The organism is Pontibacter virosus (assembly GCF_003096355.1).
GTDB classification, from domain to species: domain Bacteria; phylum Bacteroidota; class Bacteroidia; order Cytophagales; family Hymenobacteraceae; genus Pontibacter; species Pontibacter virosus.
On record NZ_QEKI01000003.1, the window covers coordinates 114,758 to 230,100 of the forward strand.

Genomic DNA, 115,343 nt, shown 5'->3' on the forward strand with positions numbered 1-115,343 from the left:
ACCTGCAATAGCCACTACGCCAGTTGCAAATTGGCCCTATGTGTCACCACAAGTTGCGCTAACGCTAATCTTGCGGTATAATAAGCCCTATACCTATACCTGGGCCAGAGGCCCCACCATAGCAGACATGAGCGAGGACGCTCGCGCCATGCAAAAGATTCAATCTAACAGTGTACAAACCTAATTCAACTGACTCACTTCTTCAGCAGGTATAGACTCCCGCTCTTCCTGCGAAACTACCTGTGGATTAGGTATAGAAATGCGTTCCCGAAATGGATATACTTGTTGCTCCAGAAATGACTTCGGATAAGCTTCTACTTCCTCGAAACCGAGTTCGATATCACGTCCGTCTTCCGGCATGTAAGCGGTGCCGAATAAGTAGTCCCACACACTTAGGCTAATGCCATAGTTCGCACCGTAGCGGTGCGGCATGTGCCTGGCGTGGTGCCAGATATGCATTTGCGGATTGTTGAACAGATAGCGCAGCGGGCCCAGCGGAATGTGCAGGTTGGAGTGGTTGAAATGGCCGATGGCGGTGGCGAAGATGTGGACCAGGAAGAAGTCCTGAATGCCGAAGCCTATCATGGCCAGCGGGATGTACTCGATGGTTCGGTAGACCACTGTTTCACCCCAGTGGAAACGCAGGTGTGCCGCAAAACCCATCTGCTGTACTGAGTGGTGTACCTTGTGGAAGCGCCACAGGTAATCGGAGCGGTGCAGGAGGCGGTGCACGTTCCACTGAATAAAATCGCGCAGCACAAAAAGCGTGAGCAGTTGCGCCCATACTGGCCAGGATTGTATCTCAAAAGCGACTAAATTCTGGATGCCGAACAAGTCCAGAAAATCATTGAAAGCCTCTACACCGATATTGGAAATGGCATTGAAACCAACCAACGAGAACAGGAAAAAATTGAAGAACATGTAGAAGCCGTCGAGCCAGAAATCCTGCCGGATGACAGGCTGGCCCTTTCGCCACGGCAGCACGACTTCCAGCAGCCAGAAAAGTAGTGACAGTCCCAGTAGCCAGTAGAAATAGTTGCCCCAGCTTGGGTGCAGCAATTCACGCCACAGGTAGTTGCCGTAGTCTGTAAAAGAGCTCGTAAAGATGTTCCAGTATTTTTCCATGCAGCTGTGCTGGTCCTAACAACTTAAAACTTGATGTAGCCCCAACCTTCGTCTTGTTTTGTAATGATCTCGCCTATACCCATCGGCACAGTTGGCACACCAGGCAACAGCTGATCTTTCTCCACTTTCTGCATTCGCATGGTGTTTTCGCAGGCCACAAAATTAACCCCTTTTTCCTGCAATGCCTTAATGGCAGGAGCCTGTGTTGTTTTATCGGTCACCAATAAGCTCAGCGCCTTGCCATGCACCACCACTTCAATCTGCGCGTCAGGCCAGCCACGTTTGATGTTGTTAAGTTGTCGCATCAAACCTGTGTGTTTTGCCGTTTCGCCTTCGGCCATATCGTACACGATGCGACGCGACTTAGTTTGCTCCGCTTTTGTAGCAGCTGCCTTTTTGTTCGGTTGCTTTTGAGCGGAGGCAAAAGGAACAGCCAGTATGGTTAATAGGATAAAAAGGACCAGTCTAAGTTTCATAACAAGCAGCTAAAGGGAATGTTAAAATATAGTATCAAAGAACAGGATGGTGTACTTTAACACAAGTCCGGTAGTGTTTTCAATTGATACCGGTAGAACTAAAATCAAGCTGGAAGACAATGTGTCAACCAGCTTGATAAGGTATTTTATTTTGCGAGTCCCTCCAGGAACTCACGCACTTCTTTGGTATCGTATTCGGCCATACCTTCCTGCTTGGCTACGATCTTGCCTTCAGGCGAGATGATGAACGTGGTAGGTATAGCAGTGCTGTAAAACTCCTGCGGAAACTGGCTGGCCGGCATGTAGACCGGGAAGGTATAGCCCTTCTTGTCAATAAACTTTTTCACCTTGGCCATGCCGCCCTCGTCCACCGACAGCATCACGAATGCTACCTTGTTCGGGTCCATTTTCTTATACAGGCTGTGGATGTTCGGCATCTCAGCGATACAAGGCGGACACCAGGTAGCCCAGATGTTGAGGAAGACCACTTTGCCTTTCAGACTTTCGAATGATACGGTTTTGCCGCTCATGTCCACCATTTTGAAACCGGCGCCGGCCATGGGTGCTCCGGCAGTTTCATAGGCTGTTGTTTCTGTTGCGGCGACAACTTCATCAATGGCCGGAACGTCTGCATTTTTTATACCTGTTGCCAGCAAAATACGCTGTACCTGCCCGATGGCCTCGGTATGCAGACCCGTCAGGTATAGGATGCCGAAAATGCCAAGCGTGATAACCCAGCCAGGTATGTTTTTGATTGAAAATTTATTCTTATCCATGATAGTATGTTTAATTGGATCCGGTTTTAGCGAATCAGTTAGATCAATTTTATTCAGTCACTTCTGATATTACGCTTTGTTGTCTCAAGCTTATAACTCCACAGTAGTATAGCCTTGTTCCTGCAGGTCGAACATATAGGTTAGGCCGTTGGGAATCACTTCTACACAATCTACCAGCGTACTGGCGTCGATGTTAAACTGCTTGAGCGACATGCCACATACCCGGTAGGTGATGCCGGCCGCTTTGCCTTTATCGAACTCCTGGGCCATGTTACTGCCCTTCACAAAAGCTTCCACGGACTTGCCGCAGGCCATCACCACAAAGCTTTCCCGCTGGTAGCGACTTTCCTTCGTAATCGTTTCAGCTGTGTTCACAGCGGCCTTCAGGTGGTTGGGCTGACTAATCAGCACAGCGTATTTTTTGCCGCCAACCTCTGCAGCAGTTGTAGTTGCTGGAGTACTTTGAGCAGCTGTCGTGCCGGTGGCGCAGGAGCCAAGGAACATTAGCAGACCAACTGCCAGCACGGCAACATAGTTACCGGATATTTTATTCTTAAGAGTTGATTTCATCTGTTTGTTTTGAAAAAAAGTTTGGTCCAGACCATAGTGAACGGCACCATTCACAATGAAAAACAGGAGCATCCCGATCAGGGCGATGTTCTTGAACAAAGGGCCGGAGCCTTCGGCGCCAACCTGCACGGTGAGGGTGATCGGAATCAAGATAGCCAGCAGTAAAGCAGCGGCCAGTCTCGTTTTAAACCCGGCCAGCAGCATAGAGCCGCCAATCAGCAAGCCGACGCCTGATAAGATGATCAGGGTTTCGGCAGGCGCTATCCAACTAGCCAGATGGGCAAAAGGAGCTTTTTCGAGGCGGGCAGCAGCGCCGGCAGTCTGAAGTAAATGATTGAAACCTGCCATGATAAAGATCAGGCTACCCATGATGCGGAGCACCAGGAATGATAGTTTTTGCAAAAGATTATTTTCCATAAAATCGCTTATTTTCTTTAAATGATCGACGCAACAGGATAGGGGATGCCTATTGCCTTGACATGTCGCATAAGGCACAGCCCGGCAGGTATAGCAATAGGTGCATGCCTGGTATCTGGTTGGCTGTGTCAGCATAGTGCATTCGGTATGTTAAGAAAATTGCGGTGGGTCAGGGTCGGCGCCTAAGTTAGGCGACAGGTAATTAAGCTTGACAACAGACCTAAACTGCTGTCCGGCAGAAGAAGTGGAAAATAAATCAGACTGAGCATCGGCCACCACAGCATATAGCTGCTGACCGCAGTCGATCGTGACATTGGCAGCGTTCTTTCGCTCAGAATGGGTCTGATGCTTCAGGCATTTTTTGGCGCAGGGGCGCTTCAGTTTTTTGTGAGCATCCGCCGCTTTCAACTCACTTTTAAGCGCACAAGCAAATCCATTCACTGACTTATTGGGTTGAGCCAATGTGAAGAGAAGTAGCATAGTGCTTAAAAGAAGGAGCAGCGTGTGCTTCATAGTTTATGTTTTACCAGCGGGTATAGACAACCAATGTTCTCGTAAATTTACTAGTTTAAGTTTGGGTAGCCAATCCAATCCCACATTCCTGACTGTGCCACAAAAGCTTTTTGGTGCAGCACATGCGTATTTCAGAAAGTATACCGGCGCCAACGGTTAGGATGGCCGTGCCCAACAGTACAAATTCCACGCCAAAGAGATCGCTGAAAACACCCGCTGCCACGGCACCTGCCACATAGCCGAAGTCGCGCCAGAAGCGGAAAATACCCAGGCTCTGCGGGCGCTGCTCCGGGTGCGTGTTTTCGGCTACAACCGACAGGAAGTTCGGGTATACCAGCGCTGTACCGGCTCCCAATAGCACCAGAGCTGCGATTACGACCGCATAGGCCTGGCTGAAGAAGAGCACACCAATGGCTATACCCTGTAGCATCATTCCCAGGCTCAGCAACTGTTTTTTGCAAAGCACGTCGCCCAGCTTGCCCGTTACCAATTGTCCAAGGCCCCACACCGCCGGGTAGATGCCTGCCAGCAAACCGACTTGCTGCAAGGTATAACCCTTGCTCATCAGCAGCACTGGCAGCAAGCCCCACAGGATGCCGTCGTTCATGTTATTTACAAAACCACTCAGTGTCACCGAGCCCAGATTGGCATGCCGCCAGGTAGTGTCTTTCCAGACGTTGCGCAGGAGCGGTATCGTAGTCTGTGCCGTTTCTGTTTTGACATGCGCATGCGTGTCGCGCACAAACAGCCAGGTTAAAAACAGACCGATGATGGAGAAAGCTATACCTGGAATAAAGGCATAGGTCACTTCACCGGTTGAGGAGGCGATGTAACCGGCCAGGAACGCAACCAAACCAACGGCCAGGTAGCCGGCAAATTCGTTGATGCCCATGGCCAGCCCGCGGTTTTTCTCGCCAACCAGGTCAATCTTCATGACCACCGTGGCAGACCAGGCCAGTCCCTGGTTTATACCTAATAGCAGGTTCGCAAAGATCACCCACCACCAGTTGTTGGCGTAAAGCAGGAGCCAGGGCACCGGCAAGGCGAAGAGCCAGCCAATCAGTAGCAATTGCTTGCGGGTGAAGCGGAGCGTGAGCCGTCCCATCATCATGTTGGCAAATGATTTGGCCAGACCAAAAGCCACAATAAACGACAGAAGCGCCGTGTGTCCGCTGATGCCGAAAACCGTTTCGGCAAACTCAGGGATTACAGAGCGCTCCAGCCCGACCATGGCACCCACAAAACCGTTGATCAGCACCAGTAGCCAGAACTGCTGTGCATTCTCTCTTAAGCCTAGTTTTGTATCGGTTGTAGACATGGTTCTGTTTTTTTTCGGGGTATGCATGAAAGCCACTGCTTGTGGCAAATGGCTTTCAGCACGTACTCAACAATTAGCCAATTTCTTTCTTAATGCGGCAATCTGTCTTTGATGGCACCGTACAGGTAAGTACCTGACAGCGCACCGGCTATGGCGATAAAGATTGCCCAGTAGCTATACCCAATGTTTACGAACATCGGACCCGGACAGGCGCCTGTGAGTGCCCAACCCAAACCGAAAATGGTACCGCCAATGATGTAGCGCGGAATCGACTTTTCCTTCGGCGTGAACACAATGGGGTTGCCCTGGTAATCACGTAGCTTGAACTTCTTTATCAGGAAGGTGGCAATGGTGCCCAGCACCACAGCCGTACCGATGATACCATACATGTGGAAGTCCTGGAAGCGGAACATCTCCTGGATTCGGAACCATGATATGGCCTCCGACTTACTCATCACGATGCCGAACAAAATGCCGGCAATTATAAATTTTATACCTTTCACGAGTCTGTAATTTAAGCTTTAGAAAATGAGCGGCAGCAGCACAAAAGTGGTGATCAGACCACCGATAAAGAAGCCGATCACGGCGATCAGCGAAGGCAACTGCAGGTTGGAAATACCACTGATGGCGTGTCCTGAGGTACAACCCCCGGCGTAGCGTGCACCAAAACCGATGGCAAAGCCGCCCAGCAGCAGGATCAGAAATCCTTTAAGGGTGAAGGCTGCGCTCAGACTGAATATTTCCTGTGGTTGCATGCCGTCCGGCGATGAGATGCCCAACTGCTGCAGGTCTTGAATCGTGGCCTGAGAAATCTGTACCGGTTCACCGGAAGAGAGAAACTCTGCCGAGATGAAACCACCGATCACAGCGCCTACCAGGAACAACAGGTTCCATGTTTGCGAGCGCCAGTCGAAATCAAAAAACTTAACGTTTTTGCCGGCGCCACAGGCCGAGCAGATGGTGCGCAGGTTAGAAGAGAAACCAAACGACTTGCCGAAAAACAACAGCAACACCATGATGAAAGCGATCACGATACCCGAGGTATACCATGGCCAGGGTTGTCTTATAAGCTCTAACATATTTTTAATTTATTTACTATTTGGTGTTTAAGAGAGATAAGCAGGGAAGGAGCAAGGTCGCAGACTCCTTCCTTAGCTGCTCAGGTTATGTATTGCTATTAATTGTTTGGCCAGGCGCCTACACCTCCTGCGAGGTTATAACACTTGAAGCCCTGTGCGCTCATCAGTTCGCAGGCAGAACCGCTGCGGTTGCCACTGCGGCAGAACACAAAGTATTCTTTACCCTTGTCAAGTGAGCCCAGTGCGTTCTGGAACTGACCAGTGGTTACGTCCAGGTTCCTGGCGCCTTTGATGGTGCCCGAGGCGAATTCACCGGCTGTTCTTACATCCAGCAGCTCCGCTTTGGGAGCGCCCTGAAATTTTGTTTTAAATGCTTTTCCGTCCAGATTTTCGTAATTCTTGGGAGCGGATTTGAAGATATTAAACATGGCTTTTATGTCTTGTTGTTAGTGATTTAAAATTTACAATACAAAGGTACAGGTAGATCAAATCAGGTTCAGTGACTTTGGTCACGCAGTACAGTGTTAAAAGAAAACGGGGCCAGTTTATACCGTCCCCGCTTTCCTTATCAAACTACTAAACCACTTTACTTTAGTGTTGACGGACAAACGTAGGCTGTTTTGGGTACGTCTGTCTCGGCAATGGACTTAAAGCCACCTTCCACGTTGATCACATTATCAAAACCTCTTGCCTTCAGGATAGACGCTGCGATCATGGAGCGGTAGCCACCGGCGCAGTGAATGTACATGTCTTCCACTTTCGGAAGCTCGGCCAGGTAGTCGTTCAGGTAGTCGAGTGGCGCGTGTTGGGCAGTTTCTACGTGCTCGGCCTGGTATTCGCCCGGCTTGCGCACATCCACTACTTTTATGCTGTTGTTCTGGGCAAAGTCAGTCGCAAACTCGGTAGCAGAGATCGATTTGATCGTGTCTACTTCTTTGTTAGCCGCCTGCCAGGCCGCAAAACCTCCCTGCAGATAACCCAACGTATTATCGTAACCTACACGGGCCAGTCGGGTCACTACTTCTTCTTCGCGGCCTTCGTCGGCGATGAAGAGAATAGCCTGCTGTACATCCGGGATCAGGGCACCTACCCAGGGAGCAAAGTTGCCGTCGATGCCAATGTTGATCGAGTTCGGAATAAAGCCAGTTGCAAAAGTCTCCGGCTTGCGGGTATCCAGTACCAGAGCGCCCGTTTCGTTTACCGCTGCTTCAAAAGCCTCCGGTGACAGCGCCTGCTGGCCCTGGGTTAGCACGTCGGTAATGTTGGCGTAGCCTTCCTTGTTCATCTTCACGTTCATCGGGAAGTAGCCTGGAGGAGGAAGCAGACCGTCGGTTACTTCTTTCACAAACTCTTCTTTCGTCATGTCGGCACGCAGGGCATAATTCGTTTTTTTCTGATTACCGAGCAGGTCGGTGGTCTCTTTGCTCATATTTTTGCCACAGGCAGAGCCCGCACCGTGTGCCGGGTATACGATCACGTCATTCGGCAAGGTCATGATCTTGTTGCGAAGCGAGTCGTACAAATGTGCGGCCAGTTGCGCCTCGGTCAGGTCTGATTTTACAGCCAGGTCCGGACGACCCACGTCGCCGATGAAGAGCGTATCACCCGAGAAGATCGCGTACTCTTTGCCGTTTTCGTCGAGCAGCAGGTAAGTGGTGGACTCCATGGTATGACCCGGAGTGTGCAGCACCTTGATGATTACGTCGCCCAGTTTCAGTTCTTCACCATTCGTCGCAATGTGAGCCTCAAAAGTTGGCTGTGCATTCGGTCCGAAAACAATCTGCGCACCCGTAGCCTTCGCCAGGTCCACGTGGCCCGAAACGAAATCGGCATGGAAGTGCGTCTCCAGTACATATTTGATCTTCGCATTGGCTTTTTCAGCTTTCTCCAGGTATGGCTTGATCTCGCGCAGCGGATCAATAATGGCTACTTCACCGTTGCTTTCGATGTAGTAAGCGCCCTGTGCCAGGCAACCGGTATAGATCTGTTCTACTTTCATGGGTATAGGAATTTGGGTCTTTTAATTTTTTGGTGATGCTGTCACCTTTTATCCGATGACATGACAAATATCTGAATATAATCAGCGCGATACAGTGACATAGGTCACGCAAGCGATTTTTTTAGAAGAAAAGCTCTTTTCCGATGATATACAGACCCATCACCAAGACGAACCAACCAAAAGCGGTCTTGAGTTTATCGGCATGGATCTTAGCGGAAAGTGCGGTACCGATGAAGATGCCGGCAATCGAAATGGCCGAGAAAATACCCAGGAACATCCAGTCGATTTCGTAGTTGAAAATGTCGCCGATGAAGCCGAAAAGCGACTTGGCTGCGATGATCAGCAGGGATGTGCCGACCGCCATTTTCATGTCGAGTTTACTGAAGAGTACGAGCGCAGGAATAATCAAAAAGCCACCGCCTGCACCGACCAATCCGGTGAGCGTACCTACTACCAGACCTTCGGCGAGAATGCCACCGTAGTTAAATTTTGGTTGCGGGTGTGGCGAGCCATTCCCTTCCACGTCAATTTCCGTGTCGATGTTCTCGTCTACTGTATCCACCGGGTCGGTAGGTGTTGTGGCAGGCACTTTTTTCTTCTTGATCATGCTAACCGAAGCAAACACCATGAGCCCAGCAAAAAGTAGCATGAGCATGATGCCTTTGGTGACCATAAAGTCGCCTACTGAGAAGATCTCTTCCGGTATGGCCGGAACCAGGTAGCGTCGTGTCAGGTATACCGCCACAATAGAAGGCAGACCGAAAACAATGGCAGTCTTCATGCTGACCAATCCGTTTTTATAGAATTTGTAAGAGCCCACCAGGCTGGTAAGGCCCACAATAAAAAGCGAGTAGGCGGTAGAGATAACGGGACTTAGCCCGATCAGGTATACCAACACCGGCACCGTCAGAATAGAGCCCCCGCCCCCAATTAGTCCAAGTGAAAGCCCGATCAGAAGGGCCGCTATATAACCTAGTATTTCCATTGATTATTTCGTTTGTTTTGTAATCTGGTACAAAGGTATAGAGGTTATAAACGGACTTCAGTGACTAGTATCACAGAACCAATTTTCCGATTTGTAGGGACAGGTCGCGACCTGTCCGCGCGAAATGCTGGGCTATGCAACAGAATAGGAAAGCATTAGTTCTGTATCACTTAAAAGCTCGAATTTTTGCATGTGATTGTCGGCGCATGAATAGCCCGCCCTAGTTCCTCTCAATTGCAAGACCGTATCAACCAGTTTCTTTTGTCATCCTGAAAGGATCTTGGTAGCATTTAGTTTAAGCTTAACCTCCCGGGGGTAGGGGCCCTCTGTTTGACCAAGTTTCTTTACAGAATGACAGTAATGTCTGAGCTCGTTTTCCTAAGATGAAACAGTCCTACTTCCCAAGATGGAATTTCGGTGCACGATTCGGACAGGTCGCGACCTGTCCCTACAAAATTCAAACTAACTCCAGATCATGTACTTCAATGTAATTCCGGTGAAGCGTAATAGCTCCAGTTTGCTCGAGTTTTTTGAGAAGGCGGGAGATGACTTCGCGGGAACTGTTGAGCTCAAGGGCGATTTGTTGGTGGGAAAGGCGGATCTCTTTGCCGCTTACTTTCACGTGGCGCTTAAGGTAGAACAGGAGGCGTTCATCGAGACCTTTGAAAGCGATGCTATCGAGGGTTTGCAGCAGCTCTTCGAAGCGCTGGCGGTAGGAGGCGATCACAAAGTTGTGCCAGCTCTTGTACTTGGCCAGCCACTGCTCAGAAAGGTGTGAAGGGATTAGGATCACCTCTGCTTCTGTAACGGCTTTCGCCATGATCTGGCTCTGCTCGTCGCGGGCGGTGCACATCATGGACATAGCGCAGGCATTCCCGGGTTCGAGGTAGTACATGAGGAACTCATTGCCTTCGTCGTCCTCGCGGTATACCTTGAGCAATCCGCTCAAAAGCAGAACAGTGGAGCGGATGTACTGTCCGGTGCGCATGACCTCTTCGCCTTCCTCCACTTCACGGATGGTGCTGTGCGCGAGTATATCATCGAGTAACGACTGTTCGAACTGCGGGAATCTTTTGAGGATATCTTCTTTCTGCGGTATTTCCATGCGATGTATAGGTTGATTGGGTTTGGTTAGCTTTTTTAACGCACCACTGCACCTCTCAAGAGAAAGGCATTTCTCCTATGTAATTTCCTCTTGAGAGAAGGGTCGTTTAATCCTACTTTTTTGTCATCCTGTAAGGATCTTGGTAGCAAGTAGCATGGGCTTAACCTCCCGGTGGTAGGGGCCCTCTATTTCAACCAAGTTTCTTTACAGAATGACAGTAAGTTTTGAGTATGTTTTATCAGAATAAAACGGCCCTGCTCTTGAGAGGGGCAGGGGTGTATAAATGTATACGCAAATATGCAAAAAACCAGTGCAGGCACTAAAAGCACCTGCACTGGCAATGAAAAAACTTATAGATAGCTTATTTAAAGTCGTTTACAGCTTCGCTGAGGTCAAGCACTTTGGTATCTGGTAAAGCGGCCTCCACGATGCTGCTACCGGCAGCAGAACGGTAACCACCCGCACAGTGTACCACAACTGGCTTGTCTGCAGGAATCTCTTTCGCACGCTCCCGCAGTTCTGGAAGCGGAATGTTGATGGCCTTGTCAAAGAACTTGCCACCTTTCACTTCCGACGCGTTGCGGATATCCACGATCGTATACTCTTCCTGATTCTCTTTGAACGCTGCCACATCGATCACAGGAGATTTCTCCTCGGCTGCCTCGGTCTGTATAAAAGCGCCTTCAATCAGCAGTTCGTATCCGATTTTAGAAGCTTTTTGAATCAGGTCATTCAGTTCTTCTTCTGTTTCGGCGATCAGGTAGTAGCGTTCATCCGGACCTACGATACTGCCCAGCCAGGTTTCAAACTTACCACCATTCTGGATGTTAATGGCCCCTTCGAGGTGTCCTTTCTTGAAAACCTTTTCGCTGCGACCGTCTACGATGACAGTGCCTTTGCCAGGCTTATGGTTTTTATCCAGCCTCTTTACCTTGTCCAGACTTGGCTGATAAGCAGGTGCGCCTTGTTTGTTCAGTCCCACGTCATAACCAAAGTATTTAGGTATAAACGGCTGGTCTTCCGTGAGCACTTTCACAAAAGCGTCTTCGCTCATTTCCTGCAGGGCGTAATTGCTCATCTTCTCTACACCGATGGTGCTGCTATTAGCTTCGCTCAGACCTTTACCGCAAAGCGTACCGGCTCCGTGCGCAGGGTATACCAGCACATCATCGTCCAGTTTCATCAGTTTCTCGCGGGTGCTGTGGTACATCTGGCGAGCCAGCTCTTCGCGCTTGGCTGTGATGTTGCCGGCACTCTCGCGCAAATCCGGACGGCCCACATCACCGATGAACAGCGTATCGCCTGTAAACACGGCTTTGTCCTTGCCTTCGTGCTCCAGCACGATGCTGATGCCGTCAGGGGAGTGGCCCGGCGTATGGATAGACTTCAGCTTCACGTCGCCAATCTCCAGTACTGCGCCCTCATCAAAGGTTTTGTGCGGATAGTCAGCGCCTACCATACTGTGTGCATAAATGGTGGCGCCTGTTTTCTCATGTATTTCCAGGTGAGAACTCACAAAGTCAGCATGCGGGTGCGTCTCGATGACCCCTACTATTTTCGCATTGTTTTTCTCAGCGAAATCGTAGTAAGGTTGCGGGTTGCGAGCCGGGTCTACCAGTACAACTTCGCCGGTTTTTTCACTCAGTATGGCGTAAGCGTAATGTGCTAAGCCTTTGTCTTCAAACTGTTCTATTTTCATGGGTTTTGGGTTTTAAGCTTTAACAAGTCAGTAAGTATTACAGAACTTCCTGATTTCATCACAAAGGTATACTATACATAAACCGTACACAGTGACGTAAGTCACATAGCGTTAATCACGGGTAAATTGTTGTTATTTTTAGTTAGCTATACCTAAAATGTCAGCTGGGTAATGAAGTTGATATTATTAAAGTTTGTGTTGTAATACATGTCTTTCAGTGGTATGTCCATGTCCGGGGATGTTCTGCCGATGTAAAGCAAGCGGAAGCTAAGCCCATCCAGTACTGGTTTAGCAGGAGTGTAGTTCAGATCAGCGACCCAGCCCCAGTAAGACATCGCGTCATACTTGTTATACCGGTAGTCATCAGGTGCAGGCAGCCAGGACTTGGCGAGTGCCAGTTCTGATGAGAAGTTGCCCGCCCATTTTTTACGGGCCTTGGCTACCAACAAATCGGATTGGCCCAGCCCTTCCATGCGGCCTCTCGAAATTGTTGCAAAGAACTGTTCACGTCCCCACTCACGCGGGAACAAAAAACGGCCGTTACCAGAGATGTGCAGGTAGTTAAGCGACAGGTGCAGGTTCTGAGGTTCATAGGCGAGCATACCGCCAACCAGCCATTGCTGCTGATTTGGAAAGTAGACCAGTGCATTCTCCGAATTACCCCCGTTCCCGATTTGAAACTGGTACAAACCTTCCATACCTGCCTTTACTTGAGGCGCAACTTCTACCACGGCTTTGCCATAGCTGTTATTAGATACATTCTCAATCCAGTAGTTCCAGGCTTCAGCCTGGAGGCCTTTGTTTGGGTTTAGCTGCAGGCCTGTCACGGCTACCCCTTTGGTTTGCGTGTGGTGCGGATAGGCCGATGGATTACCCCATTCATCCAATCCCGGAGAGAAGATGCCGATGGTTTCTCCTGCCTTAAACCACTCTACAGTACTTCTGGGGGAGAAATGGTCAAACCAGGCGGTGGTAAAAAGTCCTATGTCCTGCAGGGGCACTTGCACCTTTATCCCCTGAAAGGAGTAGGGCTTCATGCGCGTGTCCTGCGGGTTCATCAGGGGAGAAGTAAAGCTGAAACGACCCACCTTCGCCCGGAGCCGGGCAGAGTTATACGCCAGGTATAGCTCGTCGAGGCGGTCCAGATCTGCTTTGTTGTGCGGGTCCTCTATATCAAAAAGCTCCAGTTCCAGTTTCGGGTGTTTTTCAGCGATGAAATCACGCTCGCCCAGGTTAGAGGAGAACAGGTTGTAGGTAAAGAGACCGGCAAACCCAAAGCGAAAACCATGCAGGGAGGCTGTTTGATACCCGATCTCGGCACCGATAGCATTGGCGTAATTGTCGGAGAGGGAGCCGTGGTTGAAGGTGGCCATAAAATAGTTGCGCACGTGGCCTTCCACTTCACCTTTGCTGAAAAGGTCTTTTGCACTTCTGATTTGTACGGTGTCGCTTTCAGTAGAAGAGGGATGGGCTGCATGCCCGCTCGTGTGCTCCTGTGCAGCAGCTGTGCCCCATCCGGTTGTCACCAGAAGTGCGGTGAACAGCGCAATTGTTTTAAACATGGGTAGGTATAAAAATAACCGGAACAGGTATAGCTGCTCCGGTTTAGGTAAGCGAAATAATATTAGTTGAGGTGATACGTCAGCAGTGGGCGGATGCAGTGGTTCACAAGCGTCTCGGCTATGCTGCCGTAGAAGATGTGACTGAAACCTTTGCGGCCATGCGTCCCGATCAGCACCAGGTCCATTTCAGTTTCGCGGTTAAAGTTGCGTACACCGGCCGGCACTTTGTCATCGCTCTTGAAGTGCAGTTCGTAGTTCTGCAAATGCAGTTTTTCAGCAAAGCGCTGCATCCCGGCTTCGAGCGAGTCCAGCTTCGGTTCGTCTCCTTTGTCGATGATCTGGAGCAGGTGCAACTGGGCTCCAAACAACTGCTGCAGTGTCTTGATGGTGTTAACTGATTGCACAGGCTGTTTTTCAGCTGCGAAATCTGCCACCCACAACAGGTTCTTTATTGGCGTGATTGAGGCGTCCTGCTGGATGGTTATAACAGGTATATGGGTATAACGCACCACATGCTGCGCCTCAGAACCTGACATGCGTTCGTACCAGCCATCGGCTCCCTCTGTGCCCATGATGATCAGGTCTGCCTGTTGCTGCTCGGCATACTTGGTCAGGCTGGTAGTAAGGCCACCGTACAGTACAGCGCTCGTAAAGTCGATGCCTGCCTGTTTCCTGAGCTCGTCGAATTGCTGATTCGCTTGCTGTTCCTGCGCATACAACCTGGCTCTATCGATACTTTCAGAAGAGTCTGTGTTGCCGGCCCATTCGGCGGCATTCACCTGAATAACGTGCACCAGGTGAAGATTCACGGGCGCTTTCTCCAGAACTAAATTTAGAAATTGCAGTGACTTATAAGATACCGGCGTGAAGTCCACGGGCACCATGATGTTGAGTTTCTTTTCCATTGTCTGTTGCTTGGTTATCGCTTGTATAGCTGTTTTGATGTGATACCTATTTTGTTTTAGTCGCCACGAACCGAGTCACGAAGCCAGGGCCGCTATGGTAAGCTCCTTCGCTGAGCTCAATTGCTTTTTCCTCCAGCAGGATGATTGCCATACCTGCAAAGTCTCGCTTTACCATGTCGGCGGTATAGAGCATGGCTTCGTCCTTAGGACCTCCAGAAGTATAGACCAGTTGCTTCGGATGAAAAGCCTCCAGTATGACTATGCCACCGGGTTTGAGCCACTGCTGTACCTTGCGGTGCAGGGACTGGCGCAGTTCGGAAGAGAGGTGTGCGTAAATCAACGCCACGGCATCTACACTTTCTGGTTCAGTTGCAAAACTGCCGGCATCGGCCAGGCGGTAGTCTATGCTGACTCCCTGCTTAGCTGCCAGTGCCAACGCTTTCGCCTGTCCGGCCTCACTATAGTCGAAGGCCAGTACACTCCAGCCTTGCCGGGCGGCATACACGGCATTTCTGCCTTCCCCTTCGGCAGGAAACAGAATTTTGCCCGGTGTTAAGGCTTGTAGTTGTTCTTTCAGAAAGACATTCGGTTCATTGCCGTAGACCATCTTCTGCTGGCTATAGCGCTCGTTCCAGAATTGCTGCATCGTGGTTCTGTTTAGTTGACCATACAAAGGTCTTCATATAGATGGCGGTGTTCAGTGACTATGGTTACACAAGCCCGCATTTTTGAAAACATGCTGCATGATTGCCTGATGCGTTAACGGGAAATGGCCTTTGTGCAGTAACTAAAGCGCTGTAAGGCAGGTATATGGATGCAATAATTTGATGTGACGTTAAACAGGGATAGCGCTTTATGAAAAACGCTTGTTCAATACCACGCCTGACCATGCTAGTGCTGCTGGTTTTAGTGACCAGTCTGCCAGTCCTGGCCTGCACCACCTGCAACCGCCCCCTGCAGGCCGCTATCTTCGACGAAAGCTTTCTCAAACTTTTCTTTTACATGCTGCTGCCCTTTCTGTTTATCGGGGCGGCGGTCTACAGACTAAATAAACTTAAGTAGGCTATGAAAAGACAAATACCCATTGAAGAAGTAAAGCCCGCCCGCACTGGTCCTTTAATCGCAGCAGCCACCCTGATCGGTATCGGTATGGGTGGATTTGTGGATGGGATCGTGCTGCACCAGATCCTGCAGTGGCACCAGATGATCTCAGCCAAACTGCCACCCGACACGCTGCTCAACAAAGAGACTAACATGTTCTGGGATGGCATCTTCCACGCCTTTACCTGGCTGACTACGGCACTGGGCATCTACTTGCTCTGGCGTGTGGCCTACGAGCGCAAAGCTGTTTTGTCCAACCGTATCTTCGGAGGAAGTTTGCTGTTCGGTTTCGGCTTGTTCAATATCGTGGAGGGCATCATCGATGATCACATCCTGGTACTGCACAACGTGCGGGAGATAAGTACTAACCCATCAGCCTGGAATTTTGGCTTTCTAGGTATATCGCTGGTAATGCTGGCTGTCGGCTGGATGCTGGTGCAACGGGGCAGGAGAGAAGTTCAGGTCCACCATTAATCACCAAAGTTGCCGGGCCGTTCAGGTTGACCGCCATGATCAGTTCATTTTTCTTTTTACGCACCAGGTTGAGGGGAAGTGGATTGACCACTCCGCCATCCACCAGAAATTGTCCGTTTTCAAGCACGGGCGTAAAGACACCAGGTATAGCAATGGAGGCGCGCAGAGCCTTATACAGGTCGCCGGAGGTATAGTTGACTTCCACGTTTCGCAGCATGTCGGTAGCCACAGCCGTGAAGGGCACTAATCCGCGTGCACCGCTACTTCCCAGCACCGGATGTACCTTGCTGTGCCAAGTTATGTTTTTTCATCCAACATCTGATAACCAACGCCAACCAGTACAAAAATCAGAGTTGCGGAACTGCACTATACAAAGTTTAACAGGTAACTGACCCTGCTAAAGGGTGGTATTACTATATATTCTGATCCAATTACTCAACCCGGCGCAGCAATTTTCGTTAAGCCCTCTGAACCTCCATAACATCAGCTTAGAAAGGTAATTTAATTCGATTCTCTTAGTATATATGGATAAAATTTACTCGTTCGTCTACAGAAGACAAACCAGATTGACAGTTTTTATAGTACTCTTTATAGTAATTGCTTTTTCAGGAATCAGAAGCACAGCCGCTTCGACTACTTTCGCCTTTTTTGCCACAGCCCCCGCAGCCGTCAAAGCACAGCCTTCCCTTGTTGGTGCCATCACCATCCAGTGGAATGCGGTAACAGGCGCCACCCAGTATGTGATCGAACGTTCGCTGTTTGCAGACAATGGCTTTCAGGCGCATGCCACTGTTGCTGTAACCAGCGGCAAAACAATCTATACCTACCGCGATACCGGACTGGGGTATGGCGAGAAATATTATTACCGCGTGAAAGCTGTGGCAAGTTCCGGTGATTCGCCCTGGAGCAGTACAGTGAGCGCCACCACGCATGCGCAGAGCAAAACTTTTAACATCATGCCGCTCGGCGATTCCAACACCCACGGCACTAAGTTCAGCGATACCCGACCGGACGCAGATCGCATCGCTTACCGCAAGCAGTTGTACGATTTGTTGATGGGTGCCAACGCTAAGTTCACTTACGTGGGTAGCGAACGCTCGGGCAGTGCAACGCTGGCTAACGATCAGAACGCTGGCTTTTCAGCGGCACGCACCGGCGACATTGCGAGCCTGCTGCGTACCAGCAGTTACCGTAACCAGGATAATGTATTAGTTTCTCGTGGCTCAGGTACATACCTGGACAAGTTTAACCCGGATATCGTGCTGCTGCACCTGGGCACCAATGGCGGACAGTGGGGCGTCACCGACGACGATCAGGCAATTGCTGAAATGGCCGCTATACTTGACGAAGTGGATGCCTATGAAGCCAGGGCCAATAAAGAGGTAACAGTCGTACTGGGACTGATCATCAACCGTGTTCGTCAGGAGAATGACCCGGCCGCGGTGGAGTATACCTCACGTTTTAATGTGAAACTGGCTGCCATGGCAGAGAACCGCATCCGTACAAAGAGCGATAGGCTGATTGTAGTAGACATGGAAAAAGCCGCAGGTCTCATCTACAGATTATCTGGCGATGGTGGCGACATGGACGATGCACTGCATCCCGCTCCATCAGGCTATCAGAAAATGGCCAATCAGTGGTTTAAGGCATTGGAGCCCTTGCTCAAGCCTTCTGCAGTCAGTTCCAATAACCCCGAAACCACGATCACCAAGAAACCAAGCGAAATATCGAATAGCAAGACGGCAACATTTGAGTTTGCCAGCAACAAAACACCCGTTTTCTTTGAGGTGAGTTTGAATGGGGGCGATTATGAAGCTGTGAGCAATCCGTATACCCTGAACAACCTGGCCGATGGGCGCTATACCTTGTCCGTACGGGCTGTGGATGCTGCCGGGCGAAAAGACACCACGCCGGCCACCCATACCTGGACCATCATCACAGAACCTCCGACACCTCCTACTTTTACAGCTGTCACCGAAGACCGTGGCCCAGTTAACAACGACCGGGTGACCTCCGATAACACCATTCGCTTGTCAGGCAAGGCGCAGGCCGGGGTAGAGGTAACGGTAAGCGAAGCCGAGCGGGGTGTGCTGGGTAAAGTACAAACCAATGACAGCGGCGACTGGACTTACAATTATGAAAGCACGACGCTGCCATCAGGCGTGTACCGTTTCACTGCCACGGCAACAGACATAGCAGGCAATGTGAGCAAAGTCAGCAGTACCTTTACCGTCACCATCGACCTGACCCGTCCGGATGTTGTCCTGAGTACCGAGACGAAAGCGCCGGTGACCAAAGCCTTCGCGGTGCAGTTCAAGTTCACGGAAGAGGTGTACGGCCTTGCTGCTGGAGATGTCACGGTTACGGGTGGCACGTTGAGCGATCTGAAAGAAGTAGACAAGTCCACTTATACGGCTACTATTACACCACCTGCCAACGGGCAGGGCACGATAGCCATCAGTCTGGCTGCGGCCAAGGCGACAGACCTGGCCGGAAACGGCAACACGGCCTCCAATAAACTGGAGATCGCCTATGACCTGAAGCGGCCGAAGGTAACACTGAGTTCGGAGGCTTCTCAGATCGTGAAAGCGCCATTTACAGTGAAGTTCACCTTCGATGAGGCAGTAACAGGCTTTGCGGCAGCTGATATCAGTGTGCAGAATGGGGCGGCAGGAAACCTGAAAGCCGAAAGCGCCACAGTGTATACGGCTACCATCAGTCCTGCTGCCGATGGAGAAGTCATTGTCAGTCTGGCAGCCAACAAGGCAACTGACGAAGCCGGCAATGGCAACGAAGCCTCTGCTGAGTTGAAACGACTCTATGACGTGGCGCCGCCTACGGTTGCGCTGGCTACCACAGCAGGCGACCTGACCAATGCTCCTATACCTGTCACTTTGACTTTCAGCGAGCCTGTTACCGGACTTGCCTTAAGCTCCTTCACTACAACGAACGGCAAACTGAGCAATCTGCAGAAAACTGACAACACGACCTATACGGTTGTGCTGACGCCTGAGAAAGACGGCGAAGTGAGCCTGCAACTAACTGCTGATAAAGTAGAAGACCAGGCCGGAAATGGCAATACCGCATCGAATGTACTCAAGCGTCAGTATGATGCCACATCACCGACTGTGGTGCTGAGCACTGATGCGCCTGAATTGACCAACAAGCCATTTACAGTGAACTTCCGGTTCAGCGAAGCGGTAGAGGGTTTCGCTGTAGCCAATATCACCGTAGCCAATGGCACAGCCGGCGAGATTAAGAAAACAGACGATCAAGTGTATAGCGCCGTGATCAAGCCGACCGCCGATGGCGAAGTGACCGTGCGTGTAACAGCCGGCAAGGTGGAGGATGCAGCGGGTAACCCCAACACGGCTTCAAACACTTTGAGTGTCCGATTTGATGGCAATGCTCCAGCCGGCTATACCGTGGCTTTCGGCACCGACAAGGTGGATCACAGCAACCAAAAGCAAATCTCATTCAGCGTGAAAGGAGCTGAGCAGGGCGCCACTTACTTCTACACCATCAGCAGCGACAAAGGCGGTACGGATGTGACCGGCACCGCCAACACAACATCTACTTCCTTCCAAGTTGAGAATCTCGATCTGAGCGGTGTGCACGACGGCACGCTCACCCTTTCGTTCTACCTGGTAGATGCCGCCGGTAACCGGGGGGCTGATGCCACAGCACAGGTCGTGAAGGTAACCAAAAACATCGTGACCGTAAGCAGCTTTGATGCGATTAGCGTTCCGTTCCGAACCAGCTTTGAGGACCTGCCGCTGCCGTCACAGGCCAAGGCGCGCTATACCAATGGCGAAGAAGATGACCTGGAAGTGAAATGGCAGCAAGGTAACTACGATGGGTTAAAGCCCGGCACTTATACCTTGAGCGGGGAGCTGGTGCTGAAACCGAACACCACCAACCAGGACAACCGCCAGGCCAGCATCACGGTAACCGTAGAGCCGAACCAGCCACCGACCGCCATCGCGGTTAGCCAGAACGCTTTCAAACCGAACGCGACGCCCGATGAGGTGCTGCTGACCTTCAGCACCACCGACCCGGACGATGACACGCACACCTATGCCCTGGTGAACGGACAAGGTGCAGAGCATAACAGCTATTTTGAACTCAGGGATGGCCAGCTATACCTGAAATCCAACACCGGGCTATCGGGCATCCGCAACTTCCAGATCCGGGTACGCACCACGGATCCTTTCCAGAACAGCTTTGAACAAACCTTCACCCTGAGCAAGGAGGTATACCAGCCGGCTAATCCGCTCAAATTCGTGAATGCCTTTTCGCCAGACGGTGACGGGATAAACGATACCTGGTCTGTGCCGGAACTCAAGTTTTATGACGAGGTCAGCATCCAGGTATTTGACCGGGCAGGCAGAAGACTGTTCCATACCTCTAATCCGGAGCAGGGCTGGGACGGCCGTAGTCAGGACGGGCAGATAAAGGAAGGTTCTTATTTCTACATCATCGAGGTGAAGGATATCAACCTGGTGCAGAAGGGTGTTTTAACAGTACTTAAGTAAGCTTACATGAACAGATTATTAGTAACAGCACTATTTCTATTGACTATCACGGGACTGCAGGCGCAGAACCGCAAGTATATCAGCAATTTTTCGGCATACCAGCATTTCTATAATCCTGCCCTCACCGGCAGCGAGGGCTCCATGCTCCGGACCTATTACCGCAACCAGTGGACGGGCTTTGAGGATGCGCCCAAAACACTTTTGTTTTCTGGGGAGTTGGATATGGCTGATATGAATAAGGCGACAGACCGCACCCGCCACTACCAATACCGCGACTCACGCAGCAATTACATGGGCGCCCGTCATGCGTTTGGTATTGTAGCGCTGCAGGAGCGCTTTGGTCCGACGAGGGAAACGCAGCTGGGCCTGAACTACGGCACCGGCGTGCGTCTTTCGCAGTCGCTGAGCCTGCGGTTTGGTACCGCCTTTACCTTCAACAACTTCCGGCTCGACGGCAATAGCCTGGTGGTCGACAATACGGGTGACCCACGCTTCCAGCATGTGCAGGGTAACCAGAACAGCATGAGCAAGTTTGACCTGAATCTCGGTTTTGCCCTGGCCTCTGCCAATTACTACCTCGGCTATGCCATGCAGGACATTACCAAAGGTCATTTTATGAAGAGTGAGCACAATTTCATGAAAGACGTGTATACCCGTAAGCACATTGGGCAAGCCGGTTTCCGTACCGCCATGACCGACCAGTTCGGGTTGATCGTCAACGGCCTTTACCAGTACGACGAACAGTTGAAAGGCACCATTGAAGGACAGGTAAAGCTGGTATACGACGACCTGCTGTGGGCAGGCGGAGGCTATCGCAACGACCGGGCCTTTCACGTGGCAGCCGGTCTGCACTACCGTCAATTCCGCATCACCTACGCCTACGAGAGCCCCATCAAAGAGGCCCGCTCCATCAGCCGCTCTACAAACGAAATAGGTTTAGCCTATACCTTGCGTCCACTTGCCAAAGCTCCAACAGGAAGAGGCGAGCCCTTGTTCTGGTAGCGTTTAGCGAACTTATAGCGATAGACCTAAGCGTGTTTACGGTAAGGAGAGGCAACATAGCCTGCTTTCACCGGCTCAGACTGGCGTAGTTGGTGTACGGTCAGCACAGACAGGGAAAACAGGAATACGGCTACCAGCTGGTGCAGCACACCCAGGCTGATCGGCACAACCAGTACGAGGGTAAAGATGCCCAACAGTACCTGGGCTATACCTGTCAGCAGCAGCAAGTTGGCAATTTGTTGCGTCCGGCGCCTTGCCACCTGTTGCTTCACCTGGTACCACAGCAGCACGATGCCGGCAAGCGCTACAAAAGCGAACCAGCGGTGCATAAACTGGACAGCCACGCCGTTATCAAAAAATTCTGAAACGGAAATGCCACTGAGTACACCCGGGAGGAACTCACCCTGCATCAATGGCCAGGTATTGTAGGAGAAGCCCGATTTCAGACCAGCCACAAAAGCCCCGAGTATGATCTGCACCAGGATAGCGCCCAGTACCAGCCACGACAAGGTATAGGCAGGTCGTTTTGCTGCAGACTTGTGCGCAACAGGGGCCACCAGGTCAGCTACCGTCCAGAGGATAACCCCCACCAGCAGCAAGGCAAGCGAGAGGTGTGCAGCCAGCCGGTAGTGGCTCACGTGTGGCATTTCGCTCAGGCCGCTCATCACCATTACCCAACCCATTACGCCCTGCGCCATACCCAGTAGCAGGATAAAGATCAGGCGCTTTACCAGCCAGGTGGCCAGCATTTTGCGGTACAGGAAATAAAGGAAAGGTACTATAAAGACGATGCCGATGAAGCGACCCAGCAGGCGGTGCAGGTACTCCCACATGAAGATCTGCTTGAAGCCTGAAAGCGTCATGCCGAAGTTCAGCTTCTGGTACTCCGGAAACTGCTTGTACTTCTCGAACATGACAAGCCAATCTGATTCAGAAAGCGGAGGCAGGGTGCCTGAGATCAGATTCCACTCCGTGATCGAAAGTCCGGAGCCGGTCAGGCGGGTGATACCCCCAATGATGACCATGGCCACCACCAGCACAATGCCACTGATGAGCCAGAGAACGACAGGTATAGAAACAGGTTTTTGACGCATAACATGGAAAAAAGCAAAGATCCATGTTTTCGACCTGTCAGAAGATGACGAATATCACTTTTCTGAAAATAACGCCTAAGTAGTCCGTACGGTATCGAGTATTTCTGTGGGAGAGCTTTTAGGTGATATGTCATCGAAATCGCCACGCAGCGCCTTGAGGGCATAACGTTCCTCGTCTATTTCGCGTCGGCTACGGATGCCGAGCGACCGCATGATAGGCAGGGGAGGGCACCAGCCCTGCAGACCGTGCTGCAGCAGAAATGTACTGACAATGCCCGGCAAAATGAACCAGCGCTTGTTGACAAAGGCACCCAGTAAAGTACCGGACAAGGCGAGGGTAGATGCATTTACTTCCAAGGTCCGCTCAATGCTCCATTCCTGGTCGAGCTCGCGGATGCGCTCTGATATTTCGCCGTGACTGCGGCCTTTGTAGCGGGCAATACTCTGCCGGATAGAGCTGTCTACCCGCTCATTTAGATTGTCAGGTGTGCTTTCCCGCACACGTCCTTTTTCTTCCTGTTCTATATTTGTCATCTTCTTTCTAAAGTGATTATCTTACTATAGTACTATACGTCTTTGCATGAATATTTAGTTGTGCCAGAAGTGAATCATGTCGTGCGTTAAGAGCGTTATAGCGCATATCGGAGGGCTTCTGTCGTTTTTTGTAAGTTTTAATACAAAATCTGTAAGTACCTCCGGCTTTTCCTGCCTACTTTTGTAAAAGAAACTGTATCTTCGTTTTTAAGAGACACACCTGAGTTTGAAACTGATTCGCACCATACTGACTTTGACACTGGCCTTGCTGGTTGTTTTCTCCTCGTTGGGGATGACGATCACGCAACACTTGTGCGCGGGTGAGGTAATGGCAACGGTTTTCTTCTCGCACAGTGCCGACTGCGAAATGGAGAAGCAGCGCGAAAACCTGCCGGACTGCCACAAACCGGCCATGGAAGATGACTGCTGCCAGGATCAGACGATTGTGTTGGAAGTAGAAGACGAGCAGCAACTCAGCCCGACTTTCAAACTGTCCGTTTCGGATATGACCTTTATCGCTGCTTTCACGGCGGTGTGGTCTGCCATCTTTGAAATCTACGCTCCGGCCTATTCGCATGTGCCGGACTACGCACCGCCAATGCTGGCACAGGACATCCCCGTTCTGGTGCAATCCTTCTTAATATAAATCTGCTTTTTCGATGATACCGGGCCTTAATGGTCAGGTATAGCTATTGGCTTTTCCTTTTGGGAAGCGCCATTCTTTTCTGCATTCAATCGAACAAAGCATGTTAAACAGCATTATTAAATTCTTTCTGGAACAGAAGCTGGTAACCGTCCTGCTACTGCTCCTTGTTGTGGGCTGGGGTATCATCGTAGCGCCGTTCAACTGGAACGTGAACTTCCTGCCCCGTGACCCGGTTCCGGTGGACGCCATACCTGACATTGGCGAAAACCAGCAAATCATTTTTACCGAGTGGATGGGCCGCTCGCCGCAGGATGTGGAGGACCAGATCACCTATCCTTTGACGACCTCTCTGCTAGGTATGCCGGGGGTGAAGACCATTCGCTCCACGTCCATGTTCGGCTTCTCGAGCATCTATGTCATTTTTGAGGACGACGTGGAGTACTACTGGAGCCGCTCACGCATCCTTGAAAAACTCAATTCCCTGCCAGCCGATCTGCTGCCTGCCGAGACGACCCCAAAGCTGGGGCCTGACGCCACGGCGTTGGGGCAGGTATACTGGTATACCCTGGAGGGCCGCGATGAAGAGGGCAATCCGGCCGGCGGCTGGGACCTCCACGAACTCCGAAGCATCCAGGACTTTTATGTGAAATACGCCTTGTCCGGAGCGCAGGGAGTGGCCGAAGTGGCGTCTGTGGGCGGGTATATCAAAGAGTACCAGGTAGACCTCGACCCGGTGGCGATGAAAGCCAACAACGTCTCCATGATGGAGGTGATGAACGCGCTTAAAGCCAGTAACCAGGAGGTAGGTGCCAGCACCGTCGAGATTAACCAGGTGGAGTACTTGGTGCGCGGTCTGGGCTATGTTAAGGAAATCAGCGACATTGAAGACGCGACTGTGCGGGTGGCCAACAACGTGCCGATCCGAATTCGGGATATCGGTCGGGTGAATATCGGACCTGCCGATCGCTCCATGCTGGGCGTGCTCGACAAGAGCGGTGCCGAGGCTGTGGGCGGTGTGGTGATTGCCAGGTATGGCGACAATCCGCTGGCCGTGATCAACAACGTGAAAGCAAAGCTGGACGATATCGCCGCTGGTCTGCCGTCCAAAAAACTGGCCGACGGGCGTGTTTCCAAAGTTACCGTGGTGCCTTTCTATGACCGCACGCAGCTGATCAACGAAACGCTCGGCACGCTTAACACCGCCATTATTTTGCAGATCCTGATCACCATCATCGTGATCATTGTGATGGTCTACAACCTGCGGGCCTCGCTGTTGATTTCTGCGCTCCTGCCTTTGGCGGTGCTGATGACCTTCATTCTGATGAAGTACTTTGGGGTGGACGCCAACATCGTGGCCCTGTCAGGTATAGCCATTGCCATCGGTACCATGGTCGACCTGGGGATCATTCTCAACGAGAACATCCTGCGGCACATGGATGAAGCTCCGCCTGGTCAATCGCTGGGCAGGACAGTCTACAATGCTACCTCTGAAGTAGCCACCGCCATCCTGACGGCCGTTTCAACCACTGTAGTCTCGTTCCTGCCGGTGTTCACGCTGGAGGCTGCGGAGGGCAAGCTGTTTGGTCCGCTGGCCTATACCAAGACCTTTGCACTGGTGGCATCGCTTGTGTTCACGCTCGTGTTCATGCCGGCCTTTGCGCATGTGGTTTTCGGCCTGAAGTCGCGCAACGTGGCCTGGAGCAAAATTCTGAATTGGGTCTTGGTAGGCTTAGGTATAGCAGGCTTGTTCATCTTGCCGCTGGCAGGTATAACACTCATCCTGATCGCGGCCAATAACCTGCTTAACATTTACCAGCCGGAGCGCTTTGGTCGCCACCACAGCCTGGTGACGGTTGCCATAGCCGTGCTGGCTGTGTCGTGGCTGCTGGCTACGGAGTGGGTGCCGTTGGGCGTGTCGGTGAGTTACTTTGTCAACTTTATCTTTATTCTGCTGGTCATCGGACTGGTACTGGGGCTGTTTTCGCTCTTCATTAAGGTATATCCACGTGTACTGGCCTGGTGTTTGGCTAACAAAGGGACCTTTCTGCTGATTCCGGCCTTCATCATGCTGCTGGGTCTGAACATCTGGGTCGGCTTTAACGGGGTTTTTGGCTGGATAGCGACGGGCTTTGATAAAGTGGGCTGGAACGTGCGCACTACCTCACCATGGAGCAGTATGGTGCATACTTTCCCGGGAATGGGCAAGGAGTTTATGCCGTCACTCGACGAAGGGGCTTTCCTGCTCATGCCAACGTCCATGCCGCACACCGGTGTGGAAGCGAACAAACGCTACCTGCAGCAACTGGACATGCTCATCACGGCTATACCTGAAGTGGAGATGGTGGTCGGCAAAGCCGGTCGTGCCGAGACGGCGTTGGACCCGGCCCCGATGTCGATGTACGAGAACGTGATCCAGTACAAATCAGAATACATCACGGATGAAAACGGGTATAAGGTGCGCTTTAAGGTTGATGACGACGGCAACTTCGTGCGTGACGAAAAAGGAAATCTGATCGAAGACAAGCGGGGCGAGTACTTCCGTCAGTGGCGCGACCACATCCGGACGCCGGATGATATCTGGAACGAGATTGTGGAAGTAGCCGAACTGCCGGGCGTGACTTCCGCGCCTAAACTGCAACCGATCGAGACTCGACTGGTGATGCTGCAGACAGGTATGCGCGCGCCGATGGGTGTGAAGGTATACGGACCTGATCTGCAGACCATCGAGGACTTTAGCATGCAGATGGAGCGACTGCTCAAAGAGGTGCCCTCGGTAAAGCCGGAGGCGGTTTTTGCAGACCGCTCCCTGGGCAAGCCGTACATGGAGATCAACCTGGATAGACGCGCCATGGGCCGTTATGGACTCAATGTGGCCGACGTGCAGGAGTACATCGAAGTAGCGATGGGCGGCATGGCGCTGACCACAACGGTCGAAGGCCGTGAGCGCTATTCTATCCGGGCACGCTACGCCCGGGAGTACCGCACCGATCCGGAATCCGTGAGCCGCATTATGATCTCCAATCCGCAAGGAGGGCAAATTCCACTGGCAGCCATTGCCAAGGTGGAATTCCGTCCGGGCCCTATGATGATCCGCGGCGAAGACTCCTTCCTGACCGGCTATGTGCTGCTCGACAAACGGGAGGGCTTTGCAGAGGTAACCGTGGTGGAAGATGCGCAGCGCTACCTGCAGGAGAAGATCACTTCAGGCGAGCTGGTAGTGCCGGCAGGCGTGAGCTACAAGTTCTCGGGCAACTACGAAAACCAGGTGCGTGCCGAGCAGCGACTGGCCTTTATCGTGCCGCTCAGCTTGCTGATCATCTTCCTGATCCTGTACTTCCAGTTCCGCTCGGTTAGTACCACTTTCTTTATTTTCACGGCGATCGCCATGGCTTTTGCCGGGGGCTTTATGATGCTGTGGCTCTATAGCCAGGACTGGTTTATGAACTTCTCTTTCGGGGATACCAACATGCGGGAGCTTTTCCAGATGCGCACGTTTAATCTAAGTGTGGCTGTGTGGGTGGGCTTTATCGCCCTGTTCGGTATCGCAACGGACGACGGTGTGGTAATGGGTACCTACCTGAAGCAAAGCTTTGAGCGAAGCACACCGCAGACGAGAGCCGAGGTGCGTGATGCGGTAATGGAGGCAGGTATACGCCGCGTGCGTCCTTGCCTGATGACCACTGCCACCACCTTGCTGGCGCTCTTGCCGGTGCTCACGTCTTCCGGACGGGGCTCTGACATTATGATCCCGATGGCGATCCCTTCTTTTGGAGGTATGTTCGTAGCCCTGATCACTTTGCTGATCGTGCCGGTGCTGTACAGCTGGCGCGAAGAACTCAAAATCAAAAAAGATACCGTATGAAAAAGATACTGGCATTCATCATTCTGATGCTAGGGGCTATGCCCCTGGTGCAGGCACAAACCCTGGAAGAATACCTGGTGGAGGCAGGCGAAAACAGCCCCACACTAAAAGCCCGTTACGCAGAGTATCAGGCCGCCCTGCAGCGTGCACCGCAAGTGGGGGCGCTGCCCGATCCGGAAGTTTCATTTAACTTCTTTTTGCAGCCGATGATGCGCTTCATGGGTAATCAGGTGGGCGATGTTTCCGTGATGCAGATGTTTCCCTGGTTTGGCTCTAACAAGGCGGCTAAAGACGAAGCGAACTACATGGCGCAGATGAAATTCGCATCCTTTATCGAGGCGAAGATCAACCTGTACCACGAGGTGCGCACCGTTTGGTACCAACTCTACCTGAACGATCAGGAATCTATCCTGATGGAGCGGGAAGTGGAAATTATGAAGTTGCTCGAACGGCTGGCATTGGCGAAGTATACCTCGGCACCTGCTGGTGGCAGTTCGGGTGCCGCAACACCTGCTCGTAGCACGACCAGTGGGGCAGGTGGCACAGCAGGCGCTGCTGGTAGCGGTGGCTCCGGTATGGCAGGTATGGGCGGCTCCGGTGGGGGAGCGGCTTCTGGTTCCGCTAGCGGAGGCAGCATGCCGGCTAGCGGCAGTAGCATGTCGAGCATGGGCAGCTCCGGCGGTTCTTCTATGGTCGATGTGATGCTGATCCGCCTGCAGTTGAAAGAACTCGAAAACCAGATGCAGATTCACCACGAAGCCCGTCGTCCGCTGCAAGCACAGTTTAACCAACTGCTGCGTCGCCGACCAAGTATGACGGTGTTTTCAGCTGATACCCTTTTGCCTGTGCCCTTGCCAGCTACCCTATCCCTGATTGAAGATTCCATCCGTGCAAACCACCCAATGCTCAAAATGTACGAGTGGGACGAAAAGGCTCGTGAATCGCAATTGCGCATGGCGCAGTTGATGGGCCGGCCAATGTTCGGAGTAGGGCTGAACTACATGATCTTCAACCCGCGCACTGATGAAGCTACGCAGATGACCATGGGCGGTGAGAATATGGTGATGCCAATGGTGACCCTGACGCTGCCCATTTACCGTAAAAAATACAATGCGGCGAAAAAGGAAGCGGAATTCTCTCAACAGGCAGCGACCTATCAGAAGGAAGCGACGGAGCGCGAGCTGTTTACAGAGTTGGAGAATTTGCTCTATCAATACCAAAGCGCAGTAAGCCGGATAAACCTGATCAAGGATCAGGTTGCACTGACGGAACAAGCCCTCCGTCTGCTCACTACGAACTACTCCGTGACAGGAACAGGTATAGACGATATCATACGCCAGCGCCAGTCTCTGCTCAACTACAGGCGACAGCAGGTACAGGCCATCACCGACCAAAACATTGCTGTGTCTGCCATCAACCGCATGATGCAGGGGGATAATTAGGGATGATGGGTGTACCAATTTCTTTCTTTCATCCTAAAAGGAACTTGGTAGAAACAGAGGGCCCCTACCCTCGGAGGTTAGGCCTTAGCTATAATACATACCTGCCCCTCTCTTTTTCGAAGGGCCCTTTCCCCAGAGGGGAATTCTCGTGCAGAATAGTATCCTATGTAGGGGGCAGGGGAGGCCAATAGTTCACCAAACTACAAAATCATAGAAAATCAGAAGATCAACAGTCATAAGCATAAAAGACATGACAGCTAGAAATAAAAGAATTGGAACCTACATACTCGTAGCCTTGGGCGGATTGCTGCTGGGCTGGCTGCTGTTTGGCGGCAGAGGTTCAGAGCAGAAACACGAGCATGCCGGCGAGGTAGCGGGTGCCACCGAGTATACCTGCTCCATGCACCCGCAGATCAGACAGGAAGGACCCGGCAAATGCCCGCTCTGTGGCATGGACCTCATTCCTGTGAGCAACAGCGGAAGTGGTAGCAAAACGAGCCGCTATGTGCTCGAGATGACACCGGAAGCCATCGCACTTTCCAATATACAAACGACGAAACTTGAGATGGTCGACCCGGAAAACGAACTGACACTATCGGGACGGGTGGCGTTAAACGAACAGCAGGTTTCTTCCATCACGGCTAAGTTTCCGGGTCGTATCGAACGGCTATACGTGAACTTTACTGGACAGGAAGTGAGCCGCGGCGAGCGGTTGGCTTCACTTTACTCTCCCGAACTGATCACTGCCCAGCGCGAGTTGCAGGAAGCCGTACGCGCCGAAGATTTGATGCCGGAACTCTACGAAGCAGCCAGGGCCAAACTCAAGCTCTGGAAGCTGTCTGACGCCCAAATCAAACGCATTGAAAACGCTTCGGACATCATTACCAATTTCGACATCTACTCAGATGCCGCTGGTGTGGTAACGGAGCGATTAGTGAGTACCGGAGATTACGTTACGACAGGCTCTGCACTCTTCGAAGTAGCCAACCTGTCGTCGGTATGGGTGGTGCTGGACGCCTACGAGGCGGATATGTCGTGGATCAAGAAAGGCGGTAATATCACGTTTACGGTGCCGGGTATACCGGGCAGAGAGTTCACAGCCAAAGTAGCCTTTATTACCCCTGTGCTCGATCCGACAACCCGTGCCATCGAGGTACGGGCCGAAGTGCAGAATCCGGGTAATCAGCTGAAGCCGGGTATGTTCGCCAATGCGCGCATAAAGACGTCGACAGGAGCCAAAGCACAGTCGCTGTCGGTGCCAAGCAGCGCCGTGCTGTGGACCGGCAAACGATCGGTGGTATATGTGAAAGTAGCAGGAGAGGAGATGCCCGCATTTGAGATGCGCGAAGTCACATTGGGCCCTCGCATGGGCGATCGGTATGTGGTGGAGTCTGGTCTGCAATCAGGTGAGGAAGTAGTGACCAATGGCGTGTTTGCCGTGGACGGCGCGGCCCAACTGCGCGGGAACTACAGCATGATGTCACCTCCACCGGTGGGTGGACCAAAAGCACCTGAGGCTTTCCAAAAGCAACTGACCGAACTGGTAGACCTGTACTATACCTTGAAAAATGCGTTGGTAGCATCGGATATACCTGCGGCACGTCAGGCAGCGGGGACTTTTGCGATGAAACTGGGCGAAGTGAACATGAACGAACTCGACGGCAAGCTGCACGATCAATGGATGGCCCTGCTGCCAACGCTCAAGTCTAATGCCGAGGCTATTCAGAAAAGCCGCGATTTAGAAAAACAGCGTGCCGCGTTTTCACCTTTATCCGACCATGTGATTGAGGCGGTGAAGGTGTTCGGTATACAACATGAAATAGCCTATATCCAGTCCTGCCCGATGGCGCTCGGCGATAAAGGAGCTTTCTGGCTGAGTGAGTTAAAAGATATTCGCAACCCCTACTTCGGGGAGGCGATGCTGGCCTGCGGTGAAACGGAGGAAACGTATAGAAGAGGGCAGAGTTCGGCTGCCGTTGAAGCTGAAACGCCAGCTAGAGCGCCGCAGGGGCATCAGCATTAAGAGCACAAAACATCATTAATGTCATTTCGAGCGCAGTGAGAAATCTGAACTGAAAATTCTATTCCTCTCCAGATTTCTCAATGCGTTCGAAATGACATTTTTAGTTTTCTGAGTCTCAGCTATACCCAATTTCCACTACCTCCACTTCCTCTTCCACACGGCCTAATTTCAGGTGCAGTTTCTGTCCGACTTTAGCACCTGTCACAGCCTGTGCGATAGGCGCTACAAAACCGATTAGTCCCTGCATCACATCCGCTTCGTCTACGCCCACAATGGTGAATTTTCGGATAGTGCCGGGTTTGCCGCCGCTGATGGTGCGCAGCTTGACGGTGGCGCCGAATCTAACTTCGTCGGTGGTTTGCTCTAGCGGATCGATTACTCTGGCACTGGCTATTCTTCCGTTCAGGGCGCTGAGTTTGCCATTGAGGATGGTAAGTTGGCGGGTGCGGTCGGCCTCGTTTTCGCGATTGGCTTCAACCTGGCTGCGTTCGGCTTCCATTTCCTCCAGCTCGGCACGCAGTTTTTCCAGTCCCTGCGGACGAACATAGTTAGGGACCCCGGCAGGCAGGGCAGCCCGGGGCGGAATGATGGGCGCTTCGCCCGCGTCGTCTTCTTTTACAAATGCACGGCTCATGTCCCGTTATACAGCAAGGGAGCGACAGATGTTTCTGCCGCTCCCTTTTCTAGTTTTAAGGTATAGAGCCTGTCGCTATACCTCTCAGGAATTTTGAAATGCAACTAAATGAACCGATTTACCACTTGACAAAAATTCCTTTGTCTACTAAAATTACATCGGCAGTTGCAGCACATACTCCTTGCCTTCTGGCACCGTCAACTTATACCCTCTGATCCAGGGGTTGTAAAGGCGCAGCGTTTTGTAATTGATGCCTTGCTCCAGGGCGAAAGCGGGCAGGTCACTAATGGTGTTGGAAACGGTGAGCGGTTTGCTAGGAAGTGGCTTATAGCCATGCTCTACAGCCAGGTCGAAGCCGTATTTCTGCGGATTGCCCAAGATTTCTTTTAATGCCAGGATGCGGAACATGTAGCGGGATGTCTCGTCGTTCAGGTAAAGGTCGTAGTAATCGGTTACACCCTGCTGTTTCATGGCGCGTTCTATACCTGCCATGCCACGGTTATAAGAGGCAGCAGCATTGGTCCAGTTGCCGAACTTGGCTTTGGCAGTTTTGAGGTAGCGGCATGCCGCCAGGGTGGATTTCTGAATGTGATAGCGCTCGTCTATTTCGCCGTTCACTACCATACCGTAACCGCGGGCCGTGTCGGGCATCAACTGCCAGAAACCAGAGGCGCCGGCCGGTGAGGTTACATGGCTCAGCAGACTTTCGGCAAGGGCCAGGTATACGAAATCCTCCGGTATATCATTCTCCTTCAGCATCTGTTTGATTTCAGGCACGTAGCGCTGCATGCGCTTGAGGGCCAGCAAGGTGCTGGTATGCAGGTAGGAGTTGGCCAGCAATTCACGGTCGAGGCGCTCGGCTACATCCGGCACGTGCAACGGCACTGGCTCGCCTGCAAAGGTAATGGCATCAGGCAGGGCAGGGGAGGTAAAAATCTGCCTGTTGGTTTCAAAAGCCCGGTCGTTGCGCTCGTTTGGCGTGGCGTTAAGCTTGAGGCTGTTCTCACCTGTGAATTGTAAAACCAACAGGGGGGCGACCAATACCCATCCGTACTTAATAAATTGCTGTTTCATAGCGTGCTCCTTTCTTATACCTATCTGTTATAACCTGAAAACCGAGGGTGAATTGTGTTTCAAGGTAAGGAAAAATGCAATAGGATGCCAGCTGCTACAATAGTTTTTAAGTCGACAAAACGGCTTTTGTGGAAATATTTTTGGCCTGAAATATCCCTTAAAGAACAGTGAGGGTATAAATTGATTGTTTATTGGTTATAAGCAGGAGGTGCGTTGCTGCTCTGTAAATATATAGGTTTTACAATATTTATATAATGTTCTAATTCGTTCCATTACAATCTTACTTCCCGAGCATAAATTTGAGCGCTTTAGGTATTCGTTTCGCCCAAGCCGCCTCGTTGTGTTGAGCTTCTTTGTCCAGTATCCAGATATAATCCTTGCCTTCGCGATAGCCTTTTTGCTGCAGGGCTGCGAGCATTTCGTCTATACCCGGCTGCAGGCGTGCTTCGAGGTCAATGCCGCCGTTGTCGATGTATAGTTTTAGCTTCTTCTTTTTGCCTGTGTAGGCCTGCACGTTTTTCACATAATCGATGTGCATGATCTTGAAGGCGGGCGACATGCAGATGGCCTTGCTGAACACCTGCGGATATTCCCAGGCCAGCATGAAGGCCATGATGCCACCAGCCGAAGAGCCACCTGTTAAGGTATGTTTCGCACCTGGCCTGGTGCGGTAATGCTGATCGATGAGAGGCTTGACTGTATTAACTACAAAGTCCATGTAAGCACGTCCTTTAGCACCCGGCACATACTCTTCCATGCGGTCTGGGGTGTTGTATATACCCACAATGATGGCAGGGTCCATTTGCTTACTGCGTATCAGACTGTCGGCTATTTCGTCGATGCGCCAATCCACACCAAAAGAACTGGTGGCAGGGTCGAACACATTCTGGCCGTCGTGCATGTAGAGCACGGGGTACCGCTTGCTTGTTTTTTCGTAGCCCGGCGGCAACCAAACGATCAGGTCGCGGGGCTTCAGACTGTCGGCTGTCAGGTTACGATGGTAGATCACTGTGCCCGTAATACCGCCAGTGATCTTTCGCTCTTCCTTTTTCAGCCAATGCTTTAATTCATGCTGCACTGTAGTGTCACCCTGAAGTTGCAGACTGAAATTAGGCAGTGGATTGCCCTGCGCGTCTGTGGCTTCGGTTTCCCAGGAGCCCAGCGTGAATTTGTAAGCAACAGATGCCTCTTTCAGGTATAGCGTCTTTTCCCATACCTGTCCGCCCACATGCTGCAGTGCCACTTGGCCAGGCTGCCAATTGCCAAGCTCAGACGTACTGCCACTCAGGTATACGCGCTGCGAGTCTGGTAGCGTGGTGGCGTGTAACCGGAAGGTAACGCGTATGCTATCCGGCTGTTGCTGTCCCAGGGCAGTCAGCCAAAAGCTGAGCGTAGTAAGCAATGTCAACAGTATGCGTTTCATGTGGTTGGCAGCGTGTGGTTCTGCCGACAAAGATAGGGGAAATGTCATAGACAGCGGACGTCGAGCGTGAGCGGCTCGTCTGGCTTGAGTTCCTTAGTGCTCACGATATAATGACTAAATGCGTTGAGGGCACTTTTCTGCAGTGCATGGTACACCGCATCGCTGGGCTGGCAGCAAATCTGCATGTAATTGATACCTTGCTTGTAAAGTTGGAGTGAGACCTCTGGCAATGTGTGGATGTTGTCCTGAGTCAGATTATAAATGGTTGTCGTTTTCAGCACAGATCCAACCAAAGGCACATACTTGTTCGTCCGGACAAACCGGTTCCCGAGCCATAGTCCGCCACTCAACACGGGGCTCACGGACTTCACTTTGAGTTGGTATATCTGATGCGTGTGCCACAATCCGAGCCCACTGTCCGTCACCTCATAATAGTCACTCAGTCTATCGCTGTCCGACAGGAGCGAAACGCTAAAAATAGGCTCTCCGATAGCGGCATTTTCAACCCGCATGGTGCGTGCAGTCGGAAAGGTCAGGTATAGGAATTCGTACAGGAAGGTTTTGCGATAGGATTTTGAGATCAGATGCAGCATGGTGAGGTTGCCCGCCCGCAATGTGGTGAATTGGCGTGTCAACCCCTTGGGTTCAAAAAAACGCTTACGCAGACAAGTAGCCAGATCTTGCCCGATGCCCCTGTTCCGGACTGCAGGGTCGACCAGCACATCAAAACCGAATCCTGTCTGTTGCAGCGCTCCGTTAACGCGAATAGGAGCCTGCGCTGCGGTTACGCCCGCCAACACCTTATCTTGAGCATCTACGGCGACAAAGGCAATATAGTCTTCAAAAAGCGCCGCCCGGCTCAGAAACTCCGAACGCACGATCTCAAGTTTCACCATAAATCCCTGCGGCGACATACGCTCGATCTCCAAGAGCGCCTGTTCATGTTCAGGACGATAGGGCACTATTTTGAAACCCTTGTTTTTCTTGGAACTCATATCCTTTTTGTTGTAGTCGGCTATCGCTGATCGGCAATTGGCAGTGAGTATACATACTGAGACAACTCACTTCGCATTTGTCGGTAATTTTCGAAGTCACCGCGCAAGTAGTACCGTGTATTGCCAGATCCTGCCAAGGCTCCTATAACAGCACCGACTGTAGCTCCTGAAATGCCAACAGCCGCTATCGTACCTGACTTGCCCAAAACATCCAAACAGCCCCAGCTACTAGTGGAAGATGCGCAGGGGTCTTCGTACGTTATCCAGCCTAATAATGACCCAGCTGCGAATCCTATGACGCCACTAATAAGGGCAGTGCGTGCAACGGCTCCATTTTTTCGAATCTTAAGCAAGAAAATTTCCTTAACGGGGTAGGAATGAAGCACGGGTTCCCCAATCAGTTGTCTCCTGTTAAACTGTGTCAAGGGCACAAATTGCAGCGCAGAATCCCCTAAATGTGTAAGTACACCAACCAACTGTAGCCCATTATGTGTGGTAACCTGTACACGGTATAGTGATTGATTTTTAGATTGGCTGTGTCCACTGTTGAACGCAAACAACAGCAGCATGAGTAGTACAGCTTTCATCATTCATAGAGGTTAGAAGTCAATAGTTAGCTAACAAGGAGGCTATCTTTTAAGTACGTATATATTTGTAAATAAGTAAATATTATATTTGATTATTTAAAGTTTATTCATCGTGATTTAATTGCTTAAATCTTTGTTGTCTTGCATATACTGAGGCGGGAGTTGATGGGATAGGACAATATCAATGTATTTAAGGCCGGACCTTTTTGTTCAGCCTTAAAAATATTCATAAACAGTAAAGCCCTCCTTGTCAGAAGGGCTTTACTGTTTATTCCAATATGCCATTCTAGGGCGCAGCTGTTACAAGTAGCCCCTGTATCACTTGCAACAGACCTGAAGGGTATACACCTATGTAAACCAGCAGCAATGCTAATATTGTCAGCGTACCCACACTCGCCACATAGATGGAAGGCCGCAGTTTGCCGCGCGGCTCGACTTGTGTTTCCGCTTCAGGCTGCTGGAACATGACAGCCACAATGCGGATGTAGTAGAAGAGGCCGATCACGCTGTTGAGCGCCAGCATAACTACCAGTAGCCAGAGCTGCGTGTTGACACCGGCAGCCAGAATGTAAAACTTACCGACAAAACCCGCTGTGAGCGGTATACCTGCCAGCGAGAGCAGCATAGCCGTGAAGACTGCCGCAGTCCAGGGTCTGCGCCAGAGCAGGGCCCGGTAATCTTCCAATTGCTCGGCATCGCGCTCCTTATCGGAAAGCATCGCGACTACACCAAAAGCCCCGACAGTCGTGATGAAATAGGCCACGAGGTAGAAAGTCACCGCTTCTACACCCATCTGGTTGCCGGCCAGAAAAGCCACCAGCAAATAGCCAAGGTGTGCGATAGAAGAGTAAGCGAGGATGCGTTTGACATTTCGCTGCAGCAAAGCCAGTAGGTTACCTGCCAGCATAGAAGCGATGGCGACGATGGTGAAGATCAGCACAAGGGTAGGGTAGCGGAAACCGTCTACTTCCATGAAAAAGCGAATCAGCACACCCAGCACACCGCCTTTTGAAACGGTGGCGATGAAAGCGGTCACTGGTGCCGGAGCGCCTTCATATACATCCGGTGCCCACATGTGAAAAGGCACGACACTCAGCTTAAACCCAATACCGACGATCATCAACCCGAAGCCGGTAAGTAACAGCAGCGGTAGTTCGGTAAAGCCTGCGATAGCAGCGGCTATACCTGCAAATTCCATGGTGCCGGTGCTGGCGTAAACCAGCGCCATTCCAAAGAGAAGAAAAGCAGAGGAGAAAGCAGCCAGGATCAAGTATTTTATACCTGCTTCGTCCGAGCGTTCACGGGTGCGCAGATAAGCGATGAGGGCATAGAGCGAAACGCTGAGAATTTCCAGACCTAAAAACAGTGAGGCGAAATGGGTGCTGATGACGAGCACACAGGACCCGATGGTAGCCAGCAGGAGCAGGAGGTAATACTCCTCCTTACGTTCTTCCCGTTGCTCAAAGTAGGCGTAGGACAGCATGCTGATGAGCAGGGCCGTAAGCAGAATCATGCCGATGTAAAACACGCCGAAACCGTCCATGACAAGCAGCGGCTCGATGGTATAGCGTCCCACGTCCCGCAATTCAAACAGCGAAGCAAAAGCCGCTAAAAAAGATACGGCCGTGATCACGTACATGATTTTGTGGTTGCGCCCCACGGCTATCACCAGCATGGACACCAGCACCGCAAAGGTGAGGATGAGCAAGGGCATGAGGTGTTGGAAATCAGTCAAGGTCATGGCTTGTCAATTTGAAGATTTGAAAATTTGTAGATATGAAGATGGCTTCGCTTCTTTTGGCTTTTTCGTGCCAAATGTCTTTTCAGGAATGGCCTCCATTTCAATTCTATCCATGCGTGCAATAGGCGCCTGTTCTATTAGAGGTTCGGTATAGGCCTGCAGTTGCTCCTGTATGCTGGGTCTCGCAGTGTCGAGGATTGGTTGCGGATAGAGACCGAGCCACAGGATCATCACGACCATAGGTATGGCAATCAGCATTTCGCGGGCGTTTAGGTCGGGTAGCGGTTGCTCCATGCGGTTGGCTTCGAAGAAGATCTTCTGCATGATGCGCAGGGAGTAAATCGTGGCCATGACCAAGCCGATGGTCGCGAAAGCCGTCAGCCAGTTGTTGGCTTGCCACGAGCCAACCAAGGTCAGGAATTCTGCAATGAAGTTGCCGAGTCCGGGCAGACCGAGCGAGGCCATGACAAAGATGAGCGCGATGACGCCCATCTTGGGAGCCGTGGACCAGAAGCCGCCCATCTGTCGTATGTCGCGGGTATGGAGGCGCTCGTAGAGGAAGCCGGCGATGATGAAGAGAGCGCCGGTGCTCAAGCCGTGCGTAATCATCTGCATGACCACGCCCTGCAGCGCCCATTCGTTGAATGAGAATACACCCAGTATCACAAAGCCCATGTGGCTCACGCTGGTATAGGCGACCAGCCGTTTGAGGTCAGTTTGTGAGAAAGCCAGAATCGCTCCGTAGATGATACCGATCACCCCCAGCAGCATGGCCCAAGGCGCGAACTCCACAGTAGCCATCGGGAAGAGTGGCAGCACAAAGCGAAGCAGTCCGTAAGCACCGGTTTTGAGCAATAGTCCAGCCAGAATCACACTACCAGCCGTTGGGGCTTCGGAGTGTGCGTCGGGCAGCCAGGAGTGGAAAGGCACGACCGGTAGCTTTACTAGAAATGCCGCCAAAAAACCGAACATCAGCAAGCGAGCTGCTTCCGGTGCCAGCGTAGTGTTCAGCAATTCGAAATAGCTAAAGGTATAGACGCCCGTTTGGTTACCGTGAATAAAATAGAGTCCGAGTATGGCCAGCAACATCAGCAAGCCTGAAGCCTGCGTGAAGATGAAGAATTTGTAGGCGGCATACCGGCGGTTTTCATGTCCCCAGATGCCAATCAAAAAATACATCGGAATGAGCATGACTTCCCAGAAAAAGTAGAACAGGAAAAGGTCCATGGTGAGGAACACGCCCGTTATACCTGCCAACACCCACAGCAAATTGAAGTGGAAAAAGGCGACTTTGGTCTGAATTTCCCGCCACGAAATAAGCACGGCAAGCAGCCCGATAAAAAAGGTAAGCAGCAGCATAAGTACGCTCAGACCGTCAACTGCCAGACTAAAACTAATGCCCCATTGCGGAATCCAGGGCTGGTCAAAACGCATGTACCAGGTGTGCCCCATTGATTGGTTGGAGCCTATTACGATCGCCAGAGGGTTCATCCAAATATATAGTGTTAGCACAAATACAGCCAGCACAGAGCCCAGGGCTACCCAACGCGGCAGGGTGCGGTTCACTTTTCCGGAAATCCAGGCCAGCACGCCGCCGACCATCAGTATCACAATCAGCCAGACCAGTATCATAGCAGTAGACTTATGGTTAGAATCATAATTGCCCCGACCACGATGCCCGCCACATAATTGCGCATAATGCCGGTTTGCGTTTGGGAAAAGAGCTGGTGCAGTCCCTGCGTCACATTGGCGAGGAAAGTATAGAAAGAATCGATAAAGTCGTTTTTATTCACCTTCGATAGGTAGACATAAGGCCGCACAAACAGTGCGTCGTAGAGCTGGTCGAAGCCCCAACCCGAGTGCCAGAAATGGTGAATGGCCATAGCAAATTCAGAACGGTGTATGCTTTCGATAAGCTCGGGCTTTTTGTAGTAGAAGAGGTAAGCAATGAAAATTCCGCCCAGCGATATCACGGCCGCGAGCAGCTGCAACATCCACTCAAACCGGTCAAAATCCGGCACCACGCTTACGGCCGGAAGGATAGGCGCAAGGAAGTCGGAGAACAGTACCACGTGCCCGAAATTGTGCGGCAGCTCAATGAAACCACCGGCAAAAGAAAGAACTGCTAGTATAATCAGCGGCACTGTAATCGCCATCGTCGGTTTATGCCCGACGTGGGTTTTCTCTTCACCATAAAAGGTGAGGAAGACCATCCGGAAGGTATAGATAGACGTGATGAATGCGCCTAGCAAGCCCGCCAGGTATAGCCAGATGTTGCCATTCTCACCCGCCAGTTGTAGCCACAGAATCTGGTCCTTACTATAGAATCCCGCCGACACCAGCGGAAAGGCCGCCAGCGAGGCGGCGCCTATCAGGAAGGTATAGAACACAACGGGCAGTTTCTTGCTCAGGCCACCCATCTTCCGCATGTCCTGTTCATGGTGCAGCGCCAGAATAATGGCTCCGGCACAAAGAAAAAGCAGCGCCTTGAAGAAGCCGTGGATCATGAAGTGGAATACACCCGATGACCAGGCACCTACGCCCAAAGCCAGAAACATGTAGCCCACTTGACTGATGGTGGAGTAGGCGAGCACCCGTTTGATATCGTACTGGGTGAGCGCCGCAAAACCCGCAATCAGCAAAGTAACAGCGCCAATCACCGCTACGGCCATCATCGCCACCGGCGACAGCGCAAAAATCACGTGCATGCGGGCAATCAGGTATACACCGGCCGTCACCATCGTAGCGGCATGTATGAGCGCACTCACGGGTGTCGGGCCTGCCATGGCATCGGGCAACCAGGTCTGCAACGGCAACTGACCGGATTTTCCGACCGCACCGCCCAGCAAAAGCAGCGCAATAATCAGTGCTGTTTCGTTTCCGATGCTCCATACCTGCGCCGCTTCCGTGGAAATGCTTTGGATGTGCAAGGTGCCGAAGTGCTGGAAGAGCATGAACAAACCGATGGCCATGGCCGTGTCACCGACGCGGGTGATGATGAAGGCTTTTCGGGCCGCATAGACGTTGGCGGGCTCCTTGTACCAGAAGCCGATGAGCAGGTAGGAGCAGAGGCCCACGCCTTCCCAACCCAAGTATAGCAGGAGTAAATTATCGGCCATCACGAGCATCAGCATCGAGCCTACGAAGAGGTTCATGCAGGCAAAGAAGCGGGAATAATCCTTGTCTTCGGCCATGTACTCAGTGGAGTAGATGTGAATCAGAAACCCGACGAAAGTGATGACGAAAATGAAGACCATCGAGAGCGCGTCGAGGTGGAAAGCAATGGAGGGACTGAAGCCCGCCACATCAAACCACTGCCAGACTTCCTGCCGAATAAAAGCCGGTCGGGAGCTGAGGTATTCTATACCCAGTACCAGCGTAACAGCGGCCGAAATGCCCACGCTCCCGACCCCAATGGTCGAGACCAGCGCACGTGAAATGCGGTTGCCGAAGAGCACCAGCAAAAGGGCGCCGGCAAAGGGCAGGGCGGGGATTAACCAGAGTAATTCTCCCATAGCGTTATCCTTTCATAAAGTTAGCCGCGTCGCTGTTGAGCGTCTTCAGCTGGTGATGAATCTGCAGTATCAGGGCCAGACCAACCGACACTTCGGCGGCGGCCATCGTGAGGATGAAGATGAACATGATCTGTCCGTCCGGCTGCGCCCAGTGGCTGCCCGCCACGATAAAGGCCAGCCCGGCGGCATTCAGCATTATCTCCACCGAGATGAGCATGAAAATGATGTTTCGGCGAATCATCACACTGATTAGCCCGAGCATGAAGAGCACGCCCGCCAGCAATAAACCGGTTTCCATAGGTATAGCACTCATAGCACGGCGCTCCTTTCTTTTTGCGGTTCCTTTTCCTGCAGGAAGCGATGGATGACTTTCTTCTTCTGTCTACCCAAATGGTACGCCCCGACGATACCTGCCATCAACAGAATACCGGAGAGTTGCACGCCCAGCACATAAGGACCGTACAGCGCTAACCCGACAGCCCGTGCATCGACGTAGCTACCGGCAACGGCAGGCGCGGCTGGCATGTCGGCGATGACCAACAGGTATACCAGTTCAGCGAGCAAGACGAAAGAGAGGAGGGCAGGGCCGACCCAGAGTTTAGGCTGGAGCCAAGCTTTTTCCTGTTCCACATCTTCGCGGGTGAGGCTGAGCATCATAATCACGAAAATGATGAGTACTACGATGGCCCCGGCATACACGATGACTTCGAGCGCGGCCATGAAGGGGGCACCCATGGTGACGAACACCACGGCGACGGCCATAAAAGACACCACGAGGTAGAGCAGGGCATGAATCATGTTGTAGCGCGTGATGACCATGATAGTGGCCAGCACGGCGACGGCTGCGGCTATATAAAATGTCAGTTCCATAGGCTATGGGAGTAAACTTTTGATATCAACTGGAGGTGCTTCGTTCTCGGCTTCGCCCTTTCCTTTTCCGCCGATGGCCAAGCCCGCTACCTTGTAGTAGTTGTAGCCATGGTACTTGCCCTGCCCGTTGATGAGAAGGTCTTCTTTCTCGTAGACAAGGTTCTGGCGATTGTACTCGCCCATCTCAAAATCAGGAATGAGTTGGATGGCGTAAGTCGGGCAGGCTTCTTCGCAGAAGCCGCAGAAAATGCAGCGCGAAAAGTTAATGCGGAAGAACTCGGGATAGCGTCGGCCGGTTGGGTCTTCGGTGGCCTGCAGAGCGATGCAGTCCACGGGGCATGCAGCGGCGCAGAGGTTGCAGGCCACGCAGCGCTCACCCCCATCCGGGTCACGCGACAACACAATGCGGCCCCGCCAACGCGTCGGGAGAATGGCCTTTTGCTCCGGATACTGGATGGTTTCCCGCTTGTGAAACGCATGCAGAAACGTGAGCCACATACTGCGCAATAAACTAAACATAAGTGCTCCTTTCGTTTATCGTTATATTTCAACTGTCACCTTGAAGGTATAGTCGATGTATTCTCCACAACTTTCCCCTTGAGGGGATTATAGGGGTGTCCATTATGCGCGATTGTCATCCCCCTGCCCCCCTTCCTTGTCGGTGGCTACCCCCTAGAGGGACTTTTCTCTCGCTCGCGTCCCGCGAATGTGCGCTATTTGGCGGACTCTGGCCGCTATGGTTTGTGCCTGTCGGTACAAGTGGCGGGACGCCACTGGATAGCTCACACTCGCCAGAGGCGAGCGAGGACGGAGTAGGCATTTAGCAGTGTACTTACCAACTAGCTTTATACCCCTATGGTCCCCTCAAGGGGACAGTCTCGTGTTGATCATTCCTCAACTCTCAAACTCCCAAACCCCTAAACTCACCTAAACCCATCATTCAACCACAACAACACCCCCGCCGTCACCACCAGATTCAGCAAGGTCAGTGGCAGCAAATACTTCCATCCGTACTCCATCAATTGGTCGTAGCGTGGTCTTGGCATAGAGGCGCGTAACAGAATAAATACACCCAAGAAGAAAGCTGTCTTCAGAATAAACCAGACGATGTGCGGCAGGAAATCAGGGCCGAGCCAGCCGCCGAAAAACAGGACCACCATCATGCACGAGATAACCGTAATGCCCATGTACTCTCCGATGAAGAACATGCCGAATTTCATACCGGAGTACTCCGAGTGAAAACCAGCTACCAGTTCACTTTCCGCTTCCGGCACGTCGAAAGGAAGGCGGTGCGTTTCGGCTATACCTGCTATGAAGAAGATGACGAAGCCGATGATTTGCGGCACCACAAACCACAAGCCCCGCTGCGCTTCCACAATGGTACTGAGGTTGAACGAACCCGCCATCAGCACTACACCCATCAGCGACAAACCCATGAACACTTCATAGGAAATCATCTGCGCCGCGCCGCGCATGGCGCCGAGCAAACTATACTTGTTATTAGAGGCCCAGCCACCCAGAATAATACTATAAGCGCCCATCGACGACATCGCCAGAAAGAATAGCAAACCGATGTTGAGGTCAGCTACCACGATGCCCGGAGCGAAGGGAATGACCACGAACGACATCAGCACAGTGACTACCACAATGGCCGGAGCCAGAATGAAAACCGGTTTATCGGCGAACGGCGGAATCCAGTCCTGTTTGAAGAATAGCTTAATGGAGTCAGCCGCCACAATCAGCAAGCCGAAGGGACCTGCGCGGTTGGGTCCATACCTGTCCTGGAACAGAGCCAGACCGCGTCGCTCTACCCAGATAAGCAATGCCGCCACGTTGAGCATGACAAAAAGCACGCCGCCTATAATCAGTAAGTAGTTTGGGGTTGCTGTTTCCATTTGAGTTCTCGGTTAAGTATGGCCCACGCAGGCAGTTCGCCATATGGTATACCCGGCAATCCGGCGGGCATACCTGCGGTGCCGCTACGGATAATCGGACTTATTTTCACGGGCAGTTGGTATACCTGCCCTTCGATGGTGAAGCTCAGGCTCTGGCCTTCCTGCAGTTTCATTTGCATGGCGTCTTCTTCATTCAGCAACACATAAGGCTCTGGCGCCCGCTCCACAATCGGCGGGGAGTGCATGCTGAGCTCTTCCGAACCAAAAATGTGGTGGAGCGGCAGCATGTACAGGTGGCCTTCCAGTGGCTGGAATTTCTGCGGTACCGTTTGGGTAAATGGTGCCGACTTGGTTGTATCTGGTTTGATGAGTCGCAAGCCCGGGTCGCCGCCTTTGAGGTGTCCGCCCACTTCCTGCTGGTACTTGTTGGTTGCCTGCGACGAGTTCCAGCCCGGTGCCCAGAAAAACGGAATGATGGAGGACGGTGGCTGTCCGCGGTAGCCTTCCATGGTGTAGGAAAGTGGCGCGTCTGGGTCCACTGGTGGTTTGGGTTCGTTCACGTTGATGTTGGCCAGCATGGCAGTGCGGCCGCTGAAACGGTGCGGCGCCCGCGGTATTTTCTGACCGGCAATACGGAAGTCAGTGCCCGGCGCCACGGCGTCTATACCTTTGAACTGTTTGTGTTCTTTCACCATGGCCTGCAGCACGTCATCGAACCCGTGCCAGTGACTGATGCGGTCGTGGGCCAGCAAAGTGCCCAGTTCACCGAGCCAACGCCAGCTTTCTTGCAGGTCTTCCCCAGTCGGGTATACCTGAAAGAAGCGCTGCGCCCTACCTTCATTGTTAATCAGCGTGCCATCGGCTTCGGCGAAAGTGCCGGCTGCGAGCAAGATGTCGGCTTCTTCGGTAGTCGCATTGTGTAGGTGGTCCAGCACAATCACGTTTTTGGCGGTCTTCAGGAAATTGGTCACCACACCGGCGTTGGCACGTCGGTAGAGGTCATTTTCCAAAATGATAACCGTATCGGCATAACCATTGAGCACCGCTTCGAGGGCCGATTCCAGTTTGTGGCCGCCTAACATGGCCAAACCCATGCTGTTGCATTCGGGCAGGGTGAGCACAATGCCCGCTTCCTTTTCTTTCGCCGCCAGCGCATTGGTAATGTTGGCGGTGGCCATCAAAACCCGTTCGCTGCCACAGTGCGTGCCGGATATCACGAGTGGTTTTTTCGCTGCCATCAGCGTATCGGCTATTTGCCTTGCCAGCTGTAATTCGTCTTCGTTCAGCCCAGTCACTTCCGGTAAATCAGTATGAATAAAGCTGGCCACGGCAAAGCCCAGCCGCGCAATGGTTTCTGGTGAGTCGCGGTAGGTATGGGTGGCGATTTCGTCTAGTTTAGTGTCATGGATGGTAGCGATGAAGAGCGGTCCCATTTCGTCCTGCATCAGTTCCCGAACGGCCGCATCCTGCCATACCGGTATGTTGGCTTTGGAGATGTGCTCGAGGGACGGTTGCTTGCGCACCGATTGCCGCACGGCCAGCGCCAGCATAGGAGCTGTGTTGAGTAGGTCTTCACCTAGAATAAACACGGCATCGGCTTGCTCCACTTCCCGCAGCGATGGGGTACGGGCAGCGCCTTCTTTCAGAATCTTAAGCGCTAGACAAACCAAATCATGGTCGTTATCAGAGACGCCGTCATGGAAGTTATCATCGCCTACCAAAGTTTTCAGCATAAAGTTCGACTCCAGCGAAGCCCGTGGAGAACCAATTCCAACTACACTGCCGGTTCGGAAAGCCGCTGCGGCTGCCTGCAGGGCGGTATACTTGTCAGTGGCTTCAGGCAATTGTGCCCGTACCAGCGGCTTTCGGATGCGGCCCACATGGTTCACGTGCTCGTAGCCAAAGCGTCCGCGGTCGCAGAGGAAGTAGCCGTTCACTTCGCCGTTATACCTGTTTGTGATGTTGCGCAAGCTGCCGTAGCGTTCGCCTGCCGTGATGTTGCAACCGAGACTGCAATGGTGGCAAACTGACGGCGCCATGGTGAGGTCCCATTTGCGGGTATAGTGTTGCTTGAGCGTCTTGTCGGTGAACACGCCAGTAGGACAGACTTCCACCAGATTGCCGCTGAACTCACTCTCCAGCACACCATCTTCGTGGCGACCAAAGTAGAGGTGGTTGTGGGCGGCGAACACGTCGAGGTCCTTGCCGCCGGCATAGTCTTTATAGTAGCGCACACAGCGGTAGCACTGTATGCAGCGGTTCATTTCGTGGTTGATGAAGGGGCCAAGGTACTGGTTGATGTAGGTGCGCTTGTCGAAGCGGAAAGCGCGGTAGTTGTGGCCTGTCATTACGGTCATGTCCTGCAGGTGACAGGAGCCGCCCTCATCGCACACGGCGCAGTCGTGTGGGTGGTTGGTCATGAGCCAGCCAATAATGTGCGCCCGGAACTCCTTGGCTTCCATGTCGGCAATGGAGATGCGCATGCCGTCACGTACCTGTTCCATACACGACATAAAGAGCTTGCCCTTCGTATCGTTTTCGTCCTTGTATACCTTCACGGCGCACTGCCGACAAGCACCGATGGAGCCCATGGCCGGGTGCCAGCAAAAGTAGGGGAGGTCCTTTCCGAGGGTGAGGCAGGCTTCCAACAGGTTCTTGCCAGTGGGTACTTCGTAGGGTTTGTCGTCTATATAGATGGTTGCCATACTTTCGCTTTGCTCCAGGGACAGTGGTGTTCGTGAATGTGTCGTTCAAAATCTTCTCTGAAGTATTTCAGAGCGCTCTGCAGGGGTTCCATAGCGCCGGGGGCAAGGGCACAAAACGTGTTGCCGGGACCAAGGTATTTGGTATGAAAGTCGAGTGTGAGGAGGTGCTCGGGTTTGCCTTCGCCGCGGTCGATAGCCAGGAGTATTTTCTCTACCCAAGGCAGTCCTTCGCGGCAAGGCGTGCAAAAGCCACAGGATTCCTGGGCAAAGAAATGCTGCAGGTTGTGCACGAAACCCACCGGGCAGGTATGGTCATCGAGGATAATCATGGTGCCCGTACCCATGCGACTGCCAGCTGCCTGAATGGCGGTATAATCCATCGGCAAATCCAGGTGCTCTTCCACCAGAAAATCTGTGGAAGCGCCGCCCGGCAAAAGTCCTTTGAAGAGGTAGCCGTCCTGCATGCCGCCGCCGTGTTCTTCAATCAGTTCGCGGATGGTGGTGCCCATAGGGAGTTCCCAACAACCGGGCGTTTTCACGCGACCACTGATGCCGTAGAGTTTGGTGCCGGCATCTCCGGTTTTGCTCAAGCCTTTAAACCACTCCGCTCCGTTGTTGATGATGTGCGGCAGACAGCAAAGCGTCTCCACGTTGTTCACGATAGTAGGTTTGCCAAACAGACCGCTCACCTGCGGAAATGGTGGTTTTGCCCGCGGGTTTGCACGTTTGCCTTCGAGGGCGTTGAGCAAGGCCGTTTCTTCACCGCACATATACCTGCCCACGCCGGTGTGCAGGTGCATGTCAAGACTGAAGCCTGAACCCAAGATATTTTCCCCCAGATAACCTGCTTCGTAGGCTTCTTCGAGGGCCTTAATAATTTCCCGAGCTGCTACCTTATAGGCCCAGCGCATGAAAATGTAGGAAATACTGGCGTCGATGGCGTATGCTGCGATAATCATCCCCTCTATAAGCTGGTGCGGATTGCCTTCCAGTAACACACGGTCCTTGAAAGTGCCAGGCTCCATCTCGTCGGCGTTGGCTACCAGGTATTTTGGCTTGGCCGCTTCGGGTCCCATCGGCACAAAACTCCATTTCAGGCCGGTGTTGAAGCCCGCGCCGCCACGTCCGCGCAGGTCGGATGCTTTGACTAGATTCTGCACGTCGGCAGGGGCCATCTCTTTCAGGATTTTGCGCACCGACTGGTAGCCGCCCACTTGCTCGTATTCTTTGAGGGAGAGCGGTGCGCGTCCGGGGACAATGTGTTGGGTCAGGGGCTTCTCCATGGGTATGCCCGCTTGGGTTTTAGGTATACTTTTCCAGAATCTCGTCCAGTTGTTCCACCGTCAAATCACGGTACAAGTCGTTGTCAATCATAAGGGCAGGGGCTCGGTCGCAGGTACCGAGGCAGCAATTGGGTAGCAAGGTAAAGCGGCCGTCTTCGGTAGTCTGGCCGTATTTGATGTTGAGTTTTTCGTAGAGGCGGTCGCGTATACCTTCGTAGCCCATCACCCAGCAACTGATACTGTCGCACACCAGAACCACGTGCCGCCCCACCGGTCTGCGGAAAATCAGGTTGTAGAACGTCGCCACACTGTCCAGCTCCGCCGGCGACATCCCCACGTAGTCGGCCACATCCTTCAGACTCTCGTCCGACACCCAACCATGACTGTTCTGCACGATTTTCAGCGCTTCGATGCAGGCGTTTTTGGGCGAAGGCACCAAGCTGATTTCGTGGTCGATTTTGTGTTTTTCTTCGGTGGTCAACATGTTGGTTGAATGGTTTAATTGCTACATGGTTAATGGTTGATTATTGTCTGAATCAGGATTTACAGGATTTTATAATTTTCAGGATTCATTTTGTCGATAATCGATTTTGATAATCCTGTGAATCCTTTAATCCTGTAAATCCTGATTCTGATAAATAAATTGTGCACAATTCGGACAGGTCGCGACCTGTCCCTACAGGTATAACTTTTTATTTTGAATCACTCATTCACTCAATCACTCATTCAAAACTCAGCGATCAATATCTGCCAATACATAATCCATCGCCCCAAGTATGGAGAGCAAATCCGCTACAGTATAGCCGCGGGTGATGTAGGGGAGCATTTGCATGTGCGTGAACGAGGGAGTGCGGATGCGTACCCGGTAAGGGGAAGTATTCCCGTCACTGGTCAAATAGTAGCCGTTGGCTCCTTTGGTCGCTTCGATGCAACTCATGGCTTCGCCCGGCGGTATAACCGGTCCCCAGGTCACGCCTAGAAAGTGCGTAATCAGGGTCTCAATATCGTGCATGGTGTTTTGCTTGACGGGCGGCGTGGTGATGGGATGGTCGGACTTGTAAGGTCCGGCCGGCATGTTCTTCACACACTGTTCGATGATGCGCAGACTCTGGCGCATTTCGGCTACTCGTACCACGGCCCGGTCGTAACAGTCGCCATTGCTGGCGGTAGGTACTTCGAAGTCGAACATTTCGTAGCCGGAGTAAGGGCGCATTTTACGGAAATCCCATTCGAAGCCGCAGGCACGCAGGTTTGGTCCTGTTACGCCCCATTCAATGGCTTCTTCTTTCGTGAAGATGCCGATACCGACGGTGCGGGCTTTGAAGATGCTGTTCTTCATCACCATCGCGTCGTACTCTTTCAGTCGTTTCGGGAAGTAGTCGATGAAGCGCTGCACCAGCTGTTCCCAGCCTTTGGGCAGGTCCTGCGCCACGCCGCCTATGCGGAACCAGTTCGGGTGCATGCGACCGCCGCAAATGCCTTCGATAATGTCGAATATCTTTTCGCGGTCGGTGAACATGTAGAACACCGGTGAGAGCTGCCCCACGTCCTGCGCAAAAGTACCGTACCACACGAGATGACTGGCAATGCGGAAGAGTTCGCACAACATCACCCGGATGTATTTCACCCGCTCCGGCACTTCGATGCCTGCCAGTTTCTCCACGGCCTGCAGGTAGGCGAGGTTATTCATCACACCGCCTAGATAATCCACGCGGTCGGTGTAGGGGATGTAGGTATGCCACGACTGCCGCTCACCCATTTTCTCGGCTCCGCGGTGGTGGAAGCCGATGTCAGGTATAGCGTCCACGATGTCTTCGCCGTCGAGTTGCAGTATGATACGCAGCACGCCGTGCGTACCGGGGTGTTGCGGACCGATGTTGAGGAACATGAAGTCCGTATCATCGCTCTGCTTTGCCAGTCCCCATTCTTCTGGCTTGAACTGGAGGGCCGATTGCTCGAGGTCTATTTTATCGTCATACAACTGGAAAGGACCCATCTCAGTAGCGCGGGCCGGGTGCTCTTTGCGGAGCGGATGGCCTACCCAGGTGCGCGGCATCAGGATGCGGGAGAGGTGCGGATGGCCTTCGAAGCGGATGCCGAACATGTCGTACACCTCACGCTCGTACCAGTTGGCGTTTTGCCAAAGTCCGCTGATGCTCGGGGCTTTCGGAAAATCTTCGCGGAGGCCGGCTTTTAGTCTGATGAAAGTGTTGCGCTCAAAAGAGAAGAGGTGGTAAATGAGTGTGAAGGAGTAAGGTATATGGCCGTTCTCGGGTTTGCGGGTGCGTTCGTCAATGGCCGTCAGGTCGAAGAGGAGGAGGAAGGGCTGCGGTAGGTCGTGCTTGAGGAATTTCAGCACTTCCGGCACATGGTCCACAGGTAGCCAGAGGGTGAGGATGTCATCCTTGTTGGTCTGGGTCTTGAACGTATCTTCGCCGTACCGCGACCGGAGTTGCTCCAGTATGCCGCTGTTGTTATTCATGGGAGGAGGCCGTTAAAATTTGATGTATGCTTAACTCATGTACTCTCTTTCTTTTTATGCTAAGTTTTAACTTATACTTATGTCTGTTTCTTGCTAGCGTAGCGACTGTAGTTGCAGGTTTGGCAACCCGTGCTTTTTCATAGCTGGCTTTTGCCCTGGTCGGGCGGGCCCTACTTTTTTTCTTGATAAAAAAAGTAGGCAAAAAAATCAAGACGCTCCAAACTCGCTGAACGCTCAAACAGTGGAGCGCCGTAAAGTGCACTTGGCTCAGGTAATCTGTTTCATAGCCAGCGTGCAAGTATGTCTTTCAATGCGTGACAGTGGTTCTTAACAAAAGCTTAGAAGCAATACCTTTCAATTAGAAGCGGCCGAAAGTTCCCCTTTGAGGCGGACAGGGGTGTGTCAATCATCTGTGAGAATCCTGTCAATCCTTGAATCCTGCAAATCCTGATTCAGACAGATTATAGCTGTGTACGATTGGACAGGTCGCGACCTGTCCCTACAAAACACCTCCACTTTTTAACTTCCTAACTTTTTACCTTTCTAACTTATTAGAGCTCATCCGGCGACCGAAACTCATTCATCTGGCTCCAGCGTTCTTTCTTGCCCGCTTTCACTTCTATTTTCTCTGGTCTAATAACCCCTTGATCGCCAATCGTCCAACTCAATGGCCGACGCTCTTTTCCAACCCGGTCAGCCAATAGCATCAGGCCCTCCATAAAGGCGTCGGGCCGTGGCGGACAACCGGGAACGTAAACATCCACCGGCAGGAATTTATCGACGCCTTGCACTACACTGTAGATGTCGTACATGCCGCCGGAGTTGGCGCAGGAACCCATCGAGATTACCCATTTCGGTTCCATCATTTGCTCGTGCAAACGCTTGATGATGGGGGCCATTTTAATGAAAACAGTGCCGGCGATGATCATCACGTCGGCCTCCCTGGGAGTACCCCGGATTACCTCGGCACCGAAGCGGGCCACGTCATACTTAGGGGTCATGCTGGTGGCCATTTCTACGAAGCAGCAGCTCAGGCCGAAGTGAAAAGGCCACATCGAGTTCTTGCGGCCCCAGCCGATCAGGTCCTGCAACGTCGTGAGCATGATGCTCTGCTGCACGGTCTCTTCATAAGAACTGGTACCTGTCAGGGCGCTCACTGGCTCATCAGGTTTGCTTAGCCACCATTTCATAGCATAGGGTGTTTCGTTACATTGTTCAGCTCAGGCCTTTTCTGGCGGTCTTTTGTCAATCAGTTTTCTATCGAAACTCAATTGAGACTTGGCGTATTTAGCATGCGTTTATAGGCGGCCAGTATTTTCTTGCCATCCGGACCAAAGTCCAAAGCGCCGTTACGCCACTCGTATACCAGCACCACCACCAACATCACTATAAATATGAGTACACCAAAATAGCCGTACCAGCCCAGTTCAGGGAAAGCAATGGCCCAAGCGAAAATAAAGATGGTCTCGACGTCGAAAATCACGAACATCATGGCCACCATGTAGAACTGGGAGGAGAAACGGATACGGGCACCACCTGCACTCACAATACCGCCTTCATAAGGTTCACCTGTGGCGCGTGCATTTCCGCGCTGGCCGAGTACATACGACAGGCCCAGTATCAGCATTACCAGACTGAGCACAATGGCACCATAGACTACCAGTGGCCACAGCAATGTGGTTGTTTCGGATGTTTCCCGCATGGCTTCTCCTAATAAATGATATCCGGGCTACCTATTCGTGGTGCCCGGTTATATAGTGTTCGAGATCCTCGATAATACACTTTTGTTCGTCCATCATACACTTCACAATGTCCCCGATGGATACTAGTCCGATCAACTCCTGATTCTCGAAAACTGGCAGGTGACGGATGTATTTTTCTGTCATCAGCACCATGCATTTTTCCAGGGTTGTGTCAGGAGTGACGGTGACTGGATGCTCGCTCATGATTTCCTGCACCAAAGTGTCACGGGAAGCTTTGCCTTTCAGAATAACTTTACGGGCATAGTCGCGCTCTGTGAACATGCCGGCAAACTTGCCATGGTCCATCACAATAAGTGCGCCCACGTTCTGCTCTACCATGGTTTCAAGGGCACTGTAAACGGTGCTGGTAGGGGCAACTGAAATTACTTTGTTGCCTTTTTTCTGGAGAATATGCCTGACTGTTCCCATAAAACCTCCTGTATGCTTGTAATATATACTTGAATGTTAGGGTGTTATACGAGTGTAAATCAAAACAGGACAAAGAATTATTTAAATATTACTTAAAAATATTATAAAGCTTAACATTTTATGATAATAGCATCCTCCTTGAGCTGATGTTATAACTAAGAATGAGGTAAAATTTTGCTGCTTATCAACTGGTATTTATATAAGATTTGTTTGCATATAATAAAAACCAAGTACATATGCTTCCGTTATGGAATAGTGAGTGATTTTGTGAATCCACCATTATTTTGTCATACCTTTTTTCCTAATCAGCCCGCTATGGAACCGTTCATCAAGTACTTCAGAGACATTAGCTACAAAGACTTAGGCAAGGTGGGCGGAAAGAATGCTTCGCTTGGAGAAATGTATAATGAACTCAATCCCGGAGGTATACATGTACCTGATGGCTATGCCACTACCTCAGCGGCATACTGGCATTTTCTGGAGCACAATAAGCTGAAGCAACGACTGACTGAGATTTTAGCGGAACTGGACACAAATGATTTTCATAATCTCTCGATAGTCGGGAAGCAGGCGAGGGATCTTATATTGAGTGCCAGCTTTCCAGCGGACATCCGCGATGCGATCAAGGAAGGTTATACCTATCTGAAGTCAGCATACGGAGACGAGGTATCCCTGGCCGTTCGCAGCAGCGCTACCGCCGAGGACCTGCCCACTGCCAGCTTTGCCGGCCAGTTGGAAACCTACCTGAATGTGAGCGGCCTTGACAACCTTTATAAGGCCTGCCACCACAGTTATGCTTCTTTATTCACGGATCGGGCCATCAAGTATCGGGTAGATAATGAATTTGAGCACATGCAGGTGGCACTGTCGGTAGGTATACAGACCATGGTGCGGTCCGACAAGGCAAGTTCCGGCGTGATGTTCACGCTCGATCCGGACACTGGCTTTGAGAATGCCATCGTCATCTCCGGTTCCTGGGGACTGGGCGAGAATGTGGTGCAGGGGGCTGTGAACACCGACGAGTTCGTTGTGTTTAAACCGATGCTCGACAAAGCAAAGCAGCCAATCATTTCACGCAAGCTGGGCAGCAAGGCCAAAACCATGGTATACGCCGAGAAGTCTGAAAATGAATTGCTGAGCCCGACGGACGCCATCGTTAACCTGGACACACCAGTAGAGCGGCAGGAGCAGTTTGTACTGCAGGATGATGAGGTGGTACAACTGGCGAAATGGGGGAAACGGATTGAAGCCCATTACGGGCAGCCGATGGATATTGAGTGGGCCAAAGATGGTCCCAACAATGAGCTGTACATTGTGCAAGCCCGCCCCGAAACGGTGCAGAGTCAGCACAAGAACGAGGCTTTTTTCACAGAGTATACCTTGAAAGAGCAGGGCAAAGTGCTCTGTTCAGGTATAGGTCTGAGTAACCGCATCGTGTCAGGTATAGCCCGTATTCTGCACTCACCCGCCGAGATAGACAAGCTGCAGGAAGGGGAAGTGCTCGTTACCCGCAAAACCGACCCGGACTGGGACCCGATTCTCAAAAAGGCCATCGCCATCATTACGGAACAGGGTGGCCGTACGAGCCATGCCGCCATTGTGGCGCGGGAAGTGGGGGCTGTGGCTGTGCTGGGAACCAACGACGCCACCAAAACCATACAGGATGGCCAGGAAGTGACGGTGTCAACGGCCGGAGGGGAGACAGGCTATGTGTATGAAGGCAAACTGGCGTGGGGCGAGAAGAAAACTGACATGAGCAAACTTGGCAAGCCTAGAACCAAGGCCATGCTGATACTAGGTGACCCGGAACAGGCTTTCAAATATTCTTTTCTGCCGAACGATGGGGTAGGGCTGATGCGGATGGAGTTCATCATTAACAACTCTATCCAAATCCACCCCATGGCGCTTAAGCATTTTGACAAAGTAGAGGACAAGGAGGTACGCGAGAAGATCGAGCAACTCACACACCACTACCCCAACAAAGCAGACTATTTTGTAGACAAACTGGCCGAGGCGACAGCCGTTATTGCTGCGGCGTTCTACCCCAAGGATGTGATCGTGCGGATGAGCGATTTCAAGTCGAACGAGTACGCTAACCTGATAGGCGGTCTTCAGTTTGAGCCCGAGGAGGCCAATCCGATGATCGGACTGCGCGGGGCATCCCGGTACTACCACAAGCTGTACCAGGAAGGCTTTGAGCTGGAATGCCGGGCCATGAAAAAAGTGAGGGAGGAAATGGGCCTGGATAATGTGAAACTGATGATCCCTTTTTGCCGCACCGTTGAGGAAGGGGAGAAAGTGATCTGTCTGATGGCAGATTATGGGTTAAAACGCGGCGAGAACGGCCTGGAGGTATACGTGATGGTAGAGATTCCGAGCAACGCCCTACTGGCCGAGGAGTTTGCAGCGCATTTCGACGGCTTTTCCATCGGCTCCAACGACCTGACACAGCTCACCCTGGGGGCCGACCGCGACTCGGGTTTACTCAGCGATATCTTTTCGCCCTTCGACCAGGCCGTGCAGCAGCTGATTGTAATGACTTTGCAGAAGGCCAAGAAGACGAGCACCAAAGTGGGCCTTTGCGGTCAGGCACCAAGTGACTACCCTGCCTATGCTTCTTTTCTGGTAGAGCACGGCATCGACAGCATTTCCTTTAACCCGGATGCTTTTTTCAGAGGGCTGGAGAATATGCTGGATGCTGAAAAACAGAAGAAGTAACCACGCTTCCATTCTGCGATTCTAGTAAAGTCAAGCTACCAGGCTTTCAGGTTAAAGCGCCATTATGTTCTGCTAAACGAACCGTTGCAAAGTTCCTCCACCTCTTTCATGACACGTTTGGCCCGGTCATCGCGCAGGCCGACCTGGTGCAAAAGCTCTTCGTGGTGCAGCAATTCGCTGCATAGCACAACTTTCAGGTCCAGCAAGCGCTGCTTTTCCGAATTGGAAAGGGTCGTGAGGCAGGTGAGCGGGTATAAGTGGAAAGAGTCCACCATGTCTTTGATGCCGCCTTTTTGCGGGTAATCCCAACCAATCAGCTTCATTTGCATGCAGGAGGCAAACCGCATGGCATCGTCGGTGAAACGGGTGTTCGTCATCACCCATACTTCGTGAAACCGTATTTCAAACTCATGCTCAGATGGCCATACCTTCTCCACGTCTTTGAAACGGGAGCGTATGTACATCGGTATTTTTACATCAGACTTGTTACGATGCAGGTTGTGGTACTTGCACTCGATCATCACCCGCTTGCCATCCTTCAAGGCGATCACGTCAATCTCGTGGCGCACGCAGTGGCCGTCTATGAAAACCCCGATTTCTGTCGTATAACCCTGCGCCCGCAGAATCTCGGCCACAAACTTCTCAAAAGGAAAGCCTGACGGACCCAGTTGCATGATGCCCTGCTTTAAGCTGTAGCGGGCCGCAGCTGTGCTGGAGATTCGTTTGAGGATGGCAAAGGCCTTGCGGTAGATTTTTTTAGTGGATATGCCGGGGGTGAGTTCGGGTTCCAGTTGGCGGATGACCTCGTTGGCCTGTTGTTCGTCTGCTCCGGATTTGAGGAGGGAGAGCCTGAGTTTGCCCACTGAGAAAAGTACCTTCTCGCCGGAGGCTTTTGTGACGACCAGGTGGTCCAGTGTGTCCTTCATGTTGGGTGATGGTTTAGGGAATCATTTTCAGGAAGGTATGGCAGACTTTTAATTTATACCTACCATACCCTGCTGAACTTAATCTTTTGAGATGCGGGACCAGATCTCGTTTACGGTTGCGCCCGTGCTGCTTTGACCGGTGTGGTGCCAGTTGCCGTCTTTCACCTCAAAGTTAAAGGAGAGCGACATCCCCACACGGCTGCTGTCGCGTGAAAAGAATTCGATGTTTTCGGTATACTGGCCATTTTCGGCAGTGTAAGTGCCCCCGCCTGTACCGGAAAACTGACCTGTCTCGGAATTGAAGGCAATCCACTGGAAGCGGGTGGCGGAGAGCACTTTCAGCGTCTTGCGCGGACCGGGGCGCATGGTGTTCATCTGGCCGTCGCGCTCGCGACCCGTGATGCGCCAGGTTCCTGCCAATGGGGAAGTACTGTCGCTTTCGTTGATGCGGCTCCAGGTATCAGTCACGCCATCTCTGCTCATCGTCCACTGGTTGCCTTCCAGTTTGTAATCTGTCGTACTCGTTGTGCCTACCTGGGTGGAGTCCAGGGTGTTGAACTCGTATCTGATCTGAAACTTTCCGTTAGAGGCGGTATACGTGCCACCAGTCGTGCCCAGAAACTGCTTGTTTTGCTGGTTGAACCGGGCAATCGTAAAGAAGCCATCCTGTACAATCATCACCACTTCGTTTCCCTGTCCGTCTGTTGTTCGCCAGGCGCCTTCCAGTTCAGCGGCGTGCTGCCTGGTATTGTTAGTTGAAGCCTGTGCACTAGTAGTAGCACCGGTGCTGGAGGTAGCTGTTTGGTCAGGCTGAGAAGAGGTGTTTGCGCCTGCGCAGCCCATCAGGAACAGAAGCCCAAAACAGGCGACAGCAGTGTTTTTCAGTAGTTTTATCATGGATGCATCATGTTATAGGTTTGACATAAAAAAGCCGCGCTATACCAGGTATAGGCGGCTTTCGGAATAAGGTTACTTTATCTTAATGGGCAGCTCCAGGTTTTCCCAGCGCATCAGGATGCCGTTGCGGGCCACATGGTAGCTGAGTCGCTCACACATTTTGCTGGTGTTGCGCGGCTTTACACTTACACGAAGCGCATCCTGCCGCTCGTCATACTCAGTACCCCACTGGCCGGTGGCTTTGTTGAAGATCACGGTCCAGTTAGTCTCGTTCGGTATGGTATAGATGCTGTACTTGCCTTTGGCCAGGTGGCGGCCTTCGATCTGTACATCCTGGCTGAACTCGATCGTCGTGGCCTCGTTGGCTCCTGCACGCCAGACCTTGCCGTATGGTACCAGCTCGCCCCAGATCTTACGGTTCTTAACTGCCGGACTGCTGTATTCAATGGTTACAAGGGCATCTCCAATCTTGCCGGAGACAGTGGCCGGTGGACTCGGTCGGTTACTCTTGTTGCCGTTCTGAGCCATTGTTAGCAAAGGTGCCAGCAGCAGCAGGAACGATAGTATAGGACGAATATAAACGGAAGTTTTCATAAAGGGATAATAGAAATACCAGTTTGATTAAGCTAAGATAGTTAAAAGTATAGACTGGTTTGCAAAAAAATAGTTTAATACAGCCGTCGAGTTTATGACACAAGGCCCTTTAGGTTTTGACTGAACGAAAGCAGCCCGGGCCGCTGTTACAGGTATAGCTTCGGTCAAAAAAGCCCTGTTTCAGATCATGCATTTCATTTCAAAAAAACTTTATACCACCTCAGTTGGGTTGCTTTTGTTGCTGGCATTCTTTTACGCAAAGGCTGCAGGTATAGCCAATAACGTAGAGCCGCTTGTACTGCGTGCCGAGAAGCTGCCCTTTACTCCGAAAGAGTTTTACGTGGCTGATATAATCGACGATCGCAGCGACCGCAAAGCTGTTGCATACCTGCTGCCGGTTGGCGGTGCTGGTAAGGCACAAGCCGTCGATCTGCAGGGCGGTGCCCCTACGGCGTTGCGCACTTTCATCCAAAAAAGCCTGCCCGCAAATAAAACTTTGCGGCCAGTCATTATCCGGCTGAAAGAGTTGCAGGTAAAGGAAACACCTACCGCGGCGGGTCGTGTAGCGGGAAATATATCGGTGATCATGTCCTTTGAAATGGAGCGGGAAGGGGAGATGGTGCCGCTGTTGCAGTACAAGGGTGGCGGACGCTACGAAAGGTCAGCGTCTAGAAACGAAGTAACAGAGCCCGCTATGCGCCAGTCGATTGTAGAGGCCCTGCGTTACCTCAACACCTGGATGGACCGTGAGGCAAATACCAACCCCAGGCTGGCCAAAGGTATAAAAGTGAGCTTTACTGATTATACTGCCCCCGCTGACCAGGACACTGTTTTCTACGACCCGAACAGGCCGCTTAGCTGGAATGATTTTAGAGCGGATATCAACAAGACGAGCCGCTTTTCCGCCACCGTGTTTCCAAGTTTTGCTTACGAAGGTCAGACGGAAGTGCGCGACGGCATCATTCACCTGAATCTGAACATGATGGTATACGTGCTCAAGAGTTCCTCCTGGGTAAAGGAAAATGCCAAGGACCCTTACGGTCTCAACCACGAGCAACGGCACTTTGACATTGTGAAATTAGTGTCGGAGCGCTTCAAACAAAAAATAAAGCCGGAAGACCTGTCGCTGGCAGATTACAACAGCAACATCCAGTATCTCTTCATCGAGTCGTTCCGCGAAATGAACCAGTTGCAGGAACAGTACGATTCCGAAACACGGCACGGCCTCGACAAAGCCGCACAGGATAGCTGGAACCAACGGCTTGACAAAGAGCTAAAAGTAATGGGAGTGAAGTGAGTTTAGGAGTTTGAGGGTTTAGGAGTTTGCAACGCTACGACATTTTGCATTTCATTTTCCTTGATGTTTGCTCCCTGCTTGGGTTAGTTCAAAGTAAGTGGCTGTTGACGCTAAGTTGGAGAGCTACCGTTATATAAACAGAAGGCCTGGCAGATAATACTGCCAGGCCTTCTGTTTTACATGCTTAGAAACTTTTGAATTGTTGACTCTCCAGCTCCTTGACTCCTAAACCCTCAAACTCCTAAACTTCCTTCCCGTCCTGCACATAGAAGTTGGGGTCGATGGTGAGTTTGGTGCCGGCTTTCACTTTTTTGATCTCTTTCCAGTCAGTCGTTGGCTCGAGCCACTGCTCTACGCCGTTCAGGTATACCTTCACCGGCATATCAAACCCCCCCACGGCGTTCGTCCAGCGGTAGCTTAATTTTTTCTTTTCCAGGCGGTACTCCAGTGCAGGTATGCGGGTGTCGCGCAGGTACTGGTCGAAGAAGCGGCTCAGGTCACGTCCGGCATGTTTAGACATGTAGTTTTCGATCTGCTCGGTTGTCACGGTCTGGTGATAGAAATCGCGGTTGAGTCCGCGCAGGATGCCGCGCCATTTTTCGTCGTCGTTTACCACCTGGCGCAGAGTATGCAGCATGTTGGCACCTTTCGGGTACATATCGCCTGAGCCGCTTTTGTTTACGTTGTAGTGGCCAATGATCGGGCGGTCGTTGCGAATGTTCTGGCGAATACCGATCATGTACTCGCTGCCCGCCTGCTTGCCGTAATGGTACTCCACAAACAAAGGCTCTGAGTACGTGGTAAAGCTTTCGTGAATCCACATGTCTGCCACATCTTTGTAAGTGATGTTGTTGGCGAACCATTCGTGACCTGTTTCGTGGATGATGATGTAGTCAAACTTCAAACCCCAACCGGAGCCGCTCAAATCGCGACCGCGGTAACCGTTCGCATAGCCATTGCCATAGGTCACGGAGCTCTGGTGCTCCATACCCAGATAGGGCGCCTCTACGAGTTTGTAGCTGTCCTCGTAAAAAGGGTAGGGGCCAAACCAGTGCTCAAAGGCATCCAGCGTCCGTCGCACGTCCTTGAACTGCACCTTCGCCTTTTCCAGGTTGTCGCGCAGCACCCAATAGTCGCAGTCCAATACACCTTTCTCGCCCTGGTACTTCTCCCCGAAATGCACATAGTCGCCAATGTTAATGTTCACGCCATAGTTGTTGATCGGGTTGGTCACGGCCCAATGAAAAGTGCGGGTGCCATCCGGGTTTTCATCTACACCACGCAATCGACCGTTCGACACGTCCGTCAGGTTTTTCGGAACTGTTACGCTCATCAGCATACTGTCGGGTTCGTCGTACATGTGGTCTTTGCAGGGCCACCACAGACTCGCACCGGCTCCCTGGTTGGAGCTTGCCACAAAGGGATTACCGCGCTCGTCACGCTTCCAGGTAATGCCGCCGCTCCAGGGTGGGTTTTTGCTTACCTGTGGCTTGCCGCCGTAGAATACCTCTACCTCGTTTTGAGCTCCTTTCTGTTGTGCCTCTACCAGTTGCACAAAATACGCATTGCCTTCCTGTCGCACATTCAGCTGCTTGCCGTTTTGCAGCACCCGCTCCATGCGCATCGGTGGCTGCAGGTCGATCTGCATGATCTGGTAAGGCTCCAGCACTTGGTAGCGGATGGTGTTCTTGCCGTGGATGCTGCTGTCGGCAGGGTTCACACTAATGTCGAGGTGGTAGTAGGTCAGGTCCCACCAGGCACGTTCGGGCGTAATGGTGCCGCGCAGGGTGTCTTGCCGGGTGAAGTTCTGCGTCTGAGCCGATGCATTGCCCAGTGTGAGCAAGGCCATCGCAGCCGGAAGTGCGAACTTCAGAGGTAGGGCAAAATTTTTCATAGGTTTTAGTTTTAACTGATCATTAAAGATAGCTAATTTTTGTAATTCGAGCGTCTATCTTATCAGCTGGTAACTGACCCGAGTATACCTGTCTGGTGAAAAGGCATCGCTCAGCACGCTCTCTTTTTTATGTAGCAACTGCTCTGCCAGCAGCTTGCCGGTAGCCGGTGCCAGACTAACACCCATCATGCTATGGCCAGTGCCGAAAAGCACATTGTTCCAGCGCTGGGTATAGCCAATGTAGGGCAAACCATCTGGAGAGCAGGGGCGGAGTCCGCTCCAGACTGCCTCTTTCTTTGGCAGCGGGCATTCAAAATTAGTATAGTAGCGCCCGATGGAGGCGTGTATGCCCTGTACCCGCTTCATGTTGATGTGCCGGTTGGCTGGCGTAATTTCCATGGTGCCGCCAAAACGCACTTTGTCTCCGTACGGTGTCACAGCCACCCGTTCTTCCGTCAGGATGGTCGGGCGCTGAATGGCGGGAGTATTGTCCACTACAAAACTATAGCCTTTGCCACCCAGCATCGGCAGGTTGAGCTGCAGTTTGCGGGCTACCTCTCCTGACCACGAACCGGCACAAACGATGAGGTGGTCTGCAGCGATGTCGCCTTTGTCTGTTACAACGGCCGTGACGCGCCGTCCGGCAGTGGCAAAATCAAGCACCTCCAGATGCGATACCATAGATACTCCTTTGTCGAGCAGGAGGCGGTGCAGACAGGCTGAGAGCGCGGCCGGGTTCAGGTGCGCATCGCCTGGAAAGAGCACACCTCCCAGCACATCGAGCTCCAGGTTCGGCTCCAGTCCCTGTACTTCCTGCGGAGAAAGTATCTCTGCCTCCAGTCCATGCTGCCGGGCCAGCAAGGCAAATTCCTTTTCTTCATGCGCACCCTCCGGTGTTTTGTACAGCATCAGCAATCCGTCCTGTTTCAGGTCTATTTCCGGATGCGCTGCGGCGAACTCCAGGTATAGACTTTTGCTGAGCAGACTCAGGTTCTTGAGGTAGGGGATGCTTTGGACCACATGTTGCGGCGTGGCAGCTCTGTAGAAATGCATACACCACTGCAGCAGCCTACGGTCCAGCCGTGGATGGATGTAGAAGGGACTGGTGGACGAGAGCATCCAGCGGAGTCCTTTGCTGATGATGCCCGGTGAGGCTAGCGGAATGATGTGGCTGGGCACGAGCATACCCGCATTGCCGATACTGCAGTTGTCCCGCAGGTCGCCTTTGTCGATGATCGTGACACTGAAACCTTCTTCGGTCAGGTACCAGGCGGTAAACATCCCGATAATGCCGCCCCCAACGATGACTACTTTGCTCATATCAGATTACCTGAAAACCGTGTACATAGGGATCCTCGTCATCCAGGAAGATCGTGTTTAAGCCAGTGACCATCGCCCAGCCTTCTATACCTGGCAGAATAGCCGGCTTCCCGGCCACAGTGGTTTCACCCTCTATCGTACCCCTGAAAATGGAGCCGATGTAGCTTTCGTGGATGAACTCCTGCCCCGGCTTGAGCAAGCCCTTTGCGTACCACTGCGCCATGCGGGCCGAGGTGCCGGTGCCACAGGGTGAACGGTCGATGGCCTTGTCGCCGTAAAACACCGCATTGCGTGCCGTTGAAGTAGGAGCCAGGGGTTCACCTGCCCAGAGGATGTGGGATAGACCGCGGATGGTGTCGTTTTCGGGGTGCACGAAAGTATAGCGCTCGTTCATGCGCTTGCGTATCTCACGGCTCCAGGCAATCAGTTTGTCGGCTGTGAAGTCCTGTATACCTGCGAAGTTTTTCTGCGGATCGATGATACCGTAGAAGTTACCGCCATAGGCTACGTCCAACGTGAGTTCGCCCAGCTCCGTGCATTCTACCGTCAGGTTCTCTGTTTCCAGGTATGAGGCCACGTTTGTGAGCTTCACTGTTTTCACTTTTTTGCCTTCCTGGGTATAACTCACCTTCACTAGTCCGGCCGGAGTTTCGAGCCGCAGCTGTCCGGGTGTTTTGGGAGTGATCAGGCCTTCCTCCAACGCGATGGTGACGGTGCCGATGGTACCGTGTCCGCACATGGGCAGGCAACCGCTGGTCTCAATGTAGAGCACCCCAATGTCGTTTGCAGGGTCGTGCGGTGGGTATAGGATGCTGCCCGACATCATGTCGTGGCCACGGGGTTCAAACATCAGGCCCTGCCTGATCCAATCATAGTCGCGCAGAAAATGCTGGCGCTTTTCGCTCATGTTGCTGCCCTGAAGTATAGGGCCACCGCCTGCCACCAGCCGAACCGGGTTGCCGCAGGTATGGGCGTCGATGCAAAAGAAGGTTTTTCGTGCCATGCTTAAATGCTGTCCTTTGTAAGCTGCCCGTTTACTGTGCGCCAGATCTGCTGCGGGTTCTCATCTTTCAACTCTACTGGTAGCAGTTCCTGAGGCGACGACTGAAAGGTAACAGGCCGGGCAAAGCGCTTGATAGCGTAAGTGCCAACGGATGTGGAGCGGCTGTCAGTAGTGGCAGGGAAAGGACCACCGTGTGTCATGGCATGGGAAACTTCCACTCCGGTCGGTACCCCAGAGAAGAGCAGTCGACCACATCTTTCGCGCAACAGGTCTACCAGCTTTTCTGATTTCTGCAGCTCCTGGTCCGTCCCCCATAGGGTGCAGGTCAGCTGCCCTTGCAGTTTGCGGGCCACCTGCTCCAGTTCTTCCTGGTTTTCATAGGTCACGACCATGGCATAAGGACCGAACACCTCCTCCTGGAGTGTCGGATGCTGCAGCCATTGCTGGGCGGTTGTCTTGGCCAGCGCCGCGCCGCCTGTCAGTAGATCCTCAGCCGGCGCCAGGATCATTTCTACGCCCTCGTGTGTGCGCAGGCCTTTTAAATTTTGATAGTAATTACTGCAGATGGTTTCGTGAAGCATTTTTTCGGCCGGGGCGTCCCGCAGTTTTTCTGCAAAAGTTTCCAAGAAGGTATGGTCCGCTTCTGAGGCAGGGTAGAAGACGAGTCCGGGACAGGTACAGAACTGCCCCACGCCGAGCAGTACCGATTGTGCCGCCAGCCCGGCCAGTAGCGCTCCATTACCAGCAGCTTTTTCCGGAAGCACGAAGATTGGATTCACGCTACCCATCTCAGCAAACACAGGTATAGGCACTGGGCGTTGACAGGCCAGGTCGAAGATGGCTTTACCGGCTTTAAAAGAGCCTGTGAACGCAACCGCCTTTGCCTGCGGGTGCTGCGCGAGTTGCTGCCCGACGTCTGCGCCACCGCTCACATGCTGGAAGATGCCTTCGGGCAGTTCGCAGCGTTGCAGGGCTTTCTGGATGGCGCCATATACCAGCAGCGATGTTTTGGGATGGGCGGGATGCTCTTTGTAAATGACCGGACAACCGGCAGCCAGGGCAGAGGCTGTATCGCCGCCAGCCGTGGAGAAGGCTAGCGGAAAATTGCTTGCCCCAAATACCACCACCGGTCCCAGCGGTATCAGCATGCGCCGCAGGTCCGGACGAGGTATAGGTGTGCGGTCAGGTATAGCGGTATCGATGGTCGCCTCCAGCCAGCTGCCTTCCTCCACCAGCGAAGCAAACAGTCGCAGCTGACCTACAGTACGGCCGCGCTCGCCGGTTAGCCTGGCGAGTGGCAGGTTCGATTCCTGGTGCGCGGTTTCCAACAGTTCATCGCCCAGTTGCTCAATTTCTTCGGCGATGGTGCGCAGCAGTTCTGCTTTGGAGGAAGCAGGCAGCTTCTTATACCTGACGAAGGCTACGTCGGCTTTCGTGAAAATCTCAGTGTAAGGCATGGGCAGATTCCGTTAAGTTAGGTATGGCCGGACGATTGCGAATGCTTTCGTCGATGATGGCCAGCACGCGTTCTCTCTCTTCGCCTATCAGCGGCAGACGCGGTGCACGCACATGCTCGGTACCCAGCCCTACCTGCTGCTCGGCCAGTTTGATGTTCTGTACCAACTTAGGTACGATGTCGAGCTCCAGAAGGGGCAGGAACCAGCGGTAAATGGCAAGGGCTTCCTGTATACGGCCTGCCTGCACCAGTTTATAAATAGCCACCGTCTCTTTCGGGAAGGCGCAGACAAGGCCAGCTACCCAACCGTGTGCCCCCATCAGCAGACTCTCCATCGCCAGGGTGTCTACCCCGCAAAGTATCTTAATCCGGTCGCCGTAACGGTTGATCATGCGGGTAACATTGGAAATGTCACGGGTCGACTCCTTCACCGCCTGTATGTTGTCATGCTGAATTAGCTCGTCAAAGATCTCCAGCGTGACCTGTATCTTATAGTCTGTGGGGTTGTTGTAAATCATGATGGGAAGGGAAGTGCTCTCAGCCACAGCCTTAAAATAGGTCACCACCTCACGGTGGTCGGCCACGTATCGCATGGGCGGAAGCAGCATCAACCCTTTCGCTCCGATGGCCTCAGCCTCCCTGGCCCGGTTTACCGCTTCGTGTGTTGCGCCTTCGGCAATGTTGAGAATGACGGGTACATTGCCACCTACATGCGCGATGGTGCGCTCGGTCAACTCCTGTTTTTCGGATGTAGTGAGCACACTTGCCTCGCCCAGGGTGCCTCCCAGAATGATGCCATCGACACCTGCCTCCAACTGCGCATCCACGTTGAGCAGAAATGTTTCATAGTCAATCGCTCCGTCCGTATAAAACTTGGTGGTGAGGGCAGGGTATACGCCGTTCCAGTTCATAAGCTTGTCTTTTTTATCAAATGTAGCTTACCCAATGCCCCTTGTCTTCCACTGGATTAATGAATACTGATAGTATATTGACCAATAGCTGGCAGATTTCTGGTAAAATGATTAATATGGTATTATGAAAAAGGTGATCCCGTTCAAAATCCCCAAGTCGAGCAAAGAGTTCGTGCGCTTTCAGGAAGACCGGCTGCCCTACTTCTATGACAAATTGCACCAGCACCCGCAGATTCAACTGAGCTGTATTCTTAGAGGGGAGGGAAAACTGCTTGTGGGCGATTACCTGGGGCGCTTCAAACCGGGTAACATCTTCCTGCTGGGCCGTGACGTGCCGCATGTTTTCCGCAGCGACAAGGTATACTACGATGCCGATACCCAGCTGGAGTGCCATGCTCTGACCGTGTTCTTCGAAATAGAAGCGTTGGGACAGTCTTTCTGGGAAGCGGACGAACTGCAGGAGGCCCGAGCTTTTCTCGGCAAACTGAAAGGATGCTACCAGGTGCAGGGAATTAACCAGGCTGTTTTTGTTCGACAGATAGAGCAGCTAAGAGGAAAAACAGGGCTAAACAAGATGCTGGCAGGGCTGCAACTACTGCATGTGCTTCTGCAAGAGGCCAGGCTGGAACGATTGAATCTCGATGACCAGGTACAGGACCTGTCGGAGCGGGAGGGCAGGCGCATGGACCAGGTGCTGCACTTTTTGATGGAGCACAGCTACCGGGCTATACCACTGGAGGAAGCGGCAGCCGTGGCTAATCTGAGCCGGGAGGCATTCTGCCGTTTTTTTAAGGAGAGGACCCGCAAAACGTTCACGGCTTTTCTGAACGAGATACGGATTGGCAACGCCTGTCAGCTGCTCCTGCAGGAAGATGCGACGGTTGCGAGTGTAGCGTACGGAGCAGGATTTTCCAATCTATCGCACTTCAACCGGGTGTTCAAAAACCAGATCGGTTGCTCCCCCAAGGTATACCGCCAGTCGGGTAGGGCAGAGTTGCAGCTTCGCTAATTGACGGCTATTGCTTCGCTAACTGACGGCTATTATAAACGATAAAGGGCCCCGCGATAGCGGGGCCCTTTATTTGATTTTACGCTTTATATATAACCAGACTAAGCCAGTTTCACATTTACCGCGTTTAGTCCTTTTTTACCTTCTTTTACTTCGAATGTTACTTCGTCGTTTTCTCTGATCTCGTCGATCAAACCTGTTACGTGTACGAAGTACTCTTCGTTTGTTTCACTGTCTTTGATAAAACCGAAACCTTTGGTTTCATTAAAGAATTTTACTTTTCCGTTACTCATGATATGTTGTTGTTAATACATGTTAGACACTGCATAACGGTAAAACGTTCATAGTATGTTGCAAGTTTTTGCTAAAAACTTTAAAATATTGCCTTTCAGCGTCCTCAGGGCCTATTATTTTTTTCAAATTCCTACACTATAGGCGTAGCCAATGAACGGGAGGTATAAAAAAAACCGGCAACAGGGAGCTGCTGCCGGTTTTCATTAAGGTATAAACGTTGTACAGTTTAGCCGTAGATCTCGTTAAGCAGACCAGCCAGGCGAACACCTGCCTGCAGGATGCGCTGCTCTACCGTGCTGAAGTTGTCGTAGCTGTAGCGGTAGCCCAGACGGCCATCTTGCGGTATGCTGTATACCTGCTCTCTCAGCTGAACCGACTCGTAGGCCCAGTCACGCACGCCTGTAGACTGCCAAGTTTTTACCTGCTGTTTTGAAGGTGTTCCCACGAAATGGGCCAACTCAGAATAACTCAGGTTTTTGCCTTCGATCATGTCGGTGTCCCATACCCTGTGCAGGTTGGATGGCTGTCCGAACCACTGCAGCTTCACGGCATTTCCGCCCGAGTCTCCTTCTTTACCCACGTGCAACGGCTGGTGCAGATCGCCTACCAGGTGCACCAAGTATTTGAGGTACTCTTCTTCCTGCTTTTCTGTCAGGTCGTCGGCTTTCAGGGCGGCTACCAGTTCTTCAATCTTCATGATGATGTCGCCGTTCGGGTTTTTCGCGGTCTGCTCGTACTTCATACCACCCGGTACAGTTACCCAGTGCCAGTCATGGGTATGGTCGTACACCGAATCCGACTTGATATCGTCCATCCAAACTGACACCTCTGCCAGGGAATTATCTGCCAGAATTTTGCTAATCTTCTTCTGCGCTTTCTTCTTCAGGTGCTGCTCCGCTATCAGGCCGACGGCACGGTGTCCATTTTGTCCCCAGGCCATGGCCTGTGTCACAAACAGGGGGATAAATAGCAGAATACAAACTATTTTTTTCATCGATAAAATTATTGGATTTTAGATGCTGCAAAACAAAGGCTTTTTTGCGTAATTGTGTAGTTCAAAGGCCATTTCTTTTAAAGAATCGCTTTTCAGACCTTAAAGTTCAGTGGCATGCGGCGGCTGTTACGGTTCCTTTTTCTGATACAAATCTCTGGTATGAAAATACTCCTTACAGGATTCCTCATGATGGCAGTGCTGGTAAACGCGAGCGGGCAGGAGCGCAAACGCGCCCGCGACTACGGTATCCGGATCGGGGTGCTGCAGCCGGGTGCGCACAATGCCATTACCGATGTGGCGGGGCTGCGGGTGGGGCACACTACCCTTGTGCAGGGAGATAAGGTCCGGACCGGGGTCACGGCCATCCTGCCGCATGACGGCAACCTCTTTCAGAATAAGGTGCCTGCTGCAGTATATGTGGGCAACGGTTTTGGCAAACTGGCCGGCAGCACACAGGTGCAGGAACTGGGCAACTTAGAATCTCCCATCATTTTGACAAACACCCTGGGGGTCGGGACAGCCATGAACGCGGTGGTTGGCTATACCTTGCAATTGCCTGGCAACGAAGCCGTACAGTCGGTAAATGCGTTGGTAGGCGAAACGAACGATGGTTACCTGAACGACATCCGGGGCAGGCATGTAAAGGAGGAACACGTGCTGCAGGCGATCAAACAGGCTGCTGGCGGACCGGTAGCTGAAGGCAATGTAGGAGCAGGTACGGGCACCGTTTGCTTTGGGTATAAGGGCGGCATCGGTACAGCATCGCGCAAACTGCCCGCTAGTCTGGGCGGCTATACCGTGGGCGTGCTGGTGCAGAGTAATTTCGGCGGCGTGCTGCAAATCGACGGCGTGCCCGTGGGGGAGGAGCTCGGACGCTTTTCGTACAGCAAGCAGGTGTTGGAAAGTGCGGATGGCTCTTGTATGATCGTGATTGCAACGGATGCGCCAGTAGACGCCCGTAACCTGGAGCGGATCGCCAGTAGAGCTATGCTGGGCCTGGCTAAAACCGGCGGCATTGCTTCCAATGGCAGCGGTGATTATGTGATCGCGTTCTCCACCAATGAAGGTTTGCGTATACCTTACAGTTCAGACCAAAAAACACAGACGTTCACCCTGCTCCGAAATGACGAGATGTCGCCACTTTTCATGGCTACCATTGAAGCAACAGAAGAAGCGATCATCAATTCGCTTTTCCGGGCTGAAACGATGAAAGGCCGTGACAGTAACACCATCGAAGCGCTCCCGCTAGAACCCGTTATCAAACTATTAAAGAAACACAATGCCATCAAACGATAAGCTTTTTGCCTACAACCTGGGCCAGATCGTACCTCTGAGCGAGGCGCGACTGCACATCAGTGACCTGTCCGTACAGCGCGGCTATGGGGTATTCGACTTTGTGAAAGTGCAGCAGGGCTATCCGCTGTTTCTAGACGATTACCTGGACCGTTTCTACCAGTCGGCGCAGCTGATGCACTTGGAGGTGCCGCTGTCAAGGGATGAACTGAAGCAGGTGATAGCTGAGCTGCTAGACCGTAACCAATTGCCAGAAGCGGGCATGAAGATGATCCTGACCGGTGGCTACTCCGAGGATGGCTTCACGCCAATGAACCCCAACCTGCTCATCACGCAGCTTCCACTCACGCTGCCTTCCGCTGAAAAAGTGGCGAAGGGCATTCCGATTATGACGCACGACTATGTACGAGAAGTGCCTGAAGTGAAAACGATCAACTACTCCATGGGTATACGCCTGCTGCAGGAGCAAAAAGCCGTTGGAGCAGAAGAGGTGCTGTATGCTAAGAATGGGATTGTTTCGGAATTTCCGCGCTGTAACTTTTTCATCGTAAAGCATGATGACACCGTGGTGACGCCTGCTAAAAATATCTTAAAGGGCATCACACGCAAAAATGTGCTGACGCTGGCTGGTCGCAGGTATAAGACCGAAGTGCGCGACATCCGATTAGAGGAAGTGCTACAAGCCAGGGAGTGTTTTCTGACCAGCACTACCAAGCGCGTTTTGCCCATCGTGCGGGTCGATGACGTGTTGATCGGCACAGGCAAGCCGGGTGATGTGAGTCTGCAGTTGTTGCAGGATTTAAAAGACCTGGAAGGAGAGCAGGTGGCCGCCGCCAGGCAGTAGTATAATGGCAGCAGCCTGATAAAAATAAAAAAGCCGCTATCTAACTGATAGAAGGCGGCTTTTTTTTTAGTATAACTCAGAATTTCTTCAGAATTGGCTGGTATATAGTACATAAAAGGCTTGTACTATGAAGAAATACGTTTACAGCTTGCTCCTGAACTGGCTGTTTCTCCCCCCGGTGTTGGCTAACCAGCCTGAAAGTGCCATTCTCCACATTCCTGATACTACTGTTGTTGAACAACTAGCTGACACGACAGCGCAAACTGCCGATAACAGAAAGCTGAGTGTGCTTGCCAGGAAAGCAACTGTGCCTGTTTTGCTGATCGGGTTGGGTGTGACCCATATGGACGATGAAGGGCTTTTTGAAGGAAGCCGTGGCCTGCGTCGGGTCGTACAGCGCGGATACACCAATTACTCTACCACCGTAGACAATTACCTCTACCACACGCCTCTGGTCCTGACGGTTGGGCTAAACCTGGCGCGTGTAAAGGGCGAGCATCATTATGCCGAACAAGCCTTGCTGCTGGGTATGACGCACTTCGTGAACCGGGTGATTACGAACAACCTCAAAACGATCACAGCCATTAACCGGCCGGATGGCTCCAGCGATGATGCCTTTCCGTCGGCCCATACCAGCAAGGCTTTCGCCTACGCTACTTTTTTTCACAAGGAGTATGGCAGCCGCAGCATCTGGTACAGCATAGCAGGGTATTCCGTAGCCACTGCCACCGGTACACTGCGCATCCTCAACGACCGGCATTGGCTATCCGATGTGCTGGCCGGGGCTGGTATAGGGATTTTGTCCGCTGAAGTTGTATACCTGGTTTACCCCAGGCTGCAGGAAATCGTAGCCCATAGCTTCCATAAAAAACAGCAAAATCAACTGATCTTTATGCCTTACTACAGTGGCGGGGCTGGTGGTATCGCCCTGGTATGGCAGCTTCGCTAAAAAAAATCGCCCGGCACGAATCATGCCGGGCGATTGCTCTTACCGGATGCCTTTGGTGTATTTCAAAATAACTCCTTTTCCTTTCTTGCCTCCCTCGCTGGCAATGTACATGGCACCGTCCTGATCAAAGGTCAGTCCCTCTGCTTGCCGGAGTTGAGACTCGTCCAGTTCTAAGGTTCGGGTGAGTTTCCCATCCTCGGTCATGGTATAGAGTCGGTTGTTAACCGCATCGAGCAGGTATAGCGCCTTGCTGGTCGGGTGCTTTTCGAGTGAGGATGGCTGTAGCACATCATACGCAGACTTCTGCTTTTTACTCTTCTTCGGCGCCTCTACCTGATCCAGAGAAATGTTGATGACTGGCTCTGGTTGGAATTTCTTGGCGTCCAGGGAAAAAGCATAAATGGCTTTCTGATTTTTCAGGTTAGGATCGTGCCCTTTGGGTGCCAGCAGCAGTCGGTTTTGCTCCTGGTCATAGGCCAGCCCCTCTATGTTGATCGTGGCTGGAAAGGAGGCTTCGTATACCTTAACAGTTGGGTTTTGACTGCTGAATCCGCCGACTTCGAAGAGGGCACCGTCACTGCGCACAATGTAGGCATCCTCCCCGGCCACTGCTATCCCTTCGTAGTCGCCAGGTCCGGCAAAGGGAATCTCTCTGATCACTTTTTTCTGTTCAAGGTCATAGACAAAGATCTTTCCTTCTTCATCCTGCACACAAGCCATGCTTCCGTCGGGGAGCAAGGAAATGCCTGACACTTCACGCAGTTCGGCAGGCAACTCCCAGCGGCTGTCTGCCATACCCAGGTCATCCGGGGTAGTTTCATTACTCGTCAGTGGCAGGAGAGAGGCGGACTGTTTCAGAACTTTAGCAGTGTTTGCCGACTGCTCCAGCAGTTCGCCTGCTTCATTGTAGCGCAGCCAGATGTCGCGCGTGCCTTTCTCCAACTCCACCACAAAGCTGGTCATGTTATTCTCCTGCACGCGGTGTACTTCCTCTATCTTGTAGTTGTTAAACTCCTGCTGCAGCTTTGCCACCACGCTTTTCGGGAGGTACTGTTGTTCAATCTCCTCGGTATAACTCAGCAAGGTGCCGTCTTCTAGGAAAAGTGCTTTCCGCTCCCGACCACTGATCTCGAATTCAGCCTCGTACAGACTGTCCATTCGATCCCAGTCTACCCGTTTGATGGTGGGGTAACTTTCTACAAATTTGACCTTTACGGCATCCGGTACGTTTCGGGCAGACCAGATCTGGTCGCAGCTGCTCAGGGTTGTGCCCGCCACAAGCACCATGGCCCATAAATAAGTATGTTTCATTTTAAGCTTCATAATTCTTTTGTGTTTCTGATAAGGTATACAGACCGAATTTGAAGCAATTCTGAAGAAAGGCGATTTCAGGAAACATTTTTTTGAAACTTCAGTCGCAGCACGTGTAAGCCCTCTTCATAGGTATAGGAAGGTTGCAGTTGGTATAGCTCGCTGATCTTGCTCACCAGTGCCAGGCCAATGCCCATCGATCCGGAAAGCTTGCTGCCACTTCTGAAGCGCTCAAACAAGGTGACCGGTTCTTCCTGCAAGGGTTCGCCGGAGTTCTTGATGCAAAGCTCATCTGCCTTTAGGCTGATCCGGATAATGCCGCCTGTGCTGTTGTGCCGGATGGCGTTGAGCAGCAGATTGGAAATAAGAATCTCACACAGGCCAATGTTCATTTCTACAAAAACGGGCTGCATGTCTTCAATCTCTACCTGGATGTCATGCATCAGCATCATTTCCTGCAACTGGTCGAGTTGCTCCTGCAGCAGTTCGTGTAGGGGGATGACCTCGTTCTCTGAAAACTCCCTGTTCTCGATGCGGGTCAGCAGGATGAGAGAGCGGTTGAGTCGCGACAGCCGGTTGATGGAGGCATGCATCTCTTCCAGCATGGCTGCCTGAGCCGGCGTCAGGTTATCGGACTGCATGAAGAGCTCCAGTTTGCTGCTCACAATGGCCAGCGGCGTTTGTATCTCGTGCGAGGCGTTTTCGGTGAACTCTTTCAGGTTGAGGTAGTCGTTGTGGATTTTGCCGGTCATGGCCTGCAGCACTTCATTCAGTTCCTGAAACTCCTGCGTATCGGTGGGTTTCAGGAGTAACGGTTTTCGCTGGGTCAGACTGTAGCGCTTGGCCCGCTCAAGCGTGTCATAAAAGTTGCGCCAGTTGTATTTGTTGATGAAGTAGTTCACCCCGGCTAGTCCGATGAGCAGCAGTACGAATATCCAGGCCATCGCCAGCATGGTACTCTCAAACAAATCCTCGAAGTCCATCAATGACTTGAGGATGGTGTACTCAAATGGTTTTCCGTCCTGGTAAGTCGTGAAAGTTAACTTGCGGAAAGGCACGTATTCCTCGTCGTAGGTACTAAAGATCAAGGTATCTGAAAGGGCTTCGAGCGCTCCGGCATGGGTGCTGGTTTCCCTGACAATAATGGCTTCCGATATACCAGAGGTCACATTGGGCAGTTCGTTATACCTTCTGATGTATTCAATGATGTTTTCCTTATCTGTAAAGAGCTGGTCATCTACTTCGTCGTAGATCTCGGTCTGCAGGATCTTATAAAAGCTCAGACCTCCCAGTAAAAACACGATAACGGAAACCAGCAGGTAATAGAGACTGGTCTTGGTGAGGATGCGCATCAGAAGCTGAATTTATAGCCCATCCCATACACGGTCGTGATCGGGTCTTCACCACCGGCCTCCACCAACTTGCGGCGCAGGTTCTTGATGTGCGTGTACACAAAGTCGAGTGAATCGAGCGACTCGATGTGGTCGCCCCAGAGATGCTCGGCAATGGAGTCTTTGGTCAGTACCCTGTTTTTGTTGGTGACAAAGTAGAGGAGCAGGTCATACTCTTTTTTGGTTAGGGTGAGCTTGCGACCCTGCACCAGCGCTTCGGCCGACTCCGGAAACACCTCCAGATCTCCGATCTGGATCACCTTTTGACCATTGAAATTACGACGCCTGATAACGGAGCGTAGCCTGGCATTGAGCTCTGACAAATGAAAAGGTTTGGTGAGATAGTCGTCTGCGCCAAGTTCCAGTCCTGTGATTTTGTCGTCGAGGGCGTTTTTCGCTGAAATGATGATGATGCCCGTATCCGGACTGTTCTTCTTGAGCGATCGCACCAGGTCCAGCCCGTTGCCGCCTGGTAGGGTCAGGTCTACCAGCACACAGGTATAGTGGTGGTTAGCTAGCATGCGGGAGCCATCGTGGTAGTTTAGGGCTGTATCGCAGGTATAGCCACCCTGTTGCAGGTAAGCGACCATCGACACATTCAGGGCTTGTTCGTCTTCTATTATCAGGAGTTTCATCCGATCTGCTTGTTTCACGAAGTATACGGAAAGAATCTGAAGACAATCTGTTTCGCCAGGCAAGTATAGGACGTAGGCTATGTATACGGCCAGAGGTATACCTGATGCAGGTATCTTAGAACACTAAAGCTGAATTATCTTGTCAAGAGCCTACAGCATGCAGGACACTGCCAGGGAGGCGAATCAAGAGAGCGCCGGATTACCTCAGCCTGGAGCAAGATACCACCTCCATCAGAAGTTGAGGTAACGTAAAAACACTGCAGGTATAGGCGTTAAATCTGGCTTAAAACCAGTGGATTCTACGGTTCTTTTTCTCTTCCTGCCTGCGCCTTTTTTCCTCCTGTTTTCTTTCACGGTTACTCTTTGCCTGGTTTTTCCAGTCTTCGTAGGTTTTCACAACCCGGTCGGCAATCCGGTCAAAAATATTTTCGGGCTCAGGAGGTGCGTCGCGGTAAGAGGGGCAGCTCACCATACCTTGCAAGTGGGAGGGAAGCGGAGCAAAACGGCCTGTGCGCAAACTGGCAAACTCCTTGTCCTGCGCCAAGCGCCGCATGTACTCGCCCCACACCGGCATGGCCGTGCGCGATCCCTGGCCCTCACTGATCGTTCTAAACCTGACTTTCGGGCTTTCTGCCCCAACCCAAACGCCCGTTACCAGTTCCGGGGTGATGCCAATGAACCAGCCATCCGCATGCTCCTGCGATGTGCCTGTTTTGCCGGCAATATCCATGCGCAAGCCATACTCTGTCCGCAGGCGGGCAGCGCTGCCTTCTTCTACTACGCCCTGCAGCAGGTGCAGCATAACGGCTGCATTGTCGCGTGAGAGCACGCGCTGGGTGCCGCTTCTGCTACGGTACTGGTGAATCACGCGACTCTGACTGTCTTCAATGCGGTCTATGTAGATCGGTTCTGTTTTATAGCCTCCGTTCGCAAAAGCGGTGTAGGCACTCACCATTTCCAGTAGCGAGAGATCAGCCGTGCCCAATGCCAGCGATGGTACGCGGGGTAGGTCCTGCTGTATGCCCATTCGCTTGGCCAGTGACACCGTGCGGTCAACCCCCGTCTCCAGGATCAGGTGTGCGGAAATGGTGTTCACCGATTGTGCCAGGGCACCGCGCATCGTATACTCACCCCCATACTGCCCATTGGAATTGCGTGGCGACCAATCTTCGTATTCGGGGTAGGTGGTCAGCTCATTTGGAAAATATTCGCAGGGATTGATACCTTTCTCCAGCGCCGCCGCATATACAAAGGGCTTGAACGTAGAACCCACCTGGCGTCGGGAACGCACGTGGTCATACTTGAATGCATGGTGGTTGATGCCGCCCACCCAGGCGCGCACAAAGCCGGTGGCAGGCTCCATCGACAGCAGACCCGTGTTCAGGAAACGCTGGTAATACTGCAGGGAGTCCATCGGCGTCATGGGCTTGGTGGTGCTGCCTTTCCAGTTGAATACCTGCATGTTCACAGGCTGCCGGAAGTTTTCCAATATTTCTGCTTCATCGGCACCGCCTGCTTTCATTTTTTTATAACGGTCAGAGCGCTGCATGGCCAGCTGAATTACCGAGGCATCGGAGCCCCAGGGCGTGCGGCCCTTCCAGTGGGCGTCGAACTGCTGCTGCAACTGAGCCATCTTCTTACGCACGGCCTGCTCAGCATGCCGCTGCATACGCGAGTCGATGGTGGTATAGATCTTCAGACCGTCGGTGTAGAGGTTGTAGGGCTGGCCGTTTTGCTTGCGCTGCGTGGCGGCCCATTGCACAAGCTCCTGGCGCAGTTGCTCCCTAAAATAAGGAGCCATGCCATCGTTGTGCGTGATGTAGCGGTAGTTTAGCTTGAGCGGCGTTTTTTTCAGAGAGTCAGCTTCTTGTGGAGTAAGGAACTCATACCTGGCCATCTGGTTGAGCACCACATTACGTCGCTGAAGCGAGCGCTCCGGGTATAGGCGCGGGTTGTAGCTGGTCGTGGCCTTGAGCATACCGATCAGCACGGCTGCCTGCTCGGTTCTTAACGAGTCAGCGGTTGTGTTGAAGAAGCGGCGCGAGGCCCGTTCGATGCCGTACAGGTTGCCGCCCATCGGTACCGTGTTCAGGTATAGCTCCAGCAATTCCTGCTTAGAGTAAATGCTTTCGAGCTTACGGGCGATGATGATCTCGCGCATCTTGTTAATCGGCATTTCCCAGATGCGACGACCTTTGCGGGGAAAAAGGTTCTTGGCCAACTGCTGGCTTAGCGTACTGCCCCCGCCCGCGCTTTCCTGACCCATCAGCAGCGTCTTGATGAGTACGCGGGCCATGCTCCGGGTATCCACGCCGCTGTGCTTGTAAAAGCGCACATCCTCCGTCGCGATCAGGGCATTGATCGCAACAGGTGCAATATCATCGTATCGGATGTTGGTGCGGTCCTGAATGTAATAGCGCCCCAACAGCACTTTATCCGCTGAGTATACCTCAGAGGCCGTGTTATTCTGAATCGCCTTCAGTTGCGCGCGCGAAGGTATGGCACCGCCTACTATACCTGTAAACACCGCCAGGTAAAAGATGGTAAAGCCGAGCAGTAAAAAGAGGGCGCCCTTCAAGGCAAAGCGCAGGATGGCCCGTATATCTGACATGCGGGGCTTAAACAGGTTAAACTGGCGTATAGCCTGTCCTTTCTGCCGCCAGTAGGCAGCAGTGAACTTTGGTTTCTGGCTTTCGAAGAAAAGTCGAAACTGAGTTCCTAAAAAAGTGAGTACGGGCACCAGAAGGCCGTAAGTAATTAATTTTATTAGCTTTACAAGCAAACGCTTCATATAAGGTAAGTTGTTGCGCAACTGCTGTCCCAGTAGCAGCCAAAAGGCAGGCAATAACCACGCCATACCTTTCCTCGTTTTTCAGAAGCCATACGCAAAAAATGGTGCACTAGACAACCGCTTCTGTTTTAGTGCTTCGGATTACAACGCAATAAGCACAATTTTTATTCAATTTGATGTTGGCAAGGCAGCTCACTTTGTCTCATTGGCAGACAACACTAATCTTGTACCTAAGAAAAGCAGTACGTGTTTTCAGGCTACTTATCATCCTAACGACGACTCAAATAAGATGGGAAGTACGAAAAGGGGCAAATTAGTAATAGCCCACTTTTATAGGTAAATTTGTACAAATGGCTCCGGGTTTCAAGTATGTTATACCTGGAGGCGATGAATCAATATGCCCTTACATGAATTTAAATCAGATCCTGCAACTGGTAAGCCAGACCACACAAACCGTTATACAGGAAGAGGCTCCCCGGGTAGACCGGGAGGCACTGTGGCCTGAAGAAAGCATCCGGGCTATGCAACGCAATGGTCTGGCCGGACTAGTGGTGCCGCGCGAAGAAGGCGGCATGGGGCAGGGCTTATATGCACTGGCCCGCGCCTGCGAGACGATTGGCAGTGTGTCAGCCTCTACAGCCCTGTGCTTTGGAATGCATTGCGTGGGCACAGCAGTGATCGCGGCAAAGGCGACAAGCCAACAGCGGAAAGAGTTTCTGCAACCTATCGCTGCAGGCGAACACCTGACCACCCTGGCTTTGAGTGAACCCGGCACCGGCTCACATTTCTATTTCCCGCAAACGCAGCTCTTGCTGCAGTCGGATGACGAATACCTGATCCGCGGTAGTAAAACATTCGTGACGAATGGCAGTAAGGCGGACTCCTACGTCATCTCCACGATGGGCATAGAGCCGGATGCCACCTTGCATGAGTTTTCTTGCGTGGTAGTTGAAAAAGACCGAAACGGTTTGGAGTGGGGCGCTGATTGGAAAGGCCTGGGAATGCGTGGTAATTCATCCCGCAGCCTGACGCTAAACGAAGTGCGGGTGCCTGCGCACAACCTGCTCGGCGAACATGGTGATCAGCTTTGGTATGTTTTTCAGGTAGTGGCTCCTTTTTTCCTCACAGCTATGTCAGGCACTTACCTGGGTATAGCCCAGGCTGCTTTCGACAATGTGCGGCAACACCTGATGGAACGCACCCACCGCCACAGTGGCATGTCCCTGTCACAACTGGCTTTGATTCAGCACCGGGTTGGGTTGCTTTGGGCTAAGATTGAACGCACGCGTCGTCTCATCTACCATGCCACTGAATTGGCAGATCTGAGCGACCCGGGTGCCGTGCTGCCTATTTTGTCAGCAAAGGCAGAAGTAGCGAATTGTGCGGTGGATGTGGTGAACGAGGCTATGACCCTGGCCGGCGGCATCGCCTACCGCGACAACTCCCGCCTGGACGTGTTGCTGCGCGACGCCCGCGCCGCTCACGTGATGGCACCTACCACCGACCTGTTGTATACCTGGCTCGGCCGGGCGTTGCTCGATCAACCCATTCTGGATAGTTAACCATGCCCGCCCAAATGAAGTGTATATACTACTTAGGCTTACGTGAGGAAACACTACAACTTTTCCAGCAGCAATTGAGGGAGATTCAGCTGGAGGTTGTAACAGCAGAAGATATACTCACCCAGAAGGCTGATTTAACGGTTTGCGACATACTTCTGGTGGGTGAGCAGGTTGAGAATCCAGTCCGGATTGCGCAGCAGACCTTCTCGAAAGACAAAGCCATCTCTATACTGCTCATCAATGATAGAGCCAACCATCAGAAAGTAAAGAGCGCCCTGCAGTTTGCCCCTTTTGTAGGCCCCACCATACAGGCGGTTTCCAGCGAGCTCGGCACAGCTCTGGTCCCGATCGTGGAGGACGCGATGCAGCGCACCGAGCAGCGGCGCAGCTATGTGCGCATTCGCTCTGCCAGCACGTCTGTCACTGCCTTCACGCCTAATTACATGGAGAAAGTCCGGGTGAGCTATATGACCCGCGTACTGGATGAAGCCCCGATAGGAGCGGCCCTGCTGGCAAAAGACGGCACTGTACTGAATGTCAACAATTACATCGTGCGCTTGCTGGGTCTTTCCGATAAAGAGATTCTGGGTATTGCCTTTGCGGCGCACTTTCCTGAGGTGGAACGCATTGCCTTGCAGGACTTTATCACGGATGGCTATCTCAGCAAACAAAAGCACATCTTTGAACTGGGATCAGCCGATGACCGTAAGTTTCTCGAAATTTCGATCGGCGATATTGACGCCAATAGCTCCTCGCCCTACAAAATTGCGATTGTAAACGATGTGACTGAGGCCGCGCAGGCCCGTCAGCGCACGCTGGCGCACATAGACGAGCTGCAAAAACTCAACGAGGAACTTCAACGGGTGAACGAGGATCTGGACACCTTCGTGTACACCGCCTCTCACGACCTCAAATCCCCTATCCTGAACATCGAAGGCCTTGTCAACCTGCTGGAGGAGAGCCTGAGCCAGGAACAACTGGGAGAGGTGCCAGAACTCGATCACATCCGACGCTCCGTGGAGCGCTTCAAGGTTACCATCGAGGACCTGACCGAAGTAGCCCGCATTCAGCGCAGCTTTGGACAGGAAGCGACCGAACTCAAGGTAGCAGACATGGTGACCGACGTACAGCAGTTGCTTCAGCCTGAAATTGAAAAGGCGGGCGCTATGATTGAGGTTGACACACAGCAGGCTCCGGTCATTCTCTTTTCCAGAAAGAATTTTAAAAGTGTGTTGCTCAACTTAATGAGTAATGCCATCAAATACCAGGATCCCCAGCGCCAGCTTCGCATCCACATTCGGGCCACCCTGCACGACAATCGCTTCCATCTGAGCGTGCAGGATAATGGTCTGGGTATTCCGGCTGGCAGGCAGGAAAGGGTGTTTCAGTTATTTAAAAGGATGCACATGCACGTGCAGGGAAGCGGCATTGGGCTCTACATTGTGAAGCGCATTGTCAGCAACAGTGGCGGGACGGTAAGTGTTGAAAGCAGAGAGGGGGAGGGCACCACCTTCACTGTATCGCTGCCTGCGCTTACGCATAGCTAGTCCGCCACCAGCCACTCGAGCGCGTCCTCTTCCGCCAGGAAGTAATGGGCCTGATGGTTGAGCGCAGCCTGCTTTAGTTTTTTTCCGATATTTTCACTGCTCATTTGCTGTAGGGCATCTGCTGATGTGATCACAGCCAATTTTCGCAGATTCATTTTAGGAAGTATTTGCTGCGAAGTAGTGATCAGCCATCCCTGGTCCTCGAGCGTAAGCACACCCAGGCGCTGGTTGTTTAATAGCAAACGCTCTAAGCGGTGATCGATCAGGACGCGTGCCGCCTTCAGCATACCATAGCGATACTGCCGGCTTTGTGGCGCTTTCTTCCAACGTATGTTCATCAGGCTTTTCGTCTTGTCCAGCGTAATCGAGATAAATTCTGTTTCGATGGTAATCAGTTCCGGCAAAGTCTCTGGTACACGGGTAGGGTTACCTTGCTGCGCGGAGGCAACCTGCACCGTGGCATTTGCCCGGCTCTTCAGCCCGGAGCGTATGAGCTTGAGGTTGAAGGTAAGCGGAATCTGGATGAACTCATCCTTTACTATGACCTTGTAGTTATCACCCAGCAGCCAACGCAATGCACTCTCCCGGTCTTCAAATAAGTTAGCTTCGTACGGCATCTGGTTCAGCGTGAGCAGTGCCTGTCGCGTTAAGTCGTTCACATCAGCAGACACAACGCGGGCTACCCGCAGGATGGAGGTATACTTTAGGGCGTCACGCATGAATTTCATAGCCCATTGCCGGTCCTCAGGTGATACATTGTACTGCGCGGGTATTTCTACCAAAACCAGTTCTGCTTTAAGGACGGCAGCGGCACGTGCCAGCAGGCGAACAGACTGCCTTAGTTCAGCAGATGTTGTAAAACGGTCCCATTTAGCGCAAAGCAGCTTGAATCGCGGACAAAAGCATACGGAAAGAATATCGGTTCCATGCTCGGTTGCAGGTAAAGAGGGTGATGTAGAACCAGCATATTGAGGTGATGGAGCATTTGAAATGGTGGTACTCATATGTATCATTTGTTTCATCAGACAGGTCTCCTGTCAGTAGGTTTAGGCAGCGCGGTATTGGAGTGCAATGTTTAAGAAACCTAAATGTAAGTGTTTGAGTTCAAGCAATTTATAAAATACAGTTAATTCCCTGCTTTAAAATCAGAACCCCTGTCATTCACCAAAAAAATCGGTCCGTTCACCCATTCAATGTGAGCTTTGACCCACATGGCGGCATTCCAAAAAGAGTAGAATAAATAACTGCCAGCATACCCAACACGGCTTGCTACGTACTATAGCTACTATACCAATAAGCTGGACTTTGTATGAAAACTGAACGTGTACTGCCTGATGTTTCGGAGGCGGATGTTGTCCTGATAGGGGCAGGAATTATGAGTGCCACCCTGGGGATGATGTTAAAATTATTACAGCCCGATTTGCGGATCACGGTGCTCGAGCGGCTTGACGAAGCGGCAGCGGAAAGCTCCGACGCCTGGAACAACGCCGGAACCGGCCATGCTGCTTTCTGTGAGCTGAACTATACCCCGGAGAAAGCCGACGGCAGCATCGAAACGGCCAAGGCGATCAGCATATCCGAATCTTTTGAAATCTCACGACAGTTCTGGTCATACCTCATTCAGGAGAATCAAGTAAACCTATCCAACAGTTTTATCAAAAGTATTCCGCACATGAGTTTTGTGTGGGGGGATGACAACGTCAACTACCTCAGAAAACGACACGCCGCCCTTACGGCCTGTCATCTTTTTGAAGGGATGGAGTATTCAGAAGACGTTGAGGTACTGAAGTCCTGGATGCCGTTGGTGATGGAAGGGCGTGATCTGCTGGAGAAAGTGGCTGCCACCCGAATGGAATTGGGCACGGACGTGAATTTCGGAGCTCTGACGCGCTGCATGTTAGAGCAACTGGGTAAAATGGAAGGGGTAAACCTGTATTTCGGTTACGATGTACGAAAGTTAAGGCAGCGCCCCGATAACCGCTGGAGCGTCCGCATCCGGCATCGCGAAACTCACACAAAGCACAAAGTAAGAGGAAGTTTTGTTTTTATTGGGGCCGGGGGTGGCTCCTTGCCGTTGCTGCTGAAGTCAGGTATACCGGAAGGAAATGGCTTTGGTGGTTTCCCGGTGAGCGGGCAGTGGCTGAAGTGCATCAATCCGGCTGTGATCGAGCAGCACCACGCCAAGGTATACGGCAAGGCCTCTGTGGGCTCTCCGCCTATGTCGGTGCCGCACCTGGATACCCGCTTTATCAATGGCAAGCGCGAATTGCTGTTTGGGCCTTATGCTGGCTTCACCACTAAGTTTCTAAAGAACGGCTCCTTCTTTGATCTGCCGCTGTCCCTTAAAGTCAACAACCTGCATCCGATGCTGGCAGCAGGAATCAAGAACATCCCGCTTACGCAATACCTGATTGACCAGGTACGGCAGTCGCCTGACGAGCGGGTGGAGGCTTTACGGCATTACTATCCGGAGGCGCGCAGCGAGGATTGGGAACTGGAAGTTGCCGGGCAGCGGGTGCAGGTAATCAAGAAAGACCCGAAGCACGGCGGCGTGCTGGAATTCGGAACCGAGATCGTTTCCGGAGCGAATGGCTCCTTGGCGGCGCTGCTGGGAGCTTCTCCGGGGGCATCTACTGCTGTTTCCATCATGATTAACCTGCTGCACCGCTGTTTCCCTGTAAAGATGCAGTCAGCGGCCTGGCAGCAGAAAATGAAGCAGATGATCCCGTCTTATGGCGAATCCCTGGCAGATGACCCGGTCTTGCTACGAAAGGTGCGCAGTTGGACCAGTGAGGTGCTGGGCTTGCAGAATATAGTAGATAGCAAGGTATAGCCTGACAATCTGAGAATGCTATACCTGGCGGTAGAAATTGCAGTTGACTAAGTACTAGCCAAACAAAAAGCCCTCCCGATATTGCTATCGGGAGGGCTTTTTAGTATTAGCTATGCGCTGCTTACCAGATTCTGATTCTGTTTTCCGGTGCGATGTACAGCTTGTCACCCGGCTTCACGTTGAAGGCCTTATACCAGGCGTCCATGTTCACTGGCGCGCCAATTGTACGGTACTTGCCCGGTGAGTGCGTGTCCGTCAGGATCAACTGTGCTTCAGTTTCAGGCAGGATGTTCGTTCTCCACACCTGTGCCCATGACAGGAAGAAGCGCTGATCCGGCGTAAAGCCGTCGATCTTCTTCTTAGATTTGCCCTGCTTTGTCATCTTAAAGGCTTCGTAAGCAGCGCTCAGGCCACCCAGGTCACCAATGTTCTCACCCAATGTCAGCTTTCCATTCACATGGATCGTGTCCTGCACGGTATAGTCGTTGAACTGCTTCACCAACTGGTCAGCCTTCTCCTGGAAGCGGGCGCGGTCTGCATCCGTCCACCAGTTGCGCAGGTTACCGTCTTTGTCATACTGGCTTCCGGAGTCGTCGAAACCGTGGGAGATCTCGTGGCCGATCACAGCACCGATACCACCGTAGTTCACCGCATCATCCGCGTTCGGGTCGAAGAATGGGAACTGCAGGATACCAGCCGGGAACACGATCTCGTTCATCACCGGGCTGTAGTAGGCGTTCACGGTCGGAGGCGTCATGCCCCACTTGGTTCTGTCAACTGGTTTGCCCAACTGGCTGATCATGTCGTTGTAACCCCACTGACCAGCGTTGCGCACGTTCTGGAAGAAGGCATTGCGGTTCACTTCCAGTCCTTCGTACGTTTTCCACTTTTCAGGGTAACCTACTTTCGGACGGAAAGTAGCAAGTTTCGCCAAGGCCTTCTCCTTTGTTTCGGCAGACATCCAATCCAGTCCTTTGATGCGGATCTCGTAGGCTTTGATCAGGTTAGCGATCATTTCGTCCATACGAGCCTTCGCCTCTGGCTTAAAGTGTTTCTGCACATACAGCTGGCCAAGTAGCTCACCTATAGTGCCATCTGTCAACTGTGCCATGCGCTGCCAGCGTGGCGTCTGTACCTTCTGTCCAGATAGTGTTTGGGTGAAAGCAAAGTTGGCATCCACAAAGTCGGAGCTCAGGTATGGCGCTGCAGATTTCAGTACATTGAACTGCAGGTAAATCTGCCAGTCAGCTACCGGCGTTGCAGTTAGCATGGTGTTCAGCTCGGTAAAGAACTTAGGGTTGTTCACCAGGATGGTGTCTTCACCGGTTACTTTTAGCTTCGTCATCAGCGATTTCCAGTCCATATTCGGCGTGGTTTTGCTGAAGTCGGCTACGGCAAATTTGTTGTAGGTCTTATGCGGGTCACGCATCTCTACACGAGCCATTTGCGCGGCTGCCATCTGCTTCTCGATGTTGAAGATGGTTTCTGCATTTTTCTTCGCAGTAGCCTCGTCTGTACCCGTCAGGGTGAAGAGCTTGGTGATGTAAGTTTTGTAGGCATCCTGAATGCGGGTGCTGCGGGCATCGTTCTTCAGATAGTAGTCGCGGTCGGGCAGGGTGGTTCCGCCCTGGCTCAGCTGCGGGATCATTACCTCCACATTCTTGCGGTCCTGGCCCACATAGAAGCCGAACATAGGAGCAGCAGCACCTGTGCTACGCAGCGTAGCTACTTCATGCAGCACACCGTTCACATCCTGTATACCCTTTATGCGCTCCAGGTCAGCCTTGATGGGGGTGTATCCTAGCTTGTCGATCGCAGCGCTGTCCATAGCGGCGGCATAGAAATCACCCACGCGGCGTTCCACCGAACCGGCCGGTGCGCTTGTTTTGGCAGAAGCGTCTTTCAGGATCGTGCGCACAGCGATGATGTTGAAGTCGCGTAGCTGGTTGAAGCTACCCCAACGGGTTTCTTTGGCAGGTACCGGGTTTTTTTGCAGCCATACGCCATTGGCGTAGGTATAGAAATCATCACCAGGCTTCACCTTGGTGTCCATGTTGGACTTGTCGATGAACTTATCCTGGCCAGCTGGTTTACCGCCGTTCTGGGCCGAAGCCTCCAGTGCGCAGAAAGTGGCCGCACCGAAAAGGATGAGTCTCAGGCGGTTTTTCCAGACAGACGACTCTCTCACGCTTTGTGACAGATTAGCAGTGTCTTTTGTGTTTTTCATGTTAGATTGATTGTTTTTAAATGCTCAAACCGATACCCTTTGTGAAGGATTCATTTGAATGCCCTAAAATAAGGCTAATTAGTGAAATTATGCAGTTTATTTTTGGCTTCACGCCGTACCATAACAGCAGGTATAACACACGCCAGCAACATTTAGTTTGCCGTGGCAATATAGGCTCCCTCATTGGCCCGGTTAAATTAGTTTCAACTTTGGTTAGGCTCAAGAGTATAAATCAGTATGAAGCATGCTGCAGTTTGGGTCCTTTTATTGGCCACGATTTCCGTCGTCATGGCCATGGAGCCTATGGCGGATGCACTGCAGCAGACACCCAGAATTTCAAAAGCCAATAGCAGCATCACGTATACCCTAAAACACCCTTTGCACACAGTACAAGGGAGCAGCAAGGAAGTCAGCAGCCAACTACTGATATCAGAGCATGGAAAACAGATTCAGCAGGTAACAGTGTCGGTGCCAGTGCGTTCATTTGACAGCGGCAACCGTGCCCGGGACCGGGACATGCTGCAAGTAACGGAAGCAGACAGGTACCCGAAGGTGGCTTTTGTGAGTTCAGAAATCACTGAGCGAAACGGAGAGCTAAGTGTCAGGGGAAAGCTTTCCTTCCATGGTGTAACGCGGGAAATCGCTTTCAAGGCACGACAATACACGCAAGGAGATGAACTGCTGGTAGATGGCAGCTTCGAACTTAGCCTGGATGATTATCAGATAGAACGTCCTTCCATACTGACGATGAAAGTCAGGGATAGACTGCAGGTGCAGTTTCAAATGGTATACTGATTATTTCATGTGATCGCCTGAAAGCCGAAGTTTAGAACGGAATCCGCTTGCTCATCAGGAGTCTCGGACTGCCGTCAAGGTAGTAATCAGGTATCTCTTCTTGCACCTTGAATCCCAGGCGGGTATAGATGCTGATGCCGGCGGCATTGTCAGGGTGCACGGTCAGGTATAGCTCCGTCGCGCTCTGTGTTTCCATCGAGACCATGGCGGCGGCCATCAGCTTTTCGCCAATTCGCTTGCCGCGATGCGCAGGCAACACCCCAAGCGAGAGCAGCCAGCCTTTTTTATTTTGCCTGTCCAGGTGCGACAGCATGTAGCCAACCACTTCACCGCCTGCTTCTGCAACCAGCAGATATTCCCCTGTAATATCATAGAACTGGCGTAACACAAATAGCGGATAGCTGTCGGCGCCGAACAACAGTTGGTCGATAGTTTTTACGGCCTTGAGGTCGCCCAGATCAGCTTTACGGATGGTCAGCATTGGTAGAGTATCATTTGTTTTTACCTTTCAATAGGTTGATGCTGATGGTGGCCATGTCAGAGTCTGGGAACCGGCGGAAAGCGCCTTTGTCAGGATGCAGACCTGCTTCTCCGGCCACTTTATGAAATACTTCCACCTCTACAATGTATTGGTCTGAGAATCCATGGGTTGCGTCGTAAGCAGTGGCGGCTGTTTTGCCGAGGTTGGCGGCTGCCAAAGCAGGGGGGATGGTATGTAGTTCCATGGTCAGCAGGCCGAACTTATCCACATAAGGCGTCCACTTTTTGAGGTGTTCCAGCAGGTTGTCTTCCACCTCATTGTTGCTGATCCGTTTACCCCGGAAAGCGAAGGCCCCGGTCGATTGGCTCAGCCGACCTTCGGTGAGCTGAGCAGGCTGCTCCCAGATGCGGTTGTGGTCGAGGAATGTGCGTACGTTCAAGAGTTCTTTCAAATCGATGTTGTAGTTCTCCCGCAGGTCTTCCGCCAGCAGGTCGGGCCTGCCGATGTCTCCCCATATAATCTTGGCCCAGATGTCGGCTTTGATCAGGTTAGCCCGGGTTACCTTGAGGGCCGCCTGGTTGTAGTCGGCCCCCACCAAAAAGAGTGGGTACTGGTCCAGCATCTTGCCCCGGGCAGTCTGCCGCTCAATCACTTCGAACATGTGCTGTAAAAAGGCTCCGTTGCCGCAACCCATGTCCAGTATACCTTTAGGCTGTTCGTGTATAGGGCGGTTAAAAAGCTCAATGATGATCTCATCAATCACATTAAAGTAAGTGGCGTGGGCCCCGCCGCTGCCCCACACGTTCATCTCACGGTCTACGTGCAACTCAGGTGCGCCTTCCGGCTTATCCCAGAGAATGTTCGGATTGCCAAAGATCAGTTCGTCGAGGTGGCGGAAGGTCGGGATGTATGAGACCGTTACCCCGTAGGCGCTGCCCCGCTTGGCAAAGAAAATGCCCTCGTCCGTATATTCGTACTGGTCACGCACTTTTCGGAACCAGCCCAGGTGAGCGAACAGATCCAGTATCTTCCGGAAGTCCTCGTGATTTTCGTGGAACTCCTCCGGGCTGAAGCGGCTCTCCATAAAGTATTTGTGAAACATACCGTTCATGCCCAGCAGCACGATGGTTGGCCCCATCAGGAGCCCTTCGATATGTTTGAGCACCTGCTCCTGTACACTGCGCTCCTCCGAATTGTCTGATAGCTGCAGGCCATACCCGTCTTTGTACCGGTCGGCCACCTGCGCCCAAAGCCGGTAAGGCTCCCTTTCGAACTTACGCGGATGGTAGTTTCCTGATAGCTGTGTAAGCTTCACGACATCTTCATACAGGTATACCAGTGGGAGTGCCAGCCGCCCGCGATCGGTCATGCGATAGGTTACCTGGTCGGTGGCATTATCCAGGTCCTGCTCCAGCCAGCCCTGCGAGCAAAGCACACGCAACGCCACATTCAGATACCCGTCATTTGCTTTGAACCGGGCTACCAGGTCTTCCAGGCTCGCTTCCTGCCGGTGCAGCAGGTAATCCAGCACACCGTGCTTGTAAAGACTAAAGGCTGTAGGAGCCGTCACGATACCATCCAGGTGACGGAAAATGGTCTCACGCAGTTCGTTTTTGCTTCTCATATTAAATAGTAACGAATATCATCTTTTTAACTAATCACAGTCATATTTAAGGTAAATGAATTTAAGGAATATTACACCATCAAACTAAACCACCTAACGAAAATGAAAAGTTTACATGTAGCCTTGATAGCAATTGCCTTTGGTCTGCTGACCTCGTGCAATACGGAAAGCCAGCCAGAGACGGCTGCAGCAGTCCCTGAAACAGAAACTGAACAAGGAGCCGGACAATCTGCCGTGTCTGATGACCAGTCGCAGCAGAATGTGGTGCAGGTAGCCGCTGGCTCAAAGGACCACACCACACTGGTAGCCGCGGTTAAAGCAGCCGGATTAGTGGATGCGCTGACCAACGCAGGACCATTCACTGTATTTGCGCCTACCAATGCCGCTTTCGATAAACTGCCAGCTGGCACGGTGGATGGCCTCCTGAAACCAGAAAGCCGCAAAGATTTGCGTAACATCCTGCAGTACCATGTGTACGTGGGCGTAATTCCCGTTGAGCGTTTTGATAACGACATGACCCTGGGTCAGGTTAACGGTGGCCGTGTTAAACTTGGTCTGGAAGGCGATCAGCCGACTGTCAACGGCGTTAAAATCCTCGCCTCTATACCTACCTCAAACGGTATCATTCACGTAATAGACCAGGTCTTGTTACCAGAGTAGCGATATTTATTGCTCGGTAGGAGCTTAAAGCCTGTGCATAAGTAAATTATGTACAGGCTTTCTTTTTATATAGCATATCGCTTATTTTAAAATTTAACATATTTTTTAGCATATAATTTAGTTGATTTACGTACTATGTTCTGAATTAAGGCTTACCCTATTTTCAACCTTAAAATCAGCACATGATGGATCACACACCTTTTAAAGACATTGTGAGATGGGGTGCACTGGCACTGCTGCTCAGTTGGAGCTCATGCGGACAGCGGACCACTACCCAGTCTCCCGACACTACCACGGCTACAGCGGAGAGCGTGGCTCCAGGCACAGAGGAGACGACCAACGAGTCAGCCTATCAGATCCCGATGGACTACTATACCCTGGACAATGGCCTAAAGGTCGTATTGTCGCAGGACAAGACGGCTCCCATAGCCACCATCGCCGTGTACTATAACATCGGTTTCCGGAATGAACCCAAGGATCGCACCGGCTTTGCGCACCTGTTCGAGCACATGATGTTCCAGGGTTCTGATAACCTGGGCAAGATGGAGTTTATTCAGCTCGTTCAGAAAAACGGCGGCATCCTGAACGGCTCCACCCGTTTTGACTTTACCAATTACTTTGAGATCGTACCTGCGCACAAGTTGGAAACCATGCTATGGGCAGAGGCTGACCGCATGAAGGGCCTCAACATCACCCAGGAAAACCTGAACAACCAGCAGGGTGTGGTAAAGAACGAGGTGAAGGTGAATGTGCTCAACCAGCCATACGGTGGCTTCCCCTGGCTCGATATGCCCCAGTATGCGAACAAGAACTGGTACAACGCACACAACTTTTATGGCGACCTCAAAGACCTCGATGCAGCCACTCTCGAGGATGTGCAATCTTTCTTTGACACCTTCTACTCTCCAAACAATGCCGTGCTCGTGGTAGTAGGCGACTTCGAGAAAGGGGATGCAAAAAATTGGATACAGCAGTATTTTGGCGGCATACCTTCAGTCAAATTACCGGAACCAGTCGACCTGACCGAACCGCGCCAGGAAAAAGAGCAGCGCTTTACCAAAGACGACAAACTGGCCAACCGCCCGGCGCTGGCCTTTGCCTATCACATGCCGGAGCGCAACTCACCGGAGTACTATGCCATGGGGCTGCTTGACCAGATCCTGCTGCAGGGGAACGACAGCCGTCTGTACCAGGCGTTGGTGCAGGAGCGGGGCTATACCGGCTCTGTTGATGGCGGCATCAACGCCTTTTTGGGTAACATGTACAATTACAACGGGCCGATGCTCTGGATGGGTAGCCTGATCCATGACCAGAATGTGAACGCCGACGAAATTGTGAAAGTGCTGGATGAAGAGATTCAAAAACTGCAGCAGGAGGGGATAGACCAGGAACTGATCGACCTGGCGATCGTGAAAATACGCTCCTCCCTTTATGATCAGGTAAGCGCCTCCTCAGGTTTCGGCAAAGCGGATCTGCTGGCCACCTTCGCACTCTTCGACAATGATCCGGCCCGCATTAACCGCCTGGAGTCAGAATTTCGGAAAGTGACGCCAGAGTTGCTCCGCAAGACCCTTGAGGAGTACCTGCGCCCAACCAACCGCACTGTTCTTGTTGTCAACCCACTTGCAAAAAGCTAAGCGCCATGACTAGAAAGATCTTCACAATCGCATTGAGCGCCTTCCTGGCCTTCTCGTCAGGTATGGCCATGGCCCAAAAACAGACGCCACCGGAGGGAGGCCAGCCACGCGACTTTAAACTGCCTGCAAAACAGGAATTTGACCTGGACAATGGTTTGTCCGCTGTCATGGTGCCCTATGGCGACGTGCCGAAAGTAGTCGTAAGCATGGTGGTACAGGTAGGCAACGTGCATGAGACCGCCCAGCAAAACGGCCTGGCCGACATCGTAGGCAACCTGATGCAGGAAGGCACTGCAACCCGTAACGCCAGGCAGTTGGCTGAAGAGGTAGCCCGGCTGGGGGGCTCGGTATCTGTGAGTGTTGGCCCGAACGAGACGTTTGTTTCCGGTTCAGCGCTTTCTGAGTACGGTCCAAAGTTAGTCGAGATCATGGCTGACCTGCTAAAAAATCCGGCTTTCCCGGAGTCCGAGATGGACCGTATCAAAAATGACTTCAAACGGCAGAACAACCTGCTGCGCCAGCAACCGAGTGCCATCGCGCAGTCGAAGTTCAGGGGGGCGCTATACCCAAACCACCCCTATGGCCGCGATTTCCCAACCGATAAAATGATTGACGGCTTTACCCGGGAGCAGGTACAGCAGTTTTACGAGCAGCAGTTCGGCGCCGACCGCACCACAGTTTACGTAGCCGGTAAATTTGACCAGAGCGACATGAAACAGGCGGTCACCAACCAGCTAAGCGACTGGCGACAAGGTGCCGCCCCTCAGATCACAGTAGCCAAACCGGTAACCAAGAGCGACATGATCGTGCTGGATAGGCCGGGGGCGCCGCAGTCGACCATCGTCTTTGGTTTGCCGGTAGTAGACCCCTCACATCCTGACTACATGCCCTTGCGTGTAACTAACTCCCTGTTGGGAGGTTCTTTTGGTTCCCGCATCACCCGCAACATACGCGAAGACAAGGGTTATACCTACTCACCATACAGCACGCTGGCTGCCCGCTACCGGGTAGGGGACTGGGCGCAGGTTGCCGATGTCACTACCGAGCACACGGGCAACTCACTTCGCGAGATTCTAAATGAAATCAACCGTTTAGGCACAGAAGCTCCATCACCGGAAGAACTGGAAGGCATCAAAAATTACGAGGCAGGCTTGTTTGTTTTGCGAAATTCCTCGCCCTGGGGCATTGTGTCGCAGCTCAACTTTCTGAAGCTGCACGACCTGCCGGATTCTTTCCTGGAAAACCAGGTACAGAACATCCATGCCGTAACGCCACAGCAGGTACAGCAAACCACCCAGAAATACATGCGGCCTAAAAACATGACATTGGTAGTGGTGGGAGATAAGAAAGCGATTGATCCACAGCTGAAGAAGTTTCAGGCGGAATTAAAAAAGAACGCGCTGTAGAAAGTGCATTTCTGACTTAGAAAAGGGAGCCCGGATCGTATCGAGGCTCCCTTTTTTACGCTTGGGGTAGGTATAAAACAAGAACAGACCCCTTTATCAGGAGTCTGTTCTCTATTGAAAAGATTAGTTTTGTAACAATTAACTTTTCAACTTTTAGCCATTCTTTTATACGGGGGTAGTTTTGGAGATGTTACACATTTCCTGAAAATATTTTTCGATTAGTGCTGTAGAACTCAAAACCGAAGCCATTTGAAACTGCCTAATAAGTAGCAATACAGCCCGCAACAAAGGATTTTACCTTACTATCAGTTTATTAATAAAGTCGTTAGCTATACGGCAAAATAATTTCCTGGGTCAGGCAGAGGTTTGAAAAAAGATAGATTCATGTGAGTAAAGAAAGGAGGTCTAGCGTTTTTTTTTATGTAGCTTTAATAAGAGAATGAACGCTGTATGATTCCGTCGCTAGCTGTTGTGACATGACGGATAGGGCAAAAAAAAGAACAGCTCCTTCGTAAAGGAGCTGTTCTATATTGAAAAGATTAGTCTGTAACAAATAACCTTTCAACTTTTAGCCGTTCTTTTATACGCCGGCGTTTCAGGGTAGGTTACGTTAACTCAGAAATTTTTTTTATCAGTTATCCCGATCATTATCTCGGTCGACATCTACCTTCTTGGTGTTCGTAGTAGTATCGTAATCAACAACTGTTTCTGTTACCTCATATTCAGTAGCAACAGAATCTCTGTCTACTACTCTTTCAGTATCGCTTGCTGTTGTACCGGTCCTATCGGTGTTATCACAGGCTACCAGAGCCATTGTACCAAACAGTAGACCGAACCCTGTATATAATATCTTTTTCATGGTTTTATAGTTTAAACTTTTTACAATACAATATCTGCCTTTCAATAAAGCAGAACTGATATTGATTAATTGTACGATGCTGCCACTGCAAAAGGTTGTATATCAATAGGTTTTAGTTTGTATGTTCTTGATAATGTTCTATTTAAAGCACGACTTGGAATGTTCAGGCTAATTAAAGAAGCCAATTCGGTCGTTTAACTGCCCTTCCTTTTTATGCTGCGGGTAGGTATAGCTGTTAGTGGATCTTCCGGCCAATGATGCTTGGGGTAGCGTCCACGCAGGTCTTTTCGCACCTCAAAATAGCCGGAACTCCAAAAGCTTCGCAAGTCACGGGTTACCTGCACAGGTCGGGAGGCCGGCGAAAGCAGGTGCATCAGCAATGGTACTTTGCCATTCACAATACTGGGCGTGTCGAGCAGGCCAAATACCTCCTGCAATCGTACGGCCAGTACGGGTGTCGAAGGGTCGGCATAATCCAGAGCTATACGCGAACCGCTGGGTACGTGCAGGTGAGTGGGTGCCAGCCTGTCCAGTTCCTGCTGTTGTTCCCAGGATAGCATGGACAGTAATATGTTATTGAAGTCTAGTCGGGCGACCTGCTCCATGCTGCGTAGGCCTGCCAGATGCGGTAAGAGCCATTCCTCCACGGTTGCCTCCAGTGCCTGGTCTGACACATCCGGCCATTGATCTGGCGCTATTTGCTTCATAAACGTGATCCGCTGCCGCGTCCGGATCGCTTCATCGGACCAGGGCAGGCGGGCTGTACCTCTATCCTGCAAAGCCTGTAGCAGGGCTGTTGCCAGTTGCTCCGGATCAGGCTGCGCGAGCTGTTTTTCTTCCAGCACCAGCGCACCGAGTTTAACAATACGTCGTGCCTGCACCCGGCTGCTGGCATCGTCCCAGCGTACCTCCTCAGTTTGGATGAGCTGTGCTTCAAAATGCTCGAGCACTTCGTCTTTGCTAAGCGGCGCTGCCAGCAGTATGCGCGCATGCTGCCCTGAATCGAGGTGTGCGATGCCGTAGTATTCTGCTTCTGAAAATAATTCGGTGGGGAGTGATGCACGTTGTCCCGTGACGAGCCGCACTTTACCCGTGCTCTCGAGCTGTGCTAGCCGGTCGGGATAAGCCAGAGCAGTTAGAACACCAGCCGCATGTGCTTCGATTGTTCCTTTTGGGGCACGGAGGCGCTGCCGCAGGTGTTGGGCCTGTTCCTGCACGCGCCTGATGGCGTTCTCGTCGCGCACAAAACCAGGTATAGGAGGCCGCTTGCCTGCCAGTAACTCCAATCTTAATAGCAGGTCAGGCAGGGGAGTGCTGAGGGGTTGTTGGGATCGGATGATGTCACGTTCAGCAAGCAGTGCAGCGAGGGTACAGGCCGTTTCGGTCAGACCTAGTTCATGCCCTCTGATCACCAGGTGCCCGAGACGAGGTGTCAAACCCATCGAGGCAATGGCCTTGCCGTGTGCTGTGGCATGGCCATTACTGTCAATTGCCTCCAGGCGTAAAAGTAAATCGCGTGACAGGGAGAGCGCAGCTGCGGGTGGAGCGTTTAGCCACTGCAGGGTGGTCACATCTTTTACACACCACAAAGCCAACTCCAAAGCCAGACCCGACAGGTCGGCCTCGCAAATTTCAGGATCCTGCCGCTGGGGTAGTTGCAACTGATCGGCTGTAGACCAGAGCCGGTAGCAAACACCCGGGCCCAATCGCCCGGCTCGTCCGCGACGCTGGTCAGCGGCCGCTTTGGAAACAGGGGTGGTTACCAAGGTTGTCAGGCCTGTGCGGGGCATGAAGCGGGGCACGCGCGCATAGCCGCCATCCACTACAATTTTAACGCCCTCTATGGTTAAGCTGGTTTCGGCTATGCTGGTCGCCAGTACTATTTTCCGGCGGCCGGAAGGGGAGGGCTGTATGGCCGCCATCTGTCGACTGAGTGCCAAGTCACCGTGCAAAAGGTGCAGCTCCAAATCGGCTGACAGTCTGCTCTCCAATTGATCGGCTACCCGGCGCATTTCGCCCATACCTGGCAGAAAGACAAGCACGTCCCCGGTAGGTTCTTCCCGCAATGCTCTGAAAATCGCTTTAGGTACCAGCTCTTGCAGGCGTTCAGCGGGGCGGGTACCGGCTGCGGCAACCTCGGCTGGTGTCAGGTAGTGCGTTTCAACAGGGTAGAGGCGGCCATCGCTCCGGATGACGGTGGCCTGCAGCCACTTGCCTATACCTGTGGCATCGAGCGTGGCACTCATGATCACAATGCGCAGGTCAGGCCGGAGCACAGCCTGTGCATCCAGCGCCAGTGCCAGCCCCAGATCGGCCTGCAGACTCCGTTCATGAAACTCGTCAAAGAGAATGGCGGAAACACCTTCCAGGGCGGGATCTTCCTGCAGCATGCGGGTCAGGATGCCTTCTGTTACTACTTCCACGCGGGTGCGGGACGATACGACATGCTCCATGCGCACCCAATACCCCACCGTCTGCCCCAATGGCTCCTGCATCAGGTCGGCCATGCGCTGCGCAGCGGCACGGGTAGCCAGTCGCCTGGGTTCCAGCACCAGCACCTTGCCGCCCTGCAGCCAGTCGGCCTGTAATAGGGCAAGGGGTACCAGGGTCGTTTTGCCCGCTCCCGGAGGGGCTTCCAGTACAGCACGGTTATTGGCAGCAAGTGCCTGCAACAAGTCAGGAAGTGCTTCCTTTACGGGAAGTTCCGGCAATTCAGGTATAGAGAGGGCGTACGGCATGTCGCCGCAATTTCCGAAAATTTATAAACTTATCAGGTAGTGCTTTCTGTGGAGGTTCTGAAAAGTTTGAGGGCTTCTTCATTGCCGACCTGTGCCGCCATTTTCTGGGCTGTGAGGCCGCGGGTGTCGCGCAGCTCGCGGTTGGCACCATGCTCGAGCATAAACTTGACCATGTTGGTGCGGCCGTACATGGTGGCGAACATCAGGCCGGTGCCACCGCTGCCGTTTTGCAGGTTAAGGTCAGCACCATATTCCAGCAGCAGCTCGGCTATACCTTCGTAGCCATTAAAGCACTGGCCCATCAGGGCGGTGTTTCCGGCCAGGTCCTGGGCGTTTACGTCGGCGCCGGCTTCCAGCAGCATGCGGGCCGCTTCGGGCTGGTTGTTGTAGGTTGCGATGATTAGGGGTGTGAAGCCGCGCGGCCCCGGTTCGTTCACGTCTACACCTTCTTCAATCAGTTGCTTCAGGAGGGTGAGGTCGCCGCGCCGGGCTGCATCGAAGAGGATGTCAACGGGTCTTGTAGAGTGGAAGGTCATCAGGATAAGGTTTTAGGTCCTGGCCTTACCTACGATAAAAAAACTGATTTAGTCACTCACCATGTCAAAAAATCGCACTTTCAAACTGCCGGGTACCAGTTTCAGGCCTTTCGGTATCCCTTCGTGTGATGCCTTCATGTGCTCTTTATACCATTCCCTGTAGCTGATTTCGTCGGTCCAGGTAGTCATCACCCAAAACTCGTTTTCATTCTCCTGCGGCGTAAACACCTTCATGCCCAGAAAACCCTTCTCGTGGTCGACCATGTGCGGTCGGTTCACAAATGCTTCCCTGACATCGGCTGCCATTCCGTTGGCAACCTCAAACTGGCTCATGGCTATGTACATACTACGGTTTTAATTTTTGTTGGAAAACCTGGGTTCTATTGTTGAAAGGTGAGGGTGAAGGTCGTCCCTTTGTTTGTTTCGCTTTTTACCTGCACCTGTCCGCCTGAGTTGTCCATGATGCGCTTCACAATGTAAAGACCCATGCCGGTGCCTTCTACGTGGGAGTGAAAGCGCTTGAAGAGCGTAAACAACTTGTTCTGACTTTCTTTGCTGATGCCGAGCCCATTGTCTTCTATACTCAGCTCAAGTTTTTTCCCTTTGTAGCTACTCTTGATCTTAACATGCGGTCTGCGGTCGGGTGAGCTGTATTTCAGTGCGTTGCTCAGCAGGTTGTACAGAATGCTGTTCAGGTTCTTTTTAGAGAAACTAATATTGGGTGCCTCTGAGAAGTTTGTTTCGATGATCGCCTGCTTGCGTTCGGCCTCTCCCCGCAGTCCTTCGTAGATCGTGTTGTATACTGCTTCGATCTCGAGCGGCTCAGCCTCACCGTCCACATCACGCTGCACCTTGGCTATGTCTGTCAGGTCTCGGATCACATTTTTGAAACGCCTGATCGAGTCTTTGATCATGACAAAGAGCGGATCTGTTGGTTCGCCCGGCAAGGGTTCTGCCACCTGTATCTGCTCTTCCAGCACCAGCATCAGACCTTCGATGTTAGCGATCGGTGACTTCAGATCGTGCGAGGCCGTGTACACGAAGGTGTCCAGGTCGTCGATCACGCGCATGAGGTGGTCATTCGTATGCTGCAGTTCTTCCTGGGCCAGTTTCAGGTCCGAAAGGTCGATAAACGAACCGATCATCCGGTAAGGCATCTGGTATTCGTTGTACAGAATATAGGCCCTGTTCGACACGTAGGTATAGCTTCCCTCTTTGTGCAGGATGCGGTATTCTGCATTCCACTGTTTTTTGCCGCTGTTGATGGCATCGTTCACGCTCCGCTCTACTTCCTTCCGGTCTTCGGGGTGCAGTTTGGAAAACCAGCCTTCCAGCCCACCCGACATCTCGTTTTCATGAAAGCCCAGCATTTTATGAAGGCCGTCACTCCACCAGATCTCATTGCTAGCCAGATTCCAGTCCCAAACCACGTCATTGGTAGCCATAGACACCAGCCTGAACCGTTCCTCACTCTCTGCCAGTTCGCGTGTGCGGTCCTGCACCAGTCGCTCCAGCTGGTTGTTGAGTATCGTCAGGTTCTCTTCGGCCTTCTTCAGTTCTTCGTAGGCTTCCAGGGTTTGGTCTTCGCTGTTCTTCTTGTCATTGATATTGGCCATGGTAACGGCAATGCCAGCGCCCATCTTCACGGCGGCTATCTCGTACCAGGCTTTCTGTTCGTTTAATGTCAGCAACTGCTCTACGTGCAGCGGCTTGCCCGTTTCCACCACATGGCAGAACTTACGGAAAATACCGGTGTCACGCAGGTGGGGGATGGTCGATGTTACGCTTTGCTGCATTAGGTTGGCACTTGATTCGCCCAGCATTTCCTCAGCTTTTTTATTGAGCAGGGTCCAGTTGAAATCTTTGATCTGATCTTTGTTGTCGCGGACGGGTTGCATGGACATGATGCTGTTGAGCGAACTGTCGAGCACTCCCTGCACCACACTGCTCAATGTTTTGAGCGTGGTTACGTCCACGAAGCTGATCACCACCCCATCTTTGTTGCCGTCTCGTTTCAGGTAGGGAATGATGCGCATCAGGTAATAGCGGCCATTCTCCGTCTCCACCTCCTGCTCTACTTCAATAGAGGTATTGTTCACCTGCCGCACATCATCAAACAGGCGGGCGTATTTCAGGTTGTGGGACAGGTGATACACCGGTCGCCCGATATCGCCCCCGATAAGGTTTATGATCTGCTCGATCGACGGGGTATACTTGCGGACATCCAGGTTATGGTCTACAAAAAGCTGCCCCACATTGGAGCTGCGGAAGTAGTTGTCAAGGTCTTCGTTCAGCTCCTGCAGCTCCTTTATCTTGAGTTGGTGCTCGGAGTTAACGGTGTGCAGTTCCTCGTTGAGCGACTGCATCTCTTCGTTCGAGCTTTGCAGCTCCTCGTTGCTCGACATCAGCTCCTCATTGCTCGATTGCAATTCTTCGTTGGCCGTGCTGAGGTCCTGCACGGTCATTTGCAGGCTTTCGCGGGTTTCTCGCAGTTCAGCTTCCAGTGTTGTTAGCTGCTGGTAGTAGTCTGCGTCAGATATATGCGGAGATTCGGTAAATTTTGGTTGCGGGCTTACTTCGCCCATTTCCTGCAACAAAATCAGGATGAGGGGTGGCTTGCCTTTTTCGAGTGTTACCGGGCGCACGGAAGTGTGGATGAGGCGGTCATTCTTGCCAAATTTTACGGCTACCTGCCTGCCTACCACACTGCGTTTTGTCTTGATCGCTTTGCGGATGCTCACACTCAGCACAACGGCCAGTTCCTCCGGCACCATCTTGATCAGGTTGAAGTGCAGACGCTTGTCAGGGAACTTTAGAAAGCGGTTGATGTCGCCAATGCCGTGCAGCAGTTGGTAGTTTGTGTCGACGTAAAGGGCGGTAACTTTAAAGTCTTCTGCCAGGGCATCCATAAATGCCTCGTTGTAGCGGTTTAGCTGCGTAGTCTTAAACTGACTAGCCTGGCTTTGCTGCATGCTGGTGGTTTGGTAATCGGTTACGCCGTAGCTGCGCTGCAGGCTACTGCGGTCTTTTACTTTTCGGAAAATCTTCCACTTGCGGTCCTCTTCCTCAAAGTATTCCTGCATGTCGCCAATATGCTCGCTGGGTCCAAGCATCAGGTAGCCACCCATGTTGAGGGCATAGGGAAACAGAGAGAGCACCTTATGCTGCAGGCTGGGATTTAAGTAGATGAGCATGTTACGGCAGGTGATCAGGTCGATCTTGCTGAAGGGCGGGTCCTTTTGCAGGTCATGCTGTGCAAAGATCACCATCTTGCGTACCTCGTCACTTACCGTGTATTTGTTGCCCTTTTGTTCAAAGAAACGCTGTAGCCGCTTTTCAGACACCTGTTTCCGGATGCTGCTGGCAGGGTATACGCCCCTCGACGCTTTTTGCAGGGCTTGCTGGTCCACATCAGTCGCAAAGAGCTTAACATCCAGGTGCCGTCCCAATCTGTGCGAGGCCTCTTTGAAAAGAATGGCTAGCGAATAGGCTTCTTCACCCGTACTGCAGGCCGCAATCCATACCTTAATGGGTTCTCCTTCTTCTTTGGACTCCAGTATACCCGGAATCACCTTTGTCTCTAACAGATGAAAAGCCTCCGGATCGCGGAAGAAACTGGTGACATTGATGAAAAACTCCTGGCAAAGAATCTTGATCTCGGCCGGGTTGGCGTGCAGGTAGTCGAGGTATTCCTGCAGGAAGTTCAACTTAAGGGTCTGCATCCGCTTTTGAATGCGGCGGTTCAGCGTAGGCTTTTTATAATGGGTGAAGTCAACCTGGGTATGGCTGCACACCAGGTCCAGGATCTTCTTCAGCACAGCCTCTTCGTCGATCGGCTCCTGTTCCTTGCCATCCTGTATGATGCTCTTAACCAGCGGGGTGCGGCGAGTGTACTCCATGATCTCGTGCGGGATCTGATCGGGCGGCAGCACAAAGTCTACATCACCTGTGTCGATGGCGCTGCGGGGCATACCATCAAACTTGGCACTCTCCGGGTCCTGCACCACCACCAGTCCGCCTGCCTTTTTGATGGCGCGCACCCCTTTGCTGCCATCCGTGCCTGTGCCTGAAAGCACCACGCCAATGGCATTAGGGCCGCGGTCAATGGCCAGTGACTCAAAAAAGGTATCCACTGCAAAGTTGGGCTCCCGGTTTCGGGGCTTCTCTGTCAGGCGCAGTCGGCCGTTTTGCAGACTCAGCTGCTTGCCGCTGGGCAGCACGTATACGCAGTTGGGCCGTGTAAACGTATTGTCTTCGGCTTCCCGCACCTGCATGCTCGTGTGTTTCGACAGCAATTCGGCCATCAGGCTTTTGTGGTCTGGTGAAAGGTGCTGTATGATGACGAATGAGAAGCTGGAGTTGCTTGGAAAATGGTCGAAGAGCTTGTGAATAGCCTCCAGACCTCCAGCCGAAGCGCCTATACCTACCAGGTAATGGTCGGCGGGCTTCGGGCTTACTTTTTGGTCCTGCTCTTTGTTTGCTTGCTGCAACATGCTGTGTTAGCCGAAATAAAGGTAATTCGTTTTTTAATACTTCTCGCGGATGATCTTGCTAAGCACGGCACTGCGCAGCGCCTCGGCGGCTTCCAGCTCTTCCTGTTGCCAGGGGAGGGAGGTAAGCTGCACCGTTTGCTGGTAAAGGGCGAACGAGTTGCGTGGATGGTAGCCTTTGCCGTCCGGTTCCATGCGGATGGCATGATCAGGGTTGCCGCTCCAGTTAACGGTTTGCAGCACTTCACCCCGGAAACACAAAATGTACTCTCCCTGGTCGGGATTGATGGCCAGCGCCAGCAAGCCGCTTGCCTCGTCCTTGTAGTCTTTGCTGTTCGGGTAGGCCTGTGGGAGCGAATTGGTTACGTAAGTTTTGTCGGAGCTGTTGCGCCGCAGCCAGGATGCCAGCTCTTTTATTTTCTGAACAGGCGGTGTCTTGCCTACCGTCTGCACATTGCCCTCATACAGCACGGCCGCACCACCTAGCGACAACAGCTCCACCAGGTTAGGCTGGCCATGCAACAGGGCTTCTGCAAAAAACTCCTGGTTAAAGAGTTGCTCCAGCATGGTGGCATGTTGTCCGCGCATGTGCGACTGCATCGTCGCACGCTGCTCCTTTTCGTAGGCCCCCAACCGCACCGCTGCTATGGTGGACAGCAGTTCCATAGCGGTACGCTCCTGGTAGCTGGGGTATTTCGGGGTTTTATGGTGGCAGGAGATTAGTCCCCACAGTCTGCCTTCCATAATGAGGGGCACCGACATAGAGGCCGAGATGCCCATGTTTCCCATGTACTCGAGGTGCACGCTGGCCACGCTACGCAGAATGCAGCTGGTCAGGTCTGTGAATCGCCGCGTGATAGGATTGAGGATAGGGTGGAGGCGTACCGGTTCGTACTCACGGGCAGGTATAAGGCGGTATGGATTTCTGAAATAGAGGTCACGCGCCTGTTTAGGCACGTCAGAAGCTGGAAAACGCAGGCCCAGCAAATCGCTCATGTCCTCCGTTTTTGCCTGTCCGATCACAGAGCCGTTCCACATCGGGTCGAAGCGGTAGACGAGTACCCGGTCAAAACCAGTAAAGTTCTTGAACTCATCTGCCACGATCTGAGCAATCGCCTCTGTGCTGTCTGCCTGTTTGATGCGGGACGTGATGTATTTGATCTGCTGGAAAAAAGTCAGGAATGATTTGTCATCCTCCCGCTGTGCCGGCTCCATTTCAATCAGTATCTGTTCTGACTCCGGATGCACAGTGGCCGTAAAGGCTTTGTTACTATCTCCAGCCTTGAACGTGAGTGAGAAGGGAATGTCGACTTGCTCCTGTTCTGATTCTTTTTCGTGGGTAAGTTTCTGTTGCAGGTCTTCCAGCTCACTTTCAGGCACGAAGGCTGCCAAGGGTTGTTCCAGAAGCGTTTCAGGTGCAAGGCCGAGCAGGTCCGCACTGTTTTCACTTACCTGTCTGATGTGAAGTGATTTGTCCAGAACCAGCAGTAGGCCGTGGGGTTGTATCAGGTTGATCTGGTGCAGCGGGATGCTTCCGCAAAAGTCAGAATCATAATTTTTTTCGCCACCGGTTTGCAGCGCAGGTGTCTTATTCTCCATAGATATCCAAGGCCTATGCCAGGGGTGTAAAGGGTATGCAAACGCGTAGATTTAGAAGATTTGCGTCCTTCTGGCTAGGGGTATACGGGTGTAATTTACGTAATCTTACGCTAAAAGCATGTAATAGTATACTTTATTTGAATGCCGTAAGAGGTCTCCTGGAATATTTAAGAGTGAATTTAATCTACAGTTTTACCAGCTTATCAGCAGGTATTTATACGTACGATTTAGTATAAGTTATTTTTTATTTCCCATGTGTATTTGCACTTTTCGGTCAGGGCTTTTAACCTGGAAAGTCTGCGGGGCATAACCGCGACTGCTCACCAGCAAGGTGTGGCTGCCGTCTGAGAGCGAGAGCCTGAAGTTACCCTCGTCGTCGCTGCTGGTTTGCCAGGGGCTACCCAGAACCTGTACGGTAGCCTGTGCTATACTTTGTCCGCTGGCATCCAGCACCCTTCCTTGGAGACTAAACTTGGCCAGTAGTTGGGGGCTACTGCTGTCTGATCTTCTGTTACTGTCAGGTGGTGCCGGTATATCGAGCACCAAGGCGGCGTCGATCGTGCGGGCCAGCAGTTCCTCCGGACTGGGCGGTAGCATCTCAGCAGTCTTCAGGGCCGCACTTTCCCGGGCGGCTGTGCGGGTATAATAGTAGAACAGGACGAGGCCGAGCGAGCAAAACATCATCAGCACGCCCAAGGCCACACGCCAGTCGGCCAGCCCATGCGGTACTCTCGGACGGCGTTTGCGGCGCAGGCTGTTACGAACGCGCTGCCAGATGCGTTCACGGGCCTGCCGCGTACGGCTCCGGTCGGAGCGTATCATGCCCGTCAGTATATCGTCACACATCTCGCAGTCGAGCAGGTGCTTCTCCAGTTCGTAATTGGTGGCCGGCGGCAGCAGGCCTTCCTCATATTGCCGCAGTAGTTCTATAGAGGGGTGCTCCTCCAGTCCCCATTCGCTTTGTTGTATTTTATCGTTGCGCATGGTTTTTTTCAATGTAAATTTTAAGGTTCCGCCGCCCGTTCTGTATGTAACTCTTCACCTGCTTAAGGTCGCAACCTGTTATCTCCTCTATCTCGCGGTAGCTTTTCTGCTGTAGGTAAAACAACTCGATGCAAGTGCGCTGCTCGGCGGGCAGGTGCACGAGTCCCTGTTCGAGTGCCTGCCAGTCGAGTTCGGCCTGTGTGGCATCGTCCTGGTGTAAGGTATGCTGCTCGCGTGGCAGGGCCTGGCTTACTTTGTCCTTCAGGCGACTGCTGCGTAGCAGTTGCAGGCAGTGGTTTTTAGTGAGCGAGTGCAGCCACGACTTAAAGTTGCTCACCTCATGCCGCTTCAGGGCCACGATCAGCTGCTCAAACACCTGCATGGTGGCGTCTTTGCTCTCTTCTTCCTCTTCGAGGTAGCGCAGGCAGATCAGGTATACCATCTCGGTGTGCCGCTCGAAGAGTTTCCCGATCACGTCCAGGTCACCGGTCCGGCGGTACTGCCGCACCAGTTCCAGGTCATCGGAGGAACGGGCTTTCGAGAAGAACTTTAGAAACATAGCCGGCAACGGTTTAAGGTATATTCAATAAAGCAAATATTGCTGAATGCACCATGCTTTAATTAAAATGAATTAGCGCAGCAGGGATTTTATTTACCGGGTGGCCAGCAAAGCTCTGTCTTCTTCGCGCAGCTCCACCAGGGCGTATTTGCGGGTATCGGTTATCTTCAGTTCGTCGAGGGCGTCTACCAGGTTTTTGAAACGGGAACCAGCGGTCGCCTTCACCAGCACCACCAAGTTCGGATTGCCTTTTACCTGCTCGCCGAGCAGCACCTGCCGGATGCCGGTGGTAGAAAGGTCCGTTTGTTTTACCTCGGGTGCATCGCCCGGAAAGCCGAAGTAGTAGTATACCTTGTCCTCACCGTCAAGCACAATGTTCAGCGCATTCTTGCCAGGTATAGGCGTATCAGGGCCCTGTGCAGTCGGCATGTTGATCTCCATCGTCTGGAGTCTGGCAAACGTAGTGGTGAGAATGAAAAAGGTCAGCAGCAGCGAGGCCAGGTCCACCATAGGGGTCATGTCCAAATGAAAACCTCTGCTGCGTGCGCGTTTCCCGCTGCCTTTTCCCGGATTCTTTTTTTCCTGTAGCTGTGCCATGGCGTGGTTCCTTTCTTTATGGATTTAAGCTGCGGACAGGCTTTCTGCCGCATTTGAATAGTAGATGCAGCGAAGCCCGGAATTCCACACGTACGGCCCATTTTTTTAGAAAAATCACTATGACTTCTGTTTGCCGTAAGCAGAGGTATAACTGTATAATCTAATCGCGTGCTATGATCGAACGACAGGTATACCGCATGACAAAGGCTGGCTCCATCCGCAACCTGGAGCTGCGCCACGAAACCCTTGAGTCGCCGGGGGCGGATGAAGTGAGTGTGCGGGTGCGCGCAATCGGGCTAAACTTTGCTGATATTTTTGCCATGCAAGGCCTGTACAGCGCCACACCATCCGGTTCGTTTATACCTGGGCTGGAGTTTGCGGGTGAGATCGTGGCGGTGGGAGAGGAGGCCGGCAAGTGGCAGGTAGGCGACCGGGTGATGGGTGCTACCAAATTTGGTGGATATGTCACACACATCAACAGCCACCACCGCTATGTGCTACCCCTGCCCGACAGCTGGAGCTTCGAGGAGGGTGCCGGTTTCCTGGTGCAGGGACTGACCGCCTACTACGCCCTGATGGAACTCGGCAACCTGAAACCGGGCATGAATGTGCTGATCCACAGTGCGGCAGGCGGCGTAGGTATACTGGCCAACCGCATCTGCCAAAAACTGGGTGCCTATACCATTGGCACCGTAGGACAACCTGGCAAGGTGAATTTTCTGCGAAAGCACGAGCACTACGGCGATGTGATTTTGCGCGACGGTGATTTCTACGACAAACTGATGCGCAGTCTGCACGGCCGCCCCCTTCACCTGATCATGGAATGCATTGGGGGACGTATACTGGAGCAAGGCTGGAAGGCGCTGGCACCGATGGGGCGCATGGTCGTCTACGGCAATGCCTCCTTCAGCAGCCACGGCAGCAAACCCAATTACCCGCGCCTGGTCTGGAAATACCTGCACCGCCCCAAAATAGACCCACTCAAACTTCCCACCGAAAACAAATCGCTGATGGGTTTTAATTTGATCTACCTCTACGAGCAGACCGATTTGATGCATGCATTACTACAGGGGCTAATGCGCTTGCAACTCGCCCCCCAGCATGTGGGCCATGTGTATACCTTCAGCGAAATGAACGAAGCTATCCGGCTGTTTCAGCAGGGCAGGTCGGTGGGCAAGGTGGTTGTGACCGCATGAACTGAAAAATACCCACTTATGGGTATTGAATGCCTGAAAGTTAATGCGTTATCTTTGATTCATACCTGTTTGGAAGAACGCATCACTTAATATTCAAGGGCCTCTGTTATGAATATCCCCGAAGCCATCAAAACGACACTTCGCTTTCGGCAGGTGCCCATGACTACCCACCAGATCGCCTACTTTATCTTTTTTAACCGCTTGCTGCAAGCCACCACCAGTTTCGAGGCCATGGTACAAGCCGTGGAGGAGGCTGTTTACCAGAATCCCGGATTTTTCGATGTAACCGGCGACCTGGTGCACATGAGCAACTGGCAGAAAAACGAGCAGCAAATAGTTGAGCGGATATTCCTCACTGTGCAGCAGGCAATTGGCCTTTTCCGCGAACTTGACCCGAGCAAAGACTGCTGCAACAACGTAGTGCTGGCACTATTGCTCTACAAGCGGCTTTCCGATATTGAGCGGAGTCAGCAGTTAGGGTCGCCCATCGTGCCCCGCCTCTGGAAATTTGACCGCGTAGCGAACGAAACCATGCTCTCTGAGCTTTCCGCCCGCGTATATGAGGTGATGGACTACATCGAGCGAACCGACGATCGTTTGGCGAATGCTTTTCTTTTCGGCAAGGAGCAGCTCAACCAAATGAACAGTACCTGCCAGCTCCTCAAACTACAGGAGGTCATGCACCTGCTGGCAACCCTGCAGCTCGACGAGGGGCATGTACCCACACCACTATTTCAGGCTATTTTCAGCCGACTCTTCTGGAATAACGTCAAAGACACTTCTAAAGAACTATCAGCAGCGGTGTAAGGCGCTCCAAACGCTTAAGCGGATACCCTTTGCTGCATGGTTTGAACTGTGCTTTCCATGCTTTTGGCTGCCATCTTGCGGCGCGCGTAATAATTGCTGAAGCGGCGCAGTTTGCCGGTATGCATCCGTTCGTTTTGCGCTGGCGGGTGGGCGATGTGGCAAACCGGGCAGACAGGCATTTCCTGTTGTTCCTGTATTTCTCCTATGGCGTCTTCAACCTGACGCAAATAAGCTACAATGGCCAGCGTGCCCAGCAGGCCGATCAAGGTGAGAGTGGAAGTAATGATCATGGTAATCGAACTTTGGCTAAAAGTTGTAATTCAAGGTAATCGAATGGCCAGATAAAAGAACGTGTATACTAAAGCAAACTCCTATATCTGAAAATTTGATTTCTTTAATTAAAGGGATTAATCTTTAAAATTGAAGTCTGCCTCCGAATTATTTAGAACTTCCATAATGAATCATAGATGGGTACTATAAGCTGATCTGCACTTGTAAAAGGCGCCTCTTATTTTTTTGTAGTTGTTTTATTTATCGTAATATTGCGATGTGAATTATCTATATCTGACCAGCAAGCGACATGGCACAACCTACCCAGCAACCCAAAAAGCAGATAGCCTTTTTCGAAAAATACCTCACCATCTGGGTGATCCTCTGTATTGTGGGAGGCATCCTGATCGGCTATGTGGCCGGCGACCAGATGGAAGTGCTAAGTAGGATGGAGGTATACCAGGTGAACATACCCATCGCCATCCTGATCTGGCTGATGATCTACCCCATGATGCTGCAGATCGACTTCACCAGCCTCAAGCGCATTGGTCGTAAGCCAACCGGTATTGTGCTGACCGTGATCGTAAACTGGCTGATCAAGCCGTTCACCATGGCCTTTTTTGCCTGGCTTTTCTTTTCAAACCTCTATGCAGCTTTTATCTCGCCTGAGCAGGCCGGTGAGTACATAGCAGGGGCCATCATTCTTGGCGCGGCCCCCTGTACGGCCATGGTGTTTGTGTGGTCATACCTAAGTGATGGCGATCCGAATTATACCCTCATGCAGGTGTCGGTCAACGACCTGATCATCCTGGTGGCCTTCGTGCCAATCGTAGGTTTGTTGCTGGGCATTACGGACGTAACAGTGCCTTACGACACGCTGTTTCTGAGCATCGTCATTTATGTGGTGGTGCCCCTGGTAGCGGGCTTTCTGACAAGCCGTACCCTGATCAGATCGAAAGGAGAAGCGTGGTTTACGCAGGAGTTTTTGCCGCGACTCAAGCCCATGAGTGTGCTTGCCCTGTTGCTCACCCTGATCCTGCTTTTCGCCTTCCAGGGAGTCAACATTCTCAACAATCCGCTCATCATCGTCTTCATCGCCATTCCCCTGATCCTGCAGACTTATTTTATCTTTTTCCTGACCTGGTACGGTGGCCGCAAACTCAAACTGGGGCACGCCGTGTGCGCGCCTGCTGCCATGATCGGAGCGAGTAACTTTTTTGAGCTGGCCGTGGCGGTGGCCATCGCGCTTTTCGGTCTTGACAGTCCGGCTGCGCTGGTATGCGTGGTGGGCGTATTGGTAGAAGTGCCGATCATGCTTTCGCTGGTGGCCTTTGCCAACAAGAATAAGTACTAGCCTGTGTGAGGGCTGTGTTAAGCGGACGTCTCCTTTTTCTGATCCATACCTGCACCGTCTTTGCTCACCACCAGTTGCTGAATGGGTAGTGCAAAGCCCTTTCCCTTGGTGTTGACGGCGTCCATCATGGTGAGCAGCAGTCCCTCCTTGATCTCCAGCTGTTCATTAAAGTCGTTGGTCAGCACGTAGGAGAACACTTCTAACTTCAGTGCATCTGCCGTGATCTCGGTAAGGCGGACGCGCGCGCTGTCTTTGTCTATTTTAGGATGTGCGGAGAGTGTTTCGCGCAGAGAGCGCAACACGGCCTGTATCTGAGGCGGTGTGGTGTCGTAGCGCAGTCGCAGCACCGGGTTGAACAAAAAGCGGTCGCGGTGGGCAAAGTTCTCGATCTTCTGCGACGAAAAGTCCCCGTTTGGAATAGTAACGATGGTGCGTTCCGTCGTGCGCAGGCGTGTAGAGCGCATGCCGATCTGCTCTACGGTGCCGCTCGTGTCGCCCACCTTGCAGAAGTCACCCACCCGGATGGGCTGGTCGGCAATGAGTGTAACGCTTCCGACAAAATTCTCTACTGTTTTCTGGGCACCCAAGGCCAGCGCAATACCACCTATACCTAAAGCGGCCAAACCCGTGGTGACATCAAAGCCCAGTGTATCGAGTATAAAAATAGCGCCGAACACGACCAGGGCTATTTTTGCTCCGCGGCGCAGGAAAAGCACAATGGAGATGCCCGCCATATTGCTGCGCTCCACCAGGCGGCGCTGACTGAATTTGGTGATGACATCCACCAGGCGCCAAAGCAGCAGGAGCACCGCTATCAGCCCCACAATGATGGTCAGCTCACTGAAACGCTGGCGCAGCACAAACGAGATGCCCAGGCGCTGGCTCAGGTATACCAGCAGCAGAGCGGCCAGGTAGAGGCGGATCGGCAGCGAAAAGGCCCTGATAAAACCAAAAGTAGGCTCGTCGCGGGTTCTGCGCCAGATGTAACTGATCAGGAGAATCAACCCGGATGTAATGCCCCAGGCAAGCAGGTAAGCTGCCAAAGCAATCAGCAGCATACCCAGCCAATGGCCCGCCGGCGCCCCGCCCCAGCGGTTTTCCTCCAGAAAGCCGGGCAGTGTTTTCTCGATCACCGTCTCGTCCGGGACTGTTTCCTGCAGAGGTACTCTGCGGATGGTTTCGGCTGCCACAAGCCAGATCGGGCCTCCCGCCGGTCCCTCTGTTTTCTCGAGCAGAATGTCAATGTGCTCTTCGTTGACGGTGGCCGTGCCGACCCGCTCCAGGTTAGGTGGCAGGTTGTCTTCAAGGTCACCGTCAGGTTCGTTGCTGATCCAGGAGCGGGGTACGGTTTTACTGCGCTGGTCCAGCATGCGCTGCAGGGCCTGCGCTACAACGCCACCATCCTGTATCGTGTCGCTGGCGGCTTCCAGGTTCAGGAAGAAAGCAGCCCGGGTATAGTCTCCGTCGGCCACCGCTTTGATAAAACCCGTAACAGCACCCCGCGGCGTGCGCCTGCCCAGCGAGTCTTCGGGCCACTCAGGCGCGACAACTGCCGCTGTGTCTGGCACTGTTTCCTGCGCATAAGACGCGGTAGGAATGGCGCAAAGCAGGAGCAAGGCCAGCCATAAAATAGAGGTATAGCGAAGGGAGTATCTTAGAGGTGTAAGGCAGTAGCGTGCAGAAAACATGTGGTATAGCATAATGGCCCTGCTCCTTAAAGCAGTTACCGATAGGTCAATTTCTGTTACATCCTGCAATAACGGCTGCGCTTAATTCGGGTTGTATGAAGGATGGTCATATCCTGAGCCTGGAGGAAGCACATGCTTATTTCTTACCGAACATCGATGGCTCGTTAGTGAAAAGCTAGTCGACTGATCTTATCGTCTAACAGCAGGTATAACCGTTCACACTATGCCTGCTAAACCAGCTATACCTGCTATACCTTCACTACTTTCCAGGTGCCGCGCCTGAAGAGCCACCAGCTGACCAGGGCGTGAAAGGAGTGGCAAAAGGCTATGGCGACGAAGATGCCAGTCGTGCCGAAGCCGAGTGTTTTTGCAAGCAAGTAGGCGAGTGGTATCTCGATCAGCCAGAGCACCACAATGTTGATGATAGATGGCGTGCGGGTATCGCCGGCGCCGTTGAAGGCTTGCACCATCACCATACCCAAACCGAAAAAGACGTAGCCCAGCGTAATGATCCGCAGTGCTTCAGAAGCCACCGTAATGACGGCTGCGTCCTCTGCAAAGAAAGCGGCCAGGTTCTCCCCAAAAAAAAGAAACAGGAGCGTGACGGCCGCCATAAAGATTACGTTGTACCGCGCCGTCAGCCATACCGCCAGCTCAGCCCGTTTTGCTTTTTGTGCGCCCAGGTTCTGGCCAACCAGCGTGGCTGCCGCCGAGGACAAGCCCCAGGCCGGCAGCAGCGCAAACACGATCAGTCGGAAAGCGATGGTATAGCCGGCCAGGGCACTGCTGCCAAACTCTGCGATGATTCGGGTCAGGAAGATCCAGCTGGCCGAATCGATCAGGTACTGGCCCATGCCACCCGACGACACCGCCAGAATGCGCCTGATCATGGCCAAACTAACAACCAGGTTGTCGCGCCCGACCTTGAGCAAGTGCTTGCCATTGAGGAGGTGGTAAAACTGGTAGACCACGCCCATGCTGCGGCCGATGGTAGTAGCCCAGGCGGCGCCCTCCAGTCCCCATCCTTCAAAGCTGCCGATACCGAAGATCAGGAGTGGGTCCAGCACGATGTTAGCGCCGTTGGCGAGCCAGAGGGCACGCATGGCCAGGTGCGGCTGACCGGCCCCCCGGAAAATCCCGTTGATCAGGAAAAGCATGATGATGACCAGGTTGCCTGCAAAGATGATCTGGGCATAACGCAGTCCGGTTTCGAGCAGGGCAGCATCAGCTCCCATCAGTGTGAGGATGTCGGCTGCAAACCAGGTGGCCAGTATGCCCATGATCACGGCCAGCACGGCGCCTGTGATCAGAAGCTGGTACGTAACGTTTCCGGCCTCGTGGTAATTTTTTTCGCCTACACGGCGTGCAACCAGGGCAGTAGCGGCAATGCTCACGCCCATCCCTACGGAGTAAATGACCATCAGCACCGTTTCAGTGAGGCCAACGGTGGCCAGCGCAAGTGGCCCCAACCTGCCTACAAAGAAAATATCGACCACGGCAAACAGTGACTCCATCATCATCTCCAGGATCATGGGCACTGCCAGCAGCACAATACTCGTCCGGATACCCAACGTCGTAAAGTCCTGTTCCTTGCCTTTCACGGCCGACCAGACGAGTTGCAGAAAATCTTTCAGGTTGTTCATGTGCGGCGTTCAGGTATAGCAGGGTCACGCTTGTCTAAATTAACTGCCGCAGCTTACTGCACGGATTTAAAGAACACCTTAAAAGTGGATCCTTCTCCTAAAGTGCTTTCCAACTGTATCTCTCCCCCCATCTGCTCCACCATGCCTTTTACGATAAACAGCCCGACGCCAGTGCCAGGCACTTCGTTGTGCAGCCGGGTATAGCGCTCAAATATTGAGTACTTTTTGTCTTCCGCTATACCTGTCCCGTTGTCGCGCACGGTAAGCAGAACGTAGTCGCCTGCCTTTTCTGTGCGGACGGAGATGACAGGTATGTTGCCGGGTTTTTGATACTTGATGGCGTTGTTGAGCAGGTTGTAGACGATGCTCCGGACGTTCTTGCGGGAAAAACTGATCTCCGGCTCCTCAATGTGCGTGCTGATCTCTGCGCCGGTCTCCGCTATCCGGTCCCGGAGAGCGAGTTTGGCGTCTTCGATGATGTTTTCAAAGTTCACGCGCTCCGGTGCCTGGGCAAAGCCCGTGTCGCTTGCCTGAATGTCGGCAAGTTCTTCTACCGTCTGGCGGAGATTGGCAACAGACTCGCTTAGCATGTCCTTTATCCGCTGGCTGTCTTCTTCATCTTCAGCCTCTTCCTGCATCAACCTGACCAGGCCTTCTATGTTAGAAAGAGGCCCTTTTATATCGTGGGAAATAGAGTGGATGATGTTCTCATAGTTTCTGTTCAGGCTCTCGTAGCCCTTCAGAATCTGGATGCGGTCGTCGATGTCAATAAAGGTGACGATCACTCCGTTCGTTCTGTTCTCCTTGCGCACAATGTAGGGCAGGATGTTCATCTGGTACCATCGCTTGTCCGTCGTCTGGATCTCTTTTTCCAGGTCCTTGTTGCTTGCAATTACTTCGGTGATGTTCTCGACGAAGGTCGGGAAGCGGATGTTGCTGGAAACATCCACAATTGACTTCCCAATGTCGTCAGCAGTCAGCTTAAAGTGCCGCATGGCCGGCGGCGTGAACTTGCGGAGGATCATGTTGGCGTCTACGAACAGCTGCGGAATGATCGTGTTGTTGAAATAGTTTTCAAGTTCATCGTTCAACTCGATTAGTTTGCTGTGCGCTTTTTTGTTGTATGCCTGGTTCATAAGCTGGGTGTCTAACAATCTGCCTGCTCCGTCCATGTAAGCATTATCATGTCAGCAAAGCCAAACACAGCAGATAATCTGAAAATGACCTGTATACGCAGGAAAATAAAAAGGTACACGCCAAAGGAGGCAAAACAGCATTTTTTTAAGTCGGCGGAGGTGGGGATGCCGTGACATGTTCGCTATGCTTGGGTAAACTAGTACCAGGGCTGAGCCCATAATAAAGCCCACCTGCAGGGGTGTTTCATGCTACTTCTTTAACAGATTGAAACGACCCAACTACAGGCTGGGGTAGAGATCGCAATTAGTTTTGAACAAAGGTGCTGGCTGTTGGTTTCTCTCCTGTTAATCAACCAATTAAAAAATAGCACTTATGAAAAAACTAAGCATTTTATTTTTGTCGGCCCTCCTGCTGTATGGCTGCAATACCAACGAGCAAGCCACCGAAAGCGGAGAAGTTGTGACTGCTGATGCGGATATGACAACCACCGATGAGGCCTTGACCACAGACGATACCATGACGGCCGGTAACCAGGACATTGTGGCGCTCGCTTCTGAAACACCGTCGCTCTCCACGCTGGTGCAGGCCCTGCAGGCAGCTGACCTGGTAGGCGCTTTGCAAGGCGCTGGCCCCTATACTGTTTTTGCCCCGACCAACGAAGCCTTCGCCGCCTTACCGGCCGGCACCTTGGAGAACCTGCTGAAGCCTGAGAACAAGCAGCAGCTCATCGACATCCTGACCTACCATGTGGTGGAAGGCAACGTAAAATCTACTGATCTGACGAACAACATGGCAGCCAAGACCCTGAACGGTGCTGACCTGAAGGTAATGCTCGACGGCAGCAGTGTGAAGATCAACGATGCCAACGTGACCACGCCAAATGTGGAAGCATCGAATGGCGTCGTACACCTGATTGACAAAGTGATGCTGCCGCCTTCCGGTATGTAATATAATTGTCATTATTTAGCTACGGGCGGGTGCTTTCTCATAGGGCGCCTGCCCGTTCTGTTTTTAGGCTACTGTGTCTGTTCACTCTCCCAAGCAAAGCTCCTACATAGCGGTAGCAGCTGCTGGTATAAAATTCCTACATCCATTAAAAGCCACTCCTCGTTATACTGTTCAACTATAAGTACAGAATTCAGCGGCAAGATCGCTCTTGGGCAGATCGACCGACATTCACTTCATAAAGCAGATTACTATGAAATGGCAAGGCAGAAGAAAAAGCAGCAATATAGAAGACCGTAGAGGTCAGTCAGCAGGCGGTTTTGGTGGAGGTGGCAGGGGCATCAGTCCCATGCTGCTCATCCCTTTGTTCCGGCTCCTTTTCTCCAAAGTAGGATTGATCATTGTGGGCGTATTGCTGCTGATCATGTTTTTAACAGGAACCAACCCACTCGCGCTCCTGCAGCAGTTTGTGGGTGGCGAGGCGCAGTACGCACAGTCAAGCGGCTACCAGCCAAGTCCGGAAGAACAGGCGCTGGCCGACCAGACGGCCGTGGTGCTGGCCGATACCGAGGATGTCTGGAACACGATGATACAAGGGTATAGAGAACCCACGCTGGTGCTGTTTTCGGGTCAGGTAAACTCAGCCTGCGGACTGGCTTCTTCCGCCACCGGACCGTTCTACTGCCCCGGCGACGAAAAACTGTACATCGACCTGAGCTTTTTCAGCGAAATGGAACGCAAACTGGGCGCGGAAGGTGACTTTGCGCAGGCTTATGTAGTGGGCCACGAAGTGGGGCACCACATCCAGAAGCTCACCGGAACCATGGACAAGGTAAACGCCCTGCGCGGCCAGCTGTCCCAAACGGAATTCAATCAACTGATGGTGCGGGTAGAGTTGCAGGCTGACTTCTATGCCGGCGTGTGGGCGCACCATACTCAGAAAGCAAAAGGAATAATGGAGCCCGGCGACCTGGAGGAAGCCCTGAACGCGGCCAGTGCCATCGGCGATGACCGTCTGCAAAAGCAGGCGACCGGCCGGGTGGTACCCGACTCCTTCACACACGGCACCTCCGCCCAAAGAGTCCGCTGGTTCAAAAAAGGCTTCGATACAGGCGATGTACGACACGGCGATACCTTCAATGCTGCTGAGTTATAAAGCCAACTTACAGCAGGTATAGTCCTAGCGTAAACAGCAGGTATAATCCTAGCGAAAAAGGAAAAGCCTCTCCGGAAATGGGGAGGCTTTTCTTTTGCCCGCGCTGTGTTCAAAACGTGCTATCCCGGTAGCTGCTCCCTGTGGCTGGTGCTTAACCAGGTATAGCAGTAGATCGCAGCTTGCCGCCTGCGCGTGGTTTATTTGATCAGGTTGTTGTACAGACTGTTGATCACGTCAGCCAGAGCCAGGTTATACTCATTCACTTCCGGGGCGCTGGTTCCGTTGGTGATCACCACAATACCAAATTGCTCTTTTGGCTGAAAGAACATGGCGCTGTAGAGTCCGTAGGCATTGCCCGTGTGCCCAACCAAAGCCTTGCCCGGAATGAGGTTTCTTTCAGTTTTCAGCGCCAGGCCGTAGCCATTGTCGGCGATTTTCTTCTGCATCTGCCTGGCACTTTTTTTTGAGATGATCCGGGTGCCCTTATACTCGCCTTTGTTCATGTGCATACTCATATACCTGGCCAGGTCGGAAGCCGACATTTTCATGCCACCGGTAGGCGAGAAGATAGGCGTGCTGTAGCCCATTTGGTAATTGCTTATTTCCTCCCGGCGCGGGGCATAGGCCGACGGTGACGGGGAGAAAGTGCTGGAATCAGGATTGTAGGCATAGAGCGTCACAAAGCGGCTGGCGTCCAGGGAGTCTACCTGGTAGCCGCCGTACAGCCCCATTGGGTTCAGGATGTGGCGCTTCACGTACTGGTCGAATCGCTCCCCGGACAGTTTTTCCAGGATGGTGCCGGCCATATTGAAACCCAGGTTGCAGTACTCGTATTGTGTGCCGGGCTCGTAGCTGTTGTAGCAGGCAGC

The 115,343-nt window shown here is 52.3% G+C and carries 95 protein-coding genes (1 of these 95 cut by a window edge); 26 read left to right on the top strand and 69 right to left on the bottom strand.

Annotated elements, in window-relative coordinates:
• Nucleotides 1-180 precede the first annotated feature (180 nt).
• From C8E01_RS05760 to C8E01_RS05835, 16 genes are all read right to left on the bottom strand, one after another.
• Complete coding sequence (locus C8E01_RS05760; protein ID WP_116542412.1) at nt 181-1,125, bottom strand: sterol desaturase family protein; 945 nt, start codon at nt 1,123-1,125, stop codon at nt 181-183.
• A 23-nt stretch (nt 1,126-1,148) separates the two neighbouring features.
• Nucleotides 1,149-1,601, bottom strand: a complete 453-nt coding sequence (locus tag C8E01_RS05765; RefSeq protein ID WP_116542413.1) for a DsrE family protein — start codon at nt 1,599-1,601, stop codon at nt 1,149-1,151.
• 146 nt (nt 1,602-1,747) lie between these two features.
• Entirely contained in the window at nt 1,748-2,377 is a 630-nt protein-coding gene (locus tag C8E01_RS05770; protein ID WP_116542414.1) for a TlpA disulfide reductase family protein, read from the bottom strand.
• A 90-nt stretch (nt 2,378-2,467) separates the two neighbouring features.
• Nucleotides 2,468-3,364, bottom strand: coding sequence for a DoxX family membrane protein (locus tag C8E01_RS05775; RefSeq protein ID WP_116542415.1), 897 nt, complete (start codon nt 3,362-3,364; stop codon nt 2,468-2,470).
• Between the two features lie 150 nt (nt 3,365-3,514).
• On the bottom strand, nt 3,515-3,877 hold the full coding sequence (locus C8E01_RS05780) for a hypothetical protein (RefSeq protein ID WP_116542416.1): 363 nt from the start codon (nt 3,875-3,877) through the stop codon (nt 3,515-3,517).
• 55 nt (nt 3,878-3,932) lie between these two features.
• A complete protein-coding gene (locus C8E01_RS05785) occupies nt 3,933-5,195 on the bottom strand; it encodes an MFS transporter (RefSeq protein WP_116542417.1) in 1,263 nt (420 codons plus the stop codon).
• A gap of 89 nt (nt 5,196-5,284) precedes the next feature.
• Nucleotides 5,285-5,698: a DUF6691 family protein gene (locus tag C8E01_RS05790; RefSeq protein ID WP_116542418.1), complete on the bottom strand. Its 414-nt coding sequence runs from the start codon at nt 5,696-5,698 to the stop codon at nt 5,285-5,287.
• A gap of 18 nt (nt 5,699-5,716) precedes the next feature.
• Nucleotides 5,717-6,274, bottom strand: a complete 558-nt coding sequence (locus tag C8E01_RS05795) for a YeeE/YedE family protein (RefSeq protein WP_116542419.1) — start codon at nt 6,272-6,274, stop codon at nt 5,717-5,719.
• A gap of 98 nt (nt 6,275-6,372) precedes the next feature.
• Entirely contained in the window at nt 6,373-6,702 is a 330-nt protein-coding gene (locus C8E01_RS05800; RefSeq protein ID WP_116542420.1) for a rhodanese-like domain-containing protein, read from the bottom strand.
• Between the two features lie 158 nt (nt 6,703-6,860).
• Nucleotides 6,861-8,273, bottom strand: coding sequence for an MBL fold metallo-hydrolase (locus tag C8E01_RS05805; protein ID WP_116542421.1), 1,413 nt, complete (start codon nt 8,271-8,273; stop codon nt 6,861-6,863).
• A gap of 121 nt (nt 8,274-8,394) precedes the next feature.
• Entirely contained in the window at nt 8,395-9,258 is an 864-nt protein-coding gene (locus C8E01_RS05810; RefSeq protein WP_116542422.1) for a sulfite exporter TauE/SafE family protein, read from the bottom strand.
• Between the two features lie 457 nt (nt 9,259-9,715).
• The gene (locus tag C8E01_RS05815) at nt 9,716-10,363 is read right to left on the bottom strand and encodes a Crp/Fnr family transcriptional regulator (RefSeq protein WP_116542423.1); all 648 of its coding nucleotides are present in this window, start codon (nt 10,361-10,363) and stop codon (nt 9,716-9,718) included.
• A gap of 361 nt (nt 10,364-10,724) precedes the next feature.
• The gene (locus C8E01_RS05820; protein WP_116542424.1) at nt 10,725-12,062 is read right to left on the bottom strand and encodes an MBL fold metallo-hydrolase; all 1,338 of its coding nucleotides are present in this window, start codon (nt 12,060-12,062) and stop codon (nt 10,725-10,727) included.
• Nucleotides 12,063-12,214: 152 nt separating this feature from the next.
• Nucleotides 12,215-13,624 (bottom strand): porin, encoded by a 1,410-nt coding sequence (locus C8E01_RS05825; RefSeq protein WP_116542425.1) that lies wholly within the window; start codon nt 13,622-13,624, stop codon nt 12,215-12,217.
• Between the two features lie 62 nt (nt 13,625-13,686).
• The gene (locus C8E01_RS05830) at nt 13,687-14,529 is read right to left on the bottom strand and encodes a universal stress protein (RefSeq protein WP_116542426.1); all 843 of its coding nucleotides are present in this window, start codon (nt 14,527-14,529) and stop codon (nt 13,687-13,689) included.
• Nucleotides 14,530-14,575: 46 nt separating this feature from the next.
• Entirely contained in the window at nt 14,576-15,175 is a 600-nt protein-coding gene (locus tag C8E01_RS05835) for a class I SAM-dependent methyltransferase (RefSeq protein WP_116542427.1), read from the bottom strand.
• 209 nt (nt 15,176-15,384) lie between these two features.
• Between C8E01_RS05835 and C8E01_RS05840 the strand changes: the two genes are divergently transcribed.
• Complete coding sequence (locus tag C8E01_RS05840; protein ID WP_116542428.1) at nt 15,385-15,591, top strand: hypothetical protein; 207 nt, start codon at nt 15,385-15,387, stop codon at nt 15,589-15,591.
• A gap of 3 nt (nt 15,592-15,594) precedes the next feature.
• Nucleotides 15,595-16,104, top strand: coding sequence for a DUF2243 domain-containing protein (locus C8E01_RS05845; protein ID WP_116542429.1), 510 nt, complete (start codon nt 15,595-15,597; stop codon nt 16,102-16,104).
• Here the strand turns inward: C8E01_RS05845 and C8E01_RS21885 are convergent.
• Complete coding sequence (locus tag C8E01_RS21885; RefSeq protein WP_243409467.1) at nt 15,995-16,321, bottom strand: patatin-like phospholipase family protein; 327 nt, start codon at nt 16,319-16,321, stop codon at nt 15,995-15,997. The two genes, C8E01_RS05845 and C8E01_RS21885, sit on opposite strands and share 110 nt — an antisense overlap.
• A gap of 349 nt (nt 16,322-16,670) precedes the next feature.
• Between C8E01_RS21885 and C8E01_RS05855 the strand changes: the two genes are divergently transcribed.
• Together C8E01_RS05855 and C8E01_RS05860 are read left to right on the top strand one after the other, a co-directional pair.
• Nucleotides 16,671-20,639 (top strand): Ig-like domain-containing protein, encoded by a 3,969-nt coding sequence (locus C8E01_RS05855; RefSeq protein WP_243409446.1) that lies wholly within the window; start codon nt 16,671-16,673, stop codon nt 20,637-20,639.
• 6 nt (nt 20,640-20,645) lie between these two features.
• Nucleotides 20,646-21,641 carry a PorP/SprF family type IX secretion system membrane protein gene (locus tag C8E01_RS05860; RefSeq protein WP_116542431.1) on the top strand — a complete coding sequence of 332 codons (996 nt, stop codon included), beginning with the start codon at nt 20,646-20,648 and terminating at the stop codon, nt 21,639-21,641.
• Nucleotides 21,642-21,667: 26 nt separating this feature from the next.
• Here the strand turns inward: C8E01_RS05860 and C8E01_RS05865 are convergent, their stop codons facing one another.
• The gene (locus C8E01_RS05865; protein ID WP_116542432.1) at nt 21,668-22,735 is read right to left on the bottom strand and encodes a COX15/CtaA family protein; all 1,068 of its coding nucleotides are present in this window, start codon (nt 22,733-22,735) and stop codon (nt 21,668-21,670) included.
• A gap of 75 nt (nt 22,736-22,810) precedes the next feature.
• Nucleotides 22,811-23,269, bottom strand: a complete 459-nt coding sequence (locus C8E01_RS05870) for a DUF2892 domain-containing protein (RefSeq protein ID WP_116542433.1) — start codon at nt 23,267-23,269, stop codon at nt 22,811-22,813.
• Between the two features lie 226 nt (nt 23,270-23,495).
• Here C8E01_RS05870 and C8E01_RS05875 point away from each other — a divergent pair, with 226 nt between their 5' ends.
• The 4 genes from C8E01_RS05875 (at nt 23,496) to C8E01_RS05890 (ending at nt 31,242) form a co-directional block, all read left to right on the top strand.
• Complete coding sequence (locus tag C8E01_RS05875; RefSeq protein WP_116542434.1) at nt 23,496-23,915, top strand: HYC_CC_PP family protein; 420 nt, start codon at nt 23,496-23,498, stop codon at nt 23,913-23,915.
• Between the two features lie 100 nt (nt 23,916-24,015).
• Nucleotides 24,016-27,777 (top strand): efflux RND transporter permease subunit, encoded by a 3,762-nt coding sequence (locus C8E01_RS05880; protein ID WP_116542678.1) that lies wholly within the window; start codon nt 24,016-24,018, stop codon nt 27,775-27,777.
• Complete coding sequence (locus tag C8E01_RS05885; RefSeq protein WP_116542435.1) at nt 27,774-29,219, top strand: TolC family protein; 1,446 nt, start codon at nt 27,774-27,776, stop codon at nt 29,217-29,219. The genes C8E01_RS05880 and C8E01_RS05885 overlap by 4 nt, the downstream gene beginning before the upstream one ends.
• A 250-nt stretch (nt 29,220-29,469) precedes the next feature.
• A complete protein-coding gene (locus tag C8E01_RS05890; RefSeq protein ID WP_116542436.1) occupies nt 29,470-31,242 on the top strand; it encodes an efflux RND transporter periplasmic adaptor subunit in 1,773 nt (590 codons plus the stop codon).
• 115 nt (nt 31,243-31,357) lie between these two features.
• Here the strand turns inward: C8E01_RS05890 and C8E01_RS05895 are convergent, their stop codons facing one another.
• The 18 genes from C8E01_RS05895 to C8E01_RS05985 all read right to left on the bottom strand — a co-directional run bounded on the left by C8E01_RS05895 (nt 31,358) and on the right by C8E01_RS05985 (nt 52,617).
• Nucleotides 31,358-31,876, bottom strand: a complete 519-nt coding sequence (locus C8E01_RS05895; protein ID WP_116542437.1) for a GreA/GreB family elongation factor — start codon at nt 31,874-31,876, stop codon at nt 31,358-31,360.
• Between the two features lie 153 nt (nt 31,877-32,029).
• Nucleotides 32,030-32,950, bottom strand: coding sequence for a lytic transglycosylase domain-containing protein (locus tag C8E01_RS05900; protein ID WP_116542438.1), 921 nt, complete (start codon nt 32,948-32,950; stop codon nt 32,030-32,032).
• A 280-nt stretch (nt 32,951-33,230) separates the two neighbouring features.
• Nucleotides 33,231-34,373, bottom strand: a complete 1,143-nt coding sequence (locus C8E01_RS05905) for an alpha/beta hydrolase-fold protein (protein WP_116542439.1) — start codon at nt 34,371-34,373, stop codon at nt 33,231-33,233.
• A 44-nt stretch (nt 34,374-34,417) separates the two neighbouring features.
• Complete coding sequence (locus C8E01_RS05910) at nt 34,418-35,368, bottom strand: GNAT family N-acetyltransferase (RefSeq protein ID WP_116542440.1); 951 nt, start codon at nt 35,366-35,368, stop codon at nt 34,418-34,420.
• 873 nt (nt 35,369-36,241) lie between these two features.
• Nucleotides 36,242-37,696, bottom strand: coding sequence for an NADH-quinone oxidoreductase subunit N (locus C8E01_RS05920; RefSeq protein WP_116542442.1), 1,455 nt, complete (start codon nt 37,694-37,696; stop codon nt 36,242-36,244).
• 6 nt (nt 37,697-37,702) lie between these two features.
• Nucleotides 37,703-39,328: an NADH-quinone oxidoreductase subunit M gene (nuoM, locus tag C8E01_RS05925; protein ID WP_243409447.1), complete on the bottom strand. Its 1,626-nt coding sequence runs from the start codon at nt 39,326-39,328 to the stop codon at nt 37,703-37,705.
• Nucleotides 39,325-41,211: an NADH-quinone oxidoreductase subunit L gene (gene nuoL, locus C8E01_RS05930; RefSeq protein WP_116542443.1), complete on the bottom strand. Its 1,887-nt coding sequence runs from the start codon at nt 41,209-41,211 to the stop codon at nt 39,325-39,327. The genes nuoM and nuoL overlap by 4 nt, the downstream gene beginning before the upstream one ends.
• 4 nt (nt 41,212-41,215) lie before the next feature.
• Entirely contained in the window at nt 41,216-41,509 is a 294-nt protein-coding gene (gene nuoK / locus C8E01_RS05935) for an NADH-quinone oxidoreductase subunit NuoK (protein WP_018477630.1), read from the bottom strand.
• 11 nt (nt 41,510-41,520) lie between these two features.
• On the bottom strand, nt 41,521-42,081 hold the full coding sequence (nuoJ, locus tag C8E01_RS05940) for an NADH-quinone oxidoreductase subunit J (RefSeq protein WP_116542444.1): 561 nt from the start codon (nt 42,079-42,081) through the stop codon (nt 41,521-41,523).
• A 3-nt stretch (nt 42,082-42,084) separates the two neighbouring features.
• Nucleotides 42,085-42,600, bottom strand: a complete 516-nt coding sequence (nuoI, locus tag C8E01_RS05945; RefSeq protein ID WP_116542445.1) for an NADH-quinone oxidoreductase subunit NuoI — start codon at nt 42,598-42,600, stop codon at nt 42,085-42,087.
• A gap of 404 nt (nt 42,601-43,004) precedes the next feature.
• Nucleotides 43,005-43,976 (bottom strand): NADH-quinone oxidoreductase subunit NuoH, encoded by a 972-nt coding sequence (nuoH, locus tag C8E01_RS05950; protein ID WP_116542446.1) that lies wholly within the window; start codon nt 43,974-43,976, stop codon nt 43,005-43,007.
• Nucleotides 43,946-46,681 (bottom strand): NADH-quinone oxidoreductase subunit NuoG, encoded by a 2,736-nt coding sequence (gene nuoG / locus C8E01_RS05955; protein WP_116542447.1) that lies wholly within the window; start codon nt 46,679-46,681, stop codon nt 43,946-43,948. The genes nuoH and nuoG overlap by 31 nt, the downstream gene beginning before the upstream one ends.
• The gene (nuoF, locus tag C8E01_RS05960; protein ID WP_116542448.1) at nt 46,663-47,964 is read right to left on the bottom strand and encodes an NADH-quinone oxidoreductase subunit NuoF; all 1,302 of its coding nucleotides are present in this window, start codon (nt 47,962-47,964) and stop codon (nt 46,663-46,665) included. The genes nuoG and nuoF overlap by 19 nt, the downstream gene beginning before the upstream one ends.
• Before the next feature lie 19 nt (nt 47,965-47,983).
• On the bottom strand, nt 47,984-48,448 hold the full coding sequence (nuoE, locus tag C8E01_RS05965) for an NADH-quinone oxidoreductase subunit NuoE (RefSeq protein WP_116542449.1): 465 nt from the start codon (nt 48,446-48,448) through the stop codon (nt 47,984-47,986).
• 249 nt (nt 48,449-48,697) lie between these two features.
• The gene (gene nuoC / locus C8E01_RS05970) at nt 48,698-50,446 is read right to left on the bottom strand and encodes an NADH-quinone oxidoreductase subunit C/D (protein ID WP_116542450.1); all 1,749 of its coding nucleotides are present in this window, start codon (nt 50,444-50,446) and stop codon (nt 48,698-48,700) included.
• A gap of 551 nt (nt 50,447-50,997) precedes the next feature.
• Nucleotides 50,998-51,636 carry an NADH-quinone oxidoreductase subunit B gene (locus tag C8E01_RS05975; RefSeq protein ID WP_116542451.1) on the bottom strand — a complete coding sequence of 213 codons (639 nt, stop codon included), beginning with the start codon at nt 51,634-51,636 and terminating at the stop codon, nt 50,998-51,000.
• Nucleotides 51,637-51,713: 77 nt separating this feature from the next.
• Nucleotides 51,714-52,148 carry an NADH-quinone oxidoreductase subunit A gene (locus C8E01_RS05980; protein ID WP_116542452.1) on the bottom strand — a complete coding sequence of 145 codons (435 nt, stop codon included), beginning with the start codon at nt 52,146-52,148 and terminating at the stop codon, nt 51,714-51,716.
• 31 nt (nt 52,149-52,179) lie between these two features.
• On the bottom strand, nt 52,180-52,617 hold the full coding sequence (locus tag C8E01_RS05985) for a CBS domain-containing protein (RefSeq protein ID WP_116542453.1): 438 nt from the start codon (nt 52,615-52,617) through the stop codon (nt 52,180-52,182).
• A 315-nt stretch (nt 52,618-52,932) separates the two neighbouring features.
• On the opposite strand from C8E01_RS05985, the gene ppsA reads away from it, so the two are divergent.
• Nucleotides 52,933-55,335 (top strand): phosphoenolpyruvate synthase, encoded by a 2,403-nt coding sequence (ppsA, locus tag C8E01_RS05990; protein WP_116542454.1) that lies wholly within the window; start codon nt 52,933-52,935, stop codon nt 55,333-55,335.
• 62 nt (nt 55,336-55,397) lie between these two features.
• Here ppsA and C8E01_RS05995 read toward each other — a convergent pair whose 3' ends face one another.
• The 3 genes from C8E01_RS05995 to C8E01_RS06005 form a co-directional block, all read right to left on the bottom strand.
• Nucleotides 55,398-56,261 (bottom strand): restriction endonuclease, encoded by an 864-nt coding sequence (locus tag C8E01_RS05995; protein ID WP_116542455.1) that lies wholly within the window; start codon nt 56,259-56,261, stop codon nt 55,398-55,400.
• A gap of 78 nt (nt 56,262-56,339) precedes the next feature.
• Nucleotides 56,340-57,158 (bottom strand): membrane or secreted protein, encoded by an 819-nt coding sequence (locus C8E01_RS06000; protein WP_116542456.1) that lies wholly within the window; start codon nt 57,156-57,158, stop codon nt 56,340-56,342.
• Between the two features lie 72 nt (nt 57,159-57,230).
• Nucleotides 57,231-57,752, bottom strand: coding sequence for a DUF2911 domain-containing protein (locus C8E01_RS06005; protein WP_165820573.1), 522 nt, complete (start codon nt 57,750-57,752; stop codon nt 57,231-57,233).
• A gap of 187 nt (nt 57,753-57,939) precedes the next feature.
• On the opposite strand from C8E01_RS06005, the gene C8E01_RS06010 reads away from it, so the two are divergent.
• Nucleotides 57,940-59,049, top strand: coding sequence for a hypothetical protein (locus tag C8E01_RS06010; RefSeq protein WP_243409448.1), 1,110 nt, complete (start codon nt 57,940-57,942; stop codon nt 59,047-59,049).
• 241 nt (nt 59,050-59,290) lie between these two features.
• Here the strand turns inward: C8E01_RS06010 and C8E01_RS06015 are convergent, their stop codons facing one another.
• The 5 genes from C8E01_RS06015 to C8E01_RS06035 are packed head-to-tail and all read right to left on the bottom strand — an operon-like array spanning nt 59,291 to nt 65,633.
• Nucleotides 59,291-60,943 carry a M1 family metallopeptidase gene (locus C8E01_RS06015; protein ID WP_116542457.1) on the bottom strand — a complete coding sequence of 551 codons (1,653 nt, stop codon included), beginning with the start codon at nt 60,941-60,943 and terminating at the stop codon, nt 59,291-59,293.
• A 54-nt stretch (nt 60,944-60,997) separates the two neighbouring features.
• Nucleotides 60,998-62,263 (bottom strand): NAD(P)/FAD-dependent oxidoreductase, encoded by a 1,266-nt coding sequence (locus C8E01_RS06020; RefSeq protein WP_116542458.1) that lies wholly within the window; start codon nt 62,261-62,263, stop codon nt 60,998-61,000.
• 1 nt (nt 62,264) lies between these two features.
• Nucleotides 62,265-63,266 carry a 4-hydroxyproline epimerase gene (locus C8E01_RS06025; RefSeq protein ID WP_116542459.1) on the bottom strand — a complete coding sequence of 334 codons (1,002 nt, stop codon included), beginning with the start codon at nt 63,264-63,266 and terminating at the stop codon, nt 62,265-62,267.
• Between the two features lie 2 nt (nt 63,267-63,268).
• On the bottom strand, nt 63,269-64,723 hold the full coding sequence (locus C8E01_RS06030; RefSeq protein WP_116542460.1) for an aldehyde dehydrogenase (NADP(+)): 1,455 nt from the start codon (nt 64,721-64,723) through the stop codon (nt 63,269-63,271).
• On the bottom strand, nt 64,710-65,633 hold the full coding sequence (locus tag C8E01_RS06035) for a dihydrodipicolinate synthase family protein (protein WP_116542461.1): 924 nt from the start codon (nt 65,631-65,633) through the stop codon (nt 64,710-64,712). Before C8E01_RS06035 ends, C8E01_RS06030 begins: the two co-directional genes overlap by 14 nt.
• A gap of 124 nt (nt 65,634-65,757) precedes the next feature.
• Between C8E01_RS06035 and C8E01_RS06040 the strand changes: the two genes are divergently transcribed.
• Nucleotides 65,758-66,642 carry an AraC family transcriptional regulator gene (locus C8E01_RS06040; RefSeq protein ID WP_116542462.1) on the top strand — a complete coding sequence of 295 codons (885 nt, stop codon included), beginning with the start codon at nt 65,758-65,760 and terminating at the stop codon, nt 66,640-66,642.
• A gap of 101 nt (nt 66,643-66,743) precedes the next feature.
• On the opposite strand, the gene C8E01_RS06045 is transcribed toward C8E01_RS06040, so the two are convergent.
• Nucleotides 66,744-66,935: a cold-shock protein gene (locus C8E01_RS06045; protein ID WP_007659836.1), complete on the bottom strand. Its 192-nt coding sequence runs from the start codon at nt 66,933-66,935 to the stop codon at nt 66,744-66,746.
• A 227-nt stretch (nt 66,936-67,162) separates the two neighbouring features.
• A complete protein-coding gene (locus C8E01_RS06050) occupies nt 67,163-67,930 on the bottom strand; it encodes a S1/P1 nuclease (RefSeq protein ID WP_116542463.1) in 768 nt (255 codons plus the stop codon).
• A 159-nt stretch (nt 67,931-68,089) separates the two neighbouring features.
• Here C8E01_RS06050 and C8E01_RS06055 point away from each other — a divergent pair, with 159 nt between their 5' ends.
• From C8E01_RS06055 to C8E01_RS06065, 3 genes are all read left to right on the top strand, one after another.
• The gene (locus C8E01_RS06055; RefSeq protein ID WP_116542464.1) at nt 68,090-69,226 is read left to right on the top strand and encodes a DmpA family aminopeptidase; all 1,137 of its coding nucleotides are present in this window, start codon (nt 68,090-68,092) and stop codon (nt 69,224-69,226) included.
• The gene (locus C8E01_RS06060) at nt 69,210-70,067 is read left to right on the top strand and encodes an aminotransferase class IV (protein ID WP_116542465.1); all 858 of its coding nucleotides are present in this window, start codon (nt 69,210-69,212) and stop codon (nt 70,065-70,067) included. Before C8E01_RS06055 ends, C8E01_RS06060 begins: the two co-directional genes overlap by 17 nt.
• Before the next feature lie 127 nt (nt 70,068-70,194).
• Nucleotides 70,195-71,016: a phosphatase PAP2 family protein gene (locus tag C8E01_RS06065; protein WP_116542466.1), complete on the top strand. Its 822-nt coding sequence runs from the start codon at nt 70,195-70,197 to the stop codon at nt 71,014-71,016.
• Nucleotides 71,017-71,055: 39 nt separating this feature from the next.
• Here C8E01_RS06065 and C8E01_RS06070 read toward each other — a convergent pair whose 3' ends face one another.
• From C8E01_RS06070 to C8E01_RS06085, 4 genes are all read right to left on the bottom strand, one after another.
• Nucleotides 71,056-72,327 carry an SdiA-regulated domain-containing protein gene (locus C8E01_RS06070; protein WP_243409449.1) on the bottom strand — a complete coding sequence of 424 codons (1,272 nt, stop codon included), beginning with the start codon at nt 72,325-72,327 and terminating at the stop codon, nt 71,056-71,058.
• 77 nt (nt 72,328-72,404) lie between these two features.
• The gene (locus tag C8E01_RS06075) at nt 72,405-73,679 is read right to left on the bottom strand and encodes a sensor histidine kinase (RefSeq protein WP_116542467.1); all 1,275 of its coding nucleotides are present in this window, start codon (nt 73,677-73,679) and stop codon (nt 72,405-72,407) included.
• The gene (locus C8E01_RS06080) at nt 73,679-74,353 is read right to left on the bottom strand and encodes a response regulator transcription factor (protein ID WP_116542468.1); all 675 of its coding nucleotides are present in this window, start codon (nt 74,351-74,353) and stop codon (nt 73,679-73,681) included. The genes C8E01_RS06075 and C8E01_RS06080 overlap by 1 nt, the downstream gene beginning before the upstream one ends.
• A 283-nt stretch (nt 74,354-74,636) precedes the next feature.
• Complete coding sequence (locus tag C8E01_RS06085; RefSeq protein ID WP_243409450.1) at nt 74,637-77,210, bottom strand: penicillin-binding protein 1A; 2,574 nt, start codon at nt 77,208-77,210, stop codon at nt 74,637-74,639.
• A gap of 341 nt (nt 77,211-77,551) precedes the next feature.
• Between C8E01_RS06085 and C8E01_RS06090 the strand changes: the two genes are divergently transcribed.
• The gene (locus C8E01_RS06090; protein WP_116542469.1) at nt 77,552-78,706 is read left to right on the top strand and encodes an acyl-CoA dehydrogenase family protein; all 1,155 of its coding nucleotides are present in this window, start codon (nt 77,552-77,554) and stop codon (nt 78,704-78,706) included.
• Between the two features lie 14 nt (nt 78,707-78,720).
• The gene (locus C8E01_RS06095) at nt 78,721-80,253 is read left to right on the top strand and encodes a sensor histidine kinase (protein ID WP_165820574.1); all 1,533 of its coding nucleotides are present in this window, start codon (nt 78,721-78,723) and stop codon (nt 80,251-80,253) included.
• Here the strand turns inward: C8E01_RS06095 and C8E01_RS06100 are convergent.
• A complete protein-coding gene (locus C8E01_RS06100; protein ID WP_116542471.1) occupies nt 80,250-81,035 on the bottom strand; it encodes a hypothetical protein in 786 nt (261 codons plus the stop codon). The two genes, C8E01_RS06095 and C8E01_RS06100, sit on opposite strands and share 4 nt — an antisense overlap.
• A 527-nt stretch (nt 81,036-81,562) precedes the next feature.
• Here C8E01_RS06100 and C8E01_RS06105 point away from each other — a divergent pair.
• Nucleotides 81,563-83,086, top strand: a complete 1,524-nt coding sequence (locus C8E01_RS06105; protein WP_116542472.1) for a malate:quinone oxidoreductase — start codon at nt 81,563-81,565, stop codon at nt 83,084-83,086.
• A 121-nt stretch (nt 83,087-83,207) separates the two neighbouring features.
• Here C8E01_RS06105 and C8E01_RS06110 read toward each other — a convergent pair whose 3' ends face one another.
• Nucleotides 83,208-85,139: a M13 family metallopeptidase gene (locus C8E01_RS06110; protein WP_116542682.1), complete on the bottom strand. Its 1,932-nt coding sequence runs from the start codon at nt 85,137-85,139 to the stop codon at nt 83,208-83,210.
• Between the two features lie 411 nt (nt 85,140-85,550).
• Here C8E01_RS06110 and C8E01_RS06115 point away from each other — a divergent pair, with 411 nt between their 5' ends.
• The gene (locus C8E01_RS06115) at nt 85,551-86,108 is read left to right on the top strand and encodes a YceI family protein (RefSeq protein WP_116542473.1); all 558 of its coding nucleotides are present in this window, start codon (nt 85,551-85,553) and stop codon (nt 86,106-86,108) included.
• 31 nt (nt 86,109-86,139) lie between these two features.
• Here the strand turns inward: C8E01_RS06115 and C8E01_RS06120 are convergent, their stop codons facing one another.
• Together C8E01_RS06120 and C8E01_RS06125 are read right to left on the bottom strand one after the other, a co-directional pair.
• On the bottom strand, nt 86,140-86,589 hold the full coding sequence (locus C8E01_RS06120; protein WP_116542474.1) for a GNAT family N-acetyltransferase: 450 nt from the start codon (nt 86,587-86,589) through the stop codon (nt 86,140-86,142).
• A 10-nt stretch (nt 86,590-86,599) separates the two neighbouring features.
• Nucleotides 86,600-88,213: a class I SAM-dependent methyltransferase gene (locus C8E01_RS06125; protein WP_116542475.1), complete on the bottom strand. Its 1,614-nt coding sequence runs from the start codon at nt 88,211-88,213 to the stop codon at nt 86,600-86,602.
• A gap of 102 nt (nt 88,214-88,315) precedes the next feature.
• On the opposite strand from C8E01_RS06125, the gene C8E01_RS06130 reads away from it, so the two are divergent.
• The 3 genes from C8E01_RS06130 to C8E01_RS06140 all read left to right on the top strand — a co-directional run bounded on the left by C8E01_RS06130 (nt 88,316) and on the right by C8E01_RS06140 (nt 91,916).
• Nucleotides 88,316-88,873: a fasciclin domain-containing protein gene (locus C8E01_RS06130; protein ID WP_116542476.1), complete on the top strand. Its 558-nt coding sequence runs from the start codon at nt 88,316-88,318 to the stop codon at nt 88,871-88,873.
• 182 nt (nt 88,874-89,055) lie between these two features.
• Nucleotides 89,056-90,510, top strand: a complete 1,455-nt coding sequence (locus C8E01_RS06135; RefSeq protein WP_243409452.1) for a M16 family metallopeptidase — start codon at nt 89,056-89,058, stop codon at nt 90,508-90,510.
• A gap of 5 nt (nt 90,511-90,515) precedes the next feature.
• Complete coding sequence (locus tag C8E01_RS06140; RefSeq protein WP_116542477.1) at nt 90,516-91,916, top strand: M16 family metallopeptidase; 1,401 nt, start codon at nt 90,516-90,518, stop codon at nt 91,914-91,916.
• 631 nt (nt 91,917-92,547) lie between these two features.
• Here C8E01_RS06140 and C8E01_RS06145 read toward each other — a convergent pair.
• The 9 genes from C8E01_RS06145 to C8E01_RS06185 all read right to left on the bottom strand — a co-directional run bounded on the left by C8E01_RS06145 (nt 92,548) and on the right by C8E01_RS06185 (nt 104,278).
• Entirely contained in the window at nt 92,548-92,775 is a 228-nt protein-coding gene (locus C8E01_RS06145; protein ID WP_243409453.1) for a hypothetical protein, read from the bottom strand.
• 194 nt (nt 92,776-92,969) lie between these two features.
• Nucleotides 92,970-95,513, bottom strand: a complete 2,544-nt coding sequence (gene hrpB, locus C8E01_RS06150; RefSeq protein ID WP_116542479.1) for an ATP-dependent helicase HrpB — start codon at nt 95,511-95,513, stop codon at nt 92,970-92,972.
• Between the two features lie 32 nt (nt 95,514-95,545).
• On the bottom strand, nt 95,546-96,049 hold the full coding sequence (locus C8E01_RS06155) for an ankyrin repeat domain-containing protein (protein WP_116542480.1): 504 nt from the start codon (nt 96,047-96,049) through the stop codon (nt 95,546-95,548).
• Nucleotides 96,050-96,097: 48 nt separating this feature from the next.
• Nucleotides 96,098-96,394, bottom strand: a complete 297-nt coding sequence (locus tag C8E01_RS06160) for an antibiotic biosynthesis monooxygenase family protein (protein WP_116542481.1) — start codon at nt 96,392-96,394, stop codon at nt 96,098-96,100.
• Between the two features lie 35 nt (nt 96,395-96,429).
• A complete protein-coding gene (locus C8E01_RS06165; RefSeq protein WP_116542482.1) occupies nt 96,430-100,542 on the bottom strand; it encodes a chemotaxis protein CheB in 4,113 nt (1,370 codons plus the stop codon).
• Between the two features lie 33 nt (nt 100,543-100,575).
• The gene (locus tag C8E01_RS06170; protein ID WP_116542483.1) at nt 100,576-102,138 is read right to left on the bottom strand and encodes a GAF domain-containing protein; all 1,563 of its coding nucleotides are present in this window, start codon (nt 102,136-102,138) and stop codon (nt 100,576-100,578) included.
• A 237-nt stretch (nt 102,139-102,375) separates the two neighbouring features.
• Nucleotides 102,376-103,122 (bottom strand): carboxypeptidase regulatory-like domain-containing protein, encoded by a 747-nt coding sequence (locus C8E01_RS06175; protein ID WP_116542484.1) that lies wholly within the window; start codon nt 103,120-103,122, stop codon nt 102,376-102,378.
• A complete protein-coding gene (locus tag C8E01_RS06180) occupies nt 103,109-103,681 on the bottom strand; it encodes an RNA polymerase sigma factor (RefSeq protein WP_116542485.1) in 573 nt (190 codons plus the stop codon). The genes C8E01_RS06175 and C8E01_RS06180 overlap by 14 nt, the downstream gene beginning before the upstream one ends.
• Nucleotides 103,682-103,774: 93 nt before the next feature.
• Nucleotides 103,775-104,278 carry an ExbD/TolR family protein gene (locus tag C8E01_RS06185; protein ID WP_116542486.1) on the bottom strand — a complete coding sequence of 168 codons (504 nt, stop codon included), beginning with the start codon at nt 104,276-104,278 and terminating at the stop codon, nt 103,775-103,777.
• Nucleotides 104,279-104,451: 173 nt separating this feature from the next.
• Between C8E01_RS06185 and C8E01_RS06190 the strand changes: the two genes are divergently transcribed.
• Nucleotides 104,452-105,474 carry an alcohol dehydrogenase catalytic domain-containing protein gene (locus C8E01_RS06190; protein ID WP_116542487.1) on the top strand — a complete coding sequence of 341 codons (1,023 nt, stop codon included), beginning with the start codon at nt 104,452-104,454 and terminating at the stop codon, nt 105,472-105,474.
• 108 nt (nt 105,475-105,582) lie between these two features.
• Nucleotides 105,583-106,281 carry a hypothetical protein gene (locus C8E01_RS06195; RefSeq protein WP_116542488.1) on the top strand — a complete coding sequence of 233 codons (699 nt, stop codon included), beginning with the start codon at nt 105,583-105,585 and terminating at the stop codon, nt 106,279-106,281.
• A gap of 14 nt (nt 106,282-106,295) precedes the next feature.
• Here C8E01_RS06195 and C8E01_RS06200 read toward each other — a convergent pair whose 3' ends face one another.
• The gene (locus C8E01_RS06200; RefSeq protein WP_116542489.1) at nt 106,296-106,571 is read right to left on the bottom strand and encodes a hypothetical protein; all 276 of its coding nucleotides are present in this window, start codon (nt 106,569-106,571) and stop codon (nt 106,296-106,298) included.
• 290 nt (nt 106,572-106,861) lie between these two features.
• On the opposite strand from C8E01_RS06200, the gene arsB reads away from it, so the two are divergent.
• Nucleotides 106,862-107,905, top strand: coding sequence for an ACR3 family arsenite efflux transporter (gene arsB / locus C8E01_RS06205; protein WP_116542490.1), 1,044 nt, complete (start codon nt 106,862-106,864; stop codon nt 107,903-107,905).
• Between the two features lie 17 nt (nt 107,906-107,922).
• Here the strand turns inward: arsB and C8E01_RS06210 are convergent, their stop codons facing one another.
• The 3 genes from C8E01_RS06210 to C8E01_RS06220 form a co-directional block, all read right to left on the bottom strand.
• Entirely contained in the window at nt 107,923-109,593 is a 1,671-nt protein-coding gene (locus C8E01_RS06210) for a mechanosensitive ion channel family protein (RefSeq protein WP_165820575.1), read from the bottom strand.
• A gap of 248 nt (nt 109,594-109,841) precedes the next feature.
• A complete protein-coding gene (locus C8E01_RS06215) occupies nt 109,842-111,236 on the bottom strand; it encodes an MATE family efflux transporter (protein WP_116542492.1) in 1,395 nt (464 codons plus the stop codon).
• Between the two features lie 53 nt (nt 111,237-111,289).
• Nucleotides 111,290-112,372, bottom strand: coding sequence for a sensor histidine kinase (locus C8E01_RS06220; RefSeq protein ID WP_116542684.1), 1,083 nt, complete (start codon nt 112,370-112,372; stop codon nt 111,290-111,292).
• A 373-nt stretch (nt 112,373-112,745) separates the two neighbouring features.
• Between C8E01_RS06220 and C8E01_RS06225 the strand changes: the two genes are divergently transcribed.
• Together C8E01_RS06225 and ypfJ are read left to right on the top strand one after the other, a co-directional pair.
• The gene (locus C8E01_RS06225; protein ID WP_116542493.1) at nt 112,746-113,321 is read left to right on the top strand and encodes a fasciclin domain-containing protein; all 576 of its coding nucleotides are present in this window, start codon (nt 112,746-112,748) and stop codon (nt 113,319-113,321) included.
• 250 nt (nt 113,322-113,571) lie between these two features.
• Complete coding sequence (gene ypfJ / locus C8E01_RS06230) at nt 113,572-114,474, top strand: KPN_02809 family neutral zinc metallopeptidase (RefSeq protein WP_116542494.1); 903 nt, start codon at nt 113,572-113,574, stop codon at nt 114,472-114,474.
• A 197-nt stretch (nt 114,475-114,671) separates the two neighbouring features.
• Here the strand turns inward: ypfJ and C8E01_RS06235 are convergent, their stop codons facing one another.
• Nucleotides 114,672-115,343, bottom strand: the 3' portion of a protein-coding gene (locus tag C8E01_RS06235) for a serine hydrolase domain-containing protein (RefSeq protein ID WP_243409454.1). 483 nt of this gene lie beyond the right edge of the window; 672 of the gene's 1,155 nt are visible here — the last part of the coding sequence; its start codon lies off the right edge, out of view; the stop codon is at nt 114,672-114,674.

What these genes read in the sequence shown, in the direction of transcription:
- C8E01_RS06135 (WP_243409452.1), top strand. Translation starts at nt 89,056, where the DNA reads ATGATGGATCACACACCTTTTAAAGACATTGTGAGATGGGGTGCACTG.
- C8E01_RS06055 (WP_116542464.1), top strand. Translation starts at nt 68,090, where the DNA reads ATGAAAATACTCCTTACAGGATTCCTCATGATGGCAGTGCTGGTAAAC.
- C8E01_RS05845 (WP_116542429.1), top strand. Translation starts at nt 15,595, where the DNA reads ATGAAAAGACAAATACCCATTGAAGAAGTAAAGCCCGCCCGCACTGGT.
- C8E01_RS06185 (WP_116542486.1), bottom strand. Translation starts at nt 104,278, where the DNA reads ATGGCACAGCTACAGGAAAAAAAGAATCCGGGAAAAGGCAGCGGGAAA.
- C8E01_RS05785 (WP_116542417.1), bottom strand. Translation starts at nt 5,195, where the DNA reads ATGTCTACAACCGATACAAAACTAGGCTTAAGAGAGAATGCACAGCAG.
- C8E01_RS06010 (WP_243409448.1), top strand. Translation starts at nt 57,940, where the DNA reads ATGCATTTCATTTCAAAAAAACTTTATACCACCTCAGTTGGGTTGCTT.
- C8E01_RS06000 (WP_116542456.1), bottom strand. Translation starts at nt 57,158, where the DNA reads ATGATAAAACTACTGAAAAACACTGCTGTCGCCTGTTTTGGGCTTCTG.
- C8E01_RS06175 (WP_116542484.1), bottom strand. Translation starts at nt 103,122, where the DNA reads ATGCGCAACGATAAAATACAACAAAGCGAATGGGGACTGGAGGAGCAC.
- C8E01_RS05765 (WP_116542413.1), bottom strand. Translation starts at nt 1,601, where the DNA reads ATGAAACTTAGACTGGTCCTTTTTATCCTATTAACCATACTGGCTGTT.
- C8E01_RS06105 (WP_116542472.1), top strand. Translation starts at nt 81,563, where the DNA reads ATGAAAACTGAACGTGTACTGCCTGATGTTTCGGAGGCGGATGTTGTC.
- C8E01_RS05810 (WP_116542422.1), bottom strand. Translation starts at nt 9,258, where the DNA reads ATGGAAATACTAGGTTATATAGCGGCCCTTCTGATCGGGCTTTCACTT.
- C8E01_RS05775 (WP_116542415.1), bottom strand. Translation starts at nt 3,364, where the DNA reads ATGGAAAATAATCTTTTGCAAAAACTATCATTCCTGGTGCTCCGCATC.
- C8E01_RS05890 (WP_116542436.1), top strand. Translation starts at nt 29,470, where the DNA reads ATGACAGCTAGAAATAAAAGAATTGGAACCTACATACTCGTAGCCTTG.
- C8E01_RS06195 (WP_116542488.1), top strand. Translation starts at nt 105,583, where the DNA reads ATGAATATCCCCGAAGCCATCAAAACGACACTTCGCTTTCGGCAGGTG.
- C8E01_RS05920 (WP_116542442.1), bottom strand. Translation starts at nt 37,696, where the DNA reads ATGACCTTGACTGATTTCCAACACCTCATGCCCTTGCTCATCCTCACC.
- nuoG (WP_116542447.1), bottom strand. Translation starts at nt 46,681, where the DNA reads ATGGCAACCATCTATATAGACGACAAACCCTACGAAGTACCCACTGGC.
- C8E01_RS06110 (WP_116542682.1), bottom strand. Translation starts at nt 85,139, where the DNA reads ATGGACACCAAGGTGAAGCCTGGTGATGATTTCTATACCTACGCCAAT.
- nuoJ (WP_116542444.1), bottom strand. Translation starts at nt 42,081, where the DNA reads ATGGAACTGACATTTTATATAGCCGCAGCCGTCGCCGTGCTGGCCACT.
- C8E01_RS06080 (WP_116542468.1), bottom strand. Translation starts at nt 74,353, where the DNA reads ATGAAACTCCTGATAATAGAAGACGAACAAGCCCTGAATGTGTCGATG.
- C8E01_RS06045 (WP_007659836.1), bottom strand. Translation starts at nt 66,935, where the DNA reads ATGAGTAACGGAAAAGTAAAATTCTTTAATGAAACCAAAGGTTTCGGT.
- C8E01_RS06160 (WP_116542481.1), bottom strand. Translation starts at nt 96,394, where the DNA reads ATGTACATAGCCATGAGCCAGTTTGAGGTTGCCAACGGAATGGCAGCC.
- C8E01_RS06030 (WP_116542460.1), bottom strand. Translation starts at nt 64,723, where the DNA reads ATGCCTTACACTGAGATTTTCACGAAAGCCGACGTAGCCTTCGTCAGG.
- C8E01_RS06005 (WP_165820573.1), bottom strand. Translation starts at nt 57,752, where the DNA reads ATGAAAACTTCCGTTTATATTCGTCCTATACTATCGTTCCTGCTGCTG.
- C8E01_RS06050 (WP_116542463.1), bottom strand. Translation starts at nt 67,930, where the DNA reads ATGAAAAAAATAGTTTGTATTCTGCTATTTATCCCCCTGTTTGTGACA.
- nuoC (WP_116542450.1), bottom strand. Translation starts at nt 50,446, where the DNA reads ATGAATAACAACAGCGGCATACTGGAGCAACTCCGGTCGCGGTACGGC.
- C8E01_RS05995 (WP_116542455.1), bottom strand. Translation starts at nt 56,261, where the DNA reads ATGAAGGACACACTGGACCACCTGGTCGTCACAAAAGCCTCCGGCGAG.
- C8E01_RS05830 (WP_116542426.1), bottom strand. Translation starts at nt 14,529, where the DNA reads ATGGAAAAGAAACTCAACATCATGGTGCCCGTGGACTTCACGCCGGTA.
- C8E01_RS06200 (WP_116542489.1), bottom strand. Translation starts at nt 106,571, where the DNA reads ATGATCATTACTTCCACTCTCACCTTGATCGGCCTGCTGGGCACGCTG.
- C8E01_RS06060 (WP_116542465.1), top strand. Translation starts at nt 69,210, where the DNA reads ATGCCATCAAACGATAAGCTTTTTGCCTACAACCTGGGCCAGATCGTA.
- nuoE (WP_116542449.1), bottom strand. Translation starts at nt 48,448, where the DNA reads ATGTTGACCACCGAAGAAAAACACAAAATCGACCACGAAATCAGCTTG.
- C8E01_RS05985 (WP_116542453.1), bottom strand. Translation starts at nt 52,617, where the DNA reads ATGGGAACAGTCAGGCATATTCTCCAGAAAAAAGGCAACAAAGTAATT.
- C8E01_RS05760 (WP_116542412.1), bottom strand. Translation starts at nt 1,125, where the DNA reads ATGGAAAAATACTGGAACATCTTTACGAGCTCTTTTACAGACTACGGC.
- C8E01_RS05795 (WP_116542419.1), bottom strand. Translation starts at nt 6,274, where the DNA reads ATGTTAGAGCTTATAAGACAACCCTGGCCATGGTATACCTCGGGTATC.
- C8E01_RS06115 (WP_116542473.1), top strand. Translation starts at nt 85,551, where the DNA reads ATGAAGCATGCTGCAGTTTGGGTCCTTTTATTGGCCACGATTTCCGTC.
- C8E01_RS05910 (WP_116542440.1), bottom strand. Translation starts at nt 35,368, where the DNA reads ATGAGTTCCAAGAAAAACAAGGGTTTCAAAATAGTGCCCTATCGTCCT.
- C8E01_RS06180 (WP_116542485.1), bottom strand. Translation starts at nt 103,681, where the DNA reads ATGTTTCTAAAGTTCTTCTCGAAAGCCCGTTCCTCCGATGACCTGGAA.
- C8E01_RS06155 (WP_116542480.1), bottom strand. Translation starts at nt 96,049, where the DNA reads ATGACCTTCCACTCTACAAGACCCGTTGACATCCTCTTCGATGCAGCC.
- C8E01_RS06090 (WP_116542469.1), top strand. Translation starts at nt 77,552, where the DNA reads ATGAATTTAAATCAGATCCTGCAACTGGTAAGCCAGACCACACAAACC.
- C8E01_RS06085 (WP_243409450.1), bottom strand. Translation starts at nt 77,210, where the DNA reads ATGGCGTGGTTATTGCCTGCCTTTTGGCTGCTACTGGGACAGCAGTTG.
- C8E01_RS21885 (WP_243409467.1), bottom strand. Translation starts at nt 16,321, where the DNA reads ATGCTGCGAAACGTGGAAGTCAACTATACCTCCGGCGACCTGTATAAG.
- C8E01_RS06145 (WP_243409453.1), bottom strand. Translation starts at nt 92,775, where the DNA reads ATGAAAAAGATATTATATACAGGGTTCGGTCTACTGTTTGGTACAATG.
- C8E01_RS05975 (WP_116542451.1), bottom strand. Translation starts at nt 51,636, where the DNA reads ATGAAATGGTGGCTAAGCAAACCTGATGAGCCAGTGAGCGCCCTGACA.
- C8E01_RS06225 (WP_116542493.1), top strand. Translation starts at nt 112,746, where the DNA reads ATGAAAAAACTAAGCATTTTATTTTTGTCGGCCCTCCTGCTGTATGGC.
- C8E01_RS06035 (WP_116542461.1), bottom strand. Translation starts at nt 65,633, where the DNA reads ATGAACTGGAACGGCGTATACCCTGCCCTCACCACCAAGTTTTATACG.
- C8E01_RS06170 (WP_116542483.1), bottom strand. Translation starts at nt 102,138, where the DNA reads ATGGAGAATAAGACACCTGCGCTGCAAACCGGTGGCGAAAAAAATTAT.
- arsB (WP_116542490.1), top strand. Translation starts at nt 106,862, where the DNA reads ATGGCACAACCTACCCAGCAACCCAAAAAGCAGATAGCCTTTTTCGAA.
- nuoH (WP_116542446.1), bottom strand. Translation starts at nt 43,976, where the DNA reads ATGGAAACAGCAACCCCAAACTACTTACTGATTATAGGCGGCGTGCTT.
- C8E01_RS05835 (WP_116542427.1), bottom strand. Translation starts at nt 15,175, where the DNA reads ATGCAGCAATTCTGGAACGAGCGCTATAGCCAGCAGAAGATGGTCTAC.
- C8E01_RS06020 (WP_116542458.1), bottom strand. Translation starts at nt 62,263, where the DNA reads ATGAGCAAAGTAGTCATCGTTGGGGGCGGCATTATCGGGATGTTTACC.
- C8E01_RS06120 (WP_116542474.1), bottom strand. Translation starts at nt 86,589, where the DNA reads ATGCTGACCATCCGTAAAGCTGATCTGGGCGACCTCAAGGCCGTAAAA.
- nuoI (WP_116542445.1), bottom strand. Translation starts at nt 42,600, where the DNA reads ATGTTTAGTTTATTGCGCAGTATGTGGCTCACGTTTCTGCATGCGTTT.
- C8E01_RS06220 (WP_116542684.1), bottom strand. Translation starts at nt 112,372, where the DNA reads ATGAACCAGGCATACAACAAAAAAGCGCACAGCAAACTAATCGAGTTG.
- C8E01_RS05880 (WP_116542678.1), top strand. Translation starts at nt 24,016, where the DNA reads ATGTTAAACAGCATTATTAAATTCTTTCTGGAACAGAAGCTGGTAACC.
- C8E01_RS05870 (WP_116542433.1), bottom strand. Translation starts at nt 23,269, where the DNA reads ATGACAAATATAGAACAGGAAGAAAAAGGACGTGTGCGGGAAAGCACA.
- C8E01_RS06065 (WP_116542466.1), top strand. Translation starts at nt 70,195, where the DNA reads ATGAAGAAATACGTTTACAGCTTGCTCCTGAACTGGCTGTTTCTCCCC.
- C8E01_RS05800 (WP_116542420.1), bottom strand. Translation starts at nt 6,702, where the DNA reads ATGTTTAATATCTTCAAATCCGCTCCCAAGAATTACGAAAATCTGGAC.
- ppsA (WP_116542454.1), top strand. Translation starts at nt 52,933, where the DNA reads ATGGAACCGTTCATCAAGTACTTCAGAGACATTAGCTACAAAGACTTA.
- C8E01_RS05805 (WP_116542421.1), bottom strand. Translation starts at nt 8,273, where the DNA reads ATGAAAGTAGAACAGATCTATACCGGTTGCCTGGCACAGGGCGCTTAC.
- C8E01_RS06095 (WP_165820574.1), top strand. Translation starts at nt 78,721, where the DNA reads ATGAAGTGTATATACTACTTAGGCTTACGTGAGGAAACACTACAACTT.
- nuoF (WP_116542448.1), bottom strand. Translation starts at nt 47,964, where the DNA reads ATGGAGAAGCCCCTGACCCAACACATTGTCCCCGGACGCGCACCGCTC.
- C8E01_RS06075 (WP_116542467.1), bottom strand. Translation starts at nt 73,679, where the DNA reads ATGCGCATCCTCACCAAGACCAGTCTCTATTACCTGCTGGTTTCCGTT.
- C8E01_RS05900 (WP_116542438.1), bottom strand. Translation starts at nt 32,950, where the DNA reads ATGAAACAGCAATTTATTAAGTACGGATGGGTATTGGTCGCCCCCCTG.
- C8E01_RS05825 (WP_116542425.1), bottom strand. Translation starts at nt 13,624, where the DNA reads ATGTTTAAAACAATTGCGCTGTTCACCGCACTTCTGGTGACAACCGGA.
- C8E01_RS06125 (WP_116542475.1), bottom strand. Translation starts at nt 88,213, where the DNA reads ATGAGAAGCAAAAACGAACTGCGTGAGACCATTTTCCGTCACCTGGAT.
- ypfJ (WP_116542494.1), top strand. Translation starts at nt 113,572, where the DNA reads ATGAAATGGCAAGGCAGAAGAAAAAGCAGCAATATAGAAGACCGTAGA.
- C8E01_RS05980 (WP_116542452.1), bottom strand. Translation starts at nt 52,148, where the DNA reads ATGCGGGAAACATCCGAAACAACCACATTGCTGTGGCCACTGGTAGTC.
- C8E01_RS05885 (WP_116542435.1), top strand. Translation starts at nt 27,774, where the DNA reads ATGAAAAAGATACTGGCATTCATCATTCTGATGCTAGGGGCTATGCCC.
- C8E01_RS05905 (WP_116542439.1), bottom strand. Translation starts at nt 34,373, where the DNA reads ATGAAACGCATACTGTTGACATTGCTTACTACGCTCAGCTTTTGGCTG.
- C8E01_RS06040 (WP_116542462.1), top strand. Translation starts at nt 65,758, where the DNA reads ATGAAAAAGGTGATCCCGTTCAAAATCCCCAAGTCGAGCAAAGAGTTC.
- C8E01_RS06165 (WP_116542482.1), bottom strand. Translation starts at nt 100,542, where the DNA reads ATGTTGCAGCAAGCAAACAAAGAGCAGGACCAAAAAGTAAGCCCGAAG.
- C8E01_RS05895 (WP_116542437.1), bottom strand. Translation starts at nt 31,876, where the DNA reads ATGAGCCGTGCATTTGTAAAAGAAGACGACGCGGGCGAAGCGCCCATC.
- C8E01_RS06025 (WP_116542459.1), bottom strand. Translation starts at nt 63,266, where the DNA reads ATGGCACGAAAAACCTTCTTTTGCATCGACGCCCATACCTGCGGCAAC.
- C8E01_RS05780 (WP_116542416.1), bottom strand. Translation starts at nt 3,877, where the DNA reads ATGAAGCACACGCTGCTCCTTCTTTTAAGCACTATGCTACTTCTCTTC.
- C8E01_RS06070 (WP_243409449.1), bottom strand. Translation starts at nt 72,327, where the DNA reads ATGAAACATACTTATTTATGGGCCATGGTGCTTGTGGCGGGCACAACC.
- C8E01_RS06140 (WP_116542477.1), top strand. Translation starts at nt 90,516, where the DNA reads ATGACTAGAAAGATCTTCACAATCGCATTGAGCGCCTTCCTGGCCTTC.
- C8E01_RS06015 (WP_116542457.1), bottom strand. Translation starts at nt 60,943, where the DNA reads ATGAAAAATTTTGCCCTACCTCTGAAGTTCGCACTTCCGGCTGCGATG.
- C8E01_RS06210 (WP_165820575.1), bottom strand. Translation starts at nt 109,593, where the DNA reads ATGTTTTCTGCACGCTACTGCCTTACACCTCTAAGATACTCCCTTCGC.
- C8E01_RS06130 (WP_116542476.1), top strand. Translation starts at nt 88,316, where the DNA reads ATGAAAAGTTTACATGTAGCCTTGATAGCAATTGCCTTTGGTCTGCTG.
- nuoM (WP_243409447.1), bottom strand. Translation starts at nt 39,328, where the DNA reads ATGATACTGGTCTGGCTGATTGTGATACTGATGGTCGGCGGCGTGCTG.
- nuoL (WP_116542443.1), bottom strand. Translation starts at nt 41,211, where the DNA reads ATGGGAGAATTACTCTGGTTAATCCCCGCCCTGCCCTTTGCCGGCGCC.
- C8E01_RS05815 (WP_116542423.1), bottom strand. Translation starts at nt 10,363, where the DNA reads ATGGAAATACCGCAGAAAGAAGATATCCTCAAAAGATTCCCGCAGTTC.
- C8E01_RS05840 (WP_116542428.1), top strand. Translation starts at nt 15,385, where the DNA reads ATGAAAAACGCTTGTTCAATACCACGCCTGACCATGCTAGTGCTGCTG.
- C8E01_RS05860 (WP_116542431.1), top strand. Translation starts at nt 20,646, where the DNA reads ATGAACAGATTATTAGTAACAGCACTATTTCTATTGACTATCACGGGA.
- C8E01_RS05770 (WP_116542414.1), bottom strand. Translation starts at nt 2,377, where the DNA reads ATGGATAAGAATAAATTTTCAATCAAAAACATACCTGGCTGGGTTATC.
- hrpB (WP_116542479.1), bottom strand. Translation starts at nt 95,513, where the DNA reads ATGCCGTACGCCCTCTCTATACCTGAATTGCCGGAACTTCCCGTAAAG.
- C8E01_RS06215 (WP_116542492.1), bottom strand. Translation starts at nt 111,236, where the DNA reads ATGAACAACCTGAAAGATTTTCTGCAACTCGTCTGGTCGGCCGTGAAA.
- C8E01_RS05820 (WP_116542424.1), bottom strand. Translation starts at nt 12,062, where the DNA reads ATGAAAATAGAACAGTTTGAAGACAAAGGCTTAGCACATTACGCTTAC.
- C8E01_RS05865 (WP_116542432.1), bottom strand. Translation starts at nt 22,735, where the DNA reads ATGCGTCAAAAACCTGTTTCTATACCTGTCGTTCTCTGGCTCATCAGT.
- C8E01_RS06190 (WP_116542487.1), top strand. Translation starts at nt 104,452, where the DNA reads ATGATCGAACGACAGGTATACCGCATGACAAAGGCTGGCTCCATCCGC.
- nuoK (WP_018477630.1), bottom strand. Translation starts at nt 41,509, where the DNA reads ATGGAAACCGGTTTATTGCTGGCGGGCGTGCTCTTCATGCTCGGGCTA.